This is a genomic window from Mycobacterium sp. NPDC003323, from assembly GCF_053589535.1.
This window is the reverse complement of record NZ_JBSFSB010000003.1, coordinates 167193-279892: the sequence shown is the minus strand read 5'-3', so window position 1 is coordinate 279892 and position 112700 is coordinate 167193. Positions and strand designations below refer to the sequence as shown.

General features: G+C 67.9%; 113 protein-coding genes (2 of these 113 cut by a window edge). 62 read left to right on the top strand and 51 right to left on the bottom strand.

The genetic code is table 11. From position 1 onward, the window contains the following. A protein-coding gene (locus tag ACWDUN_RS10960) for an A/G-specific adenine glycosylase (RefSeq protein ID WP_449928342.1) crosses the window boundary here: on the bottom strand, positions 1-257 show its start. The gene continues 628 nt to the left of window position 1, outside the view; 257 of the gene's 885 nt are visible here — the first part of the coding sequence; the start codon lies at positions 255-257; the stop codon falls past the left edge of the window. A gap of 10 nt (positions 258-267) precedes the next feature. On the opposite strand from ACWDUN_RS10960, the gene ACWDUN_RS10955 reads away from it, so the two are divergent. Beyond that, positions 268-888, top strand: coding sequence for a carbonic anhydrase (locus tag ACWDUN_RS10955; RefSeq protein WP_449928340.1), 621 nt, complete (start codon positions 268-270; stop codon positions 886-888). Between the two features lie 100 nt (positions 889-988). Continuing rightward, the gene (locus ACWDUN_RS10950) at positions 989-1780 is read left to right on the top strand and encodes a hypothetical protein (RefSeq protein ID WP_449928338.1); all 792 of its coding nucleotides are present in this window, start codon (positions 989-991) and stop codon (positions 1778-1780) included. 2 nt (positions 1781-1782) lie between these two features. Here the strand turns inward: ACWDUN_RS10950 and disA are convergent, their stop codons facing one another. Genes disA through ACWDUN_RS10935 form a run of 3 tightly spaced genes read right to left on the bottom strand, consistent with a single transcriptional unit; the run spans position 1783 to position 4923 of the window. Further along, positions 1783-2862 (bottom strand): DNA integrity scanning diadenylate cyclase DisA, encoded by a 1080-nt coding sequence (gene disA / locus ACWDUN_RS10945; RefSeq protein WP_449928815.1) that lies wholly within the window; start codon positions 2860-2862, stop codon positions 1783-1785. A 42-nt stretch (positions 2863-2904) separates the two neighbouring features. After that, positions 2905-4296: a DNA repair protein RadA gene (radA, locus tag ACWDUN_RS10940; protein ID WP_449928336.1), complete on the bottom strand. Its 1392-nt coding sequence runs from the start codon at positions 4294-4296 to the stop codon at positions 2905-2907. 39 nt (positions 4297-4335) lie between these two features. After that, positions 4336-4923 carry a hypothetical protein gene (locus ACWDUN_RS10935; RefSeq protein ID WP_449928814.1) on the bottom strand — a complete coding sequence of 196 codons (588 nt, stop codon included), beginning with the start codon at positions 4921-4923 and terminating at the stop codon, positions 4336-4338. Between the two features lie 224 nt (positions 4924-5147). Between ACWDUN_RS10935 and carD the strand changes: the two genes are divergently transcribed. From carD to rlmB, 4 genes are read left to right on the top strand one after another with little or no spacing between them, the layout of a single operon-like run. Further along, the gene (gene carD / locus ACWDUN_RS10930) at positions 5148-5636 is read left to right on the top strand and encodes an RNA polymerase-binding transcription factor CarD (RefSeq protein WP_449928334.1); all 489 of its coding nucleotides are present in this window, start codon (positions 5148-5150) and stop codon (positions 5634-5636) included. Then, the gene (ispF, locus tag ACWDUN_RS10925; RefSeq protein ID WP_449928332.1) at positions 5637-6107 is read left to right on the top strand and encodes a 2-C-methyl-D-erythritol 2,4-cyclodiphosphate synthase; all 471 of its coding nucleotides are present in this window, start codon (positions 5637-5639) and stop codon (positions 6105-6107) included. 46 nt (positions 6108-6153) lie between these two features. Continuing rightward, on the top strand, positions 6154-7563 hold the full coding sequence (gene cysS, locus ACWDUN_RS10920) for a cysteine--tRNA ligase (RefSeq protein ID WP_449928330.1): 1410 nt from the start codon (positions 6154-6156) through the stop codon (positions 7561-7563). Further along, positions 7564-8505: a 23S rRNA (guanosine(2251)-2'-O)-methyltransferase RlmB gene (gene rlmB / locus ACWDUN_RS10915; RefSeq protein ID WP_449928328.1), complete on the top strand. Its 942-nt coding sequence runs from the start codon at positions 7564-7566 to the stop codon at positions 8503-8505. It abuts the gene before it with no gap. Here the strand turns inward: rlmB and ACWDUN_RS10910 are convergent. The 4 genes from ACWDUN_RS10910 to mrf are packed head-to-tail and all read right to left on the bottom strand — an operon-like array spanning position 8502 to position 12109. Continuing rightward, a complete protein-coding gene (locus ACWDUN_RS10910; protein WP_449928327.1) occupies positions 8502-9743 on the bottom strand; it encodes an SLC13 family permease in 1242 nt (413 codons plus the stop codon). The two genes, rlmB and ACWDUN_RS10910, sit on opposite strands and share 4 nt — an antisense overlap. Further along, entirely contained in the window at positions 9734-10648 is a 915-nt protein-coding gene (locus ACWDUN_RS10905) for an MBL fold metallo-hydrolase (RefSeq protein WP_449928326.1), read from the bottom strand. The genes ACWDUN_RS10910 and ACWDUN_RS10905 overlap by 10 nt, the downstream gene beginning before the upstream one ends. A gap of 25 nt (positions 10649-10673) precedes the next feature. Continuing rightward, positions 10674-10916, bottom strand: coding sequence for a type B 50S ribosomal protein L31 (locus ACWDUN_RS10900; RefSeq protein WP_449928324.1), 243 nt, complete (start codon positions 10914-10916; stop codon positions 10674-10676). Further along, positions 10913-12109 (bottom strand): ribosome hibernation factor-recruiting GTPase MRF, encoded by a 1197-nt coding sequence (mrf, locus tag ACWDUN_RS10895; protein WP_449928322.1) that lies wholly within the window; start codon positions 12107-12109, stop codon positions 10913-10915. Before mrf ends, ACWDUN_RS10900 begins: the two co-directional genes overlap by 4 nt. A 116-nt stretch (positions 12110-12225) precedes the next feature. On the opposite strand from mrf, the gene rpmB reads away from it, so the two are divergent. Genes rpmB through rpsR form a run of 4 tightly spaced genes read left to right on the top strand, consistent with a single transcriptional unit; the run spans position 12226 to position 13218 of the window. Continuing rightward, positions 12226-12492 (top strand): 50S ribosomal protein L28, encoded by a 267-nt coding sequence (rpmB, locus tag ACWDUN_RS10890; RefSeq protein WP_449928320.1) that lies wholly within the window; start codon positions 12226-12228, stop codon positions 12490-12492. Next, entirely contained in the window at positions 12492-12659 is a 168-nt protein-coding gene (gene rpmG / locus ACWDUN_RS10885) for a 50S ribosomal protein L33 (protein WP_449928318.1), read from the top strand. Before rpmB ends, rpmG begins: the two co-directional genes overlap by 1 nt. Next, positions 12659-12964 carry a 30S ribosomal protein S14 gene (gene rpsN / locus ACWDUN_RS10880; RefSeq protein WP_449928316.1) on the top strand — a complete coding sequence of 102 codons (306 nt, stop codon included), beginning with the start codon at positions 12659-12661 and terminating at the stop codon, positions 12962-12964. The genes rpmG and rpsN overlap by 1 nt, the downstream gene beginning before the upstream one ends. Continuing rightward, positions 12964-13218 carry a 30S ribosomal protein S18 gene (gene rpsR, locus ACWDUN_RS10875; protein ID WP_449928315.1) on the top strand — a complete coding sequence of 85 codons (255 nt, stop codon included), beginning with the start codon at positions 12964-12966 and terminating at the stop codon, positions 13216-13218. Before rpsN ends, rpsR begins: the two co-directional genes overlap by 1 nt. On the opposite strand, the gene bluB is transcribed toward rpsR, so the two are convergent. After that, positions 13172-13858 carry a 5,6-dimethylbenzimidazole synthase gene (bluB, locus tag ACWDUN_RS10870; RefSeq protein WP_449928313.1) on the bottom strand — a complete coding sequence of 229 codons (687 nt, stop codon included), beginning with the start codon at positions 13856-13858 and terminating at the stop codon, positions 13172-13174. The two genes, rpsR and bluB, sit on opposite strands and share 47 nt — an antisense overlap. A gap of 9 nt (positions 13859-13867) precedes the next feature. Continuing rightward, positions 13868-15064, bottom strand: coding sequence for an MFS transporter (locus tag ACWDUN_RS10865; protein ID WP_449928312.1), 1197 nt, complete (start codon positions 15062-15064; stop codon positions 13868-13870). 97 nt (positions 15065-15161) lie between these two features. Between ACWDUN_RS10865 and ACWDUN_RS10860 the strand changes: the two genes are divergently transcribed. Continuing rightward, on the top strand, positions 15162-15503 hold the full coding sequence (locus ACWDUN_RS10860) for an ArsR/SmtB family transcription factor (protein ID WP_449928311.1): 342 nt from the start codon (positions 15162-15164) through the stop codon (positions 15501-15503). Here ACWDUN_RS10860 and ACWDUN_RS10855 read toward each other — a convergent pair. After that, a complete protein-coding gene (locus ACWDUN_RS10855) occupies positions 15491-16192 on the bottom strand; it encodes a TIGR03943 family putative permease subunit (protein ID WP_449928309.1) in 702 nt (233 codons plus the stop codon). The genes ACWDUN_RS10860 and ACWDUN_RS10855 overlap by 13 nt on opposite strands. Next, entirely contained in the window at positions 16189-17136 is a 948-nt protein-coding gene (locus ACWDUN_RS10850; protein WP_449928812.1) for a permease, read from the bottom strand. Before ACWDUN_RS10850 ends, ACWDUN_RS10855 begins: the two co-directional genes overlap by 4 nt. A gap of 105 nt (positions 17137-17241) precedes the next feature. On the opposite strand from ACWDUN_RS10850, the gene ACWDUN_RS10845 reads away from it, so the two are divergent. Genes ACWDUN_RS10845 through ACWDUN_RS10835 form a run of 3 tightly spaced genes read left to right on the top strand, consistent with a single transcriptional unit; the run spans position 17242 to position 20618 of the window. After that, positions 17242-17526, top strand: a complete 285-nt coding sequence (locus tag ACWDUN_RS10845) for a DUF1490 family protein (protein ID WP_449928307.1) — start codon at positions 17242-17244, stop codon at positions 17524-17526. A gap of 4 nt (positions 17527-17530) precedes the next feature. Next, the gene (locus ACWDUN_RS10840) at positions 17531-19699 is read left to right on the top strand and encodes a heavy metal translocating P-type ATPase (protein ID WP_449928305.1); all 2169 of its coding nucleotides are present in this window, start codon (positions 17531-17533) and stop codon (positions 19697-19699) included. A 31-nt stretch (positions 19700-19730) separates the two neighbouring features. Beyond that, positions 19731-20618: a fructose bisphosphate aldolase gene (locus ACWDUN_RS10835; RefSeq protein WP_449928303.1), complete on the top strand. Its 888-nt coding sequence runs from the start codon at positions 19731-19733 to the stop codon at positions 20616-20618. Here the strand turns inward: ACWDUN_RS10835 and ACWDUN_RS10830 are convergent. Both ACWDUN_RS10830 and aztA read right to left on the bottom strand, forming a co-directional pair. Then, positions 20597-21367 (bottom strand): LamB/YcsF family protein, encoded by a 771-nt coding sequence (locus tag ACWDUN_RS10830; RefSeq protein WP_449928301.1) that lies wholly within the window; start codon positions 21365-21367, stop codon positions 20597-20599. The two genes, ACWDUN_RS10835 and ACWDUN_RS10830, sit on opposite strands and share 22 nt — an antisense overlap. 5 nt (positions 21368-21372) lie before the next feature. Next, positions 21373-22035: a zinc ABC transporter ATP-binding protein AztA gene (gene aztA / locus ACWDUN_RS10825; protein ID WP_449928299.1), complete on the bottom strand. Its 663-nt coding sequence runs from the start codon at positions 22033-22035 to the stop codon at positions 21373-21375. Positions 22036-22055: 20 nt separating this feature from the next. Between aztA and aztB the strand changes: the two genes are divergently transcribed. The 7 genes from aztB to ACWDUN_RS10790 all read left to right on the top strand — a co-directional run bounded on the left by aztB (position 22056) and on the right by ACWDUN_RS10790 (position 29983). Next, entirely contained in the window at positions 22056-24050 is a 1995-nt protein-coding gene (gene aztB / locus ACWDUN_RS10820) for a zinc ABC transporter permease AztB (protein WP_449928297.1), read from the top strand. Then, complete coding sequence (gene aztC / locus ACWDUN_RS10815; protein ID WP_449928295.1) at positions 24047-24952, top strand: zinc ABC transporter substrate-binding protein AztC; 906 nt, start codon at positions 24047-24049, stop codon at positions 24950-24952. Before aztB ends, aztC begins: the two co-directional genes overlap by 4 nt. A 41-nt stretch (positions 24953-24993) precedes the next feature. Then, entirely contained in the window at positions 24994-26208 is a 1215-nt protein-coding gene (gene aztD / locus ACWDUN_RS10810) for a zinc metallochaperone AztD (RefSeq protein WP_449928293.1), read from the top strand. A 124-nt stretch (positions 26209-26332) separates the two neighbouring features. Then, a complete protein-coding gene (locus tag ACWDUN_RS10805) occupies positions 26333-27349 on the top strand; it encodes an ABC transporter substrate-binding protein (protein WP_449928291.1) in 1017 nt (338 codons plus the stop codon). Beyond that, a complete protein-coding gene (locus tag ACWDUN_RS10800) occupies positions 27346-28146 on the top strand; it encodes a class I SAM-dependent methyltransferase (protein WP_449928288.1) in 801 nt (266 codons plus the stop codon). The genes ACWDUN_RS10805 and ACWDUN_RS10800 overlap by 4 nt, the downstream gene beginning before the upstream one ends. Then, positions 28143-29207 (top strand): FecCD family ABC transporter permease, encoded by a 1065-nt coding sequence (locus ACWDUN_RS10795; RefSeq protein ID WP_449928286.1) that lies wholly within the window; start codon positions 28143-28145, stop codon positions 29205-29207. The genes ACWDUN_RS10800 and ACWDUN_RS10795 overlap by 4 nt, the downstream gene beginning before the upstream one ends. Continuing rightward, a complete protein-coding gene (locus tag ACWDUN_RS10790; RefSeq protein ID WP_449928284.1) occupies positions 29204-29983 on the top strand; it encodes an ABC transporter ATP-binding protein in 780 nt (259 codons plus the stop codon). Before ACWDUN_RS10795 ends, ACWDUN_RS10790 begins: the two co-directional genes overlap by 4 nt. A gap of 4 nt (positions 29984-29987) precedes the next feature. Here the strand turns inward: ACWDUN_RS10790 and ACWDUN_RS10785 are convergent, their stop codons facing one another. After that, positions 29988-30374 (bottom strand): hypothetical protein, encoded by a 387-nt coding sequence (locus ACWDUN_RS10785; protein WP_449928282.1) that lies wholly within the window; start codon positions 30372-30374, stop codon positions 29988-29990. 97 nt (positions 30375-30471) lie between these two features. On the opposite strand from ACWDUN_RS10785, the gene ACWDUN_RS10780 reads away from it, so the two are divergent. The 4 genes from ACWDUN_RS10780 to ACWDUN_RS10765 are packed head-to-tail and all read left to right on the top strand — an operon-like array spanning position 30472 to position 33618. After that, complete coding sequence (locus tag ACWDUN_RS10780; protein WP_449928280.1) at positions 30472-31329, top strand: mycofactocin-coupled SDR family oxidoreductase; 858 nt, start codon at positions 30472-30474, stop codon at positions 31327-31329. 6 nt (positions 31330-31335) lie between these two features. Continuing rightward, positions 31336-31614: a hypothetical protein gene (locus ACWDUN_RS10775; protein ID WP_449928278.1), complete on the top strand. Its 279-nt coding sequence runs from the start codon at positions 31336-31338 to the stop codon at positions 31612-31614. A 7-nt stretch (positions 31615-31621) separates the two neighbouring features. Then, positions 31622-32617, top strand: coding sequence for a CobW family GTP-binding protein (locus ACWDUN_RS10770; protein WP_449928276.1), 996 nt, complete (start codon positions 31622-31624; stop codon positions 32615-32617). Beyond that, positions 32614-33618, top strand: a complete 1005-nt coding sequence (locus ACWDUN_RS10765) for a WD40 repeat domain-containing protein (RefSeq protein ID WP_449928274.1) — start codon at positions 32614-32616, stop codon at positions 33616-33618. Before ACWDUN_RS10770 ends, ACWDUN_RS10765 begins: the two co-directional genes overlap by 4 nt. Positions 33619-33632: 14 nt before the next feature. Here ACWDUN_RS10765 and ACWDUN_RS10760 read toward each other — a convergent pair whose 3' ends face one another. After that, positions 33633-34769: a GTP-binding protein gene (locus ACWDUN_RS10760; protein WP_449928272.1), complete on the bottom strand. Its 1137-nt coding sequence runs from the start codon at positions 34767-34769 to the stop codon at positions 33633-33635. A gap of 42 nt (positions 34770-34811) precedes the next feature. Here ACWDUN_RS10760 and ACWDUN_RS10755 point away from each other — a divergent pair, with 42 nt between their 5' ends. The 4 genes from ACWDUN_RS10755 to ACWDUN_RS10740 are packed head-to-tail and all read left to right on the top strand — an operon-like array spanning position 34812 to position 38609. Further along, positions 34812-35882, top strand: a complete 1071-nt coding sequence (locus tag ACWDUN_RS10755; RefSeq protein ID WP_449928270.1) for a metal ABC transporter solute-binding protein, Zn/Mn family — start codon at positions 34812-34814, stop codon at positions 35880-35882. Further along, positions 35882-36652 (top strand): metal ABC transporter ATP-binding protein, encoded by a 771-nt coding sequence (locus ACWDUN_RS10750; protein ID WP_449928268.1) that lies wholly within the window; start codon positions 35882-35884, stop codon positions 36650-36652. Before ACWDUN_RS10755 ends, ACWDUN_RS10750 begins: the two co-directional genes overlap by 1 nt. Next, positions 36649-37497, top strand: a complete 849-nt coding sequence (locus ACWDUN_RS10745) for a metal ABC transporter permease (RefSeq protein WP_449928266.1) — start codon at positions 36649-36651, stop codon at positions 37495-37497. Before ACWDUN_RS10750 ends, ACWDUN_RS10745 begins: the two co-directional genes overlap by 4 nt. Positions 37498-37508: 11 nt before the next feature. Then, positions 37509-38609, top strand: a complete 1101-nt coding sequence (locus ACWDUN_RS10740) for a LacI family DNA-binding transcriptional regulator (RefSeq protein ID WP_449928264.1) — start codon at positions 37509-37511, stop codon at positions 38607-38609. Here ACWDUN_RS10740 and ACWDUN_RS10735 read toward each other — a convergent pair. The 3 genes from ACWDUN_RS10735 to kstR are packed head-to-tail and all read right to left on the bottom strand — an operon-like array spanning position 38606 to position 40639. Then, positions 38606-39235 carry a class I SAM-dependent methyltransferase gene (locus tag ACWDUN_RS10735; RefSeq protein ID WP_449928262.1) on the bottom strand — a complete coding sequence of 210 codons (630 nt, stop codon included), beginning with the start codon at positions 39233-39235 and terminating at the stop codon, positions 38606-38608. The genes ACWDUN_RS10740 and ACWDUN_RS10735 overlap by 4 nt on opposite strands. A 48-nt stretch (positions 39236-39283) precedes the next feature. Beyond that, the gene (gene otsB, locus ACWDUN_RS10730; RefSeq protein WP_449928260.1) at positions 39284-40030 is read right to left on the bottom strand and encodes a trehalose-phosphatase; all 747 of its coding nucleotides are present in this window, start codon (positions 40028-40030) and stop codon (positions 39284-39286) included. Positions 40031-40033: 3 nt separating this feature from the next. Then, entirely contained in the window at positions 40034-40639 is a 606-nt protein-coding gene (gene kstR, locus ACWDUN_RS10725) for a cholesterol catabolism transcriptional regulator KstR (RefSeq protein WP_449928810.1), read from the bottom strand. A gap of 250 nt (positions 40640-40889) precedes the next feature. Between kstR and ACWDUN_RS10720 the strand changes: the two genes are divergently transcribed. Next, entirely contained in the window at positions 40890-43007 is a 2118-nt protein-coding gene (locus ACWDUN_RS10720; RefSeq protein WP_449928258.1) for an acyl-CoA dehydrogenase family protein, read from the top strand. On the opposite strand, the gene ACWDUN_RS10715 is transcribed toward ACWDUN_RS10720, so the two are convergent. Continuing rightward, the gene (locus tag ACWDUN_RS10715) at positions 43004-43576 is read right to left on the bottom strand and encodes a hypothetical protein (RefSeq protein WP_449928256.1); all 573 of its coding nucleotides are present in this window, start codon (positions 43574-43576) and stop codon (positions 43004-43006) included. The genes ACWDUN_RS10720 and ACWDUN_RS10715 overlap by 4 nt on opposite strands. Positions 43577-43615: 39 nt before the next feature. Beyond that, entirely contained in the window at positions 43616-44680 is a 1065-nt protein-coding gene (locus ACWDUN_RS10710; RefSeq protein WP_449928254.1) for a 2Fe-2S iron-sulfur cluster-binding protein, read from the bottom strand. Positions 44681-44829: 149 nt separating this feature from the next. On the opposite strand from ACWDUN_RS10710, the gene hsaA reads away from it, so the two are divergent. The 4 genes from hsaA to hsaB are packed head-to-tail and all read left to right on the top strand — an operon-like array spanning position 44830 to position 48365. Next, entirely contained in the window at positions 44830-46014 is a 1185-nt protein-coding gene (hsaA, locus tag ACWDUN_RS10705) for a 3-hydroxy-9,10-secoandrosta-1,3,5(10)-triene-9,17-dione monooxygenase oxygenase subunit (RefSeq protein WP_449928252.1), read from the top strand. Continuing rightward, positions 46014-46886 carry a 4,5:9,10-diseco-3-hydroxy-5,9,17-trioxoandrosta-1(10),2-diene-4-oate hydrolase gene (gene hsaD, locus ACWDUN_RS10700; protein ID WP_449928250.1) on the top strand — a complete coding sequence of 291 codons (873 nt, stop codon included), beginning with the start codon at positions 46014-46016 and terminating at the stop codon, positions 46884-46886. The genes hsaA and hsaD overlap by 1 nt, the downstream gene beginning before the upstream one ends. Before the next feature lie 12 nt (positions 46887-46898). Then, on the top strand, positions 46899-47798 hold the full coding sequence (gene hsaC / locus ACWDUN_RS10695; RefSeq protein ID WP_449928248.1) for an iron-dependent extradiol dioxygenase HsaC: 900 nt from the start codon (positions 46899-46901) through the stop codon (positions 47796-47798). Continuing rightward, positions 47799-48365, top strand: coding sequence for a 3-hydroxy-9,10-secoandrosta-1,3,5(10)-triene-9,17-dione monooxygenase reductase subunit (hsaB, locus tag ACWDUN_RS10690; RefSeq protein ID WP_449928246.1), 567 nt, complete (start codon positions 47799-47801; stop codon positions 48363-48365). A 10-nt stretch (positions 48366-48375) separates the two neighbouring features. Here hsaB and ACWDUN_RS10685 read toward each other — a convergent pair whose 3' ends face one another. Together ACWDUN_RS10685 and ACWDUN_RS10680 are read right to left on the bottom strand one after the other, a co-directional pair. Beyond that, a complete protein-coding gene (locus ACWDUN_RS10685) occupies positions 48376-49365 on the bottom strand; it encodes an Rv2253/PknI dimerization domain-containing protein (RefSeq protein ID WP_449928244.1) in 990 nt (329 codons plus the stop codon). Positions 49366-49422: 57 nt separating this feature from the next. Then, complete coding sequence (locus tag ACWDUN_RS10680; protein ID WP_449928242.1) at positions 49423-50361, bottom strand: LysR family transcriptional regulator; 939 nt, start codon at positions 50359-50361, stop codon at positions 49423-49425. A gap of 35 nt (positions 50362-50396) precedes the next feature. On the opposite strand from ACWDUN_RS10680, the gene ACWDUN_RS10675 reads away from it, so the two are divergent. The 3 genes from ACWDUN_RS10675 to ACWDUN_RS10665 are packed head-to-tail and all read left to right on the top strand — an operon-like array spanning position 50397 to position 54438. Further along, positions 50397-51752: an MFS transporter gene (locus tag ACWDUN_RS10675; RefSeq protein WP_449928240.1), complete on the top strand. Its 1356-nt coding sequence runs from the start codon at positions 50397-50399 to the stop codon at positions 51750-51752. Continuing rightward, the gene (locus ACWDUN_RS10670) at positions 51749-52525 is read left to right on the top strand and encodes a 3-hydroxybutyrate dehydrogenase (protein WP_449928238.1); all 777 of its coding nucleotides are present in this window, start codon (positions 51749-51751) and stop codon (positions 52523-52525) included. Before ACWDUN_RS10675 ends, ACWDUN_RS10670 begins: the two co-directional genes overlap by 4 nt. After that, positions 52522-54438 carry an acetoacetate--CoA ligase gene (locus ACWDUN_RS10665; RefSeq protein WP_449928236.1) on the top strand — a complete coding sequence of 639 codons (1917 nt, stop codon included), beginning with the start codon at positions 52522-52524 and terminating at the stop codon, positions 54436-54438. The genes ACWDUN_RS10670 and ACWDUN_RS10665 overlap by 4 nt, the downstream gene beginning before the upstream one ends. An 8-nt stretch (positions 54439-54446) precedes the next feature. Here the strand turns inward: ACWDUN_RS10665 and xylB are convergent, their stop codons facing one another. After that, the gene (gene xylB / locus ACWDUN_RS10660; protein WP_449928234.1) at positions 54447-55841 is read right to left on the bottom strand and encodes a xylulokinase; all 1395 of its coding nucleotides are present in this window, start codon (positions 55839-55841) and stop codon (positions 54447-54449) included. A gap of 1 nt (position 55842) precedes the next feature. Then, on the bottom strand, positions 55843-57021 hold the full coding sequence (locus ACWDUN_RS10655; protein ID WP_449928232.1) for an ROK family transcriptional regulator: 1179 nt from the start codon (positions 57019-57021) through the stop codon (positions 55843-55845). A 98-nt stretch (positions 57022-57119) separates the two neighbouring features. On the opposite strand from ACWDUN_RS10655, the gene xylA reads away from it, so the two are divergent. The 4 genes from xylA to ACWDUN_RS10635 all read left to right on the top strand — a co-directional run bounded on the left by xylA (position 57120) and on the right by ACWDUN_RS10635 (position 61569). Then, complete coding sequence (xylA, locus tag ACWDUN_RS10650; RefSeq protein WP_449928230.1) at positions 57120-58337, top strand: xylose isomerase; 1218 nt, start codon at positions 57120-57122, stop codon at positions 58335-58337. A gap of 72 nt (positions 58338-58409) precedes the next feature. Continuing rightward, a complete protein-coding gene (locus ACWDUN_RS10645; RefSeq protein ID WP_449928228.1) occupies positions 58410-59483 on the top strand; it encodes a sugar ABC transporter substrate-binding protein in 1074 nt (357 codons plus the stop codon). A gap of 5 nt (positions 59484-59488) precedes the next feature. After that, positions 59489-60274 (top strand): ATP-binding cassette domain-containing protein, encoded by a 786-nt coding sequence (locus ACWDUN_RS10640; RefSeq protein WP_449928226.1) that lies wholly within the window; start codon positions 59489-59491, stop codon positions 60272-60274. A gap of 17 nt (positions 60275-60291) precedes the next feature. Further along, positions 60292-61569, top strand: a complete 1278-nt coding sequence (locus ACWDUN_RS10635) for a sugar ABC transporter permease (RefSeq protein WP_449928224.1) — start codon at positions 60292-60294, stop codon at positions 61567-61569. Between the two features lie 24 nt (positions 61570-61593). Here ACWDUN_RS10635 and ACWDUN_RS10630 read toward each other — a convergent pair whose 3' ends face one another. Continuing rightward, positions 61594-62871 (bottom strand): HNH endonuclease, encoded by a 1278-nt coding sequence (locus tag ACWDUN_RS10630; RefSeq protein WP_449928222.1) that lies wholly within the window; start codon positions 62869-62871, stop codon positions 61594-61596. Positions 62872-62957: 86 nt separating this feature from the next. Here ACWDUN_RS10630 and ACWDUN_RS10625 point away from each other — a divergent pair, with 86 nt between their 5' ends. Next, positions 62958-63782 (top strand): alpha/beta fold hydrolase, encoded by an 825-nt coding sequence (locus tag ACWDUN_RS10625; RefSeq protein ID WP_449928220.1) that lies wholly within the window; start codon positions 62958-62960, stop codon positions 63780-63782. Here ACWDUN_RS10625 and ACWDUN_RS10620 read toward each other — a convergent pair. The 5 genes from ACWDUN_RS10620 to fadD3 all read right to left on the bottom strand — a co-directional run bounded on the left by ACWDUN_RS10620 (position 63748) and on the right by fadD3 (position 69680). Continuing rightward, entirely contained in the window at positions 63748-64887 is a 1140-nt protein-coding gene (locus ACWDUN_RS10620; RefSeq protein WP_449928808.1) for a pyridoxal phosphate-dependent aminotransferase, read from the bottom strand. The genes ACWDUN_RS10625 and ACWDUN_RS10620 overlap by 35 nt on opposite strands. A 95-nt stretch (positions 64888-64982) precedes the next feature. Next, on the bottom strand, positions 64983-65918 hold the full coding sequence (gene ipdE2, locus ACWDUN_RS10615) for an acyl-CoA dehydrogenase IpdE2 (protein ID WP_449928218.1): 936 nt from the start codon (positions 65916-65918) through the stop codon (positions 64983-64985). Then, positions 65915-66868 (bottom strand): acyl-CoA dehydrogenase family protein, encoded by a 954-nt coding sequence (locus tag ACWDUN_RS10610; protein WP_449928216.1) that lies wholly within the window; start codon positions 66866-66868, stop codon positions 65915-65917. Before ACWDUN_RS10610 ends, ipdE2 begins: the two co-directional genes overlap by 4 nt. Before the next feature lie 150 nt (positions 66869-67018). Beyond that, complete coding sequence (locus ACWDUN_RS10605; protein ID WP_449928214.1) at positions 67019-68149, bottom strand: acyl-CoA dehydrogenase family protein; 1131 nt, start codon at positions 68147-68149, stop codon at positions 67019-67021. 1 nt (position 68150) lies between these two features. Beyond that, positions 68151-69680: a 3-((3aS,4S,7aS)-7a-methyl-1,5-dioxo-octahydro-1H-inden-4-yl)propanoate--CoA ligase FadD3 gene (gene fadD3, locus ACWDUN_RS10600; RefSeq protein WP_449928212.1), complete on the bottom strand. Its 1530-nt coding sequence runs from the start codon at positions 69678-69680 to the stop codon at positions 68151-68153. Between the two features lie 47 nt (positions 69681-69727). Between fadD3 and ipdE1 the strand changes: the two genes are divergently transcribed. From ipdE1 to ACWDUN_RS10575, 5 genes are all read left to right on the top strand, one after another. Beyond that, positions 69728-70882, top strand: a complete 1155-nt coding sequence (gene ipdE1, locus ACWDUN_RS10595) for an acyl-CoA dehydrogenase IpdE1 (RefSeq protein ID WP_449928210.1) — start codon at positions 69728-69730, stop codon at positions 70880-70882. Then, positions 70879-71670, top strand: a complete 792-nt coding sequence (gene ipdF / locus ACWDUN_RS10590; protein WP_449928208.1) for a (5R,7aS)-5-hydroxy-7a-methyl-1-oxo-2,3,5,6,7,7a-hexahydro-1H-indene-carboxyl-CoA reductase — start codon at positions 70879-70881, stop codon at positions 71668-71670. Before ipdE1 ends, ipdF begins: the two co-directional genes overlap by 4 nt. 75 nt (positions 71671-71745) lie before the next feature. Further along, positions 71746-72411 carry a response regulator transcription factor gene (locus tag ACWDUN_RS10585; protein WP_449928206.1) on the top strand — a complete coding sequence of 222 codons (666 nt, stop codon included), beginning with the start codon at positions 71746-71748 and terminating at the stop codon, positions 72409-72411. After that, positions 72411-73397 (top strand): ATP-binding protein, encoded by a 987-nt coding sequence (locus ACWDUN_RS10580; RefSeq protein ID WP_449928204.1) that lies wholly within the window; start codon positions 72411-72413, stop codon positions 73395-73397. Before ACWDUN_RS10585 ends, ACWDUN_RS10580 begins: the two co-directional genes overlap by 1 nt. Then, the gene (locus tag ACWDUN_RS10575) at positions 73394-74911 is read left to right on the top strand and encodes a DUF4153 domain-containing protein (protein ID WP_449928202.1); all 1518 of its coding nucleotides are present in this window, start codon (positions 73394-73396) and stop codon (positions 74909-74911) included. Before ACWDUN_RS10580 ends, ACWDUN_RS10575 begins: the two co-directional genes overlap by 4 nt. 21 nt (positions 74912-74932) lie before the next feature. On the opposite strand, the gene ACWDUN_RS10570 is transcribed toward ACWDUN_RS10575, so the two are convergent. Beyond that, positions 74933-76786 carry a hypothetical protein gene (locus ACWDUN_RS10570; RefSeq protein WP_449928200.1) on the bottom strand — a complete coding sequence of 618 codons (1854 nt, stop codon included), beginning with the start codon at positions 76784-76786 and terminating at the stop codon, positions 74933-74935. A gap of 447 nt (positions 76787-77233) precedes the next feature. On the opposite strand from ACWDUN_RS10570, the gene kstR2 reads away from it, so the two are divergent. The 3 genes from kstR2 to ACWDUN_RS10555 all read left to right on the top strand — a co-directional run bounded on the left by kstR2 (position 77234) and on the right by ACWDUN_RS10555 (position 79496). Further along, positions 77234-77821: a TetR family transcriptional regulator KstR2 gene (gene kstR2 / locus ACWDUN_RS10565; RefSeq protein ID WP_449928198.1), complete on the top strand. Its 588-nt coding sequence runs from the start codon at positions 77234-77236 to the stop codon at positions 77819-77821. 16 nt (positions 77822-77837) lie between these two features. Then, positions 77838-78998 carry a steroid 3-ketoacyl-CoA thiolase FadA6 gene (gene fadA6, locus ACWDUN_RS10560; protein ID WP_449928196.1) on the top strand — a complete coding sequence of 387 codons (1161 nt, stop codon included), beginning with the start codon at positions 77838-77840 and terminating at the stop codon, positions 78996-78998. Positions 78999-79070: 72 nt separating this feature from the next. After that, the gene (locus tag ACWDUN_RS10555) at positions 79071-79496 is read left to right on the top strand and encodes a cupin domain-containing protein (protein ID WP_449928194.1); all 426 of its coding nucleotides are present in this window, start codon (positions 79071-79073) and stop codon (positions 79494-79496) included. Between the two features lie 3 nt (positions 79497-79499). On the opposite strand, the gene ACWDUN_RS10550 is transcribed toward ACWDUN_RS10555, so the two are convergent. The 6 genes from ACWDUN_RS10550 to echA20 are packed head-to-tail and all read right to left on the bottom strand — an operon-like array spanning position 79500 to position 85693. Next, positions 79500-80612, bottom strand: coding sequence for an NDMA-dependent alcohol dehydrogenase (locus ACWDUN_RS10550; protein WP_449928192.1), 1113 nt, complete (start codon positions 80610-80612; stop codon positions 79500-79502). A gap of 48 nt (positions 80613-80660) precedes the next feature. After that, positions 80661-82205, bottom strand: a complete 1545-nt coding sequence (locus ACWDUN_RS10545) for a phospholipase D family protein (protein ID WP_449928190.1) — start codon at positions 82203-82205, stop codon at positions 80661-80663. 29 nt (positions 82206-82234) lie between these two features. After that, positions 82235-83308: a (3aS,4S,5R,7aS)-5-hydroxy-7a-methyl-1-oxo-octahydro-1H-indene-4-carboxyl-CoA dehydrogenase gene (ipdC, locus tag ACWDUN_RS10540; protein ID WP_449928188.1), complete on the bottom strand. Its 1074-nt coding sequence runs from the start codon at positions 83306-83308 to the stop codon at positions 82235-82237. Positions 83309-83310: 2 nt separating this feature from the next. Beyond that, positions 83311-84060, bottom strand: coding sequence for a cholesterol ring-cleaving hydrolase subunit IpdB (ipdB, locus tag ACWDUN_RS10535; RefSeq protein WP_449928186.1), 750 nt, complete (start codon positions 84058-84060; stop codon positions 83311-83313). Next, positions 84057-84935, bottom strand: a complete 879-nt coding sequence (gene ipdA, locus ACWDUN_RS10530; protein WP_449928184.1) for a cholesterol ring-cleaving hydrolase subunit IpdA — start codon at positions 84933-84935, stop codon at positions 84057-84059. Before ipdA ends, ipdB begins: the two co-directional genes overlap by 4 nt. A gap of 2 nt (positions 84936-84937) precedes the next feature. Further along, complete coding sequence (gene echA20 / locus ACWDUN_RS10525; protein WP_449928182.1) at positions 84938-85693, bottom strand: (7aS)-7a-methyl-1,5-dioxo-2,3,5,6,7,7a-hexahydro-1H-indene-carboxyl-CoA hydrolase; 756 nt, start codon at positions 85691-85693, stop codon at positions 84938-84940. A 56-nt stretch (positions 85694-85749) separates the two neighbouring features. On the opposite strand from echA20, the gene ACWDUN_RS10520 reads away from it, so the two are divergent. Together ACWDUN_RS10520 and ACWDUN_RS10515 are read left to right on the top strand one after the other, a co-directional pair. Beyond that, positions 85750-86523, top strand: a complete 774-nt coding sequence (locus tag ACWDUN_RS10520; RefSeq protein WP_449928181.1) for an SDR family oxidoreductase — start codon at positions 85750-85752, stop codon at positions 86521-86523. A 14-nt stretch (positions 86524-86537) separates the two neighbouring features. Beyond that, on the top strand, positions 86538-87443 hold the full coding sequence (locus ACWDUN_RS10515) for an SDR family oxidoreductase (RefSeq protein ID WP_449928179.1): 906 nt from the start codon (positions 86538-86540) through the stop codon (positions 87441-87443). A 12-nt stretch (positions 87444-87455) separates the two neighbouring features. Here the strand turns inward: ACWDUN_RS10515 and ACWDUN_RS10510 are convergent, their stop codons facing one another. The 7 genes from ACWDUN_RS10510 to ACWDUN_RS10480 form a co-directional block, all read right to left on the bottom strand. Beyond that, positions 87456-87899: a nitroreductase family deazaflavin-dependent oxidoreductase gene (locus tag ACWDUN_RS10510; RefSeq protein ID WP_449928177.1), complete on the bottom strand. Its 444-nt coding sequence runs from the start codon at positions 87897-87899 to the stop codon at positions 87456-87458. Between the two features lie 41 nt (positions 87900-87940). Further along, on the bottom strand, positions 87941-88237 hold the full coding sequence (locus ACWDUN_RS10505; protein WP_449928175.1) for a hypothetical protein: 297 nt from the start codon (positions 88235-88237) through the stop codon (positions 87941-87943). Then, complete coding sequence (locus ACWDUN_RS10500) at positions 88234-88758, bottom strand: hypothetical protein (RefSeq protein ID WP_449928173.1); 525 nt, start codon at positions 88756-88758, stop codon at positions 88234-88236. The genes ACWDUN_RS10505 and ACWDUN_RS10500 overlap by 4 nt, the downstream gene beginning before the upstream one ends. Then, positions 88755-90080 carry an EspA/EspE family type VII secretion system effector gene (locus ACWDUN_RS10495; protein ID WP_449928171.1) on the bottom strand — a complete coding sequence of 442 codons (1326 nt, stop codon included), beginning with the start codon at positions 90078-90080 and terminating at the stop codon, positions 88755-88757. Before ACWDUN_RS10495 ends, ACWDUN_RS10500 begins: the two co-directional genes overlap by 4 nt. A 53-nt stretch (positions 90081-90133) precedes the next feature. Continuing rightward, positions 90134-91459: a histidine phosphatase family protein gene (locus tag ACWDUN_RS10490; protein WP_449928169.1), complete on the bottom strand. Its 1326-nt coding sequence runs from the start codon at positions 91457-91459 to the stop codon at positions 90134-90136. Positions 91460-91553: 94 nt separating this feature from the next. Then, a complete protein-coding gene (locus tag ACWDUN_RS10485; RefSeq protein ID WP_449928806.1) occupies positions 91554-92165 on the bottom strand; it encodes a sigma-70 family RNA polymerase sigma factor in 612 nt (203 codons plus the stop codon). Positions 92166-92320: 155 nt separating this feature from the next. Beyond that, complete coding sequence (locus ACWDUN_RS10480; RefSeq protein WP_449928168.1) at positions 92321-92881, bottom strand: TetR/AcrR family transcriptional regulator; 561 nt, start codon at positions 92879-92881, stop codon at positions 92321-92323. A 169-nt stretch (positions 92882-93050) separates the two neighbouring features. Between ACWDUN_RS10480 and ACWDUN_RS10475 the strand changes: the two genes are divergently transcribed. Next, positions 93051-95891, top strand: coding sequence for an ATP-binding protein (locus tag ACWDUN_RS10475; RefSeq protein ID WP_449928166.1), 2841 nt, complete (start codon positions 93051-93053; stop codon positions 95889-95891). Positions 95892-95982: 91 nt separating this feature from the next. After that, positions 95983-98781 (top strand): AAA family ATPase, encoded by a 2799-nt coding sequence (locus ACWDUN_RS10470; protein WP_449928164.1) that lies wholly within the window; start codon positions 95983-95985, stop codon positions 98779-98781. On the opposite strand, the gene ACWDUN_RS10465 is transcribed toward ACWDUN_RS10470, so the two are convergent. From ACWDUN_RS10465 to ACWDUN_RS10445, 5 genes are all read right to left on the bottom strand, one after another. Then, positions 98775-100715, bottom strand: a complete 1941-nt coding sequence (locus ACWDUN_RS10465) for a thiamine pyrophosphate-dependent enzyme (protein ID WP_449928162.1) — start codon at positions 100713-100715, stop codon at positions 98775-98777. The genes ACWDUN_RS10470 and ACWDUN_RS10465 overlap by 7 nt on opposite strands. Then, positions 100712-102328 carry a glutamate synthase-related protein gene (locus tag ACWDUN_RS10460; RefSeq protein ID WP_449928160.1) on the bottom strand — a complete coding sequence of 539 codons (1617 nt, stop codon included), beginning with the start codon at positions 102326-102328 and terminating at the stop codon, positions 100712-100714. Before ACWDUN_RS10460 ends, ACWDUN_RS10465 begins: the two co-directional genes overlap by 4 nt. A gap of 64 nt (positions 102329-102392) precedes the next feature. Next, entirely contained in the window at positions 102393-102872 is a 480-nt protein-coding gene (locus tag ACWDUN_RS10455; RefSeq protein WP_449928158.1) for a nitroreductase family deazaflavin-dependent oxidoreductase, read from the bottom strand. A 9-nt stretch (positions 102873-102881) separates the two neighbouring features. Continuing rightward, positions 102882-103253 (bottom strand): hypothetical protein, encoded by a 372-nt coding sequence (locus tag ACWDUN_RS10450; protein ID WP_449928156.1) that lies wholly within the window; start codon positions 103251-103253, stop codon positions 102882-102884. 3 nt (positions 103254-103256) lie between these two features. Then, positions 103257-104420, bottom strand: coding sequence for a steroid 3-ketoacyl-CoA thiolase (locus ACWDUN_RS10445; protein ID WP_449928154.1), 1164 nt, complete (start codon positions 104418-104420; stop codon positions 103257-103259). 170 nt (positions 104421-104590) lie between these two features. Here ACWDUN_RS10445 and ACWDUN_RS10440 point away from each other — a divergent pair, with 170 nt between their 5' ends. Genes ACWDUN_RS10440 through ACWDUN_RS10405 form a run of 8 tightly spaced genes read left to right on the top strand, consistent with a single transcriptional unit; the run spans position 104591 to position 112470 of the window. Then, positions 104591-105835: a cytochrome P450 gene (locus tag ACWDUN_RS10440; protein WP_449928153.1), complete on the top strand. Its 1245-nt coding sequence runs from the start codon at positions 104591-104593 to the stop codon at positions 105833-105835. A 10-nt stretch (positions 105836-105845) separates the two neighbouring features. Continuing rightward, positions 105846-106844, top strand: coding sequence for an acyl-CoA dehydrogenase family protein (locus tag ACWDUN_RS10435; RefSeq protein WP_449928151.1), 999 nt, complete (start codon positions 105846-105848; stop codon positions 106842-106844). Continuing rightward, on the top strand, positions 106844-108007 hold the full coding sequence (fadE29, locus tag ACWDUN_RS10430; protein WP_449928149.1) for an acyl-CoA dehydrogenase FadE29: 1164 nt from the start codon (positions 106844-106846) through the stop codon (positions 108005-108007). The genes ACWDUN_RS10435 and fadE29 overlap by 1 nt, the downstream gene beginning before the upstream one ends. A gap of 28 nt (positions 108008-108035) precedes the next feature. Beyond that, entirely contained in the window at positions 108036-108995 is a 960-nt protein-coding gene (locus ACWDUN_RS10425) for a bifunctional MaoC family dehydratase N-terminal/OB-fold nucleic acid binding domain-containing protein (RefSeq protein WP_449928147.1), read from the top strand. 2 nt (positions 108996-108997) lie between these two features. Further along, positions 108998-109390 carry a MaoC family dehydratase gene (locus tag ACWDUN_RS10420; protein WP_449928805.1) on the top strand — a complete coding sequence of 131 codons (393 nt, stop codon included), beginning with the start codon at positions 108998-109000 and terminating at the stop codon, positions 109388-109390. Then, entirely contained in the window at positions 109387-110547 is a 1161-nt protein-coding gene (locus ACWDUN_RS10415; RefSeq protein WP_449928145.1) for a lipid-transfer protein, read from the top strand. Before ACWDUN_RS10420 ends, ACWDUN_RS10415 begins: the two co-directional genes overlap by 4 nt. A gap of 45 nt (positions 110548-110592) precedes the next feature. Continuing rightward, positions 110593-111687, top strand: coding sequence for a hypothetical protein (locus tag ACWDUN_RS10410; protein WP_449928143.1), 1095 nt, complete (start codon positions 110593-110595; stop codon positions 111685-111687). 6 nt (positions 111688-111693) lie between these two features. Then, on the top strand, positions 111694-112470 hold the full coding sequence (locus tag ACWDUN_RS10405; RefSeq protein WP_449928142.1) for a hypothetical protein: 777 nt from the start codon (positions 111694-111696) through the stop codon (positions 112468-112470). A 17-nt stretch (positions 112471-112487) separates the two neighbouring features. Here the strand turns inward: ACWDUN_RS10405 and ACWDUN_RS10400 are convergent, their stop codons facing one another. Next, positions 112488-112700, bottom strand: partial view of a MaoC/PaaZ C-terminal domain-containing protein gene (locus ACWDUN_RS10400; RefSeq protein WP_449928140.1) — the end only. It continues 648 nt past the right edge of the window; only the last 213 of its 861 coding nucleotides appear in the window; its start codon lies beyond the right edge, outside the window; it ends in the stop codon at positions 112488-112490.

The window sequence follows — 112700 nt, the reverse complement described above, 5'->3', positions numbered from 1 at the left end:
GGATAGCCGAGCTTGCCCCAGGCCCGCAGCACCTCGGCCGGCCCGGCCGCAGCAGTTGCCGACGGCGTCGGCCAGCGCGCCACCCAGTCCAGCCAGATCGGCTCCACCCGGCTGACCGGGGTCTGCTGCAGCATGAACTCACTGACCAGGATCTGCCAGGCCGTCACACCCGGCCGGCGCCACGGCAGATCGCGTTCGGCGGTGTCGAACCAGGCCAGCAGGTCATCCGGGTCGATGCCGTATTCGGACTGGGGCATACTTCTCGTCATGCCGAACTCGAATCCGATCTCCGCGTGGAAGGCACTCAAAGAGGGTAACGAGCGCTTCGTCGCCGGCCAGCCCGAGCATCCCAGCCAGGGCATCGAAGACCGGGCCCGGCTGACCGAGGCGCAGAAGCCCACCGCGGTGCTGTTCGGCTGCGGTGACAGCCGGGTGGCCGCCGAGCTCATCTTCGACCAGGGCCTCGGCGACATGTTCGTGGTCCGCACGGCGGGTCACGTCATCGACTCCGCGGTGCTCGGCTCGATCGAATACGCCGTCGGCGTGCTCAACGTCCCGCTGATCGCCATCCTCGGCCACGACAGCTGCGGCGCGGTGAAGGCCACCCTGAACGCCCTGGACGACGGTGAGATCCCGGGTGGCTACATCCGCGACATCGTCGAGCGCGTCATGCCGTCGATTCTGGCGGGCCGCCGTGACGGCCTGAGCCGGGTCGACGAGTTCGAGGCCCGCCACGTCGAGGAGACCGCCTCGCAGCTGATGGCGCGGTCCACCGTCATCGCCGACCGCGTCCGCTCGGGTGAGCTGGCCATCGTCGGCCTGACCTACCACCTGGCCGACGGCCGGGTACAGCTGCGCAATCACCTCGGCGACATCGGCGAGGTCTGACCCGACCGCCGCAGATCACGAAATGATCTGAGGAAGGTCACAGAAGACACGCCGATCCGCCTCGGACAACCTGACCTGACCGCGGCTTACCGTTGAGGTCGTGCTAGACACCGAACCGCACCGCCCGCTGCCACCGGAGATCTACCGGCGACGCAGAGCGCTGGCAATAGGGGTTGCGGTCGTGGTCATCGTACTCGTGGCCGGCATCGTCGCGATCGTCGTGTCGATGACCGGCGGGTCCGAGCCCACCGCCGCCGAGCAGTCGGCCGAGGCGACGCCGACCGCCGCCGCACCCACCCCGTTACCGGGTGAGGAGCCGGGCGTGAAGACCCCGGTCGTGCCGCCGGCACAGGCCGCGCCACCGCCGGTGCCGACGCCGACCACCGCGGTCGTTCCGCCGCCGGTGCTGCAGGCCGGTGAGGACTGCCCGGACTCCACGCTGGCGGTCAAGGGAATCACCAGCGCACCCGATTACGTCATGGGCGATCAGCCCAAGTTCACCATGGTCGTCACCAACATCGGCCTGGTCGCCTGCAAGCGCGATGTCGGCGCCGCGGTGCTGGCCGCCTACGTCTACTCGCTGGACAACAACCGGCTGTGGTCGAACCTGGACTGCGCCCCGTCCAACGAGACGCTGGTCAAGGAGTTCGCGCCGGGCGAGCAGGTCACCACCGAGGTCACCTGGACCGGGATGGGTTCGGCCCCGAACTGCCCGCTGCCGCGCGAGGCGATCGGCCCCGGCACCTACAACCTGGTGGTGCAGTTGGGCAACCTGCGCTCGGCCACGGTGCCGTTCATCATGGCCGAGGCGGCCCCGCCGGCGCCCGCCGATGCGCCGCCGCCGGCGGACGCCCTGCCGCACGATGGCAGCGGCGCGGCCCCGGGCAACTGACGTCAGGCCAGCTGGTCGGCGATCGTCGACTCGGCCAACTGGGACAGGCCCTCGCGGATGTGGCGGGCCCACATCGAACCGATACCGTCCACCGACTGCAGATCCGTGGCGCTGGCCGCCAGCACGCCCTGCAGCGAACCGAACGAACGCACCAGCAGGTCGACGTGGGCGAACTGCAGGCGCGGGATGCCGGCCATCGCCCGGTACCCGCGTGAGCTCATCGCCGAATCCTGCGCCTCCAGCGTGGACGGGTAACCGAACACTCGCGCCAGCGTCGTGAAGTCCAGCAGTTCGTTGTCCGACAGCGAGTCCAGTTCCTCCAGCGTCGCGCTGACCTGCGCCGCACTCGGCGGGTCGGGGTTGGCGTGGTAGTCGCGCACGATCAGTTCGCGGGCTGTGTCGTTGTCGCCCACCAGCTCCTCGAGCTGCAGCTTGAGCTGACGGCCGTCGGTGCCCAACTCGACGACATCGGCGTCGATCTCCAGGCTGATTCGGCGCACCATCTCCAGGCGCTGCGCCACCGTCATGACATCGCGCAGCGTCACGAAGTCCTCGATCTCGGCGGTGGAGAGCTGCCGGTTGACCTCGTCGAGACGCGATTTGTAACGCTCCAGGGTGGCGATCGTCTGGTTGGCCCGCGACAGGATGGTCGGGGTGTCCGGGACGACGTGGCGTTCCCCGGCGGCGTACACCGTCACGATGCTCATCGAGTGGCTGACCGAGATGACGGGATAACCGGTCTGCACCGCGGTGCGTTCGGCCGAGCGGTGCCGGGTGCCCGACTCGTCGGTCGGGATCGAGGGATCGGGCACCAGCTGGACGTTGGCCCGCAGGATCCGGGTGCCGTCGGTGGACAGCACCACCGCCCCGTCCATCTTCGACAGCTCACGCAGCCGCGTCGGCGCGTACAGCACGTCCAGGGAGAACCCACCGTCGCAGATGGCCTCGACGCTGTCGTCGTAGCCCAGCACGATCAGGGCGCCGGTACGGCCGCGCAGGATGCGTTCCAGACCGTCGCGCAGGGCGGTGCCCGGCGCCAGGCGCCCCAGCGTCTCGCGCAACGTCGGCCGGGCCAGATGCACCACGCTGCGGTTGCCCCTGGATTTCACCGCCATCGCGCCTCCTTATCGGGGGCCATTGTCGTCGATCGAGCGCAGCCGCCGCAATGCCGTGGTGATGTCGTCGGCGACCGTCAGCGTCAGCCCGGCCGGCACATCCTTGACCCCGGGCGGCACGACGGCATGGGTGAAACCCAGCCGGGCCGCCTCGGCGAGCCTGCGATCCATCCCGCTGACCCGGCGCAGATCGCCGGCCAAACCCACCTCGCCGATCGCGATCGCGGTGGCGGGCATCGCGATATCGGTATAGGCCGATGCGATCGCCACCGCCACCGCCAGATCCGACGACGGGTCGGTCAGTCGCATACCGCCGACGGTGGAGACGTAGATGTCGTGCTGTCCCAGCGGCAGTTTGACGCGTTTCTCCAACACGGCGGTGATCATCGCGGCGCGCGCGGAGTCGATACCGCTGACCGCGCGTCGTGGGCTGCCGGTCTTCTCGGCGCCGATGAGCGCCTGCACCTCCCCGATGAGCGGGCGCTTGCCGTCCAGGGTGACCGTCACCGCCGTTCCCGAGACCGGGGCCGAACGCTCATCCCGGAACAACCCCGACGGGTCGGCCACACATTCGATCCCGTTGTCGTGCATCAGGAAACACCCGACCTCGTCGGCCGCGCCGAACCGGTTCTTCACCCCGCGCACCATCCGCAGCGCCGAGGTCCGGTCACCCTCGAAGTGCAGCACCACGTCGACCAGATGCTCCAGCGAGCGGGGTCCCGCGATGGCCCCTTCCTTGGTGACGTGCCCGACCAGCAGCAGCGCGACACCGTCGGGGCCTGCCGCCTTCGCGTACGAGGTGAGCGCGGTGGTCACCGCGCGGACCTGGGTCACCCCGCCGGTGACACCATCGGCCTCCGCGCTGGACATGGTCTGCACCGAATCGACCACCACCAGGGTGGGCCGGACCGCCTCGATGTGGCCGAGCGCGGTCTGCAGGTCGGACTCGGCGGCCAGGTACATCTCGTCATGGGTGCACCCGGTGCGCTCGGCGCGCAGCCTGATCTGCCCGGCGGATTCCTCCCCGGACAGGTACAGCGCGCGGCGGCCGGTGCGGGCCCAGCGATGCGCCACCTCCAGCAGCAGGGTGGACTTCCCGATGCCGGGATCACCGGCCAGCAGGCACACCGAACCCGGCACCAGTCCACCGCCGAGCACGCGGTCCAGTTCGGACACCCCGGTCGGCAGATGGCGCGTCACCCCGGGATCGATTGAGGTGATCGGTACCGCGGGGGAGGAGGGCGCCACGGCCCGGCGGGTGGAGTGGGCGTTCAGCGAGGAGAGCGCGACGACTTCGTCGACGGTGCCCCAGGTGCCGCAGTCCGAGCACCGTCCCACCCATTTGGGCGTGACGTGATTGCACTCGGAACACCGGAATTGCGAACGTACTTTCGAAGCCACGTCATGACGGTAGCCGTCACATCTGACAGAACGTCAGATTCAGTGGCCGCCGCCCTCGCCGTGTCCACCACCGTGTCCACCGCTGACGACCGGGTCACCGTCGCGGCGCGGTTCCTCGCCGGCCGAGATCGGCACCGCCAACGTCGTGGCGCCGGCGTTCTGGAAGTTGAAGGTGAAGTCGTACATCAGACCGTTGGTGATCGGCTCGGTGAGGGTCACCTCGGCGGTCACCTCGTTCTCGCGCTCGGCGACGGCCAGTTCCATCGGGTCGTCGGGCTGGCCGACCATCAGCAGGCCGCCGGCCGGGACGACGGCGTCGCCGCTGAGCGTGACGGTGCCGACCTCGGAGGTGACCGACAGCAGCTTGTCGGCGACATCGGTGGAGTTGTTGGCCGCGGCGAAGATCAACTCGACCTCGGTGCCCGGGCGGACGTAGTCGGTGGTCTGCGGCGCGCGCAGGAAGACGTTGCGCAGCGCGATGTTTCCGACGTTGTCGACGGTGCCGTTGACGGCGGGCTGCTGATTGGCGCTCTGGGAGATCTGACCGGCGCTGCAGCCGGTGAGGGCGAGACCGGCGATCAGGGCGCCGGCGGCCAGTCGGGACGCGCGCGCGTTGGAGCGGTTCACTGCGACCACTGGAGCCTCCTGCACGGGGGGAACGATTCGACTATGCACTGTAGTAGGTGGTGATCCGGGGCGGTAGCCGAGGTCGGGTGTGGGCCCGTGCACTGCATGAATCGGCCACCCTGTCAACCCCTGGTCTTCACCTGCGATGCCCCTGACCTGCATAGTTGTTCCCCGCCTGTCGGACGCCCGTGATAAGATCGACTGGTGAAAGGGGCTCGAAACTGATGATTTTCAAGGTCGGAGACACCGTCGTCTATCCACACCACGGTGCTGCGTTGATCGAGGCTATCGAAACCCGGACCATCAAGGGCGAGCAGAAGGAGTACCTCGTCCTCAAGGTCGCTCAGGGGGATCTGACGGTTCGAGTGCCCGCAGAGAACGCGGAGTACGTGGGTGTGCGCGACGTCGTCGGCCAGGAGGGCCTCGACAAGGTGTTCCAGGTCCTGCGTGCGCCGCACACCGAGGAGCCGACCAACTGGTCGCGCCGGTACAAGGCCAATCTGGAGAAGCTCGCATCCGGTGACGTGAACAAGGTCGCCGAGGTGGTCCGTGATCTGTGGCGCCGCGACCAGGAGCGCGGGCTGTCCGCGGGTGAGAAGCGGATGCTGGCCAAGGCCCGCCAGATCCTTGTCGGGGAACTCGCGCTCGCCGAGAACACCGATGACGAGAAGGCCACCACCATTCTCGACGAGGCGCTGGCCGCCGCGTCCTAGGTGACGGATCTGCGCATCGGTCTGGGGACCGATGTCCATCCCATCGAGGCCGGACGACCGTGTTGGTTGCTGTGCCTGTTGTTCGACGGCGCCGACGGCTGCGCCGGTCACTCCGACGGTGACGTCGCCGCGCACGCCCTGTGCGATGCGTTGTTGAGTGCGGCGGGTCTGGGTGATCTCGGCGCGGTCTTCGGTACCGACCAACCACAGTGGCGCGGTGTCGGCGGCGCCGACATGCTCGGCCATGTCCGCAGTCTGCTGGCGGCCGAGGGCCTGCGGGTGGGCAATGCCGCGGTCCAGGTGATCGGCAACCGGCCCAAGATCGGGCCGCGCCGCGTCGAGGCCCAAGAAGTGCTGTCCGAATTGCTCGGCGCTCCGGTGTCGGTGTCGGCGACGACCACCGACGGGCTGGGACTCACCGGTCGCGGCGAGGGGCTTGCGGCCATCGCCACGGCCCTGGTGGTCAGATAACCCCACTGGTCAGAAAACCCCATGACGGCCGGTAAGCTGGCACGTCGTGACTGGACTGCGGCTGTACGACACCCTCACCGGTGCCGTTCGTGATTTCGTACCGCTGCGCCCCGGCCATGTGTCGATCTACCTGTGCGGTGCCACCGTGCAGGGGTTACCGCATATCGGCCACGTGCGCAGCGGTGTGGCCTTCGACGTCCTGCGGCGCTGGCTGACGGCCAAGGGCCTCGACGTGGCGTTCATCCGCAATGTCACCGATATCGACGACAAGATCCTGAACAAGGCCGCCGATGCCGGCCGCCCGTGGTGGGAGTGGGCCGCGACCTACGAGCGCGCCTTCACCGCGGCCTACGAGGCGCTCGGCGTGCTGCCGCCGTCGGCCGAACCGCGCGCCACCGGGCACATCACCCAGATGATCGAACTCATCGAGCGGCTCATCGAACGCGGGCACGCCTACTGTGCCGATGCGCAAGGCGACGGTGACGTGTATTTCGACGTGCTGAGCCTGCCCGAGTACGGCAAGTTGTCCGGGCACCGCATCGATGACGTGCACCAGGGCGAAGGGGTGGCCACCGGAAAGCGCGACCCGCGTGATTTCACGCTGTGGAAGAGCGCCAAGCCGGGCGAGCCCTCGTGGCCCACGCCGTGGGGGCCGGGCCGACCGGGCTGGCACACCGAATGTGTGGCGATGTGCCAGGAGTACCTGGGCGCGGAGTTCGACATCCACGCCGGCGGCATGGATCTGGTGTTCCCGCACCACGAGAACGAGATCGCGCAGGCCGAGGCGGCCGGCGACGGGTTCGCCCGGTACTGGCTGCACAACGGCTGGGTCACCATGGGCGGCGAGAAGATGAGCAAGTCGCTGGGCAATGTGCTGGCGATACCGGCTGTGCTGCAACGGGTTCGGGCCGCCGAGCTGCGCTACTACCTGGGCAGCGCGCACTACCGGTCCATGCTGGAGTTCTCCGAGACCGCCCTGACCGACGCGGCCAAGGCCTATACCGGTGTCGAGGATTTCCTGCACCGGGTCCGCAACCGGGTCGGCGCCATCGAACCGAGCACCTGGACCGACAAGTTCGAGGCCGCACTCGACGACGATCTGGCGGTGCCGATCGCGCTGGCCGAGGTGCACACCGCGCGCGCCGAGGGCAACCGGGCCCTCGACGCCGGTGACCACGAGGGCGCCATGGCGGCCGCCCGGTCGATCCGCGCCATGATGGGCATCCTCGGCTGCGATCCGCTCGACGAACGCTGGGAGACCCGCGATGAGACCTCGGCCGCCCTGGCCGCGGTGGACGTGCTGGTGCACTGGGCGCTGGCCGGGCGCGCCGAGGCCCGGGAGAAGCGCGACTGGGCGGCCGCCGACGCCATCCGGGACCGCCTCAAGGAGGCCGGCATCGTGGTGACAGATACCGCCGACGGGCCGCAATGGTCGCTCGCCGAAGGAGATGACTAGATGGCCGGCAATTCGCAGCGGCGCGGAGCGATCCGCAAGGCCGGAACCAAGAAGGGCCCGACCGTCGGCTCCGGGGGACAGCGCAGGCGCGGTCTGGAGGGCAAGGGCGCCACTCCCGCGGCCAAGGACCGTCCGCACCATCCCGCGGCCAAGAAGGCCGCGAAGGCGGCCCGCGCGCAGCAGGGACGCCAGCGCAAGACCGACGAGACCGAAACCGTCCTGGGCCGCAACCCGGTGGTGGAGTGCCTGCGCGCCGGGGTGCCGGCCACCGCGCTGTATGTGATGCTCGGCGTCGACGCCGACGAGCGGATCACCGAATCCGTCCAGCGCGCAGCCGATTCCGGGATCGCCATCCTGGAGGTGCAGAAGCACGACCTGGACCGGATGTCGAGCAACGGACTGCACCAGGGTCTGGCCCTGCAGGTGCCGCCGTATGCCTACACCCACCCCGATGACCTGCTGAAGTCCGCGCAGCGCGACAGCACCCCGGCCCTGCTGGTGGCGCTGGACAACATCTCCGATCCGCGCAACCTCGGCGCCATCGTCCGTTCGGTCGCCGCGTTCGGCGGTCACGGCGTGGTCATCCCGCAGCGCCGCTCGGCCTCGGTGTCGGCGGTCGCCTGGCGCACCAGCGCCGGTGCGGCGGCAAGGCTTCCGGTATCGCGGGCGACCAACTTGAACCGCACGCTCAACAGCTGGGCCGACGCCGGCCTGCAGATCGTCGGTCTGGATGCCGAAGGCGACACCACCCTCGACGAACTCGACGCCTCCGGGCCCACCGTCGTGGTGGTCGGCTCCGAGGGCAAGGGTCTGTCGCGGCTGGTGCGCGAGAACTGCGATGCGATCGTGTCGATCCCGATGGCGGGGCCGACGGAATCGCTGAACGCGTCGGTGGCCGCCGGTGTGGTGCTCGCCGAAATCGCCCGCCAGCGCCGCGGCTAGAGCCCGAACAGTTCGATCCAGGTCCACAGGCCGAGCACCGCGGCGACCAGGCTCAGCGGGGTGGTCACCAGCCCGACGCGGGTGAACTCGGCGAACCCGGCCGCCATCTCTCGGCGTATTACGCTGCGCCACAACAGGTTGGCCAGCGATCCGACATAACTGAGGTTCGGTCCGATGTTGACACCGATCAGCACCGCGAGGACCGCGGCCGGCCCGGCCGGGGTCACCAGTGGAAGCAGGACCAGCACCGCGGGCAGGTTGTTCACGATATTGGACAGCACCGCCGCGACCGCCGCGATGCCGAGCAGCGCGGCCAGGCCCTGCCCGTCCGGGATGACGGCGTGCATCGCCGATTGCAGGCCGTTGGTCATCACGGCGGCGACCACCATGCCCAGGCACAGGACGAACACCAGGAACGGGATATCGAGCGCGGCAACGATCTTGGTGACCGTCGTGCGCCGTGCGGCCAGTGCATGCCCGCACAGCGCCAGCGCGCCGGCCAGCGCGGCCCATGCCGGGGACAGCCCGACCGCCGAGGTCAGCGCGAAACCCGTGAGCGTCAACCCGACGACCACGACCGCGAACCACGGCACGTCCAAGGGTTCCTCGGCGCGGTCGCGGCGCGGTGCGACCGCCAGGTCCTTGGCGAAAAGCCAACGCAGCAGCGCGAACTCCACCAGGATGGCCGCGATCCAGGGCAGTGCCATGACCGCCGCGAAGTGCAGGAACGTCAACCCGGCGGCGCCGAAGGCCAACAGGTTGGTCAGATTGGACACCGGGAGCAGCAGTGAGGCGCTGTTGGACAGATGTGCCGTGGCGTAGGCGTGCGGTTTCGCGGATACGGCGAGATGGCGTGCCGTCGCGAGCACCACCGGGGTCAGCAGCACCACCGTCGCATCCAGACTCAGCACGGCGGTCACCGTCGCGGCGATGGCGAAAACCGACGCCAACAGCCGTTTCTGGCCACCGGAGGTGGCGCGCGCCATCAGCACCCCGGCGGCATGGAACAACCCCAGGTCAGCACACATCCGGGCCAACACCAGTATCGCGGCCAGGAAACCCACCACGGGAGCCAGTTCGGAAACCTCGTGCGCGGCAACATCCAAGGACACGGCACCGACCGCGATGACCAGTGCCGCGGCGGGTAACGCCACGACGGCCTCGGGCCAGCGATGCGGCCGCACGAGCGCAAAGCCCAGGACGGCGACCAGAGCGGCGATCGAGACCGTCAACTCCATGGATCCGCGCGCTCCCACAGCGTCGGCAGGTGCAGCCCGACACCGTCCTCGGCGGCCAACGCGGTCAGGATCCGCATCGAGGTGTCCAGGTCATCACCGGCGTACGGCAGCGCGCGCAGCGGCCGATCCAGCGGGCGGAAGAAATCGTCCCAGTGGATCAGCACCACGCGCCGCGCCCCGACGGTCCGCACGGTTTCGCTCCAGTAGTCCACGAGGTATTGCCGGGGCTGCAACCCGAGCTGCCCGACACCCAGGTACACCACCTCGGCGCGGTGCCCGACGAGCGCTCCCGGCACGAAACCCGCGCTGCCGACCACCAGCACCGTTCGACCGGTCCGGCGGTGCGCGATGACCGTCGACCAGGCCTCACCGCAGCGATAGGCGGAAGCGCGCACCGGCGGCGTCACCGGCGCGTCGATGATGCCGGGAAACCGGTCGGGCGGACAGTGATCGCCGGTCACCAGGGTCACCTCGAACGCGCCGAGTGCCAGGGGTTCGCCGGGGGTGGCCACCACGATGCGGTCGGCGGGCAGCCGGTGGCCGATGTGCGCGGCCGAGCTGCCGCCGACCAATCGGGCGTCGGTCCGTTCGGCCACCACGGCCGAATCCATGGCGTGGTCGAAATGGGTGTGTACGGGCAGCACCGCGTCGAGGTGCCGGACGCCCAGGCGCCCCAGACACCCGTCGATCCGGGGCTGCGACGGCGCGATCCGGCCCAGGCCCACCTGCAGCAGCGACGGGCGGCTGAAGAAGCCGTCGGTCAACACCGCCGATGCGCCGTCGTCGATCAACAGCGTCGTCACGCCGGCCCAGGTGACGGTGAGCGGGGCGGCGGGCCCGGCCGCCGGTAGGTCGAAGTGGTGCGCGTAGTCGTCGATATCGGGCCGGCCGGCTTTCAGGCGCATGCCCGAAAGCCTAGAGCGCGCTGCGCTACCGGCTTCCGTAGCGGCGGCGGAACTTCTCCACCTGACCGGCGGTGTCGAGGTGGCGGTTGGTGCCGGTCCAGAACGGGTGCGAGTCGGCGGTCACGTCGACCACGACGAGGGGATAGGTGGCGCCCTCGAATTCGACGGTGCGATCGCTGGTGATCGTGGACCGGGTGAGGAACTGCTTTCCGGTGCCGGCGTCCTGGAACACCACCGGGTGGTAATCGGGGTGGATATTCGCTTTCATTCTTCTCCGTTTCCTGTGCTGTGTTCGTCGGTCACCGAGACACCCTCGGGCAGGTCGGCGCAGGGGTCTTCGTGCCAGTCGCCGAACGGGTCCGGATACTGCGCCCATGCGGCGGGTTCGGCCATCTCGTCATCGGTGAGCAGTGCCCGGGTCAGTGCGTCGGTGATGGTCTCCGGTGCGGCACCGCAGACCAGCGCGGTCAGCGCGATGTGGCGGTCGCCGAAGCGCTCGTCCCACTGCGAGGCGGCCAGCGCGACGCGTTCGGGATCGACATAGGCGCGCTCGCTGTCGGACATCGCGGCCAGCCAGAGTCCGGCGTTGCCGACACCCAGTCCGCCGCCGGCGGACTCGATCCACACCACCGCGTCGGATTGGCTGGCCAGCCAGGCGCGGCCCCGCACCCGCACCACGCCGTCGAGCAGGTCGTCGATGGCCTGGTGCAGGCGGTCGGGGTGAAAAGGCCTGCGCGCGTTGAACTCCACCAGGGCGACCGCGCCGGCGGGTTGCAGTGGCGGTTGGCCGGCCAGCAGTGAATCGTGCGGGTCGTCGCTGAATCCGCGGCGGGTGTGCGGATCCAGGTGGGCCAGGGCGTTCTCCACCTGGTCGAGCCCGACGGTGATCCGGGCTCGCGGGGTGAGCCGGCGCAACACCGCCAACGTGTCGGCATCCGGTGCGGTCAGCACCAGGACATCGGCGAAGGCGGCCTGGCCGACCACCACCTGGGCGACGGTGCGGGATCCGTCCAGATCATCGTCGCCGAGGGCCTGGTCCAGCCATGCGGCGGTGTCGACGGCGGTGATGACCGCGCAGATGACGACATCGCGGCTGGCCGGACCGTCGATATAGCCCGGTCCCACCACGACGGGAACCTCGTTGATGGCGGTGCAGATCGATTCCGGGTCGATCCAGTCCATCAGCTCGACGACGATGCGCGTGACGTCCTCGCGCCGGTGCAGCCGGCGCAACAGGATCAGCAGGTCGTTGCGGATGGTGCAGGTGACGCATCCGCCGGCGAGTTCGATCGGCCATTCCGAGATGATCGTCTTGTCGTCGCGCTTGCCGGTGACGCGACGGATCACCACATGCCCGTCGCTGCCGTAGCCGACCGCCACGGTTCCCGGGGTCCGGGTCAGCAGCTCGACCACGTCGGATCGTGGGCCCTGTCCGGCAACCACCAGTACCGGCGTACGCATGTCATCACACCCTTATTGGTAACGATTGTCATTAACTTCGCTCGTACGCTACCGTGTCGGTGTCCGCTTGTCGAAAACGATTTTCATTAGTGAAAACGCATGAGAGGGAGTCTTCGATGTCTGCGCAACGGGGCGAGCAAAGCGACGGGAGTAAGACCTGCCAGGTCACCGGGCGCGCACCGGGTTTCGGTAACCGGGTGTCGCACTCGAACCGGCGCACCCGCCGTCGCTGGAATCCGAACATCCAGACCAAGACCTATTACCTGCCGTCGGAGGATCGTCGAATCCGGTTGCGCGTCAGTGCAAAGGGGATCAAGGTCATCGACCGCGACGGTATCGAGGCCGTGGTGAACCGGTTGCGTCGAGCCGGGGAGAAGATCTGATGGCCAAGAGCACCGACATCCGCCCCGTCGTGCGGCTCAAGTCCACCGCGGGAACCGGATACACCTATGTCACCCGCAAGAACCGGCGCAATGATCCGGATCGATTGGTACTCAAGAAGTACGACCCCGTCATCCGCAAGCACGTCGACTTCCGCGAGGAGCGCTGATGGCCAAGGTGTCCAAGGTCGTCGCCAACAATCGGCGACGCGAGATGGTGCGGCGCTACGCCGAGCGCCGTGCCGAACTCAAGGAGATCATCCGCAAGCCGGGCAGCACGCCGGAGCAGCGGGCCGCCGCGCAGGCCGCCCTGCAACGGCTGCCGCGCGATGCCAGCCCGGTCCGGCTGCGTAACCGGGATTCGGTCGACGGCCGGCCCCGCGGGCATCTGCGCAAGTTCGGGCTGTCACGGGTACGGGTACGAGAACTGGCGCACCGCGGCGAGCTGCCGGGTGTGCGGAAAGCGAGCTGGTGATGGCGGGAAGTCCGGCCAAGAAGCGGCGCCCGGCGCCGGTGGAGATCAAGCGTCCCAAGGTGAACAAGTTCAAGGCGTTGAACATCACCTCGGTCGACTACAAGGATGTCTCGATCCTGCGGACCTTCATCTCCGACCGCGGCAAGATCCGGTCCCGCCGGGTCACCGGCCTGACGCCGCAACAGCAGCGTCAGGTCGCCACGGCGATCAAGAATGCGCGGGAAATGGCTCTGCTGCCGTATGCGGGCTCATAGCCCAACCGTTCTCGGACACGAAATCCGACAGCGGGCGGCCGTAGGTCCACTCGTCGATCTCCAGCGCGGGCCGGTCCGGGAATTCCGGGACCGGCCCGAGGCACAGGATGGCCACCGGCTCGGCATCGTCGGGCATGCCGAGCAGGGTGGCCAGCCCGGCCGGCTCGAAGATCGACACCCACCCCATGCCGAGGCCCTCCGCGCGGGCGGCCAGCCACAGGTTCTGGATTGCGCACGACACCGAGGCCAGATCCATCTGGGGCATGGTGCGTCGGCCGAACACATGGCGGCGACGGTTCTCGCCGAGGGCCACCACCAGGAGTTCGGCGCATTCCAGAATGCCTTCGACCTTGAGCGCCAGGAACTCCTCGCCCCGGGCGCCGAGCGCCTCGGCGGTGCGCAGCCGCTCCTGGTCGACCAGCGCATGCATGGCCTGGCGCAGTGCGTCATCGGTGATCCGGATGAACCGCCACGGTTGCATCAGACCGACGCTGGGTGCGGCATGGGCGGCCTGCAGCAGCCGGGCCAGGACGTCGGGTTCGATGGTGGACCCGGGGACGAACCGGCGCATGTCGCGGCGTTCGGCGATCGCCCGGTAGACGGCCTGGCGCTCGGCGGGGCTGAACGCGTGATCGGTCACACCCGCAGCTTAGGCGACAACCCTTCTGGTGCTACGCAGTCCGGCACCGGCGGCGCCGAGGCAGGCCAGTGCGACGGCACCGGCGAACCACGGGAAGACCGCCGCCAGATCCCACCGGGTGGCCGCCCAGCCGGCGACCAGGGTCGGGACCGCCATCGCGGTGTAGGCGAGCAGGTAGAAGGCCGACATGGTCTCACCGCGCCGCGTCGCGGGGACCACATCGGACAGGTGGCGCAATGAGCCGCCGAACCCCAGGCCGAAGGTCGCGCCGAGCAGCATGGCGGCCACGAAGACCAGTTCGGGGCGGTGGGTCAGCAGAACCGGGATCGTCAACAGCAGGGAGGCGGCCATGCCGACGTCGCCGATGATCGCCGAGTACCTGGCGGGCAGCCGGGTGGCGGCCAGCTGGGCCAGCGCGGCGGCGAACGCCGTGACGCCGACGACGGCACCGCCGAAGACCAGATTGTCGATGTGGGTCTGGCGCGCCGCCAGGGACGGATACAGCGACAGCAGCACGCCCAGCACCGACCAGGAGGCCATGGCGCCCAGTGCGGAGAACCAGAAGTCCGCGCGGATCTCCTGGGGGACGGCGGGTTTGGCGATCCGGATCGGACCGCGGGTGCGCGCGGTGTGCGGCTCGCGCAGTGCCAGCACCCCGGCGCCGACCACCAGGCAGATCACCGCGACCACCGCGTAGGGGGTGCGCAGTGGGTGTGGGGCGTACTGGGCCAGCAGGGCCGAGCCGAGCACCGCGATGGTCATGCCGATGTTGAAGCTGACGCCGCTGAGCTGACCCGAGCGCACGCCGCGGTCGGGCCGCAGATCCAGCAGCGCGGCCGCGCCGGCCACCACGATCGATCCGACCGCGGCACCGTGGATGGTGCGCGCGAGCAGCAGGGTCGCCATGTTCTCGGCGACCAGGAAGACCCCCAGGCCGACCAGCAACGCAACCAGGGCGCCGATCAGCACCGGCTTGCGGCCCACGGCATCCGAGATCCGACCCGACACCAACACCGCGGCCAGCGCGGCGATGGCGTACACCGCGAAGACGATCGTGGTCGCCAGTGGCGAGAGGTGCCAGTTGGACTCGTAGATCCCGTACAGCGGCGCGGGCAGCCCCGAAACTCCGAGGGCGACACCGCTGAGGATCAGCAGCAGCGGGTAGGCCCAACGCTGGGTATCGGCGGTTGAATCCATCGCCACCATGGTGCTGTCACCTCCGGTCGTTGGGTTCGATGAACATCGAACCTGATCGAGAGTACGCTCGGTTCGACAGTTACCAAACCCGTCCCAGGATGGATTTATGCCCGAGCGCGTCGCCGTACCACCGCGGGTGGGCACCGTGCAGCAGGTTCTCGGTGCCATCCACGACCCGGTCCGTCTCGAAGTGGTCCGGCGCCTCTACAACGCCGGGGCGCCCGTGCAGTGCGGGGCGCTGTATGACGGCATCAACAAATCCACGGCCACCCACCACTTCAAGATTCTGGGCGAGGCCGGTGTCACCGAGCGTCTGGTGATCGACGGCCTGACCTATCAGCGCTTGCGCGTCGAGGATGTCGATGCGGCGCTGCCGGGCCTGCTGACCAGCGTCGTCGACGGCGCCAACCGGGACGCCGACCGCGAGCCGAGCGGTCAGAAACTGTAGGTGTTCTCCGGTTCCGGGATCTGTTCGACGGAGTCGATACGCAACTGTGGCACGGCACCTCGCCGGGTCAGTTGATCGGTGGGTACCTGACCGCGCACCCGGACCCAGCTGCCATCGGGCAGCCCGGCTGCCGTCGCGGCCGCGGGGCCGGTCAGCTCGGTGCTGGCCAGTTGCGCGTCGGCCGCACAGCACAGGATGACGATGCGTCCCAGTCGGGTGCGCTCACCCTCGCGGATGGTGAACCCGGTGACGGTGACCGGCCGGTCGCGCAGTGTGCCCGCCGAGTCCTGGGCGATGCGGGTGAGCAGTTCGGGCACTGACAGCTCCGGGGCCGGACCGTCGGGCAGTGGCGGGAACGGCCGGCGTGGTGCCTCCGCGGCCGCAGCGGGGCGCACAGACGCCGGGTCGAGCGCCGGGGGCACCACGAATGCCAGCAGTGCGACGGGGATGACCAGCAGCCAGGCCACCCCGGACCGGTGCCGGTGCCCGTGACCGTCGTGATCGGCGGGGCCATGTCGGATGTCATTGATGATCGCCATCAGTGCCAACGCGATGAGCACCGCGGCCGAGGCCCACAACCACGGCAGCAGGGATGGTTTGACGTAGCGGGTGAAGGCGCCGGTGGCCGCGATGATCGCGGTGCTCAGACCGACCAGCAGCAGCAGCGCATTCTCGGTTTCGCGGTTCATCGGTTACCCAGAATCATCAGGCCGACGGCGGTGGCCACCACGACGGCGACGATGAAGGTGACCGGCGCGAAGCGGACGGCGAAGGCACGCCCGAACATCCCGGCCTGCATCGCGAACAGCTTGATGTCGATCGCCGGGCCGACGACCAGGAACACCAGTCGCGGCAGCAGCGGCAGCATCGATAGGCTGGCCGCCACGAACGCATCGGCCTCCGAGCACAGCGCCAGCACCACCGCCAGCACGGCCATCACCAGAATGCCGAGCGCCAGCTGTCCGGCGAGATGGTCGAACATCCACTGCGGCACCACGACGTGCAACAGCGCCGCCGCGGCGGCGCCGAGCACGAGAAACGATGCGGCCTGCAGGAAGTCGTGCCGGGCCGCCTCGGCGAAGACGGTGATCCTCGACGCGTGCGCGTGCGCGGGCCGCGGTAATTGCCGGGTGATCCACCGAGGTTGCCCGAAGCGTGCCCACAGTGCGCCCATGATCGTCGCGGTCAGCAGCGAGGCGACGCAGCGCGCCAGGACCATCAACGGTTCGCCCGGGAACGCGACCGCGGTCGCGATCAACACGACGGGATTGATCGCCGGTGCGGCCAGCATGAACGTCAACGCTGCCGCACCCACGGCGCCGTCACCGAACAATCGGCGCGCGATGGGCACCGAACCGCATTCGCAGCCGGGCAGCGCGGCACCGCCCACCCCCGCGGTCAGGATCGCCGCCGCGGGGCGGGAAGGCAGCCAGCGGGCCAGTCGATCCGGCGTGACGAAGGTGGCCACCGCACCGCTGACCAGGACACCGAGCGCGAGAAAGGGCAGTGCCTGGACGAAGATTCCGCAGAAAACCGTTGCCCCGGTGGCGATATCGGCGTGCGTTGCCACGAAATCGCGGGCGGTGGTGCCTACCGGTGCCAGCCCCAGGATGATGACGACGAGGACCGGCATCGAGCTGATCCGGCGCTGCGACGCAGATTCGACCGTCACGCTGCCGATTGTGCCAGCAACGTCGTTGGCCGTGAATCGAACGGCCGACACGACTAGGGTGAGGTGATGGTGTTGCATGCGTTTCTTGCCAAGGCGGCCTCCACCGTGGTCACCGGCGCCGTCGGTGCCGCGGCCTATCAGGGTGTCAAGAAGGTGGTCGCCAAGGCCCCCGTTCGGGAGGCGTCGGTGACGGCGACGGCGTGGGCACTGCGCGGGGTACGCAAGGCCGAAGAGGGTGCCGAATCTGCGCGGTTGACGGTCGCCGACGTGGTGGCCGAGGCGCGTGAGCGCATCGGCGAGGAGGTCCCGCCACCGGCCGTCACGGACCACGCCCACGATCACGATCACTGACCCGATGGCGGCCCTGAACGTACTGTCGGACGCCGCGGGCCGAATTCGGCTGGAAGCACCGTGGTTTCGTAACGACTCAGCGCGCGCGGTGGCCATCGAGGACGCCGTCGAACTGGTGGCGGGGGTGCGGGCGGTGCACGCCTATCCGCGCACGGCCTCCGTCGTCGTCTGGTACTCGCCCAAACGCTGCGCCAAGGACGCGGTGTTCGCCGCGATCGAGGCGGCCGCGAACGTGGCCCGTGAGCTGGTGCCGGCGCGGCTGCCACGCTCGGCCGACGTGACCAATGCCGATGTGCTGCGCATGGCGGTCGGCGGCACGGCGCTGGTGCTGCTCGGTCTGCGCCGCTACGCCTTCGGCCGGCCGCCACTGCTGGGCCCGACCAGCAGGCTGGCCGCCACCGGTGTCACCATCTTCACCGGATATCCGTTCCTGCGCGGTGCGTTGCGCACCCTGCGCGGGGGCCGGTCGGCCGGCACCGACGTGCTGGTCAGTGCGGCGACCATCGCGAGCCTGGTGCTGCGCGAGAACGTGGTGGCACTGACGGTGCTGTGGCTGCTCAACATCGGCGAATACCTGCAGGACCTGACGTTGCGGCGGACCCGGCGCGCCATCGCCAACCTGCTGCAGGGCAACCAGGATACCGCGTGGGTGCGGCTGCCCGACGGTACCGAGGTCGAGATCGCGACCGCCGAACTGCGCATCGGTGACGAGGTGGTGATCCACGATCAGGTGGCGCTGCCGATCGACGGCGTGGTCGTCGACGGTGAGGCCATCATCGACCAGTCGGCGATCACCGGGGAGAACCTGCCGGTCGCGGTGGCGGCCGAGGCCCGCGTCTTCGCCGGATCGGTGGTGGTGCGCGGGCGACTGGTGGTGCGGGCCGAGGCCGTCGGCAACGAGACCGCGATCGGGCGGATCATCTCCCGGGTCGAGGAGGCCCAGCAGCACCGCGCGCCGATCCAGACGGTCGGCGAGAGTTTCTCGCGGCGGTTCGTGCCGGCCTCCTTCCTGCTGTCGGCGGCGACCTTGATCGTCACCGGCGATGTGCGCCGGGCGATGACCATGCTGCTGGTGGCCTGCCCGTGTGCGGTGGGTCTTTCCACCCCGACCGCGATCAGCGCGGCCATCGGCAACGGCGCGCGCCGCGGCATCCTGATCAAGGGTGGCTCGCACCTGGAGGAGGCCGGCCGGGTCGACGCGGTGGTGTTCGACAAGACCGGGACGCTGACGGTGGGCCGGCCGGTGGTCACCAATCTGGTTGCCTTTCACAAGGACTGGGAGCCGGAGCAGGTGTTGGCCTATGCCGCCAGCTCGGAGATCCACTCACGGCACCCGCTGGCCGAGGCCGTCATCCGCTCGACGCAGGAACGGCATATCGAGATTCCGCCGCACGAGGAGTGCGAGGTGCTCGTCGGGCTCGGCATGCGCACCCGGGCCGACGGCCGCACGTTGCTGCTGGGCAGTCCGTCGCTGCTCGAGCGGGAGAAGGTGCGGGTCACCAAGAAGGCCACCGACTGGGTGAACAAGCTGCGCAAGCAGTCCGAGACACCGCTGCTGCTGGCCGTCGACGGCAAGCTGGTGGGGCTGATCAGCCTGCGCGACGAGATCCGTCCGGAGGCCGCCGATGTACTGGACCGATTGCGCGCCAACGGTGTTCGCCGCATCGTGATGTTGACCGGTGATCACCCCGACACCGCGGCGGTGGTGGCCGAACAGCTCGGGATCACCGAATGGCAGGCCGAGGTGCTGCCGGATGACAAGTTGGCGGCGGTGCGGACGCTGCGCGATGAGGGGCATACCGTGGCGATGGTCGGAGACGGTGTCAACGACGCGCCCGCGCTGGCCGAGGCCGATATCGGCATCGCGATGGGTTTGGGCGGCACCGATGTCGCGGTGGAGACCGCCGATGTCGCGCTGGCCTCCGATGATCTGCGCCGGCTGCTGGATGTGCGCGATCTCGGTGGCCGCGCCGTGGACGTGATCCGGCAGAACTACGCGATGTCCATCGCGGTCAACGCGCTGGGGTTGCTGATCGGCGCCGGCGGGGCATTGTCGCCGGTGCTGGCGGCGGTGCTGCACAACGCCTCGTCGGTTGCTGTGGTGGCCAACAGTTCCCGGCTTATCCGCTATGAGCTCACCGACGCGGGTGGCGGTGAAGAACCGCTACACTGATGACAATCATTTCCATCTAGAGGAGGCCGCCGTGCCCGATCCGCAGCAGTCGACCCGCTTCGAGCAGGGACAGGGATTCATCGCCGCACTGGACCAGAGCGGTGGCAGTACGCCGAAGGCGTTGCGCGGATACGGTATCGAGGACTCGGCCTATTCCTCCGAGACGGAGATGTTCGACCTGATCCACCAGGCGCGCACCCGCATCATCACCAGCCCGGTCTTCACCGGTGAGCGCGTCCTCGGGGCGATCCTGTTCGAGGGAACCCTCGACCGGCAGATCGATGGAACCGACCCGGCCGCCTATCTGTGGGACGTCAAGGGCATAGTCCCGTTCCTCAAGATCGACAAGGGGCTGGAATCCGAGGCGGCCGGTGTGCAGCTGATGAAGGACATTCCGGGCCTGGAGGACCTGCTGGCCCGGGCCCGTGCCAAGGGCGTCTTCGGCACCAAGGAACGGTCGGTGATCAAGTCCGCCGACCCCGCCGGCATCGCGAATGTGGCCGAGCAGCAGATCGAACTGGGCCGTCGCGTGCTGGCCGCCGATCTGGTCCCGATCCTGGAACCCGAGGTGGACATCAACGCGCCCGACAAGCAGCGGGCCGAGGAACTGCTGAAGTCCGAACTGCTGGAGCGGCTCCCGTCCTATGGGGACGCCAGGGTCGGCATCAAGGTGACCATCCCCACCGTCGATGGGTTCTACGACGATCTCATCGCGCACCCGAATGTCGCCCGGGTGGTGGCACTTTCGGGTGGCTACGGCCGCGACGATGCCAATGCGCGGTTGCTGCGCAACCCCGGTCTGATCGCGAGCTTCAGTCGCGCGCTGCTCGACGGGTTGACCGTCGACCAGAGCGACGACGATTTCGACGCGACGCTCGACGCGTCGATCGAGTCGATCTACCGCGCGTCCATCGACTGAACGCCGATACCTTCAGCAGTCAACCGGTCCCGGACCGCCGCCGCGATCCGCACGGCACCCGGCGAATCGCCGTGCACGCACACGGATTCGACGGCGATCGGGACGCTGGACCCGTCGATCGCGGTGACCCTGCCCTCGGTCACCATCGCCACCACCCGCGCGGCGATCTCGTCGGCATCGTGCAGGACCGCGCCCGCCTCGCGCCGCGGCACCAGGGAACCGTCGGGCCGATAGGCCCGGTCGGCGAACGCCTCGCACACGGTGTGCAACCCGAGATCGGCTGCGGCGCCGAAGAATGCCGACCCGTGCAGGCCCAGCACCGGTAGCGCCGGGTCCACCGCATGGACCGCCGCGGCGACCGCCCACGCCTGCTGTTCATGGTCGACGATCGTGTTGTACAGCGCCCCATGTGGTTTCACGTAGGACACCCGGGTGCCCGCGGCCGTCGCCAGCGCGGTCAGCGCCCCGATCTGGTAGATCACCTCGGCGGTCAGGTCCTCGGGGGTGACATCGATGAACCGCCGGCCGAAACCGGCCAGATCGCGATAGCTCACCTGGGCGCCGATCCGGACGCCGCGATCGGCCGCCGCGCGGCACACGCGCAGCAGCCCGGCCGGATCACCGGCGTGGAAGCCGCACGCCACGTTCGCCGAGGTGACGATGTCGAGCATCGCGTCGTCATCGCCCAGTCGCCACACCCCGAAGCCCTCGCCGAGGTCGGCGTTGAGGTCGACCGACACCGAGGGCATGCCGGTCAGCCTAGTGCGCGCCCCTGCCCGGTGAGGTCCAGATGGCGGTCGGCGGCGGCGATGACGGCGGCATCGTGGGTGGCCGCGACCACCGTGGTGCCGCCGGCGACGAGGCGCCGCAGATGGTCGATCACCAGCGCGGCCGACGCGCTGTCCAGACCGGTGGTGGGTTCGTCGAGCAGCAGCAGTGGTGCCTCCTGGACGAAGGCCTGGGCCAGCAGGACGCGTTGGCGCTGACCGCCGGACAGTTCACCGAGCGTGCGCCGGCGCAGATCGGCCAGACCGAGTTCGGTCAGCCAGTGTTCGACGATCGCCCGGTCGGCGGCCCTCGGTCGGCGCAACAGGCCCAGCTGCCGCCAGCGACCCATCAGCACGGCCTCGGCGACCGTGACCGGGAACGAATCGGTCACCTGACTGCGCTGCACGGCGAAGGCGATGTTGTCGGTACCGACCCGGACAGCCCCGGCATCGGGCCGCTCGATGCCGGCCAGCAGGCTCAGCAGCGTCGATTTGCCGCAACCGTTGGGACCGATTACGGCCGTCACCATCGTGGTCGGGATGGACAGATCGAGCCCACGGAACACCGCCGTGCCGGCGTAGCTGAAGTCCAGTCCGGTCACGTCGATGGTGGTGGTGACGGGCGTCACCTTATTGAAAACGACATTCATTACTGCTAAGAGTGTACGGCATGACGCACTGGCTCACCGACCCGTTTCAGGCCGACATGGTGCTCCGGGCGCTGCTGGCCGGTGTGGTCGCCGCGTGCCTGTGCTCGCTGGTCGGGTGCTGGGTGCTGTTGCGCCGCAGTGTCTTCCTGGGTGAGGCGATGACCCACGGCATGCTGCCCGGGGTCGCCATCGCCGCACTGCTGGGTGTCAGTCTGATGGTCGGTGGCCTGGTCGCCGCCCTGGTCATGGCCTTCGGTGTTGCCGCCATCGGCCGCTCCGCCAAGCTGTCCTCCGATACCAGCATCGGCCTGCTGCTGGTCGGCATGCTCGCACTCGGCGTCATCGTGGTGTCGCGGTCGCAGAGCTTCGCCGTCGACCTCACCGGTTTCCTCTTCGGTGACGTCTTCGCGGTCCGCACAGCCGATCTCGTGATCCTGGCCGGCGCACTGGTGCTGACGTTGGGCGCCGTCGTCGCCGGGCACCGCGCGTTCGTCGCGGTCACCTTCGATCCGCGCAAGGCCGCCACCCTGGGACTGCGCCCGCACCTGGCGATCCCGGCGCTGACCGTGCTGATGGCGGTGGCCATGGTGGCCTCCTTCCACGTCGTGGGCACACTGCTGGTGCTCGGATTGCTCGTCGCCCCACCGGCGGCGGCGCTGATGTGGGCGCGATCCATCCCCCGGGTGATGCTGCTGTCCGCCGTCATCGGCAGCGCCGCGGTCTATCTGGGCCTATTGATCTCGTGGTACGCCGGCACCGCCGGGGGAGCGACCATCGCCGGCGTGGCGGTGCTGCTGTTCTTCGGATCCGCTCTGCTGGCGGCCCTGCGTAACCGCTGGGCCAAGGTGGGTGTCGCCGCCGCGGCGGCGTGTGTCGTCGCCGGATGTTCGTCCGGTGACCCGACACCGGCGCCCGCGCCGGAACAGTCGGCCACCACGGGAGACGGGGTCGCGGTGCAAGACGGTGCGCGCGAGGCCGACGGGCCACTGACCAAACTGGTCCTGGTCGACCCGACCACCGGGGAAACGTCGGTGTACGACGCCGTCGACGAGACCGAGACCCGGATGGGCGAGTACGGCCCGGTGCCGGTCCTCGACGGCGACGGCCGGTTCGCCTACCTGCGCACCGGTGACGGCGCAACGGTCATCGACGCCGGCGCCTGGACATTCGACCACGGCGATCACTACCACTACTTCGTCAGCACACCCGCGGAGGTCGCCACCCTCGATCTTCCCGTCGCGTCGGTGAGCGCCGGCAACTCCACCGTCGCGGTGCGCACACCCGACGGTGCGGTGGAGGTCTTCGACCGGGAGAAACTCGGCCAGAAGACCGTCGAGATGTCCGGTCTCACCGTGCCTTCCGACGTCGCCGTCGCCGCACCGTACGGTAGCCGCCTGGTGACGGTCAGCAACGACGGGCGCATGCAGGTCACCGGTGAGTCCGGCACCACCGACCTCGCCGGGCAATGCCCACAGCCCTCGTGGACCATGACCAGCCGCCGCGCAGTGGCATTCGGCTGTGAGACCGGCGCGGTGCGGGTGACCGGCGGCGAGAACGACCTGACGGTGACGGCCGCCCCGTATCCGGCCGATGCACCGGCGCAGCGGCCCGTCAGCATGGAACACCGCGACCGCGCCGATGTCGCCGCGGGCGTGGCCGGCGGTCACGTCTGGGTGCTCGATACCCGGCAGCGCTCCTGGGTGCTGATCCCGGTCCCCGATGCGGTGGCCACCAACACCGCGGGCGACGGAACGGTCTTGGCGCTGCGCCGGGACGGGACGTTGAGCGCGTTCGACGTCAACAGCCGGTCCGAGACCGCCCGGATTCCGTTGTTCACCGGCCCGATTCCGGCGCAAGGCCCGCAACCGGTGGTGGACCTGGACTCCGACCGGGCGTATGTCAACGACGCCGCCGCGCGCAAGGTGTACGAGATCGACTATGCCGACGGTCTGCGCATCGCCCGAACCCTGACCACCGACGTGATGCCGGGACTGATGGTCGAGGCGGGCCGGTGAGCCGCCCGCTGCTGCTCATCCTGGCACTGATCAGCGCGCTGGCCACCGCGTGCTCGGGCACCGCGAACTCCTCCGGCGAGATCGTGGTGACCACCAACATCCTCGGTGATGTGGTGCGCAACATCGTCGGCGACACCGCCGATGTGCGGGTGCTCATGCAGCCGGGCGCCGATCCGCATTCGTTCGGGGTCTCCGCGCAGGACGCCGCCGCGATGGGCGGGGCGGGATTGATCGTGTACAACGGCCTGGGACTGGAGGAGAACGTCACCCGCAACGTGGAAGGCGCTGCCGCCCAGGGTGTTCCGATCCTCGCGGTGGGTGATCACATCGACCCCATCCAGTACACCGAGGGCGAGAGCTCGGGCACCCCCGACCCGCACTTCTGGACCGATCCGCAGCGCATGATCACGGCCGTCGATGTCATCGAGGAGACGATCCTGCGCGATGTCGATGGGATCGACGGTGACGCGGTGTCGCGCAATGCCGAGAACTACCGCAGCCAGTTGCGCGAGCTCGACGAGATGATGAGCCAGGGGTTCGCGTCGATTCCGCCCGAGCGGCGCAAGCTGGTGACCAATCATCACGTGCTCGGATATCTGGCCCAGCGCTTCGGTTTCGAGGTGGTCGGGGCCGTGGTACCCAGTGGCACCACGCTGGCCGCCCCCAGCGCGTCGGATCTGCAATCACTGGTCGGTGCCATCGAGTCCGCCCGTGTTCCGGCCATCTTCGTCGACTCCTCGCAGCCGGAGAAGCTGGCGCGGGTGCTGGCGCAGGACGCCGGTGTACAGGTGCAGATCGTGCCGCTCTACAGCGAATCCCTCAGTCCGCCGGGCACTCCGGGCGGCACCTATCTCGACATGATGCGCGCCAACACCGACGCCATCGTCACCGGACTGCGATAGCCGCAGATTTTTCACCACCCCCAAGAGAAGGAGCAGCAAACATGTCCAATCCGCGGTGGTTGTACCGCGCCGGAGCCGTGACATTCGCGGCGGCGGCCCTGGCGGCGTGTTCGTCGGGCAGCGACGGCGCCGACAGCACGGCAGGCTCGCAGACCTCGGCAGACACGTCGGCGACGGCGGCGCCGAGCATGTCGATCGCCGAGCCGCTGGTGACCACCTACGACGGCGGGTTGTACGTCCTCGACGGGGAGACCCTGGAGGTCAAACAGGACATCCCGCTCGACGGCTTCCTGCGCATCAACCCGGCCGGCGACCAGGGACACGTGCTGATCACCACGCCCGAGGGCTTCCGGATTCTGAACGCCGCGGGCGGGGAACTGACCGAGGACACCTTCCCTGCCGTCGATGCCGGCCATGTCACCCCGCACGGTGAGAACACCGTGCTGTTCGCCGACGGAACCGGCGAGATCACCGCCTTCGACCCGCATGCGCTCGAGGCCGGCGGCATGCCCGAGACCCGCACCTGGAAGACCCCGGAGCCCCACCACGGTGTGGCGGTGATCCTGGCCGACGGAACCCTGGTGCACTCACTCGGAAACCCGGACACCCGCGTCGGTGCGGTGGCCTTCGACGGCGACCGCGAGATCGCGCGCAACGAGGAGTGCCCCGGCGTGCACGGTGAGGCGGTCGCGGCCGACGAGGTCGTCGTGATCGGTTGTGAGAACGGTGTGCTGACCTACAAGGGTGGTGAATTCACCAAGATCGCCAGCCCGACTCCCTACGGCCGGATCGGCAACACCCGCGGGCACGAGGACTCGCCCGTGGTGCTCGGCGACATGAAGGTCGATGCCGATGCCGAGATGGAGCGGCCCAACCAGTTCTCGCTCATCGACACCACCACGAACCAACTCAAGGTCGTCCCGCTCCCCGAGGGGGTGAGCTACTGGTTCCGTTCGCTGGGCCGAGGGCCCCAGGCCGAAGCGCTCATCATGGGCACCGATGGCAAGCTGCACGTCTTCGACCCGGTCACCGGTGATCTGGTCAAGTCCATCGACGTGACGCAGCCGTGGATGGAGCCCGATGACTGGCAGCAGCCCGGGCCGGCGGTGTTCACCCGCGAGGACGCGGTGTACGTGAGTGATCCGGCGGCCAAGCAGATCCACCTGGTGGATCTGGCCGGCGGAACCGTGACCGAGTCGGTGACGCTGGAGCAGACGCCGAACGAACTGACCGGCGCGGTCGGCCACGACCACTGACCCACTCCAGATGAACCCCGGTGCGACACCGCCGAAGCGGTGCGGCACCGGGGTTTCGTCGTTCTCGGGGCATCGACGGCGCCCCGGTGATCCGATGCTTATTGAAAACGATTATCATTAAGCCATGCCCGTGAGTTCCGGTCCGATCCGCAGTCTGTTCGTCATCGCCGCGGCGGCGGTGCTGACCGGCTGCGGTGCCGTCGACGATGTCCGAGCGGCTGATCCCGCCGACGTCCCGGCAGGCTTCCCGGTGCACCTACAGAACTGTGGGCGTTCCGTCGACATCGCTGCACCACCACGGCGGGCCGTATCGATCAACCAGCCCGCCACCGAGCTCATGCTGACGCTCGGACTCGCCGACCGGATGATCGGCACGGCGTCCTGGAGCGATCCGGTACTGCCGAGCCTGGCCGATGCGAATGCGACGGTTCCGTTGCTGAGCAAGGATTTTCCATCGTTCGAGCGGGTGATCGCCGATGATCCCGATTTCGTGTACTCGGCGTTCGACTACGCGTTCACCCATGAGGGCGTGGCACCACGAGATGAATTCGCGAGGTTGGGCATTCCGACGTATCAGTCCTCGGCGGAGTGCGGAGGCCAGGACGCCGAACAACAGCGAGCCTGGGGCATCGCCGATCTCTACGCCGAGATCCGCGACATCTCGGCGATCTTCGGTATCGCCGATCGTGGCGAGCAGCTGATCGACTCACTGCAGGGCCGGATGGCCGGTGCCGCCGCCGGCCTCGAGGCCGACGGCGTCTCGATGATGTGGTGGTATGCCGCCACCCGTGCCCCCTACATCGCCGGGTGTTGCGGTGCGCCCGGACTCATCACCGAGACGGTGGGCGCCCGCAACGCCTTCGGCGACAGCTCCCGGCTGTGGCCCGAGATCTCCTGGGAGGCCATCCTGGACCGCGATCCCGATGTGCTGATCCTGGCCGACCTCACCCGCGGTGACGACGGCGACAGTGCGCAGGCCAAGATCGAATTCCTGCAGACTGATCCGGTCGCGCAGAAACTGCGTGCGGTCCGTGAGAAGCGGTGGATCGTGCTTCCGGGAACCGCGATGGATCCGTCGCTACGCAATATCGATGCCGTGGAGGCCGTCGCCGACGGGCTCCGGAAACTGGGGATGACATGACAGTCGCCACGAACTATCTGAGTGGATGTACCGATTCCGAGGCCGCCACGCTGGTGCGGGAATGGGACGGCCAGCAGGAGGTCTACATCGCCGACCGGGAGCGCAGATTCGCGGTCATGATCGAGGTGTTGACGCTCGCATGTCCGACGGCACCACTGGTGGTGGATCTGGGATGCGGTCCGGGCTCACTCAGCGGCCGGATCCTCGACGCCCTACCCGATGCGCGGGTCCTCGCCGTCGACTTCGATCCGCTGCTGCTCGAACTGGCCGCCCGCACAGTGAAACCGGCGCACCCGGGTCGGATCACCCTGCTGGACACCGATCTGGAAGGACCGTCCTGGCCGGCCGATGTGCGCGCGGCACTGCGTGGGTGCACCCCGGCCGCCTTTGTCTCGACCACCGCCCTGCACTGGTTGCATCCGGGCACGCTGACCAAGGTCTATGCCGAGGCCGCCGCGCTGCTCGACGACGGTGGAATCCTGCTCAACGGCGACCATTTCCGCTTCGGGCCGCGCATGCCCGCCCTGCGGCGGATCGCGGCCGCACATGAGGAATCGGTTTCGCAGGCCGCATTGTCGGCCGGAGCGTTCGACTGGGCGCAGTGGTGGGATCGGCTGCGGTCACAACCTTGGGCCGCCGATCTCGCCGTCGAGCGGGACAACCGATTCGCCACCCGCCCGTCCACTCCGGACCCGGCGATCGACTTTCACCTCGCCGCGCTGACCCTGGCCGGATTCGGTGAGGTCTCGGCGGTCTATCAGCTTTTCGACGACTACGTCGTGTTCGGCGGCAAATGAGCGTCGCGGCGCGCGTCGCAGCACCGACCGCACCGGAACCGGTTGCGGCGCAGACGCGCAGCGTCATCATGATCGCCGCCGCAGGGATGGTCGCGGTGGTCGTGTCGGCCGCCGTGGCCGTGACCATCGGCCCGGCGGACATCTCGGTGGCCGACGTGGTGCGGGTGATCATCGCCCGGCTGGGCCATCGGGATGGTGGTGTCGGCGTGACCGCGGATGCCATCGTGTGGGAACTGCGGCTGCCACGCGTGCTGGTCGCCGCGCTGTGCGGTGCCGGCTTGGGTATCTGCGGGGTGATCCTGCAGTCGCTGATGCGCAACCCGCTGGCCGATCCGTTCGTACTCGGTATCGCCTCGGGTGCCTCGACCGGTGCGGTGTTGGTCGCGGTGCTGGGATTCGGTGGCATGCTGACGCTTTCGGGCGGCGCGTTCCTGGGAGCCTTGGCGGCGTTCGCCCTGGTGGTGGTGCTGGCAGGCCTCACCGGCGGCGGGGCGGATCGCATCATGCTCGCCGGCGTGGCCGGTACCCAGCTGTTCGCGGCATTGACATCGTTCATCGTCTTCTCGTCGGCCGATGCGCAACAGACCCGGGGCGTGCTGTTCTGGTTGCTGGGATCCTTCGGCGGCGTCGACTGGTACGACGTCATCTGCTGTGCGGTGGTCTGCGGGCTCACCTCGGTCGTGTGCCTGTCGCAGTCGAATGCGCTGGACGCATTCGCCTTCGGTGAGCACGCAGCGGCGGCACTGGGTGTCGCGGTCGGACGCGTGCGGGTCGTGCTGTTGGGTTGCACCGCGCTGCTGACGGCCGTGCTGGTCAGCGTCGCCGGTGCCATCGGCTTCGTCGGCCTGGTGCTGCCGCATGCGGCGCGATTGCTGGTGGGCGCGTCCCATGCCCGCCTGATTCCCGTGGTCGCGGTGGCCGGAGCGGTGTTCATGGTTTGGGTCGATGCCGCCGCACGCACGATCTTCGCACCGCAGGAGTTACCGATCGGTGTGCTGACGGCGTTGATCGGTGTGCCGGTGTTCGTGCTAATCCTGCTGCGGCGCTGGCGCAACCGGTGAGCGGCGCGGTGGTCTTCGACGTCGAGGCGGTGGGCTGGTCCCCGAACCGGAGACCGGTGATCTCCGATGTCTCGTTCACCGTACGACGCGGTGAGGTCCTGGGATTGTTGGGTCCCAATGGATCCGGCAAGTCGTCGGTGCTGCGTCTGCTGGCGGGCCTGCAACGTTGTGACACGGGCCGGATTCTGCTCGACGGGCGTCCGTTGGCAAGCTACCGCAGACGGGCCATCGCCTGCCGCCTGGCGGTGATCGAGCAGAACTGCGACACCGAACTCGATCTGACCGTCGAACAGGTGGTACGACTGGGCCGGATTCCCCACAACCCGCGATGGCCGGTCGCCGACACCGTGGACCGGGCGGTCGAACGCGCCATGGATCGCACCGACACCCGGGGTCTGCGCTCCCGGCGATGGCACACCCTCTCCGGCGGTGAGCGTCAGCGGGTTCAGATCGCCCGGGCGCTGGCGCAGGAGCCGCACGAACTGCTGCTCGACGAGCCCACCAATCATCTCGACATCAGGCATCAGTTCGAGCTGCTGGCGTTGATCCGGCGCCTGCACGTGACGACCGTCGTTTCGCTGCACGATCTTTCGCTGGCCGCGACATACTGCGATCGGCTGGTCATCCTGCACGGCGGGCGGGTCGCGGCGTGCGGAACACCGGCTCAGGTGCTCACATCGGCGCTCATCGGTGAGGTCTACGGTGTCGACGCGGTGGTCGAGGCTGATCCGGTCCGACACGGTCGCCCGGTGGTGCGCTATCTGCCCGCCCACTGACCTTTCAGTTGCTGCGCGCGATGGCCGCCATGTTCAGGTCCATCTGCAGGTGGGTCGCCAACAGCCGGCGATCCCATCTGCCGTTGCCGATCCATGCGCAGGCGGTCGCGATATCGGCTTCGGTGCGCACCGGGCCGATCCATCGGACCGCTGCGGTGGGTACGCGCTGGGTATTGCACGGTTGCAGCAGCAGGACGTGGCCACGTGCTGCGCCCGCCGTGGAACAGGTGAATCCACCCAGCAGGCACCGGCTCTGCACCAGCACGCCGTGCGGGCACCCGGCGATGACATCGCGCAGGTGTGACAGCAGCGCAGCGTCGACATCGCCGGCACACGGCGCGCATACGGCGACGGTGAACGGTCTTGTGGTGAAACGTCTGTCGGCCGGCATGGTCGGACTCCTGGAGGGGAGGGCAGTGGTTTCCTGTTGTCCCGCTTCACGCTACAGTTATTGAAAATCATTTTCAATTAACGGTGAGGAGCATGCGATGGGTCGACTTGCGGGCAAGGTCGCCTTCGTGACCGGCGCAGCCCGAGGTCAGGGGCGTAGTCATGCGGTGCAGTTGGCCGACGAGGGAGCCGATCTGATCCTCGTCGACATCGGCGCCGATATCGCCACGAATGAGTACCCGCTGGCATCGGCGGCCGATCTGGACGAGACGGTCCGCCTGGTCGAGAAGTCCGGACGGCGAGCCGTCGCGGCACAGGTCGACGTCCGTGACCGGGCGGCACTGCAAGAGACATTGGCCGGTGCTGTCGCCGAACTCGGTGGCCTGCACGTCGTGGTGGCCAATGCGGGAATCTGCCCGTTGGGCAACGATATTCCCGTGCAGGGTTTCGTCGACGCCTTCGATGTCGACTTCATCGGCGTGGTCAACAGCGTGCACGTGGCGATGCCGCATCTGTCGGCCGGAGCATCGATCATCGTCACCGGATCGGTCGCCGGGCTCGTTCCGCAGACCGGTATCGCCGGACAGGGCGGCCTGCAGGGCCCCGGCGGTGACGGCTACGGGTTGGCCAAGAAGATGATCCGTGAGTACACCCGCACCCTGGCGTTGACGCTGGGGCCGTCCAGCATCCGGATCAACGCCGTCCATCCCACGAACGTGAACACCGACATGCTGCACAACCCGTCGATGTACCGGACGTTCCGTCCCGATCTGGCCGAGCCGACCCGCGCGGATGCCGAACTGACCTTCCCGTTCATGCAGGCCATGCCCGTCCCGTATATCGAGGCCTCCGACATCTCGCACGCGGTGGTCTACCTGGCCTCCGACGAATCCCGTTATGTCACCGGTCAGCAGCTGTTCGTCGACGCCGGCGCCTCCCTCAAGCTCGGCATCTGAGGCCCGATGAGTCTGGTCAACCCGGGCAACAACACGCCGGCGCTGCCCAAGGCGTCGGCACAACAGCTGGCGGAGCTGAAGCAGGTGGTGCGTACCGAACTGGACCTGTACGCCGAGGCCACCGTGCTGATTCAGCAACTGGCCTGCACCGAGCCGGGATGCCCACCCGTGGAAACCGTCGTCGCGGTCCTGGGGACACCGCGGCGCAGCTGGAAATTCACCGTTGCGACAACCGATCTCACCCCGCACGCGCTGCGCGACATGATCGCGACGTACCCGGAATGACGTGTTCATGACCACGACGACTGATGATCGGGTTCCGGTCACGGTGATCACCGGATTCCTCGGATCCGGAAAGACCACGCTGGTCAACCGGATCCTCACCGAGAATCACGGCCGCCGGATCGCGGTGATCGAGAACGAGTTCGGTGAGGTCGGTATCGACGACGCGCTGGTGCTCGACGCCGAGGAAGAGATCTTCGAGATGAACAACGGCTGCATCTGCTGCACCGTGCGGGGTGATCTCATCCGCATCCTCGGCGCACTGATGCGCCGGCGTGACAAATTCGACCAGATCCTGATCGAGACAACGGGTTTGGCCGATCCAGCACCGGTGGCGCAGACCTTCTTCGTCGACGACGAGATCCGGGACCGGTTGCGTCTTGATGCCATCGTCACCGTCGTGGACGCCGCCCATGTGCTCGATCACCTGGACGAGGTCAAACCCGAGGGGGTCGAGAACGAGGCCGTCGAGCAGGTCGCCTTCGCCGACCGGGTGCTGTTGAACAAGACCGATCTGGTCACCGAGGAGCGACTCGCCGCGGTCGAGGACAGGTTGCGCAGCATCAACAGCGGTGCCGGCATCGTGCGGACCCAGAACGCCAAGGTCGACCTCGCACAGGTGCTCGACATCGGCGCGTTCGATCTGCAGCGGGTGCTCACCGATGATCCCGCGTTCCTGGAATCCGATGATCACCAGCACGATCAGACCGTGAGCTCGGTGGGTTTCCAGATCGACGGTGACGTCGACGTCGAGAAGCTGAACTCCTGGCTCGGGGAGCTGCTGGCCGCCAAGGGCGTCGACATCTTCCGCAGCAAGGGGATTCTCGCTCTGGCCGGGCAGCACCGGCAGTACGTGTTCCAGGGCGTGCACATGTTGTTCGACGGGACCGAGGGCCGCCAGTGGGGTGCGCAGGAGTCGCGTTCCAACCGGCTGGTGTTCATCGGGCGCAACCTCGATCGTGCGGGGTTGGAGGCGGCGTTCCGGGCCTGTCTGGTGGACGCATGACCACCGCCGTGTTCGCGGCCAACGGCTGGACGGCCGCCGTCGACGATGCGGTGACCGCGCTCTCGCCCGGGCCCGCCGGTGCCATCGCCGTCGCCGGTTCGGAAGGCTCGTTGACGCTGCTGTCCCCGGCCGGTGAGGTGCACAGCGTGCAGACGCTGTCGATGGGCGCTCTGGCGGTGGCATGGTCGCCGGCCGGTGACCGGATCGCGGTGGGCTGCATGGACGGCGTCGTCATCGTGGACCCGGCCGGGCAGTTGATCGCCCGGCACCGTGCGGGCTGGTGCGCCTCGGTGGCATGGAGTTTCGACGGTGCCCGGCTGGCGGCCGGGGTGGGCAAGTCGACGATCGTCTACCGCGCCGACGGTGCCGAGCTGTTCCGCGAGGACCGCGACAGCACCGTGACCGCCGTCGACTGGATCAAGAGCCGAGTGGCATCGGCGGCCTACGGGGGCGTGCACGTGTGCCACGTCTCCGCGGGGGCGGGGCCCGACGTGCTGCCGTTCACCGGGTCACTGCTGGCGATGTCGATCAGCCCGGACCGGCGGTGGGCCGCCAGCGGCAATCAGGACGCCACCCTGCACGTGTGGCGGGTCGGCAAGGTCGGCGAGGAACTGTCCATGTCGGGTTACCCCACCAAGATCACCGCGCTGGCGTTCTCACCCGATTCGTTGTTGTTGGCATCCGGTGGGGGACCGGATGTCACGGTGTGGGATTTCGGCGGGCAGGGTCCGCGCGGCAGCACGCCGCGGATCCTGGCGGCGCACACCGAGGCCGTCACCGCGCTGGCCTGGGCGCCGGCGGGCAAGCTGCTCGCCGCCGTGGCCGCCGACGGTTGCGTGGCGGTGTGGGAGCCGCGCGCCGTTACGCCGGGACGGGCGCTGAGTCCCTGCGACCGCCTCGACCGTGCGGCGCCGGCCTCGGCGGTCTGCTGGACGGCGGCCGATCGGATGGTCGCGGCGTGGGCGGACGGTACCGTCGCCGAGCATCGCGTCGGGGGCTGATCCGCCGCCCGCTGTCAGTGCGTGTGCTGCTGCGTCACGCCCCAGGCGGGCAGCGGGTCGGGATAGTCCAGCCAGGCCTGCTCTCCGTCGGCCATCTCCGCATCGGTCAGCACGGCCTCGGACAGCAGCCGGTGCACCTTGTCGCGGTCGAGTTCCACCCCGATGAAGACGATTTCCTGGCCGGGTGCGATCTCGGTCGTCGACCAGTACTGCGCCGGTTCGATCACGAGATTGGGACCGGCCTGGGACCAGAAGGCGGCGATCGCGGGCCGGCTGGCGACCCAGCAGAAGCCCTTGCTGCGCAGGATCCGCGTCATCTGGGCCAGACCGTCGGACAGCCGCTGCGGGTGGAACGGGCGATCCGAGCGGAACGTCATCGAACTGATCCCGTACTCCTCGGTCTCGGGCGTGTGGCCCTCGGCGATCTCCTCGTCCCAGCCCGGCGTCTCGGCGGCGGCAGCCGGGTCGTAGAGACCGGTGCCCAGCACCTGATCGATCTCGACGACGCCGTGCTGGGTGTGGATCAGCTCGGCGGTCGGATTGAGCCTGCGCAGCAGGGTCTGGACGGTGCCCAGGGTGGACGGGCTCACCAGATCGGTTTTGTTGAGCAGGATGACATCGGCGAACTCGACCTGGTCGGTGAGCAGGTCGGCGATGCCGCGCGCGTCACCCTCGGCGGCGGCCAGATCGCGGTCGGCCAGGGTCTCGCCGCGGGTGATCTCGGACAGGAACGTCGACGCGTCGACCACCGTCACCAGCGTGTCGAGCTTGGCCAGCTGCCCGAGCTGGAAACCGTCCTCGAACTCCCACTCGAAGGTCGCCGCCACCGGCATCGGCTCCGAGATGCCGGTGGACTCGATGACGAGCTGATCGAACCTGTTCTGCCTGGCCAGCGCACCGACGGCCTCGACGAGGTCCTCGCGCAGGGTGCAGCAGATGCAGCCGTTGGTGAGTTCGACCAGCTTCTCCTGGGTGCGGTCGAGTTGCCCCTGCCCGGCGATGAGCGCGGCGTCGATGTTGACCTCGCTCATGTCGTTGACGATCACCGCCACCTTGCGGCCCTCCCGGTTGGCGAGGATGTGGTTGAGCAGGGTGGTCTTGCCCGCGCCGAGGAAGCCGGACAGGACGGTGACGGGCAAGGGGGCTGCCATGACGCTCCTTATTGAAAATGATTATCGATAAGCCATCATGCGATGCGGCGGCAGGTATTGCAAACGGTTATCGTTGTCGGCGTGATCACCTCCGTGTCCGTGCGTGCGTTGGCCGGTGCCGCGCTGTTGGCGGCCCCCTTTGCACTGACGTCGTGTGGCTCGGACACCGAGTCGGCGCCGTCCTCCGCAGCGACGGCCGCGGGCGGGGCGTGCCCGACGACGCCGGTGGACGTGGTCGCCAGCGTGGAACAGTGGGGCCAGATCGTGTCCTCGCTCGGTGGTGATTGCGTGAACCTGACGACCGTGCTGGCGGGGACGTCGGTGGATCCGCACGACTTCGAACCGTCCCCGTCGGACGCCGCGGCCTTCGACGGTGCGCAGCTGGTGGTCATCAACGGCGGTCACTACGACGAATGGGCCGCTCAGCTCGCGCAGAGCACCGCGCCGGACGCCGTCGTCATCGACGCCATGGAGCTGCTCGATGGTGACCATGACGGCCACGACCACGGCAGCCATGAGCATGAGGGCCATGAGCACGAGGGCCATACCGAGGAGGGCCACGAAGGCCACGATCACGGCGGACCGAACCCGCACGCCTGGTACAGCCCGGTCGCGGTGACCGACGTTGCCGATGCCGTCACCGCGAAACTCACCGAATTGGCCCCGGCCGCAGGCGAATACTTCGACACCCGGCACACCGAGTTCACCGCGGCGCTACAGCCCTACGACGCGCTCATCGACAAGATCAAGGCCGGCTCCGCAGGCAGGAGCTATGCGGCCACCGAGAGCCTGTTCGACGATATGGCGGCCGCGCTCGGCCTGGTCAACCGCACCCCGCAGGGCTATCAGGTGGCGTCGTCGAACGAGACCGACCCCTCCCCGGCCGATCTCGATGCCTTCCTGCGGCTGCTGTCCGATCGTGGTGTCGACGTGCTGATCTACAACACCCAGACCGAGGGCTCGGTCCCGCAACAATTGCGTGCCGCTGCAGAGCAGGCCGGCGTCCCGGTCGTCGATGTCACCGAAACGCCTGCGCCCGGCGCCGCGACGTTCGAGGCTTGGCAGGTGGACCAACTCACCGCCCTGGCCGAGGCACTCGGCATCGAACCCTAGTGGGCCCCGAACCGGCGCTGGTCTTCGACGACGTCAGCGTCGTCCGCGGCGGACGCCTGATCTGGTCGGAGGGCACCTTCACCATCGCGGCCGGTGGCATCATCGCCGTGATCGGCTCCAACGGCTCGGGCAAATCGACCTTGCTGCAGGTCGTTCTCGGTCTGCTGCCGGTGGCGTCCGGATCGGTGCAGGTGCTCGGCCAACGGCCGGGAGCCAACAACGAGGTGATCGGTTACGTCCCGCAGGACTATGTCGCCGGCGCCGGCGAGGCGATCCGCGCACGCGATGCGGTGATGCTGGGCCTCACCGGGCGCCGCTGGGGTCTGCGCCCGAACACCCGGGCCGACAAGGCCCGAGTCGACGAGGCACTGCAGGCCGTGGAGGCTCAGGGGTTCGCCGATCGGCGGGTCTCCGAGCTCTCCGGCGGCCAGCGTCAACGCATCGCCCTGGCCAACGCGCTGGTGTCCCGGCCGCGGCTGTTGGTGCTGGACGAACCGCTGGCCGCACTCGATCTGCGCAACCAGCATGAGATCGTCTCGCTGTTGGCCCGGCTCAACGCCGAATACGACGTGACCATTCTGGTTGTCGCCCATGACCTCAACCCGCTGCTGTCGGTGCTGGACAGCGCGATCTATCTGCTCGACGGGCACGCCCATCACGCGGCCATCGATCAGGTCGTCGACGCCGACCTGCTGACGCACCTGTACGGCACCAAGGTCCAGGTGGCCAACACGTTGCAGGGGCAGCTGTACATGAGGAGCGGGCAGTGACGACGACCGTCGTGGCGCTGGGTTACCAGGAGAACTGGTGGCAGATACTGTCCTCGGCGTTCATGCGCAATGCCCTGATCGGCGGCACGCTGGTCGCGCTGGCCGCGGGTCTGATCGGCTACTTCATCATCGTGCGCAACACGGCGTTCGCGGCACACGCGTTGGCCCATATCGGACTGCCCGGTGCCACGGGCGCTGCGCTGCTGGGTCTTCCGGTGGTGCTGGGCCTCGGGGTGTTCTGTATCGGTGGTGCGCTGGTGATCGGCGCGATGGGTAAACGCGCCGGGGACCGTGAGGTGACCACCGGTACGGTGCTGGCCCTGGCGACCGGCTTCGGGCTGTTCTTCAACTCGCTCGCCACCAAGAACTCCTCCACGCTGACCAATGTGTTGTTCGGCAACCTGTTGGCCATCACCCATCAGCAACTGCTCATCTTCGCCGTGCTGTTGTGCGTGATCGCCGCGGCCATCGGAATCGTCTACCGCCCACTGTTGTTCGCCTCGGTCAACGCGCAGGTCGCCGAGGCCAAGGGCGTGCCGGTGCGAGCGCTGTCGATCATCTTCATGGCACTGCTCGGCCTGTCGATCACCATGGCGGTCCAGGCCGTGGGCACCCTGCTGCTGTTCGCCCTCGTCGTCACCCCGGCCGCCACCGCCATCATGCTGACGGCCAAGCCGCCCGCGGCGATGGCGATCTCCACCGTGATCAGTCTGGTGTCGGTCTGGGCGGGACTGGCCGTGTCGGCGGTGTTCAACATGCCGCCGAGTTTCGTGATCGTCACGATCGCATGCGTCATCTGGCTGGTGGTGTGGTCGGGTAGCCGGATCAGGGGCGCGGTCCGCTAACGTCATAAGGCATGTCCCGAAGTCCGGCGCCGCGTCGGCGGGCGACGCTGGCCTCGTTGGCCGCCGAACTCAACGTCTCACGCACCACCATCTCGAACGCCTACAACCGTCCCGACCAGCTGTCGGCCGAGTTACGTGAGCGCGTGCTCGCCGCGGCCAAGGAACTCGGTTACCCCGGCCCGGATCCGGTGGCTCGGTCGTTGCGTACCCGCCGCGCCGGCGCCGTCGGGCTGATGATCACCGAGCCGTTGAACTATTCGTTCAGTGATCCGGCCGCCCTGGATTTCGTTGCCGGACTTGCCGAATCATGCGAAGTGGCCGGTCAGGGGCTACTGCTGGTGGCCGTGGGACCCAATCGCAGCGTCGAGGACGGCGAGGCCGCCGTGCTGTCCGCCGGGGTCGACGGATTCGTGGTGTACTCGGCCTCCGACGACGATCCGTATCTGCCGGTGCTGCTGCAGCGGCAACTGCCGATCGTCGTGGTCGACCAGCCGATGGATGTGCCGGGTGCCTCCCGCGTCTGCATCGACGACCGGGCCGCGATGCGCCGGCTCGCCGAACATGTCATCGGTCTCGGTCACCGTGAAATCGGGCTGCTGACAATGCGGTTGGGCCGGGAATGGCCGTTGGAGAGCACCCGGCCGATGGTCGCCGACCCGGAACGGCTCACCTCGCCGCATTTCCACGTCCAGCGTGAGCGGGTGCACGGCGTCTACGACGCGCTGACCGCGGCGGGGCTGGACCCCGCCGCCGTCACCGTGGTGGAGAGCTATGAACATCTACCCGGTTCCGGCGGCGCCGCGGCCGAGGTGGCCCTGGCGGCCAATCCCCGCATCACGGCGTTGATGTGCACCGCCGACGTGTTGGCGCTGTCGGCCATGGATTACCTGCGCGCGCACGGCATCTTCGTGCCGGGTCAGTTGACGGTCACTGGATTCGACGGAGTGCCCGAGGCGCTGGCGCGCGGATTGACGACGGTGGCCCAGCCCGGGATGGAGAAGGGCCGCCGCGCCGGCGAGTTGCTGCACCACCCGCCACGCACCGGGTTGCCGGTCGTCGAGGTGCTCGACACCGAGGTCATCCGCGGACGGACCTCGGGTCCACCCGCCTAACGCAACCGGGTGGCCAGGATGATGTCGTCGTGGGTGTGCTGACCGTCCAGGCCGGCGGGAACGTCACGCAGCCTGCCGCGCTCGACGGTGACCTCCCAATCCTCGCCCAGCAGTGCCAGCACGTCGTCGTGCAGCAGATAGACCGCCGGGTCGAAACCGTGGGACTTCGCCACCTCGACGTCGATATCGGCGTGGTGCACCACCAGCAGCAGTCCGCCCGGTGCCACCGCCGCGGTCAGCGCGCGTTCGGCATCGCGGCCCGGGGAGTGCAGCAGCGCCGGATAGTGCGCGGTGACCAGGTCGAATCCGCCGTCGGGCAGCGGCAGGTCTTCCAGCCGGGAGCGGACCCAGCGCACCCGGACGCCGGCCTCGTCGGCGGCTGCGGCGGCGCGGTCCAGTGCGACCTGGGAGACGTCGATGGCCGTCACCTCCCAGCCTTGGCCGGCCAGCCACACCGCGTCGGCACCGGTGCCGCACCCGATGTCCAGGGCCCGACCGGTCGACCGACCGCCGATCTCGGAGACCACCGTGTTGTTCGGGCGATAGCCCGGCAGGCGGTCCATGATCGCGGTGTAGCGCTCATCCCATTCGACGAAAAGTGCGGCTGCCTGCGGTGTTTCGGTCATGACATCAGGGTGCTGATACCGAGGCGTACCCGCAAACGAAGTTGCCGATCAGGCAATCCGACGGGCGTCGGCCAGGTGCTGCAGAATCGCGGCGACATCAGCGGGCGACGGCACCCGGAACCCGGCCAGCGTGTCACCCGGGCCGACCTTCACCCCGATATCGCCCTCGCGCATCCGCCGGAACGCCTTCTCATCGGTGACATCATCGCCGAGAAACACCACAGTCGTTGCGTCACAACGGTTTCGCAGTACGTCGACGGCCTCACCCTTGTCGGTGACGATCACCGCGAACTCCAGCACCGCCTTACCCGTTGTCAGCTGCGCGTCCCAGGACTCGGCGGCGGCGCGGGCCAGCGCCAGGGCGGCCTCGCCGTCGGCGGCCGAGGCGTTGCGCACATGCAGCGCGACGCTGGCCGGTTTGGTCTCCACGGCCACGCCGGGGCGGCCGGCCGCGATCGACTCCAACGTCGCGACGATCTCGGCCAACAACTCGGTGTCGATGTCATGGCCGAATCCGGTGTCGAATTCGGCGCCGTGGCTGCCGACCGCAGCGACGGCCGTCGATGCGCCGGAAAGTTCGCGCAACACCGCCAGTGCCCGCCCGGAGATCAGTGCGGCGGTGGTGTCCGGCAGCGCGGCCAGCGCCTCCAACGCGGCGGCCGCCTCCGGCAGCGGCCGGGCATCGGCGGGATTGTTCACGATCGGCGCCAGGGTGCCGTCGAAATCGCAGGCGACCAGAAGTCGGGGAGTCGCCGCAGCCGCGGTGAGCGCGCGCTGCAGACCGGCGTCAAGCACGCCTCACACCTTAGGCTGTTCCCCGTCGCCGATCAGCAGTCGCACCGCGAGATCGAGTCGCTTGGCGACATCGGTCGCCGAGGCCCGCCGGGTCAGCCAGGCCAGCAGATTCGACAGCCACACATCGGAGATGACGCGGGCGATGTGGTACTGGTCCTCGGTGGGTTCGCCCTCGCTCATGGCGCGGGCGAACATCGAGTCCATCAGCTTGCCGACATGGTCGACCTCACCCGCGGCGGAGGCGTCGGCGAACACGAACGCCCGGGTCATGGCCTCGGTCAGCAGTGGGTTGCGCTGCATCGACCGGTTGAGCCGGCCCACCATGACGTTCAACCGCTCGTAGGGGGTGTTGCCGGTGAGCGAGGCCCGATCGGTCTTGGCGTCGATGCGCTCGAACTCGCGGCCCAGCGCCGACACCAGCAGGTGCACCTTGGACGGGAAGTACCGGTAGAGCGTGCCGACGGCGACATCGGCACGTTCGGCGACGGCACGCATCTGGACGGCCTCGTAACCGCCCTTGGAGGCGATGGCCAGGGTGGCGTCCAGAATCCGCTTGCGTCGTTCGCGCTGCGCCTCGGAGCCGAGCTCGGATTCCGACAGCACGGCCACGGCCATCACCTGACGGGGTGAGTCAGAACCCGATCCGGGTTGTGCTGGCGATGACATCTGCCGGGCTCCTTCGTGATGCGTGTGCGGGAAAACGATACGCAAGCGAACTGCGGATCGACCACCTCCTCGACGCAGATCACAACGTCGTGTCCTGCCGCGACGGCAGTCGACTTGACGCTGAGACGCTGGCACTATTAGAACACGTTCTAGTGGGAAGCGCGGCCTTCTCACCCTATGCGAGGAGTAGCCGGTGTCTGTGCTGTCCGTTCCGACCGACACATCCGATGAGGCCGCGGCCCGTGAGCTGGTCAGAGACTGGGCCGCGAGCTCCGATTCGATCACCGCGGTGCGCAATGTCGAACTCGGTGATCCGCAGGCCTGGCGCGCACCGTATGCCGGGTTCGCCGAACTAGGGGTATTCGGCGTCGCGGTGCCCGAGGAGTTCGGTGGTGCGGGCAGCACGGTCACCGATCTGCTCGCGATGATCGACGAGGCCGCCGCCGCGTTGATTCCCGGCCCGGTGGCCACCACCGCGCTGGCCACGCTGGTGATCGACGATCCGGCGGTGCTGGAGGCGCTGGCCGGCGGTGGGCTCAGCGCCGGGCTGGCACTGACCTCCGATATCAGCCTCACCGGTGACACCGCCACCGGCACCGCGGCCCATGTCCTCGGCGCCGACGGCGACGGCGTGCTGATCCTGCCCGCCGGCGAACAGTGGATCCTGGTCGAGGCGAAGGCCGACGGCGTGGACGTCGAGGCGCTGGGCGCCACCGACTTCTCCCGCCCGCTGGCCCGGGTGACCCTGACCTCCGCGCCGGTACGCCCGATTTCGGCCTCGGCGCAGCGGGTGACCGATCTGGCCGCCACCGTGCTGGCCGCCGAGGCGGCCGGGCTGGCGCGCTGGTTGCTGAACACGGCCACCGAGTACGCCAAGGTGCGCGAGCAGTTCGGCAAGCCGATCGGCAGCTTCCAGGCCGTCAAGCACATGTGCGCCGAGATGCTGCTGCGCAGCCAACAGGCCACCGTCGCCGCGGCCGACGCGATCTCGGCGGCCGCCGGCGCGGATGGCGACCAGCTGTCCATCGCCGCGGCCGTCGCTGCGGCCGTCGGTATCGAGGCCGCCAGGGAGAACGCCCGCGACTGCATCCAGGTGCTCGGCGGCATCGGCATCACCTGGGAACACGACGCGCACCTGTACATGCGGCGCGCCTACGCGGTGGGCCAGTTCCTGGGCGGGCAGTCCCGCTGGCTGCGCCGCACCGTGGCGCTGACCCGGACCGGCGTGCGCCGTGAACTGCACGTCGATACCGCCGAAGGTGACGCCATCCGCGCCGAGATCGCCGCTGCCGCAGCGCAGATCGCGGCGCTGCCCGAAGACGGGCGACAGCGCGCGCTGGCCGAATCGGGCCTGCTGGCCCCGCACTGGCCCAAGCCCTACGGTCGCGACGCCACCCCGGCCGAGCAGTTGGTGATCGACGAGGAACTGACCGCCGCGGCCGTGGCCCGGCCCGATATCTCGATCGGCTGGTGGGCCGCGCCGACCATTCTGTCCGCTGGCACCGCCGAACAGATCGAGAAGTTCATCCCCGGCACCCTGACCGGCGACATCTACTGGTGCCAGCTGTTCTCCGAGCCCGGCGCCGGGTCGGATCTGGCGGCATTGCGCACGAAGGCCGTTCGGGTGGAAGGGGGTTGGAAGCTCACCGGGCAGAAGGTGTGGACCTCCAACGCACACCGGGCCAACTGGGGGATCTGCCTGGCCCGGACCAATCCGGACGCCCCGAAGCACAAGGGCATCACCTACTTCCTGGTCGAGATGAGCTCGCCCGGTATCGATATCCGCCCGCTGCGCGAGATCACCGGTGAGGCCTTGTTCAACGAGGTCTTCTTCGACGACCTGTTCGTGCCGGATGACTGCGTGGTGGGCGAGGTCGACGGCGGCTGGCCGCTGGCGCGCACGACGCTGGCCAACGAGCGCGTCGCGATCGCCACCGGCGGCGCACTGGACAAGGGCATGGAGCACCTGCTCGACGTGATCGGTGACCGCGAACTCGACGGTGCCCAGGAAGACCACGTCGGCCGTCTCATCACGCTGGCACAGGTCGGTTCGCTGCTCGATCAGCTGATCGCCCGGCTGGCCGTCGGCGGGCATGATCCGGGCGCCCCGTCGAGCGTGCGCAAGCTGATCGGGGTGCGCTACCGGCAGGGACTGGCCGAGGCCGTGATGGACTTCCTCGACGGCGCCGGCATCGTCGACTCACCGGATGTGCGCTACTTCCTGAACACCCGCTGCCTGAGCATCGCCGGCGGCACCGAGCAGATCCTGCTCACCCTCGCCGGCGAGCGCCTGCTCGGACTGCCGCGTTAGCCGAAGGTGGTCTGGGCGCAGGCCTTCGGTGTCGTGACGTTCACGCCGCCGAACACGGTCTGGATGTCCGAGCACACGATGAAGCCGGCGCCGGTCGCGGGCCGGCCGGTGCTCCAGTCGGTCTGCACCGAATCACCGTCGGTGGCAAAGCGTTCCAGCGGGCCGCCGCCGAAATATGTGACCGACACCGTGTAGTCGCTGATCGACTTGTACGCCTTGGACAGCACGTTGTTGTGGTTGGCGCCCTTGAGTTCGCGCGGCATCCCCGCCGGGGCGCTGTACCAGGCCTCCTGCCAGACATCGCGGTCGGTGCTGCGAATGGTGATGGTCTGACGCGCCCAGGTGTCCTGGGGCAGGCCGACGGGTCCGGCCGGGGTCAACAGACTGGCCTGGGTGCGGAAGAAGCACTTGCCGCCGGTGCCCGGGCAGTCGGCGGTCACCTTCATCTCGACGATGCCATGCGGTGTCGGTATCGACGACGTCCCGGTGTTCACCGCCGCCGATGCCACCGGGCTGCTGAGTGCGGCCGCGGCGACCGAAGCCCCCAGCAAACCCAAGATCCTCTTCACGGCTTCATCCCTCCGGTCGACGTCAACTTAGCCCGCGCACTATTCGTCGTAGGTGACTTCCACCGAATCCGATGTGGGCAGCGCCTGGCAGGCCAGGATCAGTCCCTCCTCCAGATCCGACGGTTCGAGCACATCGTTGATCTCCATCTCGACATCACCCTTGCGCATCAACACCGCGCATGCGCCGCAGTGACCTTCGCGGCAGGAGAACGGCGCGTCCAGGCCCTTGTTGAGCAGCACGTCGAGCAGCTTGGCCCTGCGCGGCCAGTCGACCTCGTGGGTGGTGCCGTCGAGTTCGACGATCGCCTGTGCCGGTCCGCGGTCATCGTCCGCGTCTGTGCTTTCTACGTCGATGACGACTTGGGCGAACGGGTCGGAGTCAAGCGACTTGAAGACCTCGATGTGGATGTGTTTGGCATCGACGGTCTTGAGTGCCGCCTCGGCGGCGGCCATGAACGGGCCGGGCCCGCAGATGAAGGCCTCGTATGCGGCGAACGGGCGCAGCAGGGTGGCCAACGCGTCGGTGTCGGGCAGCCCCTGCACCGACTCCAGCCAGTGGATCACCGTCAGCCGGTCCGGGTGCGCGGCGGCCAGCTCGCGCAGGGCGGCGGCGAAGATGACGGAGCGCTCGTCGCGGTTGGCATAGACCAGCACGATCTTGCCGCTGCCCTGCGCGAGTGCGGATTTGCAGATCGCCATCATCGGGGTGATCCCGCTGCCGGCAGCCAGCAGCAGGAAGTCGGTGTCCAGCGTCTTGGGCACGAAATTGCCCGACGGCGCCAGCACGTGCATCCGCATGCCCGCATGGGCGTTGTCGCACAGCCAGTTCGACGCGTATCCGTCGGCGGTGCGCTTGACGGTCACCGTCAGCTGCTCGTCGCGAGCCGGGGAGCTGGACAGCGAGTAGCAGCGTGCCACCGATCCGGTGCGGTCGCTGGGCACGCGCAGGGTCAGGAACTGGCCGGGGGAGTAGCGCAATTTCTCCGCGGGGATCTCGCTTCCTTCCGGAATCCCGAAGACGAGCGACCGCGCGTCGGCGGTCTCCTCGACGACTTCGGTCACCTGCAGTTCCAGCACGTGGCTGCCGAGCGGCTCATCCGTCACCCCGGACCCCTCACTTCCCTCATAACTAGAACATGTTACAAAACTGAACTTGTGCAGGTCCAGCCGTTGATTCCACGCGCTACTCGACACAAATCGTAACGTGTTCTAATCTTTGGCTAGTGGCGGATCTCGATCCAGGAGGCATTTCAGTGACGTCCATTGAACAGCGTGACGTGCAGGCGGTTCTCGCCGGTATCGACGATCTGTTGCCGAACCTGCGGGAACGCGCGCAGACCGCCGAGGACCAGCGTCAGGTTCCCTACGAGACCATCAACGAACTCGACGAGGTCGGCTTCTTCAAGCTGCTCCAGCCCGAACAGTGGGGCGGTCTGCAGGCCGACCCGACGGTCTTCTACGAGGCCGTCCGCCGGCTCGCCAGCGCCTGTGGTTCGACCGGCTGGATCAGCTCGATCATCGGCGTGCACAACTGGCATCTGGCGCTGTTCGACCAGCGCGCCCAGGACGAGGTGTGGGGTGACGATCCGACCGTTCGGGTGTCGTCCTCCTACGCCCCGATGGGCGCCGGAACCGTCGTCGACGGCGGCTATCTGGTCAGCGGTGCCTGGCAGTGGTCCTCCGGCAGCGAGCACGCCACCTGGGCGTTCCTCGGCGGCCCGGTCATCAAGGACGGCCGCCCCGTCGACTTCGGCAGCTTCCTGATCCCGCGCAGTGAGTACAAGATCGACGATGTCTGGCATGTGGTCGGGCTCAAGGGCACCGGCAGCAACACCGTCGTCGTCAAGGACGTCTTCGTGCCCTCGCACCGTTTCCTGTCCTATAAGGCGATGAACGACGGCACCGCCGGCGGCTACGAGAACAACACCGCCGCCGTCTACAAGATGCCGTGGGGCACCATGCATCCCACCACCATCTCGGCGCCGATCGTCGGGATGGCCTACGGCGCGTACGCCGCGCACGTCGAACATCAGGGCAAGCGCGTCCGCGCCGCCTTCGCCGGTGAGAAGTCCAAGGACGACCCGTTCGCCAAGGTGCGCATCGCCGAGGCCGCCAGCGATATCGACGCCGCCTGGCGTCAGCTGATCGGCAACGTGGGCGAGGAGTACGCACTCCTGCAGGCCGGCAAGGAGATTCCGTTCGAGCTGCGCGCGCGGGCCCGCCGCGATCAGGTGCGCGCCACCGCTCGCGCCATCGCCTCGATCGACCTGCTGTTCGAGTCGGCGGGTGCCACGGCGCTGGTCAGCACCGCTCCGCTGCAACGGTTCTGGCGTGATGCCCACGCCGGCCGGGTGCACGCCGCCAACGAGCCCGAGCGTGCCTACCTGATCTTCGGCAACAACGAGTTCGGTCTGCCGCCCGCGGACACGATGGTCTGATGACTGCCGTTTCGGAAGTGACATTCGAGTCCACCTCCCGCTACGCCGACGTGCAGGCCGGGGAGCTGGCCATGCGGTTGCACTACCACGAGGCCGGCGACCCGACATCGCAGACCATCGTGCTGCTGCACGGCGGTGGTCCGGGCGCGTCGAGCTGGTCGAACTTCGGTCGCAACATCGCCGTGCTGGCGCAGCGCTACCACGTGCTGGCCATCGACCAGCCCGGCTATGGCCTATCGGACAAGCACACCGAGCACGAGCAGTACAACCGCTACAGCGCCAAGGCGGTGCTCGGTCTGCTCGACAAGCTGGAGATCACCGGACGCGTTCCGCTGCTTGGCAATTCGCTCGGCGGCGGCACCGCGGTGCGGTTCGCCCTGGACTATCCGGACCGGGCGGGCAAGCTCATCCTGATGGGACCCGGCGGGCTGTCGGTCAACCTGTTCGCCCCCGACCCGACCGAGGGTGTGAAGGCGCTGGCGAAGTTCAACTTCGAGCCGACCCGCGAGAACCTCGAGGCCTTCATCCGGATCATGGTGTTCGATCAGAAGCTCGTCACCCCGGAACTGGTCGAGGAACGCTTCAAGATCGCCAGCACCCCGGAATCGCTGGCCGCCACCCGTGCGATGGGAAAGTCGTTCGCGGGCCCGGATTTCGAGCTCGGCATGATGTGGCGCGAGGTCTACAAGCTGCGCCAGCCGGTGCTGCTGATCTGGGGGCGCGAGGACCGGGTCAACCCGCTCGACGGCGCATTGGTCGCGGTCAAGCAGATCCCGCGGGTGCAGCTGCACGTCTTCGGGCAGTGCGGGCACTGGGCACAGGTCGAGAAGTTCGACGAATTCAACAAGCTCACCATCGATTTCCTGAGTTAGGAAGGCATTCCGATGAGCATCAAGGCACTGGGGTACATGCGCATCGAGGCCACCGATGTGGCGGCGTGGCGCGAGTTCGGCCTGAAGGTGCTCGGCATGGCCGAGGGTGATGGCGCCACGCCGGGTGCGTTGTACCTGCGGATGGACGAAATGGCCGCCCGGCTGGTCATCGTGCCGGGTGACCGAGATCGGCTGCTCATCTCCGGCTGGGAGGTCGCCGACGCGCCGGCGCTGCAGGCGTTGCGCGAGACGCTGTCCAAGGCCGGTGTCGACTTCACCGAGGGCACCCGTGAGGACAAGGCCGAGCGGCGCGTCGAGGGCCTGATCCGATTCACCGATCCGGCCGGGAACGTGCTGGAGGCGTTTCACGGTGCCCAGTACCTGGGCCGGCGGTTCGTCAGCCCGTACGGCCACAAGTTCGTCACCGATCAGCAGGGGCTGGGGCATGTGGTGCTCACCTGTGATGACGATGCCGCGGCGCAGGCGTTCTATCAGGACGTGCTGGGCTTCCGGCTGCGCGACTCGATGAGCCTGCCGCCGCAGTTGGCCGGCCGGCCCGCCGATGGCGATCCGATCTGGCTGCGGTTCTACGGCTGCAATCCGCGCCACCACGCACTGGCATTCATGCCGATGCCCAACCCGACGGGCATCGTGCACCTGATGGTCGAGGTGGAGAACTCCGACGATGTCGGGCTGTGCCTGGACCGTGCGCTGCGCCGGAACGTGAAGATGTCGGCGACATTGGGTCGACACACCAACGACAAGATGTTGTCCTTCTACATGAAGACCCCCGGCGGATTCGATATCGAGTTCGGTTGCGAGGGACTGGAAGTCGAGGACCAGAACTGGGTGGCGCGGGAGAGTACCGCGGTCAGCCTGTGGGGACACGACTTCAGCGTCGGCTTCAAGTAGATGTCGGAGCAGCCCATCGACCCACGCACATTCCGCCATGTGCTGGGACAGTTCTGCACCGGTGTCACCGTCATCACCACCACCCACGAGGACACCCCGATCGGCTTCGCCTGTCAGTCGTTTGCGGCGCTGTCGCTGGATCCGCCGCTGGTACTGTTCTGTCCCACCAAACAATCCAGGGCCTGGCAGGCCATCGAGGCCAGTGGCCGATTCTGCGTCAACATGCTGCACGAGAACCAGCAGCACGTCTCGGCGCAATTCGGCTCGAAGGCACCCGACAAGTTCGCCGGGATCGACTGGACGCCATCACCACTGGGATCACCGATCATCGACGGCAGCCTGGCCCATATCGACTGCACGGTCGCCTCGGTACACGATGGTGGCGACCACTTCGTGGTGTTCGGGGCGGTGCACTCGCTCTCGGAGCCACCGGCACTGAAGCCGCGGCCGCTGCTGTTCTACCGCGGGCAGTACACCGGTATCGAGCCCGACAAGAACACCCCGGCGCAGTGGCGCGATGACCTGGAGGCGTTCCTGACGACCACCACGTCTGATACGTGGCTCTGATTTCGTCCCATCAGTCCCCGACTCGCTGCAGCTTCACGTCGAGTTCGACCTTGGCCGGGCAGTCGCCGGTGTACTCCTGGAACGACTTCCCGCTCAGCGCAACGATCGGGTCCTGCGGGCCCTGCGGTAGCGGCAGCTCATCGCGAGAGGTCTGCCGGACCTTTCCGATGCCGTCGGTGCACTCGGCGTCACCGTCGGGGAAGTTGGCGGTGAAACGCCCGTCGCCGTACAGCATCACGAACAGATTGTTGGTGTCGATCGTGGACATCAGGCTGATGCAGCGGTCGCCGGTGCGTAGACAGTAGGTGGTGGCCTTGTAGTCGTGCGGCGGAAAGGTCTGGCCCGTCTCCGGGTAGGTCTGCGAGTAGGTGTAGACACCGCGCAGCGCCGCGCCGGCCGATGTGCGCAGTGGCGGTTCGGCCGCCGGATCGGGCGGGGTGAGGCTGACCCCGGACCCCGTCGTCGGGGTGAGGTGGATGGCGCGCTTGTTGGCGCACAGGGCCGGTGCCGTCGCCCAGGTGTACTCACCGGTCATCGATCCGTCCAGCTGCGGCTTGAGTGAAATCACCGTCCAGCCTTGGACATCGGTCTCGACATCGCCGACCGTGCACTTGTCCGGCGCCTCACGCACCATCAGCCAGTCGCCGGCCAGATAGTCGAACACCATCGTCTGCAGAGCCGGGCCGGCCGGGTCCTGCGGGTTCACCACCGCCACCGTCGCAACGCATTCGGTGCCCTTGCAGACCGAACGGGCCACCCAGGTCTCGGTGCGGGCGGTCCCGGCGACCGGCTTGCCGTCGGGCGTGGCGGTCGGACCGACATCGACCTTGAAGGTGCCGTCCAGCGACGGCCCGATCTTGGCGGCCTCCTGCTCGTCACCGGTGGATCTGACCGTGTACAGGCAGGCCGCGAAACCGCCGAGCACGACTGCGACCAGTGCGATCGCCGCAAGCAGTTTGACCAGTGTGCGTTTGGTGTCTTTGTTCAGCCCGAGTGCCATCGCGGTAAAGGATGCCATCCCGGCGTGGCCGTGATGAACGCAATCACTGCAGTGGCGTCAATTCGCGCCCAACAGGACATCGTGTTGATCCCGCATCCGCGTCACGATGGCGTCCACGATCGCGGCGACCTCGGGCCGGCGCAGCGTCTCGGCACGGGTCACCAACCAATATCCCAGCCGCACCGACACCGCCTCGGAGAGCACCCGGGCAAGGTCCGGGTGGCGATCGGCCATGAAGCACGGCAGCAGGCCCAGGCCGGCGGACGCGCGGGTCGCCTCCACGTGGACGAAGACGTTGGTCGAGGACACCGACTGCCGCATGGTCGGGGCGAAGCTGGTGGCCAGGTCCAGTTCGTCGACCTGCAGCATGGCCTCGATGAAGTAGACCAGCGGGTGGCCGGCCAGATCTGCCAGCCGCTGCGGCGTGCCGTGCTCGGCCAGGTAGCGCTGCGACCCGTACAGGCCCAGGCAGTAGTCGCCGAGCCGGATGGCCTGGGCGCGTTGCACCGTGGGCTCACCCACCACGACCTCGATATCGACGCTGGCGCGTTGCTGACTGGCACGCCGGGTGGCCGCGACGATCTCCACCGCGACCCCCGGATGCTCGCGCTGGACTTCGGCGGCCGCCGGTGCGGCGATATAGGCACTGAATCCGTCGGTGGCCGAGATGCGCACGACGCCCTCGAGTCGGCGCGGTTGTCCGTGGGTGCCGGCCACCGAGCGCACCGCCGCCTCGACGGCCTCGGCGGCGGAGAGCACCTCGCGCCCGCGGTCGGTCAGCTCCCAGCCCGCCCCCACCCGGGTCAGCACCCGGGCGCCGATCGCCTGTTCCAACGCGGCGATGCGCCGCGAGATGGTGGTGTGGTTGACCCCGAGTTGCTCGGCCGCACTCACATAACGGCCGGTTCGCCCGACGGCGAGCAGAATCAACAAGTCATCGGCGCTCGGTACTGCCACTTCTGCATTTTTGCAGACAATTGGTGCACTTCTGGTCATTGTGTCGAGTGTTACCTGCATGAATACTCAGCCCTATGTGTGCTGTCGATCACAATTCCACCCAGAACACCACAGGGCTCAAACGCGTGGTGACCGCCTCGATGGCCGGCACGGTCGTCGAGTGGTATGAGTTCTTCCTCTACGGCACCGCGGCGACGCTGGTGTTCAGCAAGGTCTTCTTCGCCCAGACCGGTAGCGAACTCGACGCCATCCTGGCCGCGTTCGTCACCTACGCCGTGGGCTTCATCGCCCGCCCGTTGGGCGGCATCGTGTTCGGTCATTTCGGTGACAAGTACGGGCGCAAGAAGCTGCTGCAGTTCAGCCTGCTGCTCGTGGGCGTCGCCACCTTCGCGATGGGCTGCCTGCCGACGTTCAACCAGATCGGCTACTGGGCGCCGGCCCTGCTGGTGCTGCTGCGGTTCATCCAGGGCTTCGCGGTCGGTGGTGAATGGGGCGGAGCAGTGCTGCTGGTCGCCGAGCACAGCCCGAACCGTCAGCGCGGCTTCTGGGCCAGCTGGCCGCAGGCCGGTGTGCCCGCGGGCAATCTGCTGGCGACGGTCGTGCTGCTGGTCCTGACCACGACGCTGTCGGATGCGGCCTTCCTGTCCTGGGGATGGCGTGTCGCGTTCTGGCTGTCCGCGGTTGTGGTGCTGGTCGGCTACTACATCCGCACCAAGGTCACCGACGCCCCGATCTTCGTGGAGGCCCAGCAGGAGGCCGAGCGCATCAAGGCCAGCTCGTTGTCGGTCGTCGAGGTGCTCAAGCGTTATCCCCGTGGTGTTTTCACCGCGATGGGCCTGCGCTTCGGCGAGAACATCATGTACTACCTGGTGGTCACCTTTTCGATCACCTACCTCAAGACCCAGGTGGGCGCCGACACCAGCACCATCCTGTGGTACCTGCTGATCGCGCACGTCGTGCACTTCGCGGTGATTCCGCTGGTCGGCCGGCTCTCCGACCAGTTCGGTCGCCGGCCGGTCTACATCGTCGGCGCCGTGCTGGGTGCGGCGTGGGGCTTCTTCGCCTTTCCGATGATGAACAGCGGCAACTACGCTGTCGTCACCGCCTCGGTGACCATCGGCCTGGTCATCCACGCGCTGATGTACGCCCCGCAGCCGGCCATCATGTCCGAGATGTTCCCGACCCGGATGCGGTATTCCGGTGTCTCGCTGGGCTATCAGGTGACCTCGATCGTCGCCGGTTCGCTGGCTCCGATCATCGCGGTGAAGCTGCTGGACATCTACGACTCGTCGGTGCCGATCGCGGTCTATCTGGGTCTGGCCTGTGCGGTGTCGTTGCTGGCCGCGCTGCTCACCCGCGAGACCAAGGGCATCGATCTGAAGACCCTCGACGACGCCGATGCCCGCGACGTCGCCGGGGCGCGGGCATGAGCGAGCTTGTGAGCGAATCATCGGCTGCGAGCGAGCTTGCGGGCAAGGCAGCGCTGGTGACCGGGGCGGCGGCCGGTATCGGTGCCGCGTGCGCCCGCGAACTGGCCGCCCGCGGCGCCAAGGTCACCGTCGCCGACCGGGACGCCGACGGTGCGCAGGCGCTGGCCGACGAGATCGGCGGCACCGCATGGGCGGTCGATCTGCTGGACGTGGCGGCCCTGGAGGACCTGCGGCTCGACGTCGACATCCTGGTCAACAATGCCGGCGTGCAGCGGGTCGCGCCGATCGCCGAGTTTCCGCCGGAGGCCTTCCGCACCCTGTTGACCCTGATGACCGAGGTGCCCTTCCTGTTGATCCGGGCGGCGTTGCCGCACATGTACGACGCGGGTTTCGGACGGATCGTCAATCTGTCATCGATTCACGGACTGCGGGCCTCCGAATATAAGGTCGCCTATGTGACGGCCAAGCATGCACTGGAGGGACTGTCCAAGGTGACCGCGCTGGAGGGCGGTCGGCACGGTGTGACCAGCAATTGCGTGAATCCCGGTTACGTGCGGACCGCGCTGGTGGACAAGCAGATTGCCGATCAGGCCCGCACCCACCGGATCGACGAGCAGCAGGTCGTCGAGCAGATCCTGCTCAAGGAGAGCGCCATCAAACGGCTGGTGGAACCGCAGGAGGTGGCCTCACTGGTCGCGTGGCTGGCCTCCGATCAGGCGGGCATGGTGACCGGAGCCTCCTACACCATGGATGGCGGGTGGAGCGCCCGGTGAGTGCTGAGCCGCAGTGGGAACCGAGCGCCGACGATATCGCGAACGCACAGGTCAATGCGTTCGCACGGTTCGTCGGTAGAGAAGAGGACTATCACGCGCTGTGGCGGTGGTCGGTCGACGAGCCCGCGGAGTTCTGGGGCGCGCTGTGGCGCTATTTCGACCTCGGGGACATTCCCGGTGCTGTGCTGGCCGACGATTCCATGCCCGGTGCCGGCTGGTTTCCCGGAGTGCGGTTGAACTATGTCGACCAGATCGCCCGACAGGCCCGCGCGGACCGTCCCGCCATCCTGAGCGTCAGCGAGGACGCCGACGTCGCCGAACTGTCGTGGTCCGAGCTGCTGTCTGCGACCGCGGCTTTGGCGGCGCAGATGACCGAACTCGGGGTGCGGCCCGGAGACCGTGTCGTCGGATACCTGCCCAATATCGCCGAGGCCGTCATCGCCTTCCTGGCCACCGCCTCCCTCGGTGCGGTGTGGAGCGCGTGCGGACAGGACTACTCGGCCAAGGCCGCGCTGGACCGGCTGGGCCAGCTCGAACCCATGGTGCTGGTCACCGCCGACGGTTATCGGTTCGGCGGCAAGACCCACGACAAGAGTGCCGATGTCGCCGAGTTACGCGCCGGGCTGCCGACGCTGAAGGCCACTGTCTCGGTGTCCCGACTCGCGCCGACTCCGGCCGACCATCTCGATTTCGCCGACCTCACCGCCGCCGGGGGTGAACTGCACACCGTCGCGGTCGACTTCGGCCATCCGCTGTGGGTCCTGTTCTCCTCGGGCACCACGGGACTGCCCAAGGGCATCATGCACGGCCACGGCGGTGTGCTGGTCGAGCATCTCAAAGCCGTTGCGCTGCAGAGCGATATCGGTCCCGCCGACACCTTCTTCTGGTACACCAGCCCGAGCTGGATGATGTGGAATTTCCAGGTCGCCGGGCTGCTGGTGGGCGCCACCATCGTCTGCTACGACGGCAGCCCATCGGCTCCGAGTCCGGATACGCTGTGGGAGTTGGCGGCTCGTCTGGGCGTCACGGTGCTGGGTACCAGCCCCGGTTATGTGCTGGGCTGTGCGAAGGCCGGTGCGGTGCCGCGCACCGACCATGACCTGTCGGCACTGCGGACCGTCGGCATCACCGGATCATCACTGCCGCCCTCGACCTCGCTGTGGATGCGTGACAACCTCGGTTCGCACGTGCAGGTCGCCTCCATCAGCGGTGGTACCGATGTGGTGTCGGCGTTCATCGGTGGGGTGCGCACCGTCCCGGTGTGGCCGGGTGAGCTGTCGGCGCCCTTCCTCGGTGCCGCGGTGGACGCCTGGGATGAGTCCGGCAAGCCGGTGCGCGGCGAGGTCGGTGAACTGGTGATCACCAAACCGCTTCCGTCGATGCCTGTGGCGTTCTGGAACGACGCGGACGGATCGCGGTACCGCGACGCGTATTTCGAGATGTTCCCCGGTGTGTGGCGACACGGCGACTGGATCACCATCACCGATCACGGCAGCGTCATCGTGCACGGGCGTTCCGACTCGACGCTGAACCGGCACGGCATCCGGATGGGCAGCGCGGACATCTACCAATCCGTCGAGCGGTTGCCGGAGATCGCCGAGGCGCTGGTGATCGGCGCCGAGCAACCCGACGGCGGCTACTGGATGCCGCTGTTCGTGGTGCTTTCCGATGGCGTCTCGCTGACCGACGAGCTGACCGAGAAGATCAAGCAGACCATCCGGACCGAGGTGTCACCGCGACATGTGCCCGACGAGGTCATCGTCGCTCCCGGCATCCCGCACACCCGCACCGGCAAGAAGCTCGAAGTCCCGATCAAGAAGCTGTTCCAGGGTGCGGATTCGGCAAAGGTGGTCGAGCGCAGCGCCGTGGACAATCCGGACCTGCTGGACTGGTACGTCACGCAGCGTCGCTGAATTTCCGCTCAGCGCAGGGTGAGTTCCTGGGCGCTCAGATACCGCTGGAGCACGTCGGGGGTCGGGTCGGCGTGGTAGCTCGTGGTCGTCGAGGTGTGCCACCGGGGCTGGTCGTCGTCACCGGACAGCACCCACGCCGCCTGGCGGGCGGCGCCCAGCGCGACATACTCGCCGGCCTCGGGCACGTCGACCGTCGTCGCGAACACCGCCGGGGCTATCCGCCGCACGGCCTCCGAGCGGGCACCGCCACCGATCAGGATGATGCGGTCAGCGGCGACGCCCTGATTCCCGATCTTGCCGATGCAGTAGGCCATCGAGCTGAGCAACCCCTCGACGGCGGCGCGGGCGATATTGGCCGGGTTGAGGTTTCGGGCGGTCACACCGTGCAGCGCGCCCGCGGCATGGGGCAGATTGGGGGACCGTTCACCCTCGAAATAGGGGATCAGTGCCAATCCTTCGGCGCCTGCGGGGGCCGACAGCGCCAACCGGTCGAATTCGGCGAAGTCGACCTGCAGCATCGCCGCCACCGCGGCCAGTACGGGCGCTCCGTTGAGTGTGCATACCAGCGGGAGCTGCAGTCCGGTCGCATCGGCGAAGCCGGCCACGATGCCCTCCGCATCGTGTGGTGCGGTGTCGCCCACCGCACTGACCACTCCGGAGGTGCCCAACGACACCACGCAGTCACCCGCGGTGGCCGCCAATCCCAGTGCGGCTGCGGCATTGTCACCGGCACCCGGACCCAGCACCGCGCCGCCGGCGGCCGTGCCCGCGCTGTCACGCGGTCCGAGGAGTTCGGGCACAGCGGGCCGCCGGCCGCGGAACGCGAGCTCGAGCAGATCGAACTCATAGGTGTCGCTCGCGGCCGAGAAGTAGCCGGTTCCGCTGGCATCGCTGCGGTCGGTGCGCAGGTCGGTGATATCGGTCGAACCGCTCAGCCGCCAGGTCAGCCAGTCGTGCGGCAGACATACCGCCGCCGTCGCGTCGGCATGCCGCGGTTCGTGATCGGCCAGCCAGCGCAGTTTGGTCGCGGTGAACGAGGCGACGGGCACGACGCCGACCCGCTCGGCCCAGCGGTGGGTACCGCCGAGCTCCTCGACGAGCTGACCGGCGGCCTCGGCGGAGCGAGTGTCGTTCCACAGCAGTGCATCGCGGACGACCCGTCCACCGTCGTCCAGGCACACCATGCCGTGCTGCTGCGCCGCGACCGATACAGCGGCGACGTCATCGATTCCGCCGACGGTCTCGATCGTGTGCTGCAGGGCCTCCCACCAGTGCTGGGGGTCGACCTCGGTGCCGGGTGGGTGCGGCGAAGATGCCGATCGAAGCACTTCGCCCGTCGCGGCATCACAGATCACCACCTTGCACGACTGGGTGGACGAGTCGATTCCGGCGACCAGCGCCATGTCAGAACCTCCCGGGATCGGCGAGCAGTGGGGCGAAAGCCAATTCGGCGGCGCCGATGATCAGCGTGTCGGCGCCGAGGGTGGCCGGTACCACCCGGACCAGGTGACGCGGCGCACCCATGGTGTGCCGCGCCAGCTCGTCGTGCAGGGCTGCCGCCGCGAACGCGGGGAACACCCGCAAGAAGCCGCCGAGGACGATAAGGCGCGGGTTCAACATGTTCACCGCGTTTCCCAGCGCGATCGCCAGTGCGCGTGCCTGCCGTGCCAGTACATCGCTCTCGGCGTGGTCGGGAGGCAAAACGCTCTCGTCGGCAACATCATCGAGCCGCGCCAGCAGCCGGGCCAGCGGTGGCTGGACGACCTCGGTCTCCAGGCAACCGACGCTGCCGCAGTGACATCGCTGCACGCCGCCGACGTAGGTGTGCCCGAGTTCGCCCGCGTAACCGGCCACTCCGGCCAAGATGTCACCGGCGACCACGAATCCGGCGCCGATACCGCTGGGGCCGCCGTTGACGTAGATCAGGTGATCGGGGTCGTGGTGCCGGCCGAACAGGTGCTCGGCCAGCGCCCCGGCATTGGCATCGTTGGCGGCGAACACCGGTAGTTCCGTCGCCTCGCTGAGCATCTGGCCGATCTTGACATCGTGCCAGTCCAGATTGGGGGCGAGCTGAACGGTGGATTCCGGGCTGTGCACCAGGCCGGGAACTGCGACGCCGACGGCGGTGATCAGCACGGATTCCTTGAGCCGGTTACGAATTCGGGCGATTTCCTCGGCGGCGATGGTCACGGTATCGGCCGCCGTCGGCACCTGTGCGGTGTCGCGGCGGACGACGTCGAGCACCGCACCGCCCATCGATACGACACCGATGGTGACGGCATCGACCTCCGGGGTGACCGCGACGGCCAGCACCCGGTCATGGGGTCGGACGATATTGCTGGGCCGGCCGACCTGGGTGGCCGTCTCGGCCGGTGCCTCGGCGACCAGGCCGCGGTCGACCAGTTCCTCGACCAGATCCTTGGTGGTGGACCGGGACAACCCGGTGAGCCGGGTCAGTTCGGCACGGCTGAGCGAACGGTGACGGTGCACGAGCGTGAGCACGCTGGACAGATTGCGGCGTCGGATGTCGTCGGTGCTCGTGCCGGCCCTGCGGGGGCCGGTGCCCCGTGCCGGTTCCTTCACCGCGACAACCCTTCCACATGCGCCCTTGACAGTGTCCTGCGCCACATCTTATGTTCGCTCGGAGAACAAAAGCGTAGAGCATGAACACGAGGAGCACCATGACCGTCCTGGAATCCAGCATCGCCGGCGAGCTGACCCCGCGGACATCGGACAAATTCTCCTTCGGCCTGTGGACGGTCGGGTGGCAGGGCGTCGATCCCTTCGGCGTCGCCACCCGACCCGCGCTCGACGCGGTGGAGGCCGTCGAGCGATTGGCCGAATTGGGTGCCTACGGCGTGACGTTCCACGACGACGACCTGTTCGCCTTCGGCAGCTCCGATGCCGACCGGCGACGCGCCATCGACCGGTTGACCGCCGCACTCGGTGCCACCGGGCTGGTCGTGCCGATGGTGACCACGAACCTGTTCAGTCAGCCGGTCTTCAAGGACGGCGGGTTCACCAGCAACGATCGCGCAGTGCGCCGGTTCGCGCTGCGCAAGGTGCTGCGCAACCTCGACCTGGCCGCCGAGCTCGGCGCGCAGACCTTCGTGCTGTGGGGTGGACGCGAGGGCAGCGAGTACGACTCGGCCAAGGACGTCCAGGCCGCGCTGGAGCGTTACCGCGAGGCGTTGGACCTGCTGTGCCAGTACGTGATCGATCAGAACATCGGGATCCGGTTCGCGATCGAGCCGAAACCGAACGAGCCGCGCGGTGACATCCTGTTGCCGACCGTCGGGCATGCGCTGGCCTTCATCGACACGCTCGCACACCCGCAGCTGGTCGGGGTGAACCCCGAGACCGGGCACGAACAGATGGCGGGGCTGAACTTCACCCACGGGATCGCGCAGGCGCTCTACAGCGGCAAGCTCTTCCATATCGACCTCAACGGTCAGCGCGGTATCAAGTTCGACCAGGACCTGGTGTTCGGGCACGGTGATCTGGCCAACGCGTTCGCGCTCGTCGACCTGCTCGAGCACGGCGCACCCGGGGGTGGCCGGGCCTACGACGGGCCACGGCATTTCGACTACAAGCCCAGCCGCACCGAGGACGCCGACGGGGTGTGGGCCTCGGCCGCGGCCAACATGCGGATGTATCTGTTGCTGCGGCAGCGGGCCGCCGCGTTCCGCGCCGACCCGGCGGTGCAGGAGGCGATGGCGGCGGCCAAGGTCGCCGAACTGCGCGAACCCACACTCGGCGCAGGCGAGACCTACACCGAGCTGCTCGCCGATTCCAGCGCCTACGAGCAGTTCGATGCCGACGCCTACTTCGGCGGCCGGGGCTGCGGCTTCGTGGCGCTGAACCAACTGGCCATCGAGCATCTGCTCGGTGCCCGCTGAGTCCGTGACCGGCGTCACTCGATATGTGATGCTTCCAAACAAATAATCCGTCCACAGACCACCGGAGGATCCATGAAACGCACCAGCAGCCTGCTCGTCACCGCCGTCGTCGGTCTCGGACTGACGCTCTCGGCTTGCGGCTCGAACACGACGAGCTCGGATTCCGCGGACGGTGGCGGCGGCAAGATCGGGGTCATCCTGCCGGACACCAAGTCCTCGGTGCGGTGGGAGACCAAGGACCGGCCCGCGCTGGAGGAGGCCTTCAAGGCTGCCGGTGTCGAGTACACCATCCAGAACGCCGAGGGATCGGCCGACACCATGGCCACCATCGCCGACGGCATGATCGCCGACGGCGTCACCGTGCTGGCGATCGTCAACCTCGACTCCGACAGCGGCGCCTCGATCCAGCAGAAGGCGGCCGCACAGGGCGTCAAGACCATCGACTACGACCGGCTGACCCTCGGCGGCTCGGCCGACGTCTACGTCTCCTTCGACAACACCAAGGTCGGCGAACTGCAGGGGCAGGGGCTGGTCGACTGCCTCGGCGGGAAACCGGCGAACGTGGTGTTCCTCAACGGTTCTCCGACCGACAACAACGCCACGCTGTTCAGCAGCGGCGCCCATTCGGTGCTCGATGCCACGCCGACGGTCACCAATGTCGGTGAGCAGGCCGTCCCGGACTGGGACAACGACAAGGCCGTGACGATCTTCGAGCAGCTCTACACCGCCGCCGACGGTCGCGTCGACGGCGTCTACGCGGCCAACGACGGGTTGGCCGGCTCGGTCGTCTCGATCCTGGAGAAGAACCGTCGCGCCGGTCAGGTGCCGGTCACCGGTCAGGACGCCACCGTCGAAGGGTTGCAGAACATCCTGGCGGGCAACCAGTGCATGTCGGTGTACAAGTCGGCGACCGAGGAGGCCGACGCGCTGGCCAAGGTGGCCATCTCGCTGGCCAACGGCGAGACACCGGAGACAACCGCCACCTCACGTGATGACACCGGCAACCGTGATGTTCCCTCGGTCCTGCTGACCCCCAAGTCGATCACCAAGGACAACGTCAACGTCGTCCTCGATGACGGAGGACAGTCCCGGGACGAGGTCTGCGCGGGACAGTTCGCGTCCATGTGCACCGCAGCGGGGATCTGAGCCCGGTGAGCACCGCGGTCGAGCCGATCCTCGAATTGAAGGGCGTCAACAAGAGTTTCGGTGTTGTCCACGTCCTGCACGATGTCGACTTCCGGGTCTATCCCGGCCAGGTGACCGCGCTGGTGGGAGACAACGGCGCGGGTAAGTCGACACTGGTCAAGGCGATCGCCGGGATCCACCCCATCGATACCGGCACCTATCTGTTCGAGGGACGCCCGGTCGCGGTTCGCAACCCGAATGACGTCTCGGCGCTCGGCGTCGAGGTCGTCTACCAGGACCTGGCGTTGTGCGACAACCTCGACATCGTCGAGAACATGTTCCTGGGAAGGGAATTGAAGAGTCGCGGACTACTGGACGAGGCCCGGATGGAGACGATGGCCCGTCAGGCGTTGACATCGCTGTCGGTGCGCACCGTGAAATCGGTGCGCCAGCCCGTGTCGAGCCTGTCCGGCGGCCAGCGCCAGACGGTCGCCATCGCGAAATCGGTGCTGTGGAATTCGAAGGTCGTCCTGCTCGACGAACCCACCGCCGCACTCGGCGTCGCGCAAACCCAGCAGGTGATCGAACTAGTCCGACGGCTGGCCGATCAGGGACTCGGTGTGGTGCTGATCTCGCACAACATGAACGACGTCTTCGAGGTGGCCGATCGGATCTGTGCGCTCTACCTCGGTCGGGTGGCCGCAGACGTGCGGGCAGCCGATGTCACCCACGGTCAGGTGGTGGAACTGATCACCGCGGGGCGCTCCGGCACCCTCGGACTGGCACCGGCTCAGGCCGCCGAATCGTTGTGAAACAGAGAGATCCCGACATGACCACTACGAGTTCGAAATCGACCGCGAGCCTGGCGGATTCGGATTTCGCCGGTGACGCCCGCTCCGATGCCACCTTCGGCGCCGCGCTGCGCGGATACCTGCAGCGGGTGCGCGGCGGAGACATGGGATCCCTGCCGGCGGTCCTGGGTCTCATCGTGCTGTTCGTGGTGTTCGGTCTGGCCAACGAACGCTTCCTGTCGGCACTGAACCTGGCCAACCTGATCACTCAGGCGGGCTCGATCTGCGTGCTGGCGATGGGGTTGGTGTTCGTGCTGCTGCTCGGGGACATCGACCTGTCCGCGGGTGTCGCCGGTGGCGTGTCCGCATGCGCGATGGGCCTGATCATCGTCAACCTCAGCTGGCCGTGGTGGGTGGCGATTCTCACCGGGATCCTGTGTGGCGCAGTGATAGGCCTCGCGATCGGGGTGCTGCGGGCGAAGCTGGGCATCCCGTCGTTCGTGGTGACGCTGGCCTTCTTCCTCGGGCTGCAGGGGGTGACGCTCAAGCTCATCGGTGAGGGCGGCTCGGTGCGCGTCGACGATCCGGTGATCCGCGGACTGACCATCAGCAATGTGCCCGTCGACATCGGCTGGGCCGCCGCCGCGCTGGTGGTGATCGCCTATGCCGGCATCGAGCTGTACCAGTACCGGCGCAAGGCCTCGCTGCAGTTGGCGAATGCACCGTTGGGTGTGGTGATCGCGCGCGTCGGTGCCGTGGCGGCCGTGGTGCTCGGCGTGACCTACATCCTGTCGGTCAACCGAAGTGTCAGCGCCATCAACGAGATCCGCGGCATACCCTACGTTCTGCCGCTGATCCTGGTGCTGCTCGTCGCGATGACGGTCGTGTTGAAGCGGACGTCCTATGGCAGGCATATCTACGCCGTGGGTGGTAACGCCGAGGCCGCGCGTCGCGCCGGCATCTCGGTGGACCGTATCCGTGTCTCGGTGTTCGTGGTCTGCTCCTCGCTGGCGGCCCTCAGCGGGATCATCGCGGCCTCGTATGCGGGCAAGGTGTCGGCGGCCTCGGGTGCGGGCAACACGCTGCTCTATGCGGTGGGTGCGGCCGTCATCGGCGGTACCAGCCTGTTCGGCGGCAAGGGGCGGGCGATCGACGCCGTCATCGGCGGTGTCGTGGTCGCCACCATCGCCAATGGGCTCGGTCTGCTGAACCAGTCGTCGTACATCAACTTCCTGGTCACCGGCGGGGTGTTGTTGTTGGCCGCGAGCGTGGACGCGATCTCGCGGCGCCGGCGGTCCTCGACCGGTCTGAGCTGACGGCCGACGAACGCCGGCACCGGCTCACGCAGCGTCGAACCTGACGAGGTCGATGCTCAACCCGCCCTCGATGACGCTCACCGTTCGCACCGGTGGACCGGGAAGTGGCGGTGCCGTCGAGCGGTAGACGGCACCGGTGGGCGTGCTGTGTTCGGCGGTGTGTCGGCCGTCGACGACTGCGGTGCGCACCGACCACCCCGGTGACTCCTTGGCGTAGTTGCAGGCCTCGCATTTCCCTAGGCCGTTGTCGGCACTGGTCGGGCCGCCGCTACGGGCGGGTTTCGCGTGATCGTGGTGCCGGATGGGCGCATCGCAATACGGTGTGCGGCAGGTTCGGTCGCGCAGTTCGAGGAACGTGCCCAATCCTGTCGGGAAGGGGCGTGCCCGTGACTCCATGGCCACCAACTGACCGGACCGTGGGTGGCGGTACAGCCGACGCAGTGTCGAACGCAATTCCGGGTTGGCGGCCTCGGTGACCAATCCGCGGGCGAAACCGGCGGGCACCGGACCATATCCGGCCACCCACGCGGGAGCGTCGTCATCACCGGCCAGGGTGGTATCGGCCATCACCAGACCGAGTGCGACGGGCACCGGCTGGTCCGCAGGGCGCCCGGTCACCCGTTCCACGACGGTATCGGCCATGACCTGGCCGCGGGTGCGACCGTCGAATGTGGTGTCGGCGAGCCGCTTCAGCGCGGCATACACCGCGACCCCCTGCGCGACCGGCAACAGCACGGTGACATAGGCCATGGTGTCCGGGGCGGGGCGGATGGTGACGCAGCGGTCCTCGGCCGCCTTGGCCGAGCGTGCGACGACCGCGGCGGCGTCCAGACCCGCCGCGATGCGCTTGGCCTCGGCCTCGACGCGAGCGTCGCCCCAGCCCTCCAGCCGCGACGGATCGGCACACAACTCGGCATCGAGCCGGCGGCGATCGGCCACGTCCAGGCACGCGGACTCGCGCACGATCAACGTCGCCCGCCACTCCGATAGCGCGCCGGAATCCAACGCCGCCAGCGTGTACGGCATTTCGTGTACCAGCGCATGCGCGAAGCCGAGGTGCCGACCGCCCTTCTTGGGAGATTCGCGGCGCGCCAGTCCGACCTCCGCGGCGAGTCCCCGACCGCGTTTGGCTGCTGCGACACCGGCGACAGCCTCGGCGGCGCGGCGTTTGGCCGACCACAGCGCGGTGGCGCGCGCCTGCGCGGCGGCGGCCGCCGACTTCATGCGCTCGAAGTGCTCGACCTGGGCCCGCAGCTCCTCCTCCGAGGACCGCGGATCCACATCGAACAAACTTTCGATCACGTTGTCGATGTTACCCGCTGCCACCGACACAGAATGGCGGCCAGCAGTAACGACATCAGGCTGCATGCCGGGCAAGCTCATTTGGCATGAGCACTCTCATCACCAAGGACGGCACGCAGATCTTTTTCAAGGACTGGGGAGTCGGACAGCCCATCGTCTTCAGCCATGGATGGCCGCTGTCGTCCGACGACTGGGACAATCAGATGCTGTACTTCTCATCCCAGGGTTACCGGGTGATCGCGCATGACCGCCGCGGCCACGGCCGGTCGGCGCAGACGCCCGACGGACACGATCTGGACCACTATGCAGACGACCTCGCAGCGCTCACCGAGCATCTCGACCTGCGCGAGGCCATTCACGTCGGGCACTCCACCGGTGGTGGTGAGGTGGTGCGCTATCTGGCCCGCCACGGCGAGAGTCGGGTGGCCAAGGCCGCGCTGATCAGTGCGGTACCTCCGCTGATGGTGCAGACCGAGGCCAATCCCGAGGGCCTGCCCAAGAGCGTCTTCGACGACCTGCAGGCGCAGTTGGCGGCGAACCGCTCGACGTTCTACCGCGCGCTGCCCGAGGGGCCGTTCTACGGTTTCAATCGACCTGACGTGCAACCCATTCCCGCGATCATCGACAACTGGTGGCGTCAGGGGATGATGGGTGACGCGTACTCCCACTACGACGGGATCGTCGCCTTCTCGCAGACCGACTTCACCGAAGATCTGAAGAAGATCACGGTGCCCACCCTCGTGATGCACAGCCGCGACGACCAGATCGTGCCGTACGTGGCGTCAGGTCCGAAGTCGGCCGCGCTGCTGCGCAACGGGACGCTGATCACCTACGAGGATTTCCCCCACGGGATGCCCACGACGCACGCAGAGGTGATCAACGCGGACCTGCTGGCGTTCCTGAAGTCCTGAGCCACGGGCCCATCCGCTCCAGCGCGGTGCTGATGTCGGCCGCCGCACCCGCGAAGGACAACCGCACGAACGACCCGCCGTGCACCGTGTCGAAGTCGACCCCGGGCGCGATGGCCACCCCGGTGTCGGCCAGCAGGCGGGCACAGAAGTCCAGGGAGTCCGTCGAATAATCGGAGATGTCGGCGTACACGTAGAACGCGCCGTCGGCCGGGGCCAGCCTGCCCAGGCCGATATCAGCCAACCCGTCCAGCAGCAGCCGACGGTTCACGGTGTACTCACCGACCAGCCGATCGGCCTCGGCCAGCGACGCTTGCTCGAAGGCGGCGACGGCGGCGAGTTGCGGCAGCGTCGGCGGACAGATGGAGAAGTTGCCGGTCAGGCAGTCGACGGCGCGGCGCAGCGGTTCGGGCACCAACAACCAGCCCAGCCGCCACCCCGTCATCGCGAAGTACTTCGAGAAGCTGTTCACCACAATGGGATTGCGCGACGTCTCCCACGCGCAGCTGGTCGCCGGCGCGCCTGGATACTCCAATCCGTGGTACAGCTCATCGCTGACCAGTTGCACACCGCGCTCATCGCACCAACGCGCGATATCCGCCAGGTCGGCGGCCGGGATGATGGTCCCGGTCGGGTTGGCCGGGCTGGCGATGATCAACCCCTGGACCGGCGGATCCAAGGCCTCCAACATCGGCACCGTCGGCTGGAAGCGGGTCTGCGGACCGCACGGCACCTCGACGACCTCGCAGCCCAGCGCGGACAAGATGTTGCGATAGCAGGGATAGCCGGGACTGGTCACCGCGACCCGATCCCCGACGTCGAAACACGACAGGAATGCCAGCAGGAAGCCGTTCGAGGATCCGGTGGTGACGACCACCGCATCGGACTCGACGTCGATACCGTGGCGGTCCCGGTAGGACGCGGCGATGGCCTCGCGCAAGGCCGGGATGCCCAGCGCCACGGTGTATCCCAAGTTGTCCTTGGCCAGCGCCTCGGCGGCGGCCGCCCGGACCGGAGCCGGTGCCTGCGCGCTGGGCTGGCCCGCCGACAGGTTGACCAGGTCGCCGTGGCTGCGCTGACGCTCCGCGGCGGCCAGCCAGACATCCATCACGTAGAACGGCGGGATTCCGGCGCGCAGCGCCACGCGTGGGGTGGTGTCGGTCACCGGTTCGAGATTAGTCTGCTGACCGTCGATGCCCCACCTCAGAAAACCTCGGCTTCGAGCCGGCGCAGATGCTCGCGCGGCGGCCCGAACAGCTGGGCGCTGCCGTGCGCCCGTTTGAAGTACAGCTGGATGTCGTGCTCCCAGGTGATGGCGATACCACCGTGCATCTGCACGGCCTCGGCCACCACATCGGTCAGCGCCTCGCTGGCGAACACCCGAGCCAACGACGCCGACGCGGCGGACGGTTCGCCGATCGCGTCGTAGATGACCGCACGGGCCGACTGCACCTTGACGTACAGGTCTGCCATCCGGTGCTTGAGCGCCTGAAAGCTCCCGATCGGCCGGCCGAACTGCACGCGATCCTTGGTGTAGGCCACGGTCAGATCCAATGCGCGCGAGGCGGCGCCGATCTGCTCGGCGGCCAGCAGCAGTGCCGCGGTGTCGGCCAACCCGGGATCGGTGCCCAACGCGACGGTCTCACCGGCGGTCACCGCGGACAGCCGCCGCGTCAGATCCATGGTGGTGTGGGCCTGCGCGGTGAAGCTCGTCCACCGGGTGAGATCGGTTCCGTCCGTGGCGATCACGATATCGGCGATATCGCCGTTGATGACGTAGTCGGGGTCGAAGACGACGGTGCCGATGGACGTCCCCTCGGCCAGACCCTCGAGCGGTTCGTGGTCTCCGGCGTGCAGCAGCGCCAACTCGGTCAGCGTGGTGCCCAGCAGCGGGGTCGGTACCAGCGCCTTGCCGAGCTCTTCGAGGACGACGGCGGCGTCGGCGAGTTCCCCGCCGGCCCCGCCGAGATCCTCCGGCACGACCAGTGCCGCGGCACCGACCTGCTCGCACAACAACTTCCACAACGCCTCGTCGTAGCCGCGCTCGGATTCCATGGCCGAGCGCACGGCTTCCGGACCGGCGTGCCTGTCGACCAGTGCCGCCACCGTCTCCCGGAGCAGCTCGCGTTCCTCGCTCACAATGCCTCCAACAGTCGACGGCGGTGCACGGCCGGATCACCCCAGGCCGAGCGCAGCGCCTGCGCCCGCAACAACAGCAGCGACAGGTCGTGCTCCTGGGTGAACCCGATGGCGCCGTGGGTCTGCAGCGATGACCTGCCGGCCAACAGCGCCGCGTCGGCGGCCGCGACCTTGGCGGCGCTGACATCACGGGCGGTGTCCGGAAAACCATCGGCCAGTGCCAGCGCGGCGCCGTAGACCAGTGGCCGGGCCAACTCGATCGCGATGTGTACATCGGCGAGCTTGTGCTTGATGGCCTGGTAGGAGCCGATCACCCGGCCGAATTGGGTGCGCTGCTTGGCGTATTCGACCGACAGGTCGAGCATGGCCTGGCCGGCGCCGATCAGTTGGGCGGCGGTGGCCAGGACACCGAACTCGTAGGCCTGCGCCGTGTCGGCCGCCCAGGACTCACCCGAGGCGTTGACCTCGAACAGTTTGCGGCTGGGATCCACGGAGTCATGGGCGGCGCCCGCGCCGGCCTCGGACACCCGGCCGTCACCGGCGAGCAGGACCAGATCGGCGAAGTCGGCGTTGACGGCGTACGGAGCGTGCGGCGGCAGTGCGACGGTGGCGATCGTCTCACCGGCGGCCAGCGCCGACGAGCGCTCGTCGCCGCGCAGCAGAAGCGGTGCCACCACGACGGATTCGGTGACCGGACCGGGAACGGCCCAGTAGCCCAGCCGCTCCAATGCGACCATGAGGTCGACCGGGTGCGCGTCGATACCGTCGAACTTCTCGGCCACGAGCAGTGCGGTGACGCCGAGGTCGGTCAGTTGGCCCCAGATCTTGCGGCCCCGGGTGGTGTCACCGTCGGCCCAGGCCCGCACCGCGGCGGGCACATCGGCCGCACCCAGTGCGGCGTCGATACTGGACGCGAAGTCGCGCTGCTGCTCGTCTAGTTCGAAGTTCATGCCTCGGCTCCCACTCGCTCCGGTCCTCGCTCGTACCTCGCTGCGATCCTCACTCGTGGTCGCTTTCGGGCGTTCATGCCTCGGCTCCCACTCGCTCCGGTCCTCGCTCGTACCTCGCTGCGATCCTCACTCGTGGTCGCTTTCGGGCGTTCACTTGGGCTCCCTCGGCAGGCCCAGCAGGCGCTCGGCGATGATGTTGCGCTGAATCTCGTTGGTACCGGCATAGATCGGCCCGCCGAGCGCGAAAAGCAGACCCTCGGTCGTGTGGTCGGCGATCTCGGCATCGGCGCCTTGCAGGTCCAGCGCGGTCTGGTGCAACGCCACGTCCAGATCGGACCAGAACACCTTGGTCACCGAAGACTCGGCACCCAACTCGCCACCGCGGGCCAGCCGGGTGACGGTGCCGAAGGTGTGCAGCCGGTAGGCCTGGGCCTTGATCCAGGCGTCGGCCACCCGATCGGTGAAGGCGGGGTCGGGATTGCGCTTCCACTGCGCCACCAGTCGTTCGGCGGGAGCCAGGAAGCGGGCCGGGCTGCGCAGCGACATGCCACGTTCGTTGCTCGACGTGCTCATTGCGGCGCGCCAGCCGTCGTGCACCTCGCCGATGACATCCTCATCCGGGACGAACACGTCGTCGAGGAACACTTCGCCGAATCCCGTGTCACCGCCCAGCTGGGCGATCGGACGCACCGTGACACCGTCGGCATGCAGATCGAACATGAAGTAGGTCAGACCCTTGTGCCGCTGGGCGGCCGGGTCGGAGCGGAACAATCCGAATCCCCGCTCACCGAACGGCGCCCGGGAGCTCCAGATCTTCTGCCCGTTGAGCAGCCAGCCGCCGTCGGTGCGGGTGGCCGTCGAGCGCAACGAGGCCAAGTCGCTGCCGGACTCCGGCTCCGACCAGGCCTGCGCCCAGATCTCCTCGCCGCTGGCCATCTTGGGCAACACCCGGTCGAGCTGCTCCTTGGTGCCGTGCGCGAACAGCGTCGGCGCCAGCATCGATGTGCCGTTGGCGCTGGCCCGCCCGGGCGCCCCGGCGCGGAAGTACTCCTCCTCGAAGGCCACCCACTGCAACAGGGTGGCATCTCGGCCGCCGTACTCCGCGGGCCAGGCGATCACCGACAGGCCGGCATCGAAAAGCACCTTGTCCCAACGGCGGTGCTGTTCGAAGCCCTCCTCGGTGTCATAGGACTTGGTCGGAAAGGAATCCCGGTTGGACGCTAGGAAGTCGCGGACCTCGGCCCGGAACTCCTCGGTGCCCTCGTCGAAGTTCAGGTCCACCTCAGGCCTTCCCGTCGATCTCACGCAACATCGGTTTGACCACTTTGCCTCCTGGGTTTCGCGGCAGAACGTCGAGGAAGACCACCGACCGCGGTACCTTGAAGTTCGCCAGATGCTCACGGGTGTGGGCGATCACCGTCGCCTCATCGAGTTGCCTGCCGGCCTTGGCCACCACGAAGGCCCTACCGACCTCGCCGAGGCGTGCGTCGGGAACCCCGATCACCGCGGCCTCCGCGACGCCGTCCAGGCGGGCCAGCACCTGTTCGATCTCGGCGGGATAGACATTGAACCCGCCGCAGATGTACATGTCCTTGAGCCGGTCGGTGATGGTCAGATTACCTGCGGCATCGAGAGTTCCGATGTCACCGGTGTGCAGCCACCCGTCGGCGTCGATGGCCGCTGCGGTGGCCTCCGGATCGTCGAGATAACCGAGCATGACATTGGGACCGCGCAGCAGGACCTCGCCGGATTCGCCGAGGCGCAACTCGAAATCGGCGATCGGGCGCCCGCAGGTGGTGGCCACCGTGGTGGCGTCGTCATCGGCGCTGCACATGGTGCCGAAGCCGGCCGCCTCGGTCAACCCGTAGGCGGTCAGCACGATGTCGATGTCCAGTTCGGACTGCATCCGTTCGATCAGCACCACCGGCACCACCGCCGCACCGGTCACCGCGAATCGCAGCGAGGTCAGGTCGTAGTCGGCGCGGCGGGGATGGTCCAACAGTGTCTGGTAGATCGTCGGCGGACCGGGCAGCACCGTGATCTGATGATCGGCAACCGCCTTCATCGCCTGCTCGGGATCGAAGGTGAGCAGTGGATACAGTGTCGCGCCGGTCTGCAGGCAGGCCAGGATGCCGGCCTTGTAACCGAAATTGTGGAAGAACGGGTTGATGCACAGGTAGCGGTCGGTGCTACTCACCCGACCGCAGGCGGCCCAGGCCTTCGAGGCGTCCAGGGATTGCCGATGCGCGCAGCGCACACCCTTGCTGCGTCCGGTGGTGCCCGAGGTGAACAGGATGTCGGACACATCGTCGGGGGAGACGGCCGCGGCGCGGGCGTCGACGGCATCCAGGTTGTTGCCGCGAGCGACGAATTCGTCCCAGGTGCCGTCGTCGGCGTCGATCGGCACCCGCACGATATGGCGCAGCGCGGGCAGGGTGTCGCGGTCGAGTTGTGCGGTGCGGTCGGCTCCGAGGAACTCACCGGCCGCGATCAGCAGCGGCGCCTCGGTGCGGGCCAGGATGTCGGCCGCCTCGCTGGCCGTATAGCGGGTGTTCAGCGGCACCACCACGGCACCGGCGTAGTGGGTGGCAAGGGCGGCGACCACCCAGTGCCAGGTGTTTGGACACCAGATCGCGACGCGGTCGCCGACCGCGACGCCGAGGTCGATCATGGCAGCGGCCACGCGGCGCACCTCTTCACGCAACTGTCCGTAGGTGAGCTTCTTCTCGCTCGTGACCAGGGCGTCGTGGTCGGAAAATTGCACGGCAATCCGGTCCAGCACCGCCGGGACGGTCTGTCGGTCGCTCGTCATTGATGCTCCTCTAACAAAGCAAGTGCTTGGTAGGTTAGCCTACAAGGGTGATTGAGGTCGAGGAGTTCCGGGCCGAGGTCCGGCAATGGCTCGCCGACAACCTCGTCGGCGAATATGCAGCGCTCAAGGGCCTCGGCGGCCCCGGCCGCGAGCATGAGGCCTACGAGGAACGCCGGGCCTGGAATCAGCATCTGGCCGCCGCCGGACTGACCTGCCTGGGCTGGCCGGAGGAGCACGGCGGCCGCGGGCTGACCGTCGCACACCGGGTGGCGTTCTACGAGGAGTACGCCAAGGCCGATGCCCCCGACAAGGTGAATCACCTCGGTGAGGAACTGCTCGGTCCGACGCTGATCGCCTATGGCACGCCTGAGCAGCAAAAGCGGTTCCTGCCCGGCATCCGCGACGTCACCGAGTTGTGGAGCCAGGGGTACTCCGAACCCAATGCCGGCAGTGACCTCGCCAATGTGTCGACCACCGCCACCCTCGACGCGGAGGATCAGCAGTGGCATATCAATGGTCAGAAAGTCTGGACCTCGCTGGCGCACTGGGCGCAGTGGTGCTTCGTGGTGGCGCGCACCGAGAAGGGCTCCAAGCGGCACTCCGGGCTGTCGTTCCTGCTGGTGCCGCTCGATCAGCCGGGGGTCCAGATCCGGCCCATCATCCAGCTCACCGGCGACTCCGAGTTCAACGAGGTGTTCTTCGACGATGCCCGCACCGAGGCCGCGTTGGTCGTCGGGGAGCCCGGTGACGGCTGGCGGGTCGCCATGGGCCTGCTGACCTTCGAGCGCGGCGTCTCCACGCTGGGCCAGCAGATCCGCTACGCCCGTGAGCATTCCAACCTGGTCGAGGTGGCCAAGCGCACCGGCGCCGCCGACGATCCGCTGATCCGGGAGCGGCTGACCCGGTCCTGGGCCGGTCTGAAGGCGATGCGGTCCTACTCGTTGGCGACCATGGACGTCGAGCAGCCCGGGCAAGATAACGTGTCGAAGTTGTTGTGGGCCAACTGGCATCGCGAGCTCGGCGAGATCGCCATGGACGTGCAGGGGATGGCCGGCCTGACGCTGGACGACAATGAATTCGACGAGTGGCAGCGGCTGTATCTGTTCTCCCGCTCGGACACCATCTACGGCGGATCCAACGAGATCCAGCGCAACATCATCGCCGAGCGGGTGCTCGGCCTACCCCGAGAGGCCAAAGGATGACCGATCTATCCGTTGCTCCCGCTGAGATCGAAGGCCACGGCCTGCTCAAGGGCAAGGTCGTCCTGGTCACCGCGGCGGCCGGTACCGGCATCGGCTCGACCACGGCGCGGCGAGCCCTACTCGAGGGTGCCGATGTGGTGGTCTCGGACTTCCACGAGCGCCGACTGAACGAGACCCGCGAGGAGCTGACCGGACTCGGTCTCGGCAAGGTCGAATCGGTGGTCTGCGATGTCACCTCGACGGCGGCCGTGGACGCGCTCATCACCGACACCGTCGCCAAGGCCGGCCGGCTCGACGTGCTGGTCAACAACGCAGGCCTGGGTGGGCAGACCGCGGTCATCGACATGACCGACGACGAGTGGGACCGCGTCGTCAACGTCACCCTGACCTCGGTCATGCGCGCCACCCGCGCCGCGCTGCGGTACTTCCGCGACGCCCCGCACGGCGGGGTGATCGTCAACAACGCCAGCGTGCTGGGCTGGCGGGCTCAGCACTCCCAGTCGCACTATGCCGCCGCGAAGGCCGGGGTGATGGCGCTGACCCGCTGCAGTGCAATCGAAGCCGTCGAATACGGCGTACGGATCAACGCGGTGTCACCGAGCATCGCTCGGCACAAGTTCCTGGAGAAGACGTCCTCGGCCGAGTTGCTGGACCGCCTCGCCGGCGATGAGGCCTTCGGCCGGGCCGCCGAGCCGTGGGAAGTCGCGGCGACCATCGCGTTCTTGGCCAGCGACTACTCCAGCTACCTGACCGGCGAGGTCATCTCGGTGTCCAGCCAGCGCGCCTGATTCCCCGCAGCTTCTCCACAGAACCTTCACAATCGCTGCCCGGAAGCGCCACAGCCTGCACTTACAGTCGAGGCTGTGAAGCGCATCCTCGTGGTCGACGACGAACCGACCATCCTGGCCGCGGTGGCCGACCGGCTGCGCGCCGAGTCGTTCACGGTGGACACGGCGGTGGACGGGCCCTCGGCCGTCGCGGCGGCAGAGGCGACCTCGCCGGACCTGGTGGTCCTCGACGTGATGCTGCCCGGCTTCGACGGTCTGGAGGTGTGCCGGCGCATCCAGGCCGACCGGCCGGTGCCGGTGCTGATGCTCACGGCCCGCTCCGATGAGACCGACATGCTGATCGGGCTCGGTATCGGGGCCGACGACTACCTGACCAAACCGTTCAGCATGCGCGAGCTGGTCGCCCGGGTGCGGGTGCTGCTGCGCCGGGTCGAGCGCGCCGCGACCGGTCAGCCGGTGTCGGTGGGCGGCTACCGCATCGATCTGCAGGAGCGCCGGGTACACGACGGTGACCGGGAAATCTACCTGACCCGAACCGAATTCGACCTGCTGGCGTACCTGGCCGGACGCCCCCGAGCCGCCATCGCCCGCGAGACGCTGCTGGAACAGGTCTGGGGTTGGGCCGCCGACGTCGAGAGCCGCACCGTCGACAGTCACGTGAAGGCGTTGCGGCGCAAGCTGGGCGCCGATCTGATCCGCACCGTGCACGGGGTGGGCTACGCCCTGGAGGTGCCGCGGTGATGAGCGGGTGGTGGGACCGGTTGCCGCGTCCGCTCGACCCGTTCGCCTCGTTCAAGGTCAAGACCACCCTGCTGGTCGGCAGCGCCATCACGCTGGCGGCGTTCACCTTCTGGGTCGGCGCCAGCTGGCAGTTCCGATACGCGCTGTTGGCGGCGCTGCTGACCTCGGTGGTGGCCGTCCAGTTCCTGGCGCACGGGATGACCTCGCCGCTGCGGCAGATGGCGGCAGCGGCGCGGGCGATGGCGCGCGGTGACTACAGCATCCGCGTCCGCGCCACCTCCCGTGACGAAATCGGCCAGCTCGCTGCGGCATTCAACCAGATGGCCGAGGATCTCGGTGCGGCCGACGAGTACCGGCGCGGGCTGATCGGCAACGTGTCACATGAGCTGCGCACACCGATCACGGCACTGCGGGCGGTGCTGGAGAATCTGGTCGACGGTGTCGCCGACCCCGATCCGGAGACGCTGCGCGCCGCGCTGCGCCAGACCGAGCGACTCAGCGAATTGGTGACCGACCTGTTGGACCTGTCGCGTGTCGAAGGCGGCGCGATCCCGTTGCGGCTCAGCCGTTTCGCGGTGACCGATTTTTTGACCGACGCCGTCGAGCACACCGCCGCGCAGCTGTCCGTCGAACCGCCCGGGCTCACCGCGGTGGCCGATCCCGCGCGGTTGCGCCAGGTCGTGGTGAACCTGGTGGACAACGCCGTGCGGCACAACCCGCCGGGAGGCCGGGTGACCGTGCGTGCCTGGTCGGCGTCCGGGCTGCGCCTGGAAGTGTGCGATGACGGGCCCGGCATCCCGGAAGCGGAGCGCGAGCGCATGTTTCAACGCTTCACCCGCGGCGGCACCTCCGATGGCGGCACCGGCCTCGGGTTGGCCATCGCCCGCTGGGCCGTCGACCTGCACGGCGGCTCGATCGAAGTGCTGGACACCCCCGGCGGATGCCGGATCCGGGTGGCGATCCCCGAGCTGGAGGTTTCGCGATGACCATGATGGCTCCCGGCATGCCCCCGCTGCCGCCGATGCTGGGGCCACTGCCGCCCCGACACGGCGAGCCCGGTTTCACGGTGTGGCCGCGCCGGATCTGGTCGCTGGACCCACTGGCCGCCGCCCCATCGCGGTTCACCGGGATTGCCACGGCCGTCGCGCTGATCGGTGCCGCGCTGTGGCGCCCGGCCGAACTCAGCATCGGCTACCTTGTTGTCGGCGTCATGGTGTTCGCCGCCGTGTACGGCACGGCGGGGCGCACACCGACCCGCTTCGAGGCGTTGGGCGTGACCCTGACGCTGGCGCTGCTCACGGTGCCGGGTGTGCTGGCAGCCGACTGGGTCGGCGGCCTGTGCTTGGCCGCGGCCTGGGTGATGGGCTGGCACACCTTGATCGGGGGCCACACGTGGACGGCGGTGGCGGGTGCCGGATTCGTGCCGTGGTTGCTGCCAGCGCGCGTGATCGGCTGGGCGCAGCGCGGATTGCCGCGTCGGGCCCAGGTACCCAACGCCGGGCGCATCGTGGTTGTCGGCGGCGTCACCGTGGCGCTGGTGCTGGTGTTCGGAAGCCTGTTCATGGGCGCCGATCCGGCCTTCGACCGCTTCGTCAGCAGCCTCGTCCCGACGATCGACACCGACGACATGGTCAGCCGCGTCGCGGTTTTCGCGCTGGTGCTGCTGTTCGTTCTCGGCGGGGGCTACCTGGTGCGGTGCGCGCCGCGACTGGACGCGCTGGCCCCCGCGCGCCGTGATCCGGTGCCGCGGTGGGAATGGGCCCTACCGCTGGCCGCGCTCGACGTGCTGTTCGTCGCCTTCGTCGCGGTGCAGGCCGCGGTGCTCTTCGGTGGGCACAACCATGTGCTGGCCACCGAGGGTCTGACGTACGCCGAGTACGCCCGGCAAGGGTTCTGGCAACTGTTGTGGGTGTCGGCACTCGCGCTGCTGGTGATCGCGGTGGTGCTGCGGGTCGCCGATGGCGGGCGGGACCGCATGGCATTGCGGCTGCTCGTCGGAACACTGTGCGCGACATCGGTTGTCGTCGTCGTCTCGGCGATCATGCGGATGTGGGTCTATCAACAGGCCTACGGATTCAGCACCGAGCGGCTGATGGTGATCACCATCGAGTTGTGGTTGGGGATGGTGTTCGTCCTGGTGGCCGCGTCCGGCGTCCGGATGACGGCGACGTGGTTGCCGCGCGCGGCGCTGATGGCCGGCGTGGTCGCGCTGCTCGGACTGGCGGCATTGAACCCCGAACGGCTGATCGCCGACCGCAACATCGACCGGTTCGAGCGGACCGGACTGCTCGATGCCAAATACCTGTCCGGGTTGTCGGCGGATATCGACCCCGCGGTGCAGCGACTGCCCGAACCGGTGCGCCAATGCGTCGACCGCCAAGATGTGGCCGACGATCCCTGGTACCTGTTCAACCTGTCGCGGCACCGCGCGATCGATCATCCGTACCTTGCCGACCTGCCCGTGGGATGTGAGCAGTACTGGCCGGGGTTCTCGCGCTGAGCCGAGTCCGAAGAACGCTCGTCAGTCGTCGCTGCCGGCATCTGCACCCTTCTGGGTGGTCCGTTCACCGGCCGGTTCCTGCGCCCGCGAATCGGCTGCGGACTCGGCTTGTTCACTTTCGCCGTCACCCGAGCTCTCCGACTCCTCGGAACCCGCGGGGCGGTCGGCTTGCTCGGAGCTCTCGGAATCGGTGCGCAGCGAATCAGTGCTCTCGGAACCGTCGTCGACCTCGGAACCGTCGCTCTGCGCCGGCTCGTCGTCGTCGGCCGTGACCTCGTCGACCGGGTCGGTCGGCTCGGTCTGGGACACCTCGCTGACGACCGGTGCGGTGGCCGCTTCGGGCTCCGGTGCTGCGGTGTCGCCGACAAGGGCGGCATCGGCAACACCCTCGGCGGCACCCTCGGCCGGTCCGGTGCCCTCAAGCGTGTCCGACTCCGCGGTACGGGCCCCGGCCGGTTGCGGCTGCAGGCCGGAAACCGGGTTGTAGCCGAGCAGGTCGTTGATCACCTCGCGGGCGTTCTCGTTGAGGTTGGTCAGCGTCGCGCCGGCGTTGGTGATGGCGTTGTTGATCCCGCCTATCACTTCGGTGGCGACCACATCACGGACCCAGTTGACCGCATAGTTCACCGAGCCGGCCAATTCGAGCGTCAGTTCGGCCGCCCGGTCGAGGCCGACCTGAGTCAGCAGCCCGGCGACGGTCTCGGCGAGATTGGTGGTCAGCGCGGTGACCAGTGCCGCGGTGGTCGTGGTCACCCCGGCCAGCACGCTTCCCGGCAGGGCGAGCGCGCTGGTGCCGGCGGAGATTCCCGCGCCCGTCACATCGAATCCGCCGTTGAACAGCCCGCCCAGGGCGGTGGTGTAGCTCTCCAGTTCCAGGGGCGCATTGCCGATGGCGTCGAGTGCGACGTTCAGGCCGGTCTGCACACCCACCACCGCTTCGGATGCGGCGTTCACGATCGGGTCCACCGCGGCGATCACCGGGAACCCGATGTTGACCAGCCCACCGAGAACGCCGGTGTTGTTGATGATCTTGACGGGGTTGAGCGCCAGTCCCTGGATCAGGCCCACCAAGCCGGCGACGAGCTCGCTGCCGCTCTGCTGGGCGATACCGTCCAGTGCACCGTTCAGCGTGTCCACCGCGAGGTTCACCTGACCGGTGAGTCCCGAACTGCCGAGGCCGATGACGTTGATGACACCGCCGACCGTGGCGGACAGCACCGTGCCGAACAGGCCCGAGCCACCAACACCCGGCAGCAGGCCGGTGGGATACGTCGGGTCCTGGGCGACAAGGGCGTCACCGATGATGTTCACCACCCCGGCGAGCAGGCCGGTGTAGCTGGCGAGCTTGAACGGATTGTTGATGACGTCGGTGATCGCGTAGAGGGCGGTGTTCAGCGATCCGATCAGGGTGCTGCCGATGATGTCGGTGATGTCACCGGGCAATGGGACGACGGCACTGGCGGCCCCGTTGATGCTGGCGGAGGTCATCGCCAGACTCGCCTGGGAGTAGTTGCCGATGGTGGTCACCAGAGTGCCCAGCGCCCCGGTTCCGGCCGCGGCGATCAATCTGGTCCAGAGTCCGGTGTTGAGCCGTTCGGCTTCGGCCAGCACATCGGCAAGGGTGTCGGTCGCGAACGTTTCGGCGGAGTCGATCCCCGCATTCACATCGGCCAGTCCGGCCCGCAGCGCGGCGATCAGCCTGTCGACATCGGCGGGATCGATCACCGCTGCGAGTCGGACGTCGGCGGTGCTCACGGCGGGCAGCGCGATGGTGCGGTCCGCGGTGGGGGTCACCACCAGCGGGGTGAGCGCGATGGCGCTCGCCGCGGTGAAGGCCATTCCGGTTGTGAAATAGGAGCGGGCGGATATTTCCATGAGCGGTTACCCCTTCGCACGGTTGCTCGACGTCGGACGGACCGTTTCAAGGGTAGGAAGACAATGCTGGCAGTATGGGTATTTTGCGCAAACGTCAGGTCCCCATTGAATCGCGAGCGAATTAGCTGACCGGGTCTGCGATCGAGGTCTGCGATACAGGTGTACGGTGCCCGGAGCGGCCGGATGAATCGCACATTCGTCGCTGTCGCGTGGGGGTTCCACCGGATTGAGCGGGTCGAACATCTCACCGTCGTCGCATGGCGGTGTTGCTGAAATGTGACACGCGTGCGCCGTTGCCGCGACGTGGTCTCGGGCGGTCATCCGGCCGGGAGCGCAGGCGCCGGTGAGCTCGCCCATGGGTGTGACCAATATCACACTTGATGCCCAATTATCGCGTGGGCGTCGCCCGTGTCGACCTAGCAAGTGCTTGGTTGGTAAGCTGTCCGAATGACGCAGCCGGCCAGCCGCCGCGACGAGCTCCTGCAGCTCGCCGCGACGATGTTCGCCGAGCGCGGCCTGAAGGCCACCACGGTCCGCGATATCGCCGATTCTGCGGGCATCCTCTCGGGAAGCCTGTACCACCATTTCAAATCCAAGGAGCAGATGGTCGAGGAGGTCTTGCGCGATTTCCTCGACTGGCTCTTCGAGCGTTATCAGCAGGTCCTGGCGACCGAATCGACCCCGCTGGACCGGCTCCAAGGATTGTTCATGGCCTCGTTCGAGGCGATCGAACACCGGCACGCCCAGGTGGTCATCTACCAGGACGAGGCCAAGCGGCTGTCCTCGCTGGCGCAGTTCTCGTTCGTCGACGAGCGCAACCGCGAGCAGCGCAAGATGTGGGTCGACCTGCTGCACGACGGAATTGCCGACGGCTCGTTCCGGCCCGATCTCGACGTCGACCTGATCTACCGCTTCATCCGGGACACCACGTGGGTGTCGGTGCGCTGGTATCAGCCGGGTGGACCGCTCACGGCCGAGGAAGTCGGCCGTCAATACCTCGCCATCGTTCTTGGCGGCATCACCAGAACCGGATAACGAATGGAGACTCCCCATGCCTGAGGCCTACGTCATCGATGCCGTCCGGACCGCGGTCGGCAAGCGCAACGGATCGCTGGCCGGCGTGCATCCCGTCGACCTCGGCGCGGCCGCCTGGCGCGGCCTCTTCGACCGCAATGACGTCGACCCCGGCGCCGTCGACGATGTCATCGCCGGCTGCGTCGACGCCGTCGGCGGTCAGGCCGGCAACATCGCCCGGCTGTCCTGGCTGGCCGCGGGCTTCCCCGAGGAGGTCCCCGGTGTCACCGTCGACCGCCAGTGCGGATCCAGCCAGCAGGCCATTTCATTCGGCGCGCAGGCGATCATGTCCGGTACCGCCGAGCTGATCGTGGCCGGCGGCATGCAGAACATGAGTCAGATCCCGATCAGTTCGGCGATGATCGTCGGCAAGGAGTTCGGCCACACGTCGCCGACCAACGAATCCAAGGGCTGGCTGCACCGCTACGGCGACCAGGAGATCTCGCAGTTCCGCGGCTCCGAACTGATCGCCGAGAAGTGGAACCTGTCGCGCGAGGACATGGAGCAGTACGCGCTGACCAGCCACCAGCGCGCCCGAGAAGCCATCCGTGCAGGCTATTTCGAGAACGAGATCATCCCGGTCCAGACCGATGGGGCCGGCTTCGTCACCGACGAGGGCCCGCGGGAGACCACGCTGGAGAAGATGGCCGGCCTCAAGACCCTCGTCGAGGGCGGCCGGCTGACCGCCGCGATGGCCAGCCAGATCTCCGACGGTGCCAGCGCGGTGCTGCTGGCGTCCGAGGGTGCGGTCAAGGCGCACGGCCTCAAGCCGCGTGCCCGCATCCACCACATCAGCGCACGTGGTGACGACCCGGTGTTCATGCTCACCGGCCCCATCCCGGCCACCCATTACGCGTTGCAGAAGACCGGTCTGTCGATCGAGGACATCGACACCGTCGAGATCAACGAGGCCTTCGCGCCGGTGGTGCAGGCCTGGCTGAAGGAGACCGGCGCCGACCCGGCCAAGGTGAACCCGAGCGGTGGCGCGATCGCGCTCGGCCACCCGCTCGGTGCCACCGGCGCGAAGCTGTTCGCCACCATGCTCAACACCCTGGAGCGCACCGGCGGACGCTACGGGCTGCAGACCATGTGCGAGGGCGGCGGCACCGCCAACGTCACCATCATCGAACGGCTCTGATCAATTTCGGCGATGACTCCCATCAATCCTCATCGTTGGACTTGATCAAGCGCGGCGGGTGTCATGGAGTGCATGAAGCACTCACTGAAGCGTCTCACCGGAATCGCCGTGCTGGCCGTCGTCACCGGCACCGCCTGCGCGTTGGAGGCGGGGGTGGCGTCTGCCGACCCGCTGCCGACGGCGGGCGTGACGATGACCGAACTCCAGCGGGTTCCCGCACCCCAACCCGGATTCGAGATCGTGCAGACCCGCACCGAGATCCCGGTCGGCACCCGGTCGGGTCGGCACGCGCACCCCGGCCCGGAGATCGGCTATATCGTCGCCGGCGATGTCGAGTTCCGCTTCGACGACCGGCCGCCGCTGCACGTGCAGGCCGGACAACCGTTCCAGATCCCGGCCAACACCGTGCATGACGCGTTCAACGTCGGCACGGTGCGCACGCTGATGCTGTCCACCTACGTCATCCCCACCGGGCAACCCCTGGTGCAGATGCACTGACCGTCAATGGTCGTGCAGGATCACCCCGCGGATGTTGCGGCCGTCGCGCATGTCCTGGTAGCCCTCGTTGACCTCGGCGAGTTTGTACTCGTGGGTGACGGTCTCGTCGAGCAGCAACTTGCCCTCGCGGTACAGCGACAGCAGGCGCGGAATGTCCGCGCGCGGGTTGGCCTCGCCGTAGAGGCTGCCGAGCAGCCGCTTCTGGAACAGCGTGAACATCATCATGCCGAGGGTGGGGGAGTTGTCGGCCATCGTCGACAGTGCCGTCATCACCACCGCACCGCCCTTGCGGACGATGTTGGCGGCATCCTCGAGCATCGCGCCCTCCAGCAGGCCCACGGTCAGGATGGCCGAATCGGCCATCACGCCGCGGGTCAGCTCGGCGACCAGCGCGGTGGCCTCTTCCAGTGAGGTGACGAAGTGGGTGGCGCCGAACCGGAAAGCCAAGTCCCGCTTCGATTCCACCGGCTCCACCACGACGATCTTCTCGGCGCCTGCCAGTCGGGCGCCCTGGATGGCGCCGCTGCCGATGCCGCCCAGGCCGATCACCACCACCGTGTCCCCGGGTGACACATCGGCGGTGTTGACCGCCGAGCCCCAGCCCGTGGTCACACCGCAGCCGAGCAGGCAGGCCCGCGACAGCGGGATATCGTCGTCGATCTTGACGATGGATGCCTCGGGCACGGTGCCGTACTGGGAGAAGGTGCCCACCAGGGCCATCACGCCGACATCCTGACCGCGGACATGGCGGCGGTAGGTGCCGTCGAGTTGGGTGCCGGCCATGATCATCGCGCCGAGATCGCACAGGTTCTGATGCCCGGTCGAACAGAACCGGCAACGACCGCAGGCGGGCAGGAACGATGCCACCACATGGTCGCCGGGAGCCAGTCCGATGACTCCCGGCCCGACCTCGCGGACGATGCCGGCACCCTCGTGGCCGCCGATCAGCGGCAGCGGGGCCGGCAGGTCTCCGGTGCGGATGTGCTCATCGGAATGGCACAGGCCGGTGGCCTCCCAGGACACCAGCACCTCACCGGCACCCGGCGGGTCCAGGTCGATCTCCTCGACCGTCCAGTCGCCGCCGTACTCCCACAGAATCGCCGCATTGGTCTTCATGGGCTGAGCGTAGGAAAGACGAACATCGACCGTGGCGGATTGGCCCGATCACCAACGGCCGCGCAGCCGGTCGCGATAATTGCGGCCGTCGGGGTCGTAGAACATCCGGTATGCCGGCTCCGCCCACAGCCGGGTCAACCGGCGCAGGGGTTCGGGTCGATGGGTCCGCAGCCGCCCCGGCGGACGCGGCCCCCTGCAGTCCGAGTCGTACCAGGCGTCGAGGTTGGCGGCCGACTCGACGATCTCGGCCACCGCAGTTCGAGGGTCGGCCAAACCACCGTCCGCGCTGCCGTCCGGCGCACGGTCCAGGTGTTCGCGCAGCAACCGCAACCGCAGATCACGGGCGAACAGTCCCTCGGAATCCAGCACTGCGCAGGACAATTCGCTGTCGTGCGTCCAGGAGCGCCGGTTGAAGTTGTCACTGCCGACGCTGGCCCAGATGTCGTCCACGATGCACACCTTGGCGTGCACGTACACCGGCGTGCCGGCCTGGTTCTCGACATCGAACACGTGCACCCGGCCCGGTCCGGCCCGGCTGCAGATCTGCACGGCCTCATGTCTGCCGATCTGATTCGGCGGCAGTGACCATCGGCCGTCGACATCGGGGTGCCGCGGTACCACCACCACCAGCTGCAGGTCCAGGTTGTCCCGCAGCGCCGTGGCGAACAACTGTGCCACCCGTTTCGACCACAGGTACTGGTCCTCCAGGTAGATCAGCCGGCGGGCCCGGCGTACCGCCTTGCTGTACCCGCGGGCGATGCTGCGCTCACCGGTCGGCGCGAAGTCATACTCGAAATATCCGTCGGGGTAGGTGCGCAACACCTGCACCGCATGCGGGCCGCACGGGGGTGGGTCGGGCGGCTGGTCGGGAAGCTCGCCGGCGTCCAGATCCGCACCGCGCAATCTGTCCCGCAGATACGCGATGGGGTTGAGTGTGTCCAGCGGTGCGGGATCATTCCAACGTTCCCGGAACGACAGATCCAGCGCACCGACGACGGGACCGCGCACCTGCAACTGCACGTCGTGCCAGGGCGGGTGCTCGCCGTAACAGGTGGCCATCCGCACCGCCTGCCGGTCCCCGCGATGCGACGCGTCATCGCGACGGGAGTGGCACAGATCGATCCCGCCGGCGAACGCGATATCGCGCTCGGGCTCGCCGGGGTGGCGGATCACCACCAGCTTCTGGTGGTGTGACCCGCCGAAGCGGACGCGTTGGTCGAGCAGCACCTCGCCGCCGGCCTTTTCGATCGTCTCGCCGAGGTGCTGGTTCTCCTCCTCGCTGTAGGCGAACTTGTCCAGATGCGAGCGCCACATCAGCCCCTTGACCACGACACCGCGTTCGGCGGCGCGGCAGAACAGGTCACCGATCGTCGGGCCGTCATCGCGCAGCAACTGGTCGGGATCACCGCGCCAGTCGGTGAAGAAGACGTAGTCACCGGCGCGCAGGGACTCGACCTCGGTGACCAGGCGGTCGAAGTAACTGGATCCGTGGATCAGCGGTTCGGCCAGGTTGCCCTCGCACCAGGCGGGCAGTCGCGTATGCGGGTTACCGCGCTCCTGCGCGGTCAGGAACCACTGCGCCAAATCGGGCATCTGTAGGCAGTACCCGAAAAGCGACGGTGTCAGTCGGCGATGAAGCCCGCGGCCTTCCTGAGCTGCTCGACGGCCTCGTCGACGATGCGGGGCACCAGTTCGGCGCAGCTCGGCAGGTCGTCGAGGATGCCGGCCACCTGGCCGGATGCCAGCACACCGGCGTCGGTGTTGCCCTCGACGAGACCGGCCTTGAGCAGCATGGGGGTGTTGGCGGCCATGATGACCTGCGACCAGGTGAGATCCTTGCCGTGCCGCATGGCCAGGCCGTCGGTGATCATCGACTTCCACGTCATGCCGGACAGCTTCTTGAACTTCTGGGCGTTGCCCACCGCGGCGGTGAATCCGCGCACCGGCGAACCGCTTTCCAGCTTCTCGACCAGGCCGGTGCGCAGCACCCGGTGCGGCATCCCGTCGACCCGAGTGGACACCACGGTGCCGTCGAGTGCGGCCTGCAGGTAGCGCTGTTTCACCGCGTCGGGCACCGTCGAGTCCGACGTCAGCAGGAAACGCGTGCCCATCGCGACGCCGGCGGCGCCGTAGGACAGCGCCGCGGCCAGGCCGCGGCCGTCGAAGAAGCCGCCCGCGGCCACCACCGGCATCCCGGTGTCGGCGACGGCGTCCAGCACCGACGGCAGCAACAGGGTGGTGGCGATCGGACCGGTGTGCCCGCCGCCCTCACCGCCCTGCACGATCACCGCGTCCGCTCCCCAGCCGGCGACCTTCTTGGCGTGTTTGGCCAACCCGACCGACGGAATGACCACCACCCCGGCGTCTTTGAGCTTGGCGATCAGGTCGGGCTTGGGGGCCAGGGCGAAGGAGGCGACTTTGACCCCTTCGCGGATCAGGAGGTCGACGCGGTCGTTCGCGTCGCCGGCGTCGGCACGGATGTTGATGCCGAACGGTTTGTCGGTCGCGGCCTTGACCTTGGTGACGGCGGCCTGCAGTTCGGCCAGGGTCATGGTCGCCGAGGCCAGGATGCCCAGGCCGCCGGCGTTGGAGGTGGCCGCCACCAACCGGGCGCCGGCCACCCATCCCATCCCGGTCTGCACGACGGGGTACTCGATGCCGACCAGCTCGGTCAGCGGCGTGACCAATTTCGCCATCTTTAAACCTTGACCTCTTTGTCCCGCAGCGACTTCGGATCGATCACCTCACGCAGCAGCCGCTGCTCCTCGGCATCCGGCAGCCGGGTGGTCTCGGCCTCGGCCAGTCCGTGCACCTCGAACGAGGTGTTCTCGGCGACCTGCTCGGCCTGGACACCGGGGTGCAGCGAGACCGCGCGCATCTGGTGGTCGGGACCGTTGAAGTCGAACACGCCGAGGTTGGTGACGACGCGGTGGATGTTGGCGAAGCGGTACGCCGGATTGGCCGGATCGATCTTGTCCCAACCGATTCCGGACACGATGTCGACGGCGTCGGTGAACACCCGCTTGGAGTGGTTGCCGACGAAATAGCTGGTGGCATGGTTGATGGTGTTGCCCGGTGCGCCGCGGACACCGAACATCTGCCGGGTCGGGTGTCGGATGGGCCCGAACGCGGACAGGTTCTGGTTGCCGTACCGGTCGATCTGGTTGGCACCCATGACCACATGACGCTTACCCCAGGCCAGGGTCTCGAAGACCCGGCCGAACGGCATCCACCCCTCGATGGCGGCCGGTGCCCCGATGGCCGGGGTGTCGGCGATGATGCGGGCCTCGCCATCGGTCAGCACGATGTCGGGGGAGAAGGTCAGCCGGGCCAACCGGGCCCCGACACCGACGATGGTGGTCATCGGGGAAACCATGATCTCGCCTGCGTCGCGGAACAATTCGGCGCACGCGACGGCGCACACCTCGGCACGGGTCACGGACATCATTTCGCGGCCTCCTTGGCGTCCTCTGCGAACTTGCGAACCGCGGCCTGGTAATCGGCCTCACTGCCGGACAGGTAGGTCGCGACGAAATCGGCCCAGGTCTCGTCGGAACCGGCGGCCTCGGCGTAGTGGCGCTGGAACTTCTCGTCGCGCTTGTGGTCGGGCTCGTTGGTGGTGAAATGCGCGCCGCCCGGCGCCTCGACCACGGTGTCGACCATCATCCGGTTGATCAGCATCTGCTGCGGGACAACAGACTTCACGAGCTCTTCGGTGGAAACCACTTTCTCCACGCTGAGGAAGCGACGTTCGGCGGACATCAGGAACAGATCGTCGAAGTAGGGATCGATACCGGTGTAGGCGGCGTTGCCCCGCTCGTCGCCGAGGTTCATGTGCACGAAGGCGGCGTCCAGGTTCAGCGCGGGCATCGCGATGAGTTCCTGGTCGTCGTAGGGAGATTTGACGGTCTTGAGCTCGTCGCCCCAGAAGGCGCGCACATCGCTGCCCAGTCCGGCCCGGATCGGCAGGAACGGCAGTCGCTGGGCGGCGGCCTGAAGGCCGCACCGCAACATCCCCTCGTCCATCTCGCGGGCCTCGATCGCGCCGCTGGTGCGGGCCTTGGCGAACCACGGGTCGTAGAACGGCGGCGAGTCCAATGAGACGAAGCCGTAGTAGACGCGCTTGACCTTGCCCGCCGAGCACAGCAGGCCCAGATCGGGCCCGCCGTAGGTCACCACGGTCAGATCCGTGACGTCGGTGCGCAGCAGCGCGCGGATGAACGCCATCGGCTTGCGTCGCGAGCCCCAGCCACCGATGCCGATCGTCATGCCGCTCTCGATCGAGGCGACGGCCTCATCCAGCGTTGTCCTCTTGTCTGCCATAGCTACTTCGACCCCTTCTCGGTGCCGGCGAACGCGTCGCGGTGTTCGTCGGAGACGCCCGCGAGATTGAGTTCGAAGGTGAAGCCCTGCTCCATCCGGTAGCGGGCGTTGACCGGCTGGACGTCGATGAAGTTCAGCGCCTCCTTGGCGGCGCGGATCACCCGGGTGTCCTTGGAGGCGATATCGCGGGCCACCCGCAGCGCGGCCTCGTCGAGATCGGCGCGCGGGACCACCTCGTGCACCGAGCCGAAATGGTGCAGCGTTTCGGCGGGCACGGTGGCGGCGGTGAAGAACAACCGGCGCATCAGATGCTGGGGTACCAGCCGGGACAGGTGTGTGGCCGCGCCCAGGGCGCCGCGCTCGACTTCGGGTAGGCCGAACTTGGCGTCGTCGGAGGCGACGATCACGTCGGCGTTGCCGACCAGCCCGATACCGCCGCCGACGCAGAAGCCGTTGACCGCAGCGACGACCGGGACCTCGCACTCGTAGACGGCCCGGAAGGCGTGGTAGCAGCCACGATTCGCGTCGATCAGCGCGGTGAAGCCCTCGGTGTTCTGCATCTCCTTGATGTCGACGCCGGCGTTGAAGCCGCGGCCCTCGGCCCGCAGGATCACCACGTGGGTGCTGCGATCGCGCCCGGCTGCGGTGATGGCGTCGCCCAGTTCGAACCAGCCGCGCGACGGGATGGCGTTGACGGGCGGGTAGTTCACGGTCACCGAGACGATGCCCGGTTCGACTGTCGTGGTGGTGATCGTCATGTCACTCCCTGGTGGGGTCGCTACCTAAGCAAGCACTTGCTTGGTACGCTAGCACAGTGACCGATGCGGCTGGAATCAATCTGCAACTGGGCGGCCGGGTGGTCCTGGTGACCGGTGGGGTGCGCGGTGTCGGCCTGGGCATCAGCGATGTCTTCGCCGCCCAGGGCGCCACCGTGGTGACCTGTGCGCGCCGACCCGGGGACGGATCTCCGCATGAGTTCCACTCCTGCGACATCCGCGATGACGACGCCGTCAAGGCGCTGATCGCGACGATCCTCGACAGGCACGGCCGCATCGATGTGGTCGTCAACAACGCCGGTGGATCTCCGTATGTCCTCGCCGCGGATGCGTCGGCGAAGTTCAGCACCAAGATCATCGAGCTGAATCTGATCGGCGCACTGTCGGTGTCCACGCACGCCAACGCGGTCATGCAGAACCAGGACGGTGGCGGCAGCATCATCAACATCTCCAGTGTCAGCGGGCACCGGCCGACCCCGGGCACCGCGGCCTACGGCGCGGCCAAGGCCGGTATCGACAACCTCACCTCGACGTTGGCCGTCGAATGGGCACCCCGGGTACGGGTGAACTCCGTCGTCGTCGGAATGGTCGAGACCGAGCAGTCCGAGCTGTTCTACGGTGATGCCGAATCCATCGCGGCCATCTCCCGCAACGTCCCGCTGGGCCGATTGGCCAAGCCCGACGATATCGGTTGGGCCACCGCGTTTCTGGCGTCCCCGGCGGCCTCCTATATCAGCGGCGCCTCACTCGAGGTGCACGGCGGTGGCGAGCCGCCGCACTATCTGTCGACCACCACAGCTGACATCAAGTAGAGGGAGATACACCAATGGGTTTGCTCGACGGCCGGGTAGTCATCGTGACGGGCGCCGGCGGCGGGATCGGACGGGCGCACGCGCTGGCCTTCGCCGCCGAGGGTGCGCGGGTCGTGGTCAACGATATCGGTGTCGGCCTCGACGGCTCACCCGCCGGCGGGGGGAGCGCGGCCCAGGGTGTCGTCGACGAGATCACCGCCGCCGGAGGCGAAGCCGTCACCAGCGGCGCCAACGTCGCGGACTGGTCGCAGGCCGAGGGACTGATCCAGACCGCCATCGACAGCTTCGGCACGTTGGATGTCCTGGTCAACAACGCCGGCATCGTCCGGGACCGGATGTTCGTCAACGCCACCGAGGACGAGTTCGACGCCGTCACCGCGGTGCATCTCAAGGGTCACTTCGCCACCATGAAGCATGCCGGGGCGTACTGGCGGGCACAGTCCAAGGCGGGCAAGGCCGTCGACGCCCGCATCATCAACACCAGCTCCGGTGCCGGGCTGCAGGGCAGCGTCGGGCAGGCCACCTACAGTGCGGCCAAGGCGGGTATCGCCGCGCTCACCCTGGTTGCCGCGGCCGAGATGGGCCGAATCGGCGTCACCGCCAACGCGATTGCCCCGTCGGCGCGCACCCGGATGACTGAGACGGTGTTCGCGGACATGATGGCCACGCAGGACGCCGAATTCGACGCGATGGCCCCGGAGAACGTCTCCCCGCTGGTGGTGTGGCTGGGCAGCGTCGAATCCCGGGAGGTCACCGGCCGGGTCTTCGAGGTCGAGGGCGGCATCATCCGGGTCGCCGAGGGCTGGGCCCGCGGCGGCGAGATCGACAAGGGTGCCCGCTGGGATCCGGCCGAGCTCGGCCCCGTCGTCAGCGACCTGCTGGCCAAGTCACGCACACCGCTGCCGGTCTTCGGCGCCTGACCCGCACCGGCATCATCGCGGTTCGCAGACCACGAGCGGGATGACGCGGTCGGCGGCCTCGCGGTATCCGCGGTAGGGCGGGTACATCCGGGTCAGCCTGGGCCAGAATAGATTCCGTTCCTCCGGTGTCGCGTCCCTGGCCAGCATGTCGCGCTTGTCGGAGCCGTACTGCACCTGGACAGCCGGGTCGTCCTTGATGTTGAGGTACCAGGCCGGGTCATGATCGCGCCCGCCGAATGACGCCGGCAGCACGATGCGGTCGCCATCGCGCAGGCACAGGGTGGCGGTCACCCGCTCCTGCCCGCTGCGCCGTCCGGTGGTGGTGATCAGCGCCGCCGGCAGCCAGCCGAGACGTGAGCCGATCACCCCATCGGTCTTCTGGTAGGCCCACACGTGTGCCCGGGCGAAGTTCTTCATCGTCCACGCCAGCAGCCCCGAGTTCCGAACATCGACCATGCCGGTGTTGTTGCCCCGAACTGCCGCGAGGCAAACTCCGGCTAATGTACGTACAGTGCCGCGTACAGCAGTGCCGTGACCGCGATGAAGACCACCAGGCATCGTCGCAACGCCCGCCTGCGGTGCTCGACGGGAAACGCCGCGGGCAGCACCACGGTGAACAGCAAACCGGCGATCAGCCCGACGACGGTGCCGAACATCAGCGCGTAGCCGTGTGGATCGACGGCCGGATCCGCCGAGAAGCCGGACCGCGCAACCATATACATGCACAGCAGCCACAGCAGGCCCGCTGTCGAACCGAGCAGACCGGCGACGGCCCGCGCGATGACCGATGTCACTTCGAGGCGGGATCGTCGGTGCAGACCGTCAGCAGCGACCTGCGGTTCTGCTCGGCGACCTGATCGGGGTTGAGCCAGCCGATTCCCTCAAAGTAGAAGGTGTCCTCGGAGTGCGCGGTTGATCCGTCGATGACCTCGGCGATACTCGTCGGTGTCGAACCGGAACCCTGCGGCGACGTGACGATGAGGGTGACCTCTTCCGCGGTGCGCCAGTCGAATCCGTGCGGCAGTCCTTCGGCGACCTCCAGTTCGCCATACGGGCCTCCCACCGTCAGGTACTCGACCTCGGCGGCGCCACCACCGCGGGGTTCCAGGGTCAGGCGGCCGGCGTCGGGAGTGAACAGCACGACCACGCGCGACACGTCGCTACACGGGCTGCCCGTGGACAGGTGCAGCTTTCCGTCGGTGACCCGGGCACCGAACACCGGTGGCAGGGAGGCGGCGTCGGGATCCGGGCCCACCACATGGCAGCCCGACACAAACGTGCCGGCGAGAGCGGTGGCCAGCAGCCGCCGAATCACTTGTAACCTCCGTCGCCGAGACCCGCCTCTTCCTCGATGCCGGCAGAATCGGTGGCCACGGCCCACAGCATCCCGAAGTAGCCCTTATCCGCCCATTGCCGCGAGTGGATCTCCTCGTGGTGCAGCAGCCGATCCAGGTCGAGTCGCCCCGCGACGGGATTCCCGTCCGCACCGATGCCTCGGGAGACACCGGATTCCACCATCGCGCGTAACTGCTCGCCCGGGTTGTGCCCGTGGTCGATGTTCTCCATGAAGATGTCACCCCAGGCGGTGCCGCCCCGCCAACTGAACTGGTCCTGCAGCCAATTTCCGCCCATGCCCATCAGCATGCCGTTCGGGGTGGTCATCAGCGCGCCGTCGGCGTCCAGGATGAATGGGACGTCGTCGTCATAGGTCCACGAGTTGGCGGCCTGCCGGTCGATGATGCGCTGCACCTCGTCGGCCGAGTAGGGCTCGGGAATGAAGTCGTTCGGTGTGCCTTCGCCGTAGTCGGTGCCGGCGTTGAAGATGTAGGTCATCAGTACCGCCTTGCGGGCATCCTCACCCGACGTGCCATTGGGAAGCTGGAAGAACGTCTTACCGTCGGGATCCTTGACCCGTTGCATGCCGGACAACACGTCGAAGCTCGACGGTGTGATGTCGTGCCGACGGGCGATGTCGACGATGGTCTCCGGCGGGAGGCCCTGGCGCTCCGCGTTGTGCAGCCACTCCCTGTACAGGCCCTCCGGTGGCGGTCCACTCAGCAGTCCCGCGTCCCGCAGTGCCCGCTCGTACGGGGCCGATGGTTCGTGTTTTGCATCGGTGTCGGGCTGGTCCCGGCCGCCGAACTTCTGATCGCCGAGAGTGATGTACTCGTCGCCGAGCGTCCGGATCGTCGCCCCGATGGCGTCGAGCTCGCGGTTCGAGCTGAGCACGATATCGCTGACCTCGCCGATGCCCTTGCTGACGATCGGCACCAGCATGCGCTCGCCTGCGGGATTGCGCGGGACCGACGCGGCGGCATCGGTGACCCATCGGCGTACCTCGTCAAGGCCGGTGCGTCCGGCGCTGACCACGCGCGCCGACATGTCGATCTGGTCTCTCAGCCGTCGATCGAGATCGGCCAACGCGCCGATCACTCGGCGGTGTTCGTTGTTGACGGCGTCATAAGCGGAGGCGGCCGTGCCGGTCCAACGCGCACCGGGTGCGGCCGCATCGAGCCGTTGCTGCAGGGCGGTCAGCGCAACGCTCTGGTCGAAGCCGCTGCCGTCCTGCGGGACGCCCTGACCGAAGGTGTTGCGCGCGTTCGACCACGTCGACAGGAACGCGTCGAGCACACCCATGTGGATCAGTCTTGCACGCCGGCGCGACGGTCGGACGCAGCAATTACAGGCGGTCAGGCCGCCTTGTCGGTGCCATTGTCGGTGCCATTGTCGGAGTCGTCGGCGGAGTTGTCGGCGGTGAAGTCGGCCGCCGACGTCGCGTTGTCCTGCTCGGCCTTCTCCGGCTTGTCGAGCGACTCGGTGTCGGTGCCGGCCTTGTCGGTGGTCACATCGGTGTCGTCGGTCGCCTCCGCCGCGTCCTTCGTGTCCACCGCCCGCAACGCGGGATTGCCCGCGGTCCGACTGGTGCGCACCTTCCGCCCGGGCTCGGCTTGCTCGGCCGGCCGAAGCGACGGCGACTCCTCGGTGTGCTGCTCGGGCTCAGGGTCGACGGCGACCGGCTCCGTCGCCGCGGCCCGAGCGGTCGGCGCCGGTGCCTGCTCGGGTTCGGGAGCCACAGCCCGCGGTCGGGGTCGCACGATATCGCCGACGGCCTGCACCACATCGCGCACCACCGCGGCGGCGAATCTGGTCGGTGCCCTCAGCACGTCACCGACACCGTCCCGCACAGCCTTGGCGATCGCGCCGATATCGCCGGTGCGGAAGGCCTGCACCACGTCGTACACCGCGGCCTGCGGTGTCACCACCAGGTCGCGGACGTTGACGAACAGTTTGGTGCCCAGCGACGCGGGCCCGACCTCGCGGCCGGCCCAGGACTTCAGCGTCCAGCCCTCCTCGGTGCTGCCGTCGACGACCACCACGTCGGTGTTCTGCAACCGGTGGGTGAGCATCAGCAGCAGGTCCGGATTGTCGACGTTCATCATGGTCCAGAACATGATCGTCGCGGCATGGGAGAACACCACCGGGTTCTGCGCCCCGGACTCCTCGACCACTTGCAACGCCTCGTCGACGCGGGCGTCGAAGGTGTTGCCGTCGGCGCCGCCGGGAATCGGGACCGATCGCAGTCCCACCGTCCACAACGCCGGCGCGAACACGTACCCGATGCCGCCGAGCCCAGCATCCGAGGAGCCCTCGAACCAGCCCGCATTGATCTCGCGGAAGCCCGGCAGGACCGTCGGCGTCAGTCCGGTGGCGGCCGCGAACGGCGCCGCAGTTTGCGTGGTGCGCACCATGTTCGAGGCATAGATGGCGTCATAGGCCACACCGTTGCCGGCCAGCGCCGCCGCCACCGCCTCCGACTGCGCCTGACCCAACGTGGTCAGCGGCGCGCCAGGGATCGAGTTGTCGATGGTGTGCGAGGCGTTGGCTTCTGACTCGCCGTGCCGGACGAACGTCACCGTCAGCGCGGCGGCCGGCAGGGCGGTGACGATGAACAACACCGCCGCGGTCAGCACCGCGAACAGGAGTTCCAGTGACCGCCGACGTGCCCCGATGACCATCGGATCACCCTAGCGAGCCGGCACGGATCACAGATGAAGATCCGCAGAACAGCGGTGGTCACCCGGACCGGCGTGCAACATCATCGATGCGGGACTATCCCGCGTGCCGGTGAGCCCGTCCGTACCCGTTGGCGACGGCGATGTCCGCCAGCAGGTCACGAAGCCGGCAACGACCGCGGTGAATACGTGACATGACGGTTCCCAGCGGTGTGCCCATGATCGCACCGATCTCCTTATAGCCCAGTCCCTCGACATCGGCGTAGTACACCGCCATCCGGAAGGTCACGGGCAGAGTGTCCAGAGCGTTCCTGATGTTGTCGTCGGGCAACGACTCCAGTACTTCCACCTCCGCGGACCGCAATGCTCTGGGCGAACGCCCGGCCTCGGCACCCAGCTGCCGGTCGTCGAACTTCTCGAGGAACAGTTCGGCGGGGCGGCGCATCCGCTTGCGGTAACCGTTGATGTGGGCATTGGTCTGAATTCGGTACAGCCAGGCCTTGAGGTTGGTTCCTGGTTCAAACGTCCCGAAACTTGCGTATGCCCGCACCATGGTCTCCTGCACCAGGTCTTCGGCGTCGGCACGGTGGCGGGTCATCCGCATGGCCGCACCGAAGAGCGTGTCCAACAGCGGGATCACGTCGCGCTCGAAACGCGCTGTCCGTTCGGCATCGGTCTCGTCCGATGCCCGCGTGTGGTGGCTCCCGATGTCCTGTGGTGCAACAGTTTCGAGATTGTTCACATCGACCTCCGTTTGCGGTCGGGGTTTTTCCCGTGTCAACAGGTTCGCCGCGCAACCGTCGCTTTCGCGTCGGTGAAAATCCCTTACGTGGTCACCGGCCGCCACGGCCGGGGGGCGATCCGCTAGCGCACTCCCTGGAAGACGATCTGCAGGACACCGTCGATGTACGCAGGTTCGAGCGGCATAGCGTGGACCAGCCGGTACTCGACGACCCCGTAGAGCAGGTCGCGCATGGTCTGCCAATCGGCGTCGGCGCTCAATTCGCCGCGTTGCTGCGCCAGGGTGGCGCGGGCCCGGAAGTCCTCGATGTTCGGTCTTATGATCTCGTCGGAGAGGGCGTGCAGCAGGTCGGGATCGGACTGGCCGGCGGCGATGAGGCATCGGTAAGCCGGTCCGAAGCCGGTGGTCGTGATCAGATCCAGGATGGCTGTCAGCTGGGTCCGAACGTCGGCGATGATGTCGCCGGTGTCGGGCAGGGTGACGACAGTGCTGAGGCTGTCGGTTACCGCTTCGAGTATCACCGCACCTTTGGACGGCCACCAGCGGTAGATCGTCTGTTTGCTCACGCCTGCTCGCCTGGCGATCGCTTCGATCGAGATGTCGTCGTACCCGAGCTCGCCGATCATCGAGATGGACGCGTCGAGGATGGCACGACGCGAACGCTCGCTTCGGTTGGCCGGCATATCGCACACCGTAAACGAGCGAGGGCTCTTCCGGATGCGATACGGTGCGGTCCGTATTGACACGGCGCGAACCGTCTCGTACGTTTCGATGGTCGGCGTCGCGTTCCCGGTCGAGGGTCACAACCCTCTGCTCGGTACGGATATTCAGCGTCGTAGGAAGGCGCCCTCCGTGTATGTCGGACTGATCGACTCAGGCGATGAGGCCTTGCCCACGCACCGGCCGTCGGTGCGGGTGGCGCGTGGAATGTGGGACGCCCGGACCGGCCAGCACGGCGGGGGCTTGCTGGGTCGCCGCGCAGAACTCGACGCGATCGACCGACTCCTGGCCGAGGCGCCCGCGGGACGCAGCGGCGTGCTCGTGGTCCGCGGGGAAGCGGGCATCGGAAAATCGGCTCTGCTGCAGCACGCCCACGACACCGCTGTCTCCCTGGGAATCCGGATAGGGACCTCGGTCGGCGTGGAGTCCGAGACGCAGTTCGCGTTTGCCGGCGTGCACCGGTTGTGCGCACCGCTGCTCGAGCGCATCGAAACGCTGCCGCAACCCCAACAGACCGCGCTGGGCGTTGCGTTGGGTAATCGGTCCGGCGCCGCGCCCGACCGGTTCTTGGTCGGGCTCGCCGTCCTCAATCTCCTCGCAGAAGAGGGGCCGATGCTGTGCCTCGTCGACGACGCACAATGGTTGGACCAGGCGTCGGCGCAAGTTCTCGCGTTCGTGGCGCGCCGCGTCGTCGCCGAGCGGATGGTGTTGATGTTCGCGGTGCGCGACCCCTGCGAAAGCGGCGGCAACCTGTTCGCCGGGTTGCCCGAGGTGAGCCTGAATGGTCTCCAGGACGCTGATGCCCGGACATTGCTGTCGACCGCCGTCCGCGCCCCGCTCGACCGCGGGGTCCGCGACCGCATCATCGCCGAGGCGCGCGGAAATCCGTTGGCCCTGCTGGAATTGCCCACCGGGGTGCAGCTGGCCGGTGGCTTCGAACGCCCCGACGCCATGAGTGTTCCGCGCCGCATCGAGGAAACTTACCGGCGGCGCTCCGGCAGCCTTCCGGCCGAGACGCAACAACTGATGCTGGTGGCTGCCTCCGAGCCGACCGGTGATGTAGCCCTGCTCTGGCGAGCGGCTGAGCATCTCGGGATCGACTGCGAGGCAGCCGCATTCGCAGAGAACGCGGGGCTGCTCGAGGTCGGCGACCGAGTTCGGTTCCGCCATCCGCTCGTGCGTTCGGCGGTCTACCGTGCCGCCACGGCACCGGAGCACCGTCGGGTTCATCGCGCCCTGGCAGCCGCCACCGACCCGAAGACCGATCCGGACCGCCGCGCCTGGCATCGCGCACAATCGGTGCTCGGTACCGACGAGGGCGCCGCCGCCGACCTGGAGCGTTCTGCCGGTCGTGCATTGGACCGCGGCGGATTCGGCGCCGCGGCTGCGTTCCTTCGGCGCGCGACCGACCTGACGCCGGAGCCTGGCCATCGGGCGAGACGCGCGCTGGATGCTGCCAACGCCAAGCACTGCGCCGGCGCGCCGCGTGCGGCGCTGACACTGCTGGAGAGTGTGGACGCCGGACACCTCGACGCGCTGCAGCACGCCCGTCTGGCACTGCTGCGCGCCCAGACCACATTCCACCTCACCCAGGGATGTGAGGCGCCGGCCATGCTGCTGAACGCCGCCCGGATGTTGGATCCCCTGGACCCCGCATTGGCTCGGGAGACCTACCTGCAGGCCCTGGACGCGGCGACCATCACCGGTGGCTCGGGCGTGGGGCCCAGCCTGTTGGAGATCGCCGAAACCGCCAAGGCTGCAACCGTGCCGACCGGATCGCCTGGGCCGGTGGACCTACTGCTCGGTGGGTTGGTGGCCGTGCACACGCAAGGATTCGACGCCGGAACCCCTGCCCTGCGGCGGGCGCTCGAGGCATTCCGTGAGCACGTGCCGGCGGTCGAGACCGTCCGGGCCGGTGACGCCGGCAATTGGCTGTGGCTGGCCACGCGAACCGCTGCGGCACTGTTCGACGACGAACTGGCCATCGTTCTGGCCGATCGCTACGTACGACTCGCACGCGAAGCCGGTGCCCTCGCCACGTTGCCCGCCGCGCTGGTTACCGCGTCATGCACGCGGATCTACACCGGTGAACTCTCCCGCGCCGCCGAGTTCGCGGACGAAGCCGCCGAGATATCGGCGGCAACGGGTGTCAAGCCGCTGAGCTACGCGCGCACGCTGCTGGACGCGTGGCGTGGCGTCGGTTCACCGACCGGTGAGCGGTCCGCCACCGGTTCCACCGAGGCGACGCAATGCCCCCGGGGTATCGAGGCCTCCGTGGCCATGAGTGCGATGGCGGTGCTGCACAACGGCCTCGGTAACTATCAGGCAGCGCAGAACGCCGCTTCCCGAGCACGTGACACCTACGAGCCATCGGTCAGATGTCAGGCCCTCCACGAACTCGTCGAGGCCGCCGCCCGAACAGGCGATTCAGCATCCGCTGCCGATGCCATGGAAGAGCTCAGCATGCGAGCCCGGGCCGGCGGTACCGACTGGGCACACGGTGTCGCCGCCCGATCGCGTGCGCTGACCAGCACGGGGTACGAAGCCGAGAAGCACTATCGCGAGGCCATCGCGCGGCTGCAACGTTGCCGGATGGGTGCTTTCCTGGCCCGCTCCCACCTCGTCTTCGGTGAGTGGCTGCGTCGGGAAGGCCGCCGCCACGACGCCCGTGAACAACTTCGTACCGCGCACGCCCTCCTGGCCGACATGGGGGCGGAAGCCTTCGCGGCACGCGCCGCCCGCGAGCTGCGTGCCACCGGTGAGCATCCGCGCAAACGGACCGCCCAACCCACCGACGCGCTCACCGCCCAGGAACTGACCATCGCCCGACTGGTCGCGACCGGGGCAACTTCCCGTGAGGTCGGTGCGCAACTCTTCTTGAGCCCACGCACGATCGAAACCCACCTGCGCAACATCTTCCGCAAACTCGGCATCACCTCGCGTCGACAACTGAGGGAGCTGCCACCGACTTGAACCAGAGCAGATCTTGAGTCTTTGCTGCCGACACGGCATCTCGCTCGAACCACAGCAGATGATGCTCGGACACTCTTGCGTTAGGAGGGGCATGCGGTCATCGACGTCGATGGCACGCGAGGGATCGGCTGCGCCCATCATCGGTCGGTCCGCTCTGGTGCGCCTGGTCGGTCAGGTGGCCGAAGGTGCGGCCGACGCGCCTCAGGGGATCGTTCTGGTGGGTGAGCCCGGTATCGGGAAGTCGAGGCTGCTGCGGCACGCCATGTCCCGGGTGTCCACGCCATCCCGGGTACTGTTCGCTGCCGGGACCGAGCCCGGTCACGTGCCGCCGTTCACGGCGTTGGCGGAGATTCTCCGACCCATCGCCGACCGCGTCGCGGAACTGCCGCCACCGCTACGCGACGCGCTGCGCGGTGTGATGAGCGCCGACGTTGACAGCGCGGTACCGGGTCCCGCGCTGATCCAGCAGGCCGTGCTGGCGCTGCTGACCGCCGCCGGCCAGGCACTGGTGTTGGTGCTGGACGATTTCGACCGGCTCGATCCGGACTCACGCCAGGTCCTGGGCTATGTGCTCGGCCGTATTCCGCACCTACCGATACGCATCCTGATGAGTGCCCGACAACTGGACCTTCTGGCCGGACTCGATTCCGCACTGACGGTCCTCGACATCCCGGCACTGTCGAACGGCGAAGCGGCACAGCTGATCGAAGCGCAGTCGGTCATACCTCATCCGAGCGTGGTCGGCGAGATCATCCGGTGGTCCGGGGGTAACCCCATGGCGATCATCGCGTCCGCACAGTTCTACGGCAGATCCGGCTCGGACGTCTTCCGGGTCTACGGCACGGTCGGTGGCGGATTCGCCCGTGCCTTGTTCGCCACCCAGTTGTCCGAACTGCCGGCCGACGCCCGCCGATTGGTCGTCTTTGCAGCGGCCGGCGCCGGATATGAGGACGTCGACATACTCACCGCCGCAGCAGGTCATGGCGACCAACTGGACCGCTGGGACCCTGCGATCGCGGCCGGGATCGTCACTATCGACGACGATCGCCGAATTCGGTTCGGTCAGCCACTGATTCGCAGTGTCGCCTACGCCGAGGCCGACCGCGAGGAACGCAACGCGGCGCACATGGCGCTGGCCGCATCGCCGCTCCTCGACGACTTCTGCCGCGCCTGGCATCGGGCCGCCGCGGCAACGGGGCCCGACGAGACCGTTGCCGCCCTGCTGGAACAGGCTACGCACCAGTCCCGAAGGCGCGGCGGCTACTTGGAGGTCGCCCGTGCGCTGCAGCGCGCCGGCGAGCTGAGTCCCGACGGTGCCGACGCGGCCCGCCGATTCACCATCGCGGCCGCGGCGGCGAACTTCGGTGGCGACCCGGCCTGGGCGCAGGCTCTGAGCGAAGGCGCGCTGCAGCATTCGGACGACCCGGAGATCACTGGGCAAGCGGTGCTGACCCGCGCCTCGATCCTGGTGCAGGCTGCCCGCCCCGCAGAGGCATACGACGCCATCCGCGGCCATCTCGACGGTAGTGGGCCGACCGACAGCCGGTTGCGGCTCGGTCTGCTCTATGTCGCGGCCACGGCTGCCCACTATTCGGGGAACCACGCCGAGCGGTCGAACCTGCGGCGCTGGCTCGACGAGACGGCCGACGCCACCGGATCCCCGACGGCTTTCTCGATGCCGCTGCCCGCGGAGTCGATCCCGTTGCAACGCGAGTACATCCAGATGTACGCCGACGGCGTCGACCGGCCCGCGCAGTGGGACCGGCGCTGGCTGCAGCCGATGGCCGCCGCCGTGGAGCCGTATCGCCGGCTGATCGTCGGTGAGATGGCCCACGTGACCGAGGACAGTGCGCTGGCCGTGGCCGAGCTACGGGAGGCGGTCCGCCAACTCACGGCCACGGGCGGTATGCGCGGATTCACCTACGCGATGGCCGCACTGGCCTGGTCGTTGCTGGATACCGGCCGCTGGTCCGAACTGGACGAACTGCTGGACGAGGTCGGAAGCCTCTGTGTCGTCTACGATCTCGCCCTGTTGCACACCGAGAGCCATGTGGTGCGGGCTCACCTGCTGGCCGTCCGCGGTGACACCGGCGGCGCCGACGCCGCACTCGACGATGCCGCGCGGATGATGGCGGACAAGGGCGGTGTGGCGACCGCCGTGGCGCTGGCCCGGGCGATCGGATGGAGCGCCCTGGCCCATGGTGACTTCGACACCGCTTATCGGTCGTTCCGGCAGTTGTTCGACGCCGACGGTGTGCCCGCGCACTTCGTGGTGTCACACCGTGGTGTAGCCGATCTGGCATGGGCGGGAGTGCGGGGCGGGCACACAGACGAGGCGCGATCGCTGATCGCCGCAATCGGCCGGAATCTGGGGTCGCGTCCGCCGGACCGGTTGCGGCTGTTGCGGCATCAGGCACTGGCGCTGACCGCGTCGGCCGGCCTGGCCGAACGTCACCATAGGCTCGCGGTCACCGACCCGGCCGGTGACCAGTGGCCTCTGGAACGGGCGCGCGCTCGTCTGCACTACGGGGAATGGCTACGCCGGGTCCGGCGGCCGGCCCAAGCCCGGACCCAGCTGACGACCGCCTTGAAGGTGTTCGAGCGACTCGGTGCGGTTCCGCTGCAGGAGATTGCGCGCGCCGAGTTGCGGGCGGCGGGGATCTCCGGGGCCGGTGCACGGGCAGTCGACGGCCTGGACTCGCTGACGGCTCAGGAGCGCCAGATCGTGACGCTGGCAGCATCCGGTCTCACCAATCGTGAGATCGGCCAACGGTTCAACCTCTCGCCGCGGACAATCGCCTCGCACCTCTACAAGGTGTATCCCAAGCTCGGCGTCAGCCGCCGCCATCAGCTCCGGGATATCGTCGACGTGGATCGGCCGGGTCAGTGACCGGACGGGTCGGTGAGGATCTCGACCAGTGCAGGGCCTGGGTGATCCAGCGCCGCAGCGATTGCCGGCCCGAGGTCGCGGGCGTCGGTCACCCGGGCGCCGTGTGCGCCGCAGTTACGGGCGTAGGCCGCAAAGTCGGGATTGTGTAGCGATGTCTGCCACACCGAGTATTCGGCGCTGCGCTGTTCCTCGCTGATCTTCGCCAGTTCGCCGTTGTTGAGCAGGATGTGGGTGATGTTCATGCCGTATTTCACGGCGGTGGTGATCTCGGCAAGGTACTGACCGAAACCACCGTCGCCGGTGATGGCGATGATCGGACGGTCGGGGGCGGCTGCCCAGGCCCCCATGGCTGCGGGAAATCCGAAACCGATGGAACCGAGATACCCCGACATCAGCACCGACTGTTCCTTTGCCTCGAAGTACCTGCCGAAGGCGTAGGCATGGTTGCCGACGTCGACCGCCAGAACGGCATGCTCGGGCAGCTGCCCGGACAGTGTCTCAAAAATGGTTGCCGCGGAGATCTTTCCGCCCGGCGCGCGAATGGCGCGGCGGGCCTTCTCGGTGCGCCAGACCGACCACCGTTCGGCGACTTCCGTCCGTTGGTCGACGAGCGCGGAATGCGGTCGCGCAGCGTCCAAGAACGCCGAGGCGGTCACCCCGACGTCACCGAGTACCGGAACCTCGACCGGACGGAACCGCCCCAGCATCATCGGGTCGGTGTCGACCTGGATGGTCGGCTTGTACGGGGAGATGCCGGTGTGGTTGGAAAACGATGCACCGAAGACCAGGATCAGGTCCGCCTTGTTCATCATCCACGAGGCCACCGGGGTGCCTGATCGCCCCAACACCCCGCAGGCCAGCGGATGGCTGTCCGGTATCTGTCCTTTCGCCTTGAAGGTGGTCAACACCGGCGCGTGCAGGCGTTCGGCGAGAGCGGTCACAGCCGGCATGTCGAATCTCGCGCCGGCCCCGACGACGATGACCGGCCGAAGCGCGGTGTTGATCAGTTCGCGGGCCCGCTCCAGCGCCTCGGCGGGCGGCGCCACCCGCAAGTCGGGGATGCGCCCTGCGGGGCTCGACGGCGCCGCGGAGTCGGGCAACACCTGAACCTCGTCGGGAAGCACCAGGTGTGCGACGCCGCGTTCCAGGATGGCGTGCTTGAGTGCCATCGTCATCAGTTCGGCATGATCAGATCCGGCGCGGACCATGGCCGAGTAGACGGTCACATCGGCGAATGCGGCGAGCAGGTCGATGTCCTGAAAGGCACCCTTGCCTGCCACCGCGGAGTCGACGTTCCCGGAAATCGCCAGTACCGGTGCCCGGTCGGAGCGGGCGTCGTACAGACCGGTGAGCAGATTGGTCGAGCCAGGTCCGGCGATACCGAAACATACGGCGGGCCGGCCGGTGAGCTTGCCATACGCGGCCGCGGCGAACGCCGCTGCGCCCTCGTGTCGGATCCCGAAATACTTTAGCTTGCTTGTGGTTTCGGCGCGGTGAAACGCTTCGGCGATACCGAGGTTGGAATGGCCGACCATGCCGAACACCGTGTCGACGCCCCAGTTGGTCATCGTCTCGACCAGTACGTCGCTGACGGTGCGGGCGCGGTCCGCGGACTCCGGCACCTGGACGTAGACACCGTCGTCGCGCACTTCGACCGGATAGGTGGGGACGTCGAAATCCGGTCCGCCGGCCGCTTCGCCGGTAAATGGGTCGAAGTCGAAACCGTGCCACGGACAACGGATCTTGTCGTTCTCCAGCGTCCCCTGGCCCAGCGGGCCGCCCTGGTGCGGGCACCGGTTGTCGACGGCGCCGTACCGGCCGTCGAGTTTGGTCAGGGCCACGGTCTTGAGCCCGGCCGGGCACACCGTCACCTCGCCGTCGTCGAGTGCGTCGATGTCGACGGCCTTGTGCCAGCGGGCGTCCGGGGTCGTCAAAGTGCCATTGCTCCTGCATAGGGGACCCCGCTGAGGTAGGCGAAGTCACGGTCGTAGGTGACGAGATCGTCGAGTCGTAGATCGGCGAGGCGCCGATGCCCACAGGCCCGGGCCAGCACCTTCATCAGGTCGACGGTGGCGTGCAGGAAGCGGTCCAGGCGTTCGGCCGCCAGTCGCACGGGCAGGCGTTCGCGCAACCGAGGATCCTGGGTGGCGATACCGACCGGGCAGGTGTTGGTGTTGCAGGCGCGCATGCCGACACATCCGATGGCCTGCAGTGCCGCGTTGGACAGGCCGATCGCATCGGCGCCCAGTGCCAGCGCCTTGACCATGTCGGCCGGAGTTCGGATTCCACCGGTGACGGCCAGGGTGATCCCGCCCGCGTCGCTGCGGTCGAGGTGGCGTCGCGCCCGCGCCAGCGCCGGGATGGTCGGCACCGAGATGTTGTCGCGGAAGATCGTCGGTGCGGCTCCCGTCCCGCCGCCGCGACCGTCGAGGATCAGGTAGTCGACACCGATGGCGAGGGCGGCATCGATATCGTGCTCGATGCGCTGGGCGCTCATCTTGTAGCCGACCGGGATACCGCCGGACACCTCGCGTACCTGAGCGGCGAAGTCGGCGAACTGGCCGAGCGACGTCCAATCCGGGAAGCGGGCCGGTGAGATGGCGGCGGTGCCCGGCGGCAGCCCCCGGACCTCGGCGATCTTGCCGACGACCTTGCTACCGGGCAGGTGGCCGCCGGTTCCGGTCTTGGCCCCCTGGCCGCCTTTGAAATGGAAGGCCTGTACCTGGCGGATGCGGTCGAAGCTCCAGCCGAACCGGCCCGATGCCAGCTCGTAGAAGTATCTGGAGTTGGCCTGCTGCTCCTCGGGCAGCATGCCGCCCTCCCCGGAGCAGATGCCGGTCCCGGCCAGTTCGGCACCCATCGCAAGAGCGGTCTTGGCCTCCTCGGAGAGTGCGCCGAAACTCATATCGCTGACGAACAGCGGGATGTCGAGGACCAGCGGCCGTTCGGCCTTCGGACCGATCACCGTCGTCGCATCCACGTCCTCGTGGTCGAGCAGCGGCAGCCGGGCGAGCTGTGCGGTCACGATCTGGATCGAATCCCAGGATGGCAGCTGATCGCGGGGCACGCCCATCGCCGCCGCCGCGCCGTGGCTGCCGACCCGGCTCAGGCCGTGCGCAGCCAACTCGTGGATCGCCGTGACGAAGGGTTCCTCGGCGGTGTCCGACGGCGCGACCCACCTGCCCTGATACCCGTCGTCACCGTCGGTTTGCGGGTTCGCCCGAGCGAACTCCGTCACCGCGGCATGGTCGACGTACACGTCGTCACCGGTGACCCACACCGGGAACTTCCTCAGTGCGACAGTCGGATTCACCGGCGAGACGCCGGTGTCGGCGTCGTACCGCCAGCCGTGCACCCCGCAGACCAGCAGGTCGCCGTCGATGTGGCCGTCGGACATCAGGGCGCCGCGGTGGCCGCATCTGCCGTACAGCGCCGAGACGGCATCCCCGCGGCGGATCAGCACCAGGTCGACGCCTGACACAGTCACCGGGTGCGGCGATTCCTCGGGTAATCCCGACAACGAGGTCACGCGCAGGGCCGACTCCATGCGGGTGACTATCGCGCACGCACGGTGCGTGCACATCAGTCAGATGACTGACGGCCTCGCGGCGCTACGCCGGGTCGCAGATCAGGATCGGGATCTTCCGCTCGGTGTAGGAGCGGTAGTTCGCGAAGTCCGGATACATGGCGTCGAGCTTGGGCCAATACTCGTCGCGCTCGGCGTCGGTCGCCTCCCGGGCCACCAGCTCCAGCTTCTCCTTCTTGGTCTGGAAGGAGATGTTCGGGTTGGCCTTCAGGTTCAGGTACCACATCGGATTGGTGGCCCGGCCACCCTGCGAGGCGACCAGCACGATGCGCCGGCCTTCCTGCAGGAACAACAGCGGACTGTCCCTAGGCTCCCCGGACTTGCGGCCGATGGTGGTGAGGATGCCGACCTCGGCGCCGCGCAGGAACTTGTTGCCGAGCCTGCCGCCCGACTTCTTGAACAGCCAGGTATTGGCGCGCGACATCCACTTGATGCCGGTGCCGACTGCCTTCGAGTTGAGGCCTTCGACCTGTTTGGGGCTCAGGGGCTTGGGTGGTGTGGCCATTGCGGAACCCTATCGGCTGATGAACGGCTTCAGCGATGCCCGGATGTGGTGGATCCGAGGGTCGTCGACCGGGATATGGAAGGTCTCGTCGACATGCGAGCACACCCGCCGCCCGAAAAGGCGCGGTTTGGTCAGCACGTCGAACTCGGCGCGGATGTGGTCGCCGTCGACGGTGAACTTCGGTGGTGTGGTCTTCTCGATCACCTTGAACTGCGGGCCGTTGTTCAGGCTGCGGCGCAGATGCTCTCCCGAGCGTCCGGTCTTGAGCCCCATCTCGATGCGGATGCAGTCCGGGTGGAACGGGACCGTGTCGGCCCGATGGCTGGACAGCGCGTCGATATAGGCCTGGGCGGCGGCGATGCGTTCGGCGTCGGAGGCCAAGGCTCAGATCCGCTCGATGATGGTGCCCGTGCTGAGAGCTCCGCCGGCACACATGGTGATCAGCGCGGTGCTCTGATCGGTGCGCTCCAGCTCGTGCAGCGCGGTGGTGATCAGGCGCGCGCCGGTGGAGCCGACGGGGTGGCCGAGCGCGATCGCGCCACCGTTGACGTTGACCTTGTCCATGTCGGCGCCGTGCACCTGGGCCCAGGACAGCACCACCGAGGCGAACGCCTCGTTGATCTCGACCAGATCGATGTCGCCGATCTTCATCCCCGCCTTCTCCAGCACCTTCGCCGTCGACTGCACCGGACCGTCGAGGTGGTAGTAGGTCTCCGACCCCACGTTGGCCTGCGCCACGATGCGGGCGCGGGGCTTGAGCCCCAGCGCCTTCGCCTTGTCCTCGTCCATCCACAGCACCGCGGCCGCGCCATCGGAGATCTGCGAGGACGTGCCCGCGGTGTGCAGGGCGCCGTCCATCACCGGCTTGAGCGAGGCGAGACCCTCGGCGGTGGTGTCCCGTAGGCCCTGGTCACGGGTGACCGGCGCCCATTCGTCGGTCGGCCGCTTGTTCTCGTCGAGGACCGGCGCCGAGATCGGGGAGATCTCGCGGTCGAATCGCCCTTCATCCCAGGCGCGCTTGGCCTTGGCCTGCGAAGCCAGCCCGAAGGCGTCCAGATCGGCGCGGGTGATGCCGCGGCGCTTGGCGATCCGCTCGGCGGCCTCGAACTGGTTCGGCATGTCGATGTCCCACGACGAGGCGCGGATGATGCTGCGGTCGGGACCGGCGTTGGCGCCCAGGCCCACCCGGCTCATGGCCTCGATACCGCAGGCGATGCCGATGTCGATGGCGCCGGTGGCGATCAGCCCAGCGACCAGATGGTTGGCCTGCTGGGCGCTGCCGCACTGGCAGTCGATGGTGGTGGCGCCGACATGCTCGGGCAGACCCGCGGTCAACCAGCCGACGCGGGTGATGTTGTTGGACTGCTCGCCGAACTGGGTGACGCAGCCGCCGATGAGCTGCTCCACATCTCCGGCTTCGATGCCGGCCTTCTCGACGAGAGCCTTCTGGACGGCCCCCATCAACTCGGTGGCGTGCAGGCCGGACAGCCAGCCGTTGCGCTTGCCGATCGGGCTGCGGGTGGCTTCGACGATGACAGGATTACCCATGCTTGTCAGGCTAGAACACGTTTCATTACTCTGACAAGCGACGATGCTGCCGCGCCTTTTATCTGCGGTGAAGGCATGTTTCAATGGTTCGCAAGTGGCACTAGAAGGAATTGTCTCGGTATCCGTAGTCGCCAGCAGACATGCCCCGATTTGAGCAAGGAGATCTCCGCATGGCCAGCCCCAACCTGCCCGAAGGCTTCGACCCGCTGGACGCCAGTCTGAACCTCGAACGCCTCCCCGTCGAGGAACTGGCAGAGATTCGTCGCGCCGAGCCCATCCACTGGGTCGACGTGCCCGGTGGCACCGGCGGCTTCGGCGACAAGGGCTACTGGATCGTCACCAAGCACGCCGACGTCAAAGAGGTGTCCAAGCGCAGCGATGTGTTCGGCAGCTCGCCCGACGGTGCCATCCCGGTCTGGCCGCAGGAAATGCAGCGCGACGCCATCGACCTGCAGAAGGCCGTGCTGCTGAACATGGACGCCCCGCAGCACACCCGGCTGCGCAAGATCATCTCCCGCGGTTTCACCCCGCGCGCGGTGGGTCGGCTCGAAGACGAACTGCGCAACCGCGCTCGCAACATTGCGGAAACCGCCGCCGCCGACGGGGTCGGTGACTTCGTCGAGCAGGTCGCCAGCGAGCTGCCGCTGCAGGCCATCGCCGAGCTGCTCGGTGTGCCGCAGGAGGATCGCGACAAGCTGTTCCGGTGGTCCAACGAGATGACCGCCGGGGAAGACCCCGAGTACGCCGATATCGATCCGGCGATGTCCTCGTTCGAGCTCATCACCTACGCCATGAAGATGGCCGAGGAACGGTCGAAGAACCCGACCGAGGACATCGTGACGAAGCTGATCGAGGCCGATATCGACGGTGAGAAGCTCTCCGACGACGAGTTCGGCTTCTTCGTCGTCATGCTGGCGGTCGCCGGCAATGAGACCACCCGCAACTCGACCACACACGGCATGATCGCGTTCGCGCAGCACCCCGATCAGTGGGAGCTGTACAAGAAGGAGCGGCCCGGTACCGCGGCCGACGAGATCATCCGTTGGGCCACACCGGTGTCGGCGTTCCAGCGCACCGCGCTGGAGGACACCGAACTCAACGGCGTGAAGATCAAGAAGGGTGAGCGGGTGGTGATGTCCTACCGCTCGGCCAACTTCGACGAGGAGGCCTTCGAGAACCCGCACGAGTTCAACATCCTGCGCGACCCGAACCCGCATGTCGGGTTCGGTGGCACCGGTGCGCACTACTGCATCGGCGCCAACCTGGCCCGGATGACCATCAATCTGATCTTCAACGCCATCGCCGATGTGATGCCGGACATCAAACCGATCGGTGAACCCGAGCGCCTGAAGTCCGGTTGGCTCAACGGGATCAAGCACTGGCAGGTCGACTACACCGGCGCGTCGGCAAGCTAGGGGCACGCGGGTGGATTTCACGCCGAACGCTGAGCAGCAGGCCGTCGCCGATGTGGTGACCTCGGTGCTGGAGCGGGACAACAGTTGGGACGCACTGGTTTCCGGCGGTGTGGCCGCCTTGGCCGTGCCGGAGCGCCTCGGTGGCGATGGACTCGGACTGCCCGAGGTCACCACCGCGCTGACCGAGATCGGGCGGCACGGCACCACCGGGGCGGCGCTGGCCACCCTCGGCTTGGGATTGCTGCCCCTGCTCGAGCTGGCCTCCGAAGCACAGCAGGATCGTTACCTCGCCGAGGTCGCCAAGGGCGCTGTGCTCAGCGCCGCGCTCAACGAACCCGGTGTCTCGCTGCCGGAGAACCCCTCGGTGACGCTTTCCGACGGCAAGCTGACCGGCACCAAAACCGGTGTGCCTTATGCCGAAACCGCGAAGTGGCTACTGGTGACCGCGGCCGGCGGGGTTGCGGTGATCGCGCCGACGGCCGCGGGGGTGACGCTGACCAAGACGCCGGCCGCCAACGGCACCGATGAGTATGTGGTGGTGTTCGACGGGGCGCAGGTCGATGGCGTGCTCGACGGCGCGACGACGCACCGGGTCAACCAGTTGGCGCTCGCAGGCATCGGTGCGTTCGCCGCCGGCCTGGTCGCCGGTGCGTTGCGGCTGACCGCCGATTATGTCGCGACCCGCGAGCAGTTCGGCCGCCCGCTGTCGACCTTCCAGACCGTCGCCGCGCAGCTGTCGGAGATCTACATCGCGTCGCGCACCATCGCCCTGGTGTCGACGTCGGTGGTCTATCGGCTCACCGAGGGGCTCGACGCCGACGACGATCTGGCTCTGCTCGGATACTGGGTGAGCTCGCAGGCCCCACCGGCGATGCGGCTGTGCCACCACCTGCACGGCGGTATGGGTATGGACATCACCTACCCGATGGACCGTTACTTCTCATCGATCAAGGACCTGACCCGGTTGCTCGGCGGTCCCTCGTATCGGCTTGATCTGGTAGGAGCCTGATGTACATCGAACTGACGCCAGAACAGCGCAAGCTGCAGGACGAACTGCGCGAGTACTTCTCGACGCTGGTCACCCCCGAAGAGGCCGCGGCGATGGAGTCCGATCGGCACAACGAGACCTACCGCACGGTGATCAAACGGATGGGCAGCGACGGCAAGCTCGGTGTGGGCTGGCCCAAGGAGTACGGCGGCCTCGGCTTCGGCCCCATCGAGCAGCAGATCTTCATCAATGAGGCCAATCGCGCCGATATCCCGTTGCCGATGGTGACGCTGCAGACGGTGGGTCCCACCCTGCAGGTGCACGGCACCGAGGCGCAGAAGAAGAAGTTCCTCCCCGGAATCCTCTCCGGCGAGGTGCATTTCGCTATCGGGTACTCCGAGCCGGAGGCCGGCACCGACCTCGCCGCACTGCGCACCACCGCGGTCCGCCACGGTGACGAGTACATCGTCAACGGCCAGAAGATGTGGACCACCGGCGCCCATGACGCCGACTACATCTGGCTGGCCTGTCGCACCGATCCGGAAGCCGCCAAGCACAAGGGCATCTCGATCCTGATCGTCGACACCAAGGACCCCGGTTACTCCTGGACGCCGATCATCCTGAGCGACGGCGCGCACCACACCAACGCCTCGTACTACAACGATGTGCGGGTACCGGCCGACATGCTGGTCGGTGAGGAGCACGGTGGCTGGAAGCTGATCACCACCCAGCTCAACCACGAGCGGGTGGGTCTGGGCCCGGCGGGGCGCATCGCCGGTATCTACGACGAGGTCTACGAGTGGGCGTCCACGCCCGGATCGGACGGCGTGGTACCCGTCGAGCAGGAGGGCGCGTGTCGGTTGCTCGGCCAGATCAAGTCGATCTGGCGCGTCAACGAACTGCTCAACTGGCAGGTCGCGGCGTCCGGGGAGACCATCGCCGTCGCCGATGCAGCCGCGACGAAAGTCTTTTCCACCGAACGCATCCAGGAGGTCGGCCGGCTGGCCGAGGAGGTGGTCGGGCGTTACGGCAATCCGGCGGACCCGCATACCGCCAGGCTGCTGGATTGGCTGGACAAGATGACCAAGCGCAATCTGGTCATCACCTTCGGCGGCGGTGTCAACGAGGTGATGCGCGAGATGATCGCCGCGGCCGGTCTCAAGGTGCCGAGGGTCCCGCGATGAGCGCTTGCGCGAAGAGCAGAGGGCACAGATGAGCGATCTACAGCAGGGCATCGAGCAGATCCTGTCGTCGGGTACCAGTCAGCCCACGGTGGCGCGGGATCCGGTGAACCAGCCGATGATCCACCATTGGGTGGATGCCATCGGCGACACGAACCCGATCTACGTCGACGAGGACGCGGCAAAGGCCGCCGGCCACGACGGTATCGTCGCCCCGCCGGCGATGATCCAGGTGTGGACCATGATGGGGTTGGGACGCACCCGCTCCGACGATGATCCGCTGGGGCGGGCGATGAAGATGTTCGACGACGCCGGGTATGTCGGTGTGGTCGCCACCAACTGTGATCAGACCTATCACCGGTATCTGCAGCCCGGTGAGCAGGTCGTGATGAGCGCCGAGATCGTCGGCATCGTCGGACCGAAGCAGACCGCCCTCGGCGAGGGGTATTTCATCAACCAAAAGATCCGCTGGCACGTGGGTGACGAGGAAGTCGCCGACATGGACTGGCGCATCATGAAGTTCCTGCCTGCGGCCAACGCGGCGAAGGCCGAAACGGCCGATATCCCCGAGGATCTCGACCCGGACAAGCTGATGCGGCCGTCGTCCTCGCGCGACACGAAGTTCTTCTGGGACGGTGTCAACGCACACGAGTTGCGCATCCAGCGTCGTCCCGACGGCACCCTGCAGCACCCGCCGGTGCCCGCCGTGTGGGCCGACAAGGATTCGCCTGCCGACTATCTCGTCTCCTCCGGGAGGGGCACGGTGTTCAGCTACGTCGTACACCACGCGCCGCAGGTCCCGGGCCGCACGCTGCCATTCGTCATCGCGCTGGTCGAGCTGGAAGAAGGCGTGCGCATGCTGGGTGAGCTGCGCGGCGTCGACGCTGAGCAGGTCAAGATCGGAATGCCGGTCACCGCTACGTATATCGACTTTCCTGACAGCGAGATCAGCCCGGCTTGGACGTTGTACGCATGGGAGCCGCAAGCATGACGATGACGGTGGAGATCGGCACCAAACTGCCGGAACTCAAGATCTACGGCGACCCGACGTTCATCGTCTCGACCGCCATCGCCACCCGCGACTACCAGGACGTGCACCACGACCGGGACAAGGCGCAGGCCAAGGGTTCCAAGGACATCTTCGTCAACATCTTGACCGACACCGGTCTGGTGGGGCGCTATGTCACCGACTGGGCCGGGTCCGCTGCCCGCATCAAGTCGATCAAGCTGCGTCTCGGGGTGCCGTGGTACGCCTACGACACCATCACCTTCAGCGGTGAGGTCACCGAGATCGACGGTGACCTGGTGACCCTGAAAGTGGTGGGCGCCAACAGCTTGGGCAACCATGTCATCGCCACCTCGACGCTCACCATGGGGGACAAGTGACACTCTCCGGTAAAGCCGCGATCGCCGGCATCGGCGCCACGGACTTCTCGAAGAACTCCGGCCGTTCCGAACTCCGACTCGCAGCCGAGGCGGTGCTCGACGCGCTCGACGACGCCGGGCTCACACCCGCGGATGTCGACGGTCTGGTCACCTTTACCATGGACTCCAACCTGGAGACCGCCGTCGCGCGGTCGACCGGGATCGGTGACCTGAAGTTCTTCAGCCAGATCGGTTATGGCGGCGGTGCCGCGGCGGCCACGGTGCAGCAGGCCGCGCTGGCGGTGGCCACCGGGGTCGCCGAGGTCGTGGTGGCCTACCGGGCCTTCAACGAACGCTCGGAGTTCCGGTTCGGTCAGGTGATGAGCGGCCTCACCGTCAACGCTGATTCCCGCGGGGTGGAGTACAGCTGGTCATACCCGCACGGGTTGAGCACCCCGGCCGCGTCCGTGGCGATGATCGCGCAACGCTATATGCACGAGTATGGCGCCACCAGTGCCGATTTCGGTGCGGTGTCGGTTGCCGACCGCAAGCACGCCGCCACCAACCCCAAGGCCTTCTTCTACGGCAAGCCGATCACCATCGATGATCACCAGAGCTCCCGGTGGATCGCCGAGCCGCTGCGCCTTTTGGACTGCTGCCAGGAGAGTGACGGCGGTGTGGCCATCGTGGTGACCACCCCGGAGCGGGCGAGGGATCTCAAGCACCGCCCGGCGATCATCGAGGCGGCCGCCCAGGGCGCGGGGACCGACCAGTTCACCATGTACTCCTACTACCGCGAGGAACTCGGGCTGCCCGAGATGGGGCTGGTCGGCCGCCAACTGTGGGAGCAGAGCGGTCTGTCGCCCGATGACATCCAGACCGCGATCCTGTACGACCACTTCACCCCGTACACGCTGATCCAGCTCGAGGAGCTGGGCTTCTGCGGTAAGGGCGAGGCCAAGGACTTCATCGCCGGCGGGGCCATCGAGATCGGCGGGCGGCTGCCCATCAACACCCACGGCGGCCAGCTCGGCGAGGCCTACATCCACGGGATGAACGGCATCGCCGAGGGCGTGCGTCAGCTGCGCGGGACCTCGGTCAACCAGGTCGACAATGTGGAACACGTGCTGGTCACGGCGGGTACCGGCGTGCCGACGTCGGGCCTGATCCTGGGCTGATTTTAGTGCGTGGGGGTTGGCCCGGAGCGCGGTAATCTCGTCGTCATGGGGATCCAGCCTGATGTGAGCCCATACGGGGGGCAAACGGTCACCGGTCCGGGTTGGCCGAACGTCGACGAGAATGCGCTGGCAGCGGCCGCGGCGCAGTACGAGGCGTTGGCTGCCAAGATCGGCGGCACCGTCGTGCCGCAACAGCAGGGCCAGTTGATGAAGATGACCGGCGAGTGGGAGGGCGGCGCGTCGATGGCGGCGGCCGGCGAGGCCAGCACCATCATCGGCGGCCATGAGGCCAATGCCGCTCAGGCCGCGGCCATCGCGGCCAAACTGCGCACCATGGAGGCCGCCGTCATCCAGGCCAAGACGATGGCCAATATCGTCGCCCAGGAAACCCAGGCCGAATGCATGGCGATCCAGTCGATGCCGTTCAGCAACACCCAGGAACTGGTGCAGAGTCGCATCATGATGGGGCTGTCGCAGAACACCGCTGCCGTCACCGCCAGTGCGTCCTCGATGGCCAACACCATCGGCGCCCCGGCCAGCACTCCGTCACCGGGGTCGCCCGCCGTCGGTCCGCAGCAGGTCGCTCAGGCCGACCCCAGCCAGGCCATGCAGATGATGGGTCAGCTGGCGGGTTTGGTCGGGCAGCTGCCGCAGATGCTGGGCCAGGCGATGGGGCAGGTGACCCAGGCGCCGCAGCAGCTCATGCAGACCGTCGGACAACCGCTGCAACAACTCACCTCGATGCTGGGCGGCGGCAGCGGCGGCGGGATGGGCGCCGGCGGTATCTCGCCGTTCTCGGCATTCTCCAACCACCCGCTCGCCGGCGGTGGCGGTGCCGCGGCCGGTGCGGGCATGATGCGGGCCGCGTCGTTGCCCGGCGGCGGTGGCGGATCTGCGCAGTCACCGCTCATGGCCAGTTTGGTGGGCACGCCACCGGTGTCGGTGGCGCCATCGGGCGCCAACGCGGGAGCCGGGGCGATTGGCGGACTGGCACCGGTGGCCGCCGGTGGCGGTATGGGCGGTATGGGTGCGCCGATGATGGGTCAGCGCGGCAGCAGTGGTGGCACGAAATCCGGTCTGGCGTTACCCGAGTCGCTGGATTATGACCTGGCCGAAGATGACGTCGACGAGGATTGGTGAACCGCCATGAGCAGTCCGCTACGTAAACCTGAAGGCATCAGCTGGAATGCCGCATCGGTCGAATTGCCACCCATGCCGGTGATCCCGCCCGGGGCGGATGCCATGAGCATGACCATCGCCTCGGTGCTGCCGACGCTGGAGGCGTCGATGACGGCGAACGTGACCGCACTGGCAGCCAAGGAGAACACCTTCTCGGGCAAGGTCGGTGCCGCACAGGCGGCCTACCACACCGGAGATGAATCGGGTGGCCAGTCGGTGGGCCAGGTGGGTGGCATGCTCGGACAGCTCACCGGCCAACTGGGTCAACTGGCGCAGATGCCACAACAGGCCGCGAGCAGCCTCGGCGGTGGCGGCGGAGGCGGCGGCCAGGGCGGCGGCGGAGGCTTCGGCCAGCTGATGCAGCAGGCCATGCAGGCCGCCCAGGGTGCGGTTCAACAGGGCACCCAGGCCGCCCAGCAGAACCAACAGAGCCAGGGACCGGGCGGTCCCGCCGGTGGTCCGCCGCCGGGCGCGCCGGGCGCGCCGACACCGGAGCAGCGTGAGGCGCAACAGAATCAGCGCGATGCGCAGCAAGATGAGCGCGAGAACAAGCAGGACCAGCGCGAAGCCGGTCAGAACGCCCGCGAGCAGCAGCAGGATCAGCGCGAAGTGCAGCTGGACTCGCGGGAGTCAGCGGCGGCCGGGCCGAGTGAAGGAGGGTCGACCGCTGGACCCGCACCCATCGCGCCGCACGGTCCCTCGCGTCCGACCACCGGCGGCGAGGACCTGTCCCGGCAGGTCTAGCCCGCCCGGAGGATCGATCAAGCCGGGACCAGCTCCACCCCGGACAGCACCACGGTGTTGTCCCGGCTCGGTGCGGTCAGCGTCCCGATGAACTTGCCGTCCTGGTGCCAAATGTTGGCCTGCAGGGTCTCACCGGGGATCACGGTGCCGGCGAACCGGGCACCGTAGCTCTTGACCTGTGAGACGTCGGCATCGAGGAAGTGGTCCACGATGGCCTTGGCGCCGATGCC

Bases quoted from the DNA above. Each gene is read 5' to 3' on its own strand.
- ACWDUN_RS10670 (WP_449928238.1), top strand. From the start codon at position 51,749: ATGAGCGAGCTTGTGAGCGAATCATCGGCTGCGAGCGAGCTTGCGGGC.
- xylB (WP_449928234.1), bottom strand. From the start codon at position 55,841: ATGGCGCTGGTCGCCGGAATCGACTCGTCCACCCAGTCGTGCAAGGTG.
- ACWDUN_RS10865 (WP_449928312.1), bottom strand. From the start codon at position 15,064: ATGGTGGCGATGGATTCAACCGCCGATACCCAGCGTTGGGCCTACCCG.
- ACWDUN_RS10755 (WP_449928270.1), top strand. From the start codon at position 34,812: ATGCGGCGGCAGGTATTGCAAACGGTTATCGTTGTCGGCGTGATCACC.
- ACWDUN_RS10740 (WP_449928264.1), top strand. From the start codon at position 37,509: ATGTCCCGAAGTCCGGCGCCGCGTCGGCGGGCGACGCTGGCCTCGTTG.
- ACWDUN_RS10850 (WP_449928812.1), bottom strand. From the start codon at position 17,136: ATGCCGGTCCTCGTCGTCATCATCCTGGGGCTGGCACCGGTAGGCACC.
- ACWDUN_RS10685 (WP_449928244.1), bottom strand. From the start codon at position 49,365: ATGGCACTCGGGCTGAACAAAGACACCAAACGCACACTGGTCAAACTG.
- ACWDUN_RS10455 (WP_449928158.1), bottom strand. From the start codon at position 102,872: ATGGCCACACCACCCAAGCCCCTGAGCCCCAAACAGGTCGAAGGCCTC.
- ACWDUN_RS10900 (WP_449928324.1), bottom strand. From the start codon at position 10,916: ATGAAAGCGAATATCCACCCCGATTACCACCCGGTGGTGTTCCAGGAC.
- rpsN (WP_449928316.1), top strand. From the start codon at position 12,659: ATGGCCAAGGTGTCCAAGGTCGTCGCCAACAATCGGCGACGCGAGATG.
- ACWDUN_RS10405 (WP_449928142.1), top strand. From the start codon at position 111,694: ATGAGCAGTCCGCTACGTAAACCTGAAGGCATCAGCTGGAATGCCGCA.
- rlmB (WP_449928328.1), top strand. From the start codon at position 7,564: ATGGCCGGCAATTCGCAGCGGCGCGGAGCGATCCGCAAGGCCGGAACC.
- ACWDUN_RS10480 (WP_449928168.1), bottom strand. From the start codon at position 92,881: ATGCCGGCCAACCGAAGCGAGCGTTCGCGTCGTGCCATCCTCGACGCG.
- ACWDUN_RS10490 (WP_449928169.1), bottom strand. From the start codon at position 91,459: ATGGTCATCGGGGCACGTCGGCGGTCACTGGAACTCCTGTTCGCGGTG.
- ACWDUN_RS10770 (WP_449928276.1), top strand. From the start codon at position 31,622: ATGACCACGACGACTGATGATCGGGTTCCGGTCACGGTGATCACCGGA.
- xylA (WP_449928230.1), top strand. From the start codon at position 57,120: ATGACCGTCCTGGAATCCAGCATCGCCGGCGAGCTGACCCCGCGGACA.
- ACWDUN_RS10580 (WP_449928204.1), top strand. From the start codon at position 72,411: ATGAGCGGGTGGTGGGACCGGTTGCCGCGTCCGCTCGACCCGTTCGCC.
- ACWDUN_RS10845 (WP_449928307.1), top strand. From the start codon at position 17,242: ATGGTGTTGCATGCGTTTCTTGCCAAGGCGGCCTCCACCGTGGTCACC.
- ACWDUN_RS10675 (WP_449928240.1), top strand. From the start codon at position 50,397: ATGTGTGCTGTCGATCACAATTCCACCCAGAACACCACAGGGCTCAAA.
- aztD (WP_449928293.1), top strand. From the start codon at position 24,994: ATGTCCAATCCGCGGTGGTTGTACCGCGCCGGAGCCGTGACATTCGCG.
- ACWDUN_RS10855 (WP_449928309.1), bottom strand. From the start codon at position 16,192: ATGAACCGCGAAACCGAGAATGCGCTGCTGCTGCTGGTCGGTCTGAGC.
- ipdB (WP_449928186.1), bottom strand. From the start codon at position 84,060: ATGATGTCCGTGACCCGTGCCGAGGTGTGCGCCGTCGCGTGCGCCGAA.
- ACWDUN_RS10410 (WP_449928143.1), top strand. From the start codon at position 110,593: ATGGGGATCCAGCCTGATGTGAGCCCATACGGGGGGCAAACGGTCACC.
- ACWDUN_RS10495 (WP_449928171.1), bottom strand. From the start codon at position 90,080: ATGGGTGTGCTCGACGCGTTCCTGTCGACGTGGTCGAACGCGCGCAAC.
- ACWDUN_RS10420 (WP_449928805.1), top strand. From the start codon at position 108,998: ATGACGGTGGAGATCGGCACCAAACTGCCGGAACTCAAGATCTACGGC.
- ACWDUN_RS10460 (WP_449928160.1), bottom strand. From the start codon at position 102,328: ATGGAGTCGGCCCTGCGCGTGACCTCGTTGTCGGGATTACCCGAGGAA.
- ACWDUN_RS10610 (WP_449928216.1), bottom strand. From the start codon at position 66,868: ATGAACTTCGAACTAGACGAGCAGCAGCGCGACTTCGCGTCCAGTATC.
- aztA (WP_449928299.1), bottom strand. From the start codon at position 22,035: ATGAATGTCGTTTTCAATAAGGTGACGCCCGTCACCACCACCATCGAC.
- ACWDUN_RS10635 (WP_449928224.1), top strand. From the start codon at position 60,292: ATGACCACTACGAGTTCGAAATCGACCGCGAGCCTGGCGGATTCGGAT.
- ACWDUN_RS10800 (WP_449928288.1), top strand. From the start codon at position 27,346: ATGACAGTCGCCACGAACTATCTGAGTGGATGTACCGATTCCGAGGCC.
- ACWDUN_RS10515 (WP_449928179.1), top strand. From the start codon at position 86,538: ATGGGTTTGCTCGACGGCCGGGTAGTCATCGTGACGGGCGCCGGCGGC.
- hsaC (WP_449928248.1), top strand. From the start codon at position 46,899: ATGAGCATCAAGGCACTGGGGTACATGCGCATCGAGGCCACCGATGTG.
- hsaB (WP_449928246.1), top strand. From the start codon at position 47,799: ATGTCGGAGCAGCCCATCGACCCACGCACATTCCGCCATGTGCTGGGA.
- ACWDUN_RS10620 (WP_449928808.1), bottom strand. From the start codon at position 64,887: ATGGATGTCTGGCTGGCCGCCGCGGAGCGTCAGCGCAGCCACGGCGAC.
- rpmB (WP_449928320.1), top strand. From the start codon at position 12,226: ATGTCTGCGCAACGGGGCGAGCAAAGCGACGGGAGTAAGACCTGCCAG.
- ACWDUN_RS10910 (WP_449928327.1), bottom strand. From the start codon at position 9,743: ATGGAGTTGACGGTCTCGATCGCCGCTCTGGTCGCCGTCCTGGGCTTT.
- ACWDUN_RS10440 (WP_449928153.1), top strand. From the start codon at position 104,591: ATGGCCAGCCCCAACCTGCCCGAAGGCTTCGACCCGCTGGACGCCAGT.
- ACWDUN_RS10550 (WP_449928192.1), bottom strand. From the start codon at position 80,612: ATGAAGACCAATGCGGCGATTCTGTGGGAGTACGGCGGCGACTGGACG.
- ipdA (WP_449928184.1), bottom strand. From the start codon at position 84,935: ATGGCAGACAAGAGGACAACGCTGGATGAGGCCGTCGCCTCGATCGAG.
- fadD3 (WP_449928212.1), bottom strand. From the start codon at position 69,680: ATGACGAGCGACCGACAGACCGTCCCGGCGGTGCTGGACCGGATTGCC.
- ACWDUN_RS10680 (WP_449928242.1), bottom strand. From the start codon at position 50,361: ATGACCAGAAGTGCACCAATTGTCTGCAAAAATGCAGAAGTGGCAGTA.
- ACWDUN_RS10840 (WP_449928305.1), top strand. From the start codon at position 17,531: ATGGCGGCCCTGAACGTACTGTCGGACGCCGCGGGCCGAATTCGGCTG.
- ACWDUN_RS10795 (WP_449928286.1), top strand. From the start codon at position 28,143: ATGAGCGTCGCGGCGCGCGTCGCAGCACCGACCGCACCGGAACCGGTT.
- ACWDUN_RS10775 (WP_449928278.1), top strand. From the start codon at position 31,336: ATGAGTCTGGTCAACCCGGGCAACAACACGCCGGCGCTGCCCAAGGCG.
- fadE29 (WP_449928149.1), top strand. From the start codon at position 106,844: ATGTACATCGAACTGACGCCAGAACAGCGCAAGCTGCAGGACGAACTG.
- aztB (WP_449928297.1), top strand. From the start codon at position 22,056: ATGACGCACTGGCTCACCGACCCGTTTCAGGCCGACATGGTGCTCCGG.
- ACWDUN_RS10510 (WP_449928177.1), bottom strand. From the start codon at position 87,899: ATGGTCGATGTTCGGAACTCGGGGCTGCTGGCGTGGACGATGAAGAAC.
- ipdF (WP_449928208.1), top strand. From the start codon at position 70,879: ATGACCGATCTATCCGTTGCTCCCGCTGAGATCGAAGGCCACGGCCTG.
- ACWDUN_RS10545 (WP_449928190.1), bottom strand. From the start codon at position 82,205: ATGCCCGATTTGGCGCAGTGGTTCCTGACCGCGCAGGAGCGCGGTAAC.
- ACWDUN_RS10765 (WP_449928274.1), top strand. From the start codon at position 32,614: ATGACCACCGCCGTGTTCGCGGCCAACGGCTGGACGGCCGCCGTCGAC.
- ACWDUN_RS10445 (WP_449928154.1), bottom strand. From the start codon at position 104,420: ATGGGTAATCCTGTCATCGTCGAAGCCACCCGCAGCCCGATCGGCAAG.
- ACWDUN_RS10785 (WP_449928282.1), bottom strand. From the start codon at position 30,374: ATGCCGGCCGACAGACGTTTCACCACAAGACCGTTCACCGTCGCCGTA.
- ACWDUN_RS10470 (WP_449928164.1), top strand. From the start codon at position 95,983: ATGCGGTCATCGACGTCGATGGCACGCGAGGGATCGGCTGCGCCCATC.
- carD (WP_449928334.1), top strand. From the start codon at position 5,148: ATGATTTTCAAGGTCGGAGACACCGTCGTCTATCCACACCACGGTGCT.
- ACWDUN_RS10955 (WP_449928340.1), top strand. From the start codon at position 268: ATGCCGAACTCGAATCCGATCTCCGCGTGGAAGGCACTCAAAGAGGGT.
- mrf (WP_449928322.1), bottom strand. From the start codon at position 12,109: ATGCGTACGCCGGTACTGGTGGTTGCCGGACAGGGCCCACGATCCGAC.
- ACWDUN_RS10905 (WP_449928326.1), bottom strand. From the start codon at position 10,648: ATGCGCCTGAAAGCCGGCCGGCCCGATATCGACGACTACGCGCACCAC.
- ACWDUN_RS10735 (WP_449928262.1), bottom strand. From the start codon at position 39,235: ATGACCGAAACACCGCAGGCAGCCGCACTTTTCGTCGAATGGGATGAG.
- echA20 (WP_449928182.1), bottom strand. From the start codon at position 85,693: ATGACGATCACCACCACGACAGTCGAACCGGGCATCGTCTCGGTGACC.
- rpsR (WP_449928315.1), top strand. From the start codon at position 12,964: ATGGCGGGAAGTCCGGCCAAGAAGCGGCGCCCGGCGCCGGTGGAGATC.
- ACWDUN_RS10625 (WP_449928220.1), top strand. From the start codon at position 62,958: ATGAGCACTCTCATCACCAAGGACGGCACGCAGATCTTTTTCAAGGAC.
- ACWDUN_RS10570 (WP_449928200.1), bottom strand. From the start codon at position 76,786: ATGGAAATATCCGCCCGCTCCTATTTCACAACCGGAATGGCCTTCACC.
- ACWDUN_RS10860 (WP_449928311.1), top strand. From the start codon at position 15,162: ATGCCCGAGCGCGTCGCCGTACCACCGCGGGTGGGCACCGTGCAGCAG.
- kstR2 (WP_449928198.1), top strand. From the start codon at position 77,234: ATGACGCAGCCGGCCAGCCGCCGCGACGAGCTCCTGCAGCTCGCCGCG.
- ACWDUN_RS10555 (WP_449928194.1), top strand. From the start codon at position 79,071: ATGAAGCACTCACTGAAGCGTCTCACCGGAATCGCCGTGCTGGCCGTC.
- ACWDUN_RS10780 (WP_449928280.1), top strand. From the start codon at position 30,472: ATGGGTCGACTTGCGGGCAAGGTCGCCTTCGTGACCGGCGCAGCCCGA.
- hsaD (WP_449928250.1), top strand. From the start codon at position 46,014: ATGACTGCCGTTTCGGAAGTGACATTCGAGTCCACCTCCCGCTACGCC.
- ACWDUN_RS10805 (WP_449928291.1), top strand. From the start codon at position 26,333: ATGCCCGTGAGTTCCGGTCCGATCCGCAGTCTGTTCGTCATCGCCGCG.
- rpmG (WP_449928318.1), top strand. From the start codon at position 12,492: ATGGCCAAGAGCACCGACATCCGCCCCGTCGTGCGGCTCAAGTCCACC.
- ACWDUN_RS10830 (WP_449928301.1), bottom strand. From the start codon at position 21,367: ATGCCCTCGGTGTCGGTCGACCTCAACGCCGACCTCGGCGAGGGCTTC.
- ACWDUN_RS10760 (WP_449928272.1), bottom strand. From the start codon at position 34,769: ATGGCAGCCCCCTTGCCCGTCACCGTCCTGTCCGGCTTCCTCGGCGCG.
- ACWDUN_RS10645 (WP_449928228.1), top strand. From the start codon at position 58,410: ATGAAACGCACCAGCAGCCTGCTCGTCACCGCCGTCGTCGGTCTCGGA.
- ipdC (WP_449928188.1), bottom strand. From the start codon at position 83,308: ATGGCGAAATTGGTCACGCCGCTGACCGAGCTGGTCGGCATCGAGTAC.
- ACWDUN_RS10425 (WP_449928147.1), top strand. From the start codon at position 108,036: ATGAGCGATCTACAGCAGGGCATCGAGCAGATCCTGTCGTCGGGTACC.
- ACWDUN_RS10575 (WP_449928202.1), top strand. From the start codon at position 73,394: ATGACCATGATGGCTCCCGGCATGCCCCCGCTGCCGCCGATGCTGGGG.
- fadA6 (WP_449928196.1), top strand. From the start codon at position 77,838: ATGCCTGAGGCCTACGTCATCGATGCCGTCCGGACCGCGGTCGGCAAG.